The sequence below is a fragment of the Hydrogenophaga sp. GW456-12-10-14-TSB4 genome (genome assembly GCF_059424305.1).
The window spans coordinates 1-102,688 of record NZ_JBWKZH010000012.1; the positions used below are offsets into that span (position 1 = coordinate 1).

At 68.0% G+C, this 102,688-nt stretch carries 93 protein-coding genes, 2 pseudogenes and 1 riboswitch; of the genes and pseudogenes, 53 read left to right on the forward strand and 42 right to left on the reverse strand.

What is annotated here, in order from left to right; genetic code table 11:
• Nucleotides 1-380: pseudogene (locus tag AC07ZS_RS08440) on the reverse strand (bifunctional lysylphosphatidylglycerol flippase/synthetase MprF); the annotation flags it as partial.
• A gap of 159 nt (nucleotides 381-539) precedes the next feature.
• On the opposite strand from AC07ZS_RS08440, the gene AC07ZS_RS08445 reads away from it, so the two are divergent.
• Entirely contained in the window at nucleotides 540-1,688 is a 1,149-nt protein-coding gene (locus AC07ZS_RS08445; RefSeq protein WP_494798144.1) for a hypothetical protein, read from the forward strand.
• 33 nt (nucleotides 1,689-1,721) lie between these two features.
• A complete protein-coding gene (locus AC07ZS_RS08450; protein ID WP_494798145.1) occupies nucleotides 1,722-2,000 on the forward strand; it encodes a YkgJ family cysteine cluster protein in 279 nt (92 codons plus the stop codon).
• A 33-nt stretch (nucleotides 2,001-2,033) separates the two neighbouring features.
• Here the strand turns inward: AC07ZS_RS08450 and AC07ZS_RS08455 are convergent, their stop codons facing one another.
• Nucleotides 2,034-3,680 (reverse strand): hypothetical protein, encoded by a 1,647-nt coding sequence (locus AC07ZS_RS08455; RefSeq protein ID WP_494798146.1) that lies wholly within the window; start codon nucleotides 3,678-3,680, stop codon nucleotides 2,034-2,036.
• Between the two features lie 162 nt (nucleotides 3,681-3,842).
• Between AC07ZS_RS08455 and AC07ZS_RS08460 the strand changes: the two genes are divergently transcribed.
• Complete coding sequence (locus AC07ZS_RS08460) at nucleotides 3,843-4,613, forward strand: class II aldolase/adducin family protein (RefSeq protein WP_494798147.1); 771 nt, start codon at nucleotides 3,843-3,845, stop codon at nucleotides 4,611-4,613.
• 39 nt (nucleotides 4,614-4,652) lie between these two features.
• Here AC07ZS_RS08460 and AC07ZS_RS08465 read toward each other — a convergent pair whose 3' ends face one another.
• The 7 genes from AC07ZS_RS08465 to AC07ZS_RS08495 form a co-directional block, all read right to left on the reverse strand.
• A complete protein-coding gene (locus AC07ZS_RS08465) occupies nucleotides 4,653-5,549 on the reverse strand; it encodes a hypothetical protein (RefSeq protein WP_494798148.1) in 897 nt (298 codons plus the stop codon).
• Nucleotides 5,550-5,651: 102 nt separating this feature from the next.
• Nucleotides 5,652-6,404, reverse strand: coding sequence for a BUD32 family EKC/KEOPS complex subunit (locus tag AC07ZS_RS08470; protein ID WP_494798149.1), 753 nt, complete (start codon nucleotides 6,402-6,404; stop codon nucleotides 5,652-5,654).
• Nucleotides 6,405-6,438: 34 nt separating this feature from the next.
• Nucleotides 6,439-7,782 carry a type III glutamate--ammonia ligase gene (locus AC07ZS_RS08475; RefSeq protein WP_494798150.1) on the reverse strand — a complete coding sequence of 448 codons (1,344 nt, stop codon included), beginning with the start codon at nucleotides 7,780-7,782 and terminating at the stop codon, nucleotides 6,439-6,441.
• Nucleotides 7,779-9,089, reverse strand: a complete 1,311-nt coding sequence (gene gabT, locus AC07ZS_RS08480) for a 4-aminobutyrate--2-oxoglutarate transaminase (RefSeq protein ID WP_494798151.1) — start codon at nucleotides 9,087-9,089, stop codon at nucleotides 7,779-7,781. The genes AC07ZS_RS08475 and gabT overlap by 4 nt, the downstream gene beginning before the upstream one ends.
• A gap of 11 nt (nucleotides 9,090-9,100) precedes the next feature.
• The gene (locus AC07ZS_RS08485) at nucleotides 9,101-10,570 is read right to left on the reverse strand and encodes an aldehyde dehydrogenase (RefSeq protein ID WP_494798152.1); all 1,470 of its coding nucleotides are present in this window, start codon (nucleotides 10,568-10,570) and stop codon (nucleotides 9,101-9,103) included.
• Nucleotides 10,571-10,874: 304 nt separating this feature from the next.
• Entirely contained in the window at nucleotides 10,875-11,588 is a 714-nt protein-coding gene (locus AC07ZS_RS08490; protein WP_494798153.1) for a hypothetical protein, read from the reverse strand.
• A 28-nt stretch (nucleotides 11,589-11,616) separates the two neighbouring features.
• Complete coding sequence (locus tag AC07ZS_RS08495) at nucleotides 11,617-11,964, reverse strand: CesT family type III secretion system chaperone (protein ID WP_494798235.1); 348 nt, start codon at nucleotides 11,962-11,964, stop codon at nucleotides 11,617-11,619.
• A gap of 9 nt (nucleotides 11,965-11,973) precedes the next feature.
• On the opposite strand from AC07ZS_RS08495, the gene AC07ZS_RS08500 reads away from it, so the two are divergent.
• Nucleotides 11,974-12,105 (forward strand): hypothetical protein, encoded by a 132-nt coding sequence (locus AC07ZS_RS08500; RefSeq protein ID WP_494798154.1) that lies wholly within the window; start codon nucleotides 11,974-11,976, stop codon nucleotides 12,103-12,105.
• Between the two features lie 156 nt (nucleotides 12,106-12,261).
• Here AC07ZS_RS08500 and AC07ZS_RS08505 read toward each other — a convergent pair whose 3' ends face one another.
• The 7 genes from AC07ZS_RS08505 to AC07ZS_RS08535 form a co-directional block, all read right to left on the reverse strand.
• Nucleotides 12,262-13,098 (reverse strand): ABC transporter permease, encoded by an 837-nt coding sequence (locus AC07ZS_RS08505; protein ID WP_494798155.1) that lies wholly within the window; start codon nucleotides 13,096-13,098, stop codon nucleotides 12,262-12,264.
• An 11-nt stretch (nucleotides 13,099-13,109) separates the two neighbouring features.
• Entirely contained in the window at nucleotides 13,110-14,021 is a 912-nt protein-coding gene (locus tag AC07ZS_RS08510; RefSeq protein ID WP_494798156.1) for an ABC transporter permease, read from the reverse strand.
• A gap of 2 nt (nucleotides 14,022-14,023) precedes the next feature.
• Nucleotides 14,024-15,118, reverse strand: coding sequence for an ABC transporter ATP-binding protein (locus tag AC07ZS_RS08515; RefSeq protein ID WP_494798157.1), 1,095 nt, complete (start codon nucleotides 15,116-15,118; stop codon nucleotides 14,024-14,026).
• 99 nt (nucleotides 15,119-15,217) lie between these two features.
• Complete coding sequence (locus AC07ZS_RS08520; RefSeq protein ID WP_494798158.1) at nucleotides 15,218-16,387, reverse strand: extracellular solute-binding protein; 1,170 nt, start codon at nucleotides 16,385-16,387, stop codon at nucleotides 15,218-15,220.
• A gap of 146 nt (nucleotides 16,388-16,533) precedes the next feature.
• The gene (locus AC07ZS_RS08525; RefSeq protein WP_494798159.1) at nucleotides 16,534-17,973 is read right to left on the reverse strand and encodes an aspartate aminotransferase family protein; all 1,440 of its coding nucleotides are present in this window, start codon (nucleotides 17,971-17,973) and stop codon (nucleotides 16,534-16,536) included.
• Nucleotides 17,974-17,986: 13 nt separating this feature from the next.
• On the reverse strand, nucleotides 17,987-19,354 hold the full coding sequence (locus AC07ZS_RS08530) for a glutamine synthetase family protein (RefSeq protein WP_494798160.1): 1,368 nt from the start codon (nucleotides 19,352-19,354) through the stop codon (nucleotides 17,987-17,989).
• 61 nt (nucleotides 19,355-19,415) lie between these two features.
• Complete coding sequence (locus tag AC07ZS_RS08535) at nucleotides 19,416-20,225, reverse strand: gamma-glutamyl-gamma-aminobutyrate hydrolase family protein (RefSeq protein WP_494798161.1); 810 nt, start codon at nucleotides 20,223-20,225, stop codon at nucleotides 19,416-19,418.
• A gap of 213 nt (nucleotides 20,226-20,438) precedes the next feature.
• Between AC07ZS_RS08535 and pdxR the strand changes: the two genes are divergently transcribed.
• Nucleotides 20,439-21,938: a MocR-like pyridoxine biosynthesis transcription factor PdxR gene (gene pdxR / locus AC07ZS_RS08540; RefSeq protein ID WP_494798162.1), complete on the forward strand. Its 1,500-nt coding sequence runs from the start codon at nucleotides 20,439-20,441 to the stop codon at nucleotides 21,936-21,938.
• Entirely contained in the window at nucleotides 21,935-22,426 is a 492-nt protein-coding gene (locus AC07ZS_RS08545; RefSeq protein WP_494798163.1) for a thioesterase family protein, read from the forward strand. Before pdxR ends, AC07ZS_RS08545 begins: the two co-directional genes overlap by 4 nt.
• A gap of 264 nt (nucleotides 22,427-22,690) precedes the next feature.
• Here AC07ZS_RS08545 and AC07ZS_RS08550 read toward each other — a convergent pair whose 3' ends face one another.
• Both AC07ZS_RS08550 and speB read right to left on the reverse strand, forming a co-directional pair.
• Nucleotides 22,691-23,992, reverse strand: a complete 1,302-nt coding sequence (locus AC07ZS_RS08550) for an NAD(P)/FAD-dependent oxidoreductase (protein WP_494798164.1) — start codon at nucleotides 23,990-23,992, stop codon at nucleotides 22,691-22,693.
• On the reverse strand, nucleotides 23,992-24,924 hold the full coding sequence (gene speB, locus AC07ZS_RS08555) for an agmatinase (RefSeq protein WP_494798165.1): 933 nt from the start codon (nucleotides 24,922-24,924) through the stop codon (nucleotides 23,992-23,994). Before speB ends, AC07ZS_RS08550 begins: the two co-directional genes overlap by 1 nt.
• Before the next feature lie 159 nt (nucleotides 24,925-25,083).
• Between speB and AC07ZS_RS08560 the strand changes: the two genes are divergently transcribed.
• The 4 genes from AC07ZS_RS08560 (at nucleotide 25,084) to gstA (ending at nucleotide 30,761) form a co-directional block, all read left to right on the forward strand.
• A complete protein-coding gene (locus tag AC07ZS_RS08560; RefSeq protein WP_494798166.1) occupies nucleotides 25,084-25,764 on the forward strand; it encodes a LuxR family transcriptional regulator in 681 nt (226 codons plus the stop codon).
• The gene (locus tag AC07ZS_RS08565) at nucleotides 25,761-27,530 is read left to right on the forward strand and encodes an ATP-binding response regulator (protein WP_494798167.1); all 1,770 of its coding nucleotides are present in this window, start codon (nucleotides 25,761-25,763) and stop codon (nucleotides 27,528-27,530) included. Before AC07ZS_RS08560 ends, AC07ZS_RS08565 begins: the two co-directional genes overlap by 4 nt.
• Before the next feature lie 76 nt (nucleotides 27,531-27,606).
• Nucleotides 27,607-30,069 (forward strand): hypothetical protein, encoded by a 2,463-nt coding sequence (locus tag AC07ZS_RS08570; protein WP_494798168.1) that lies wholly within the window; start codon nucleotides 27,607-27,609, stop codon nucleotides 30,067-30,069.
• An 86-nt stretch (nucleotides 30,070-30,155) separates the two neighbouring features.
• Nucleotides 30,156-30,761: a glutathione transferase GstA gene (gene gstA, locus AC07ZS_RS08575; RefSeq protein WP_494798169.1), complete on the forward strand. Its 606-nt coding sequence runs from the start codon at nucleotides 30,156-30,158 to the stop codon at nucleotides 30,759-30,761.
• Nucleotides 30,762-30,768: 7 nt separating this feature from the next.
• Here the strand turns inward: gstA and AC07ZS_RS08580 are convergent, their stop codons facing one another.
• Nucleotides 30,769-31,989: a YbfB/YjiJ family MFS transporter gene (locus AC07ZS_RS08580; protein ID WP_494798170.1), complete on the reverse strand. Its 1,221-nt coding sequence runs from the start codon at nucleotides 31,987-31,989 to the stop codon at nucleotides 30,769-30,771.
• 118 nt (nucleotides 31,990-32,107) lie between these two features.
• Between AC07ZS_RS08580 and AC07ZS_RS08585 the strand changes: the two genes are divergently transcribed.
• Nucleotides 32,108-33,463 carry a transaminase gene (locus AC07ZS_RS08585; RefSeq protein ID WP_494798171.1) on the forward strand — a complete coding sequence of 452 codons (1,356 nt, stop codon included), beginning with the start codon at nucleotides 32,108-32,110 and terminating at the stop codon, nucleotides 33,461-33,463.
• A 4-nt stretch (nucleotides 33,464-33,467) separates the two neighbouring features.
• Here AC07ZS_RS08585 and AC07ZS_RS08590 read toward each other — a convergent pair whose 3' ends face one another.
• Nucleotides 33,468-34,064 (reverse strand): hemerythrin domain-containing protein, encoded by a 597-nt coding sequence (locus AC07ZS_RS08590; RefSeq protein ID WP_494798172.1) that lies wholly within the window; start codon nucleotides 34,062-34,064, stop codon nucleotides 33,468-33,470.
• Nucleotides 34,065-34,132: 68 nt separating this feature from the next.
• On the reverse strand, nucleotides 34,133-36,457 hold the full coding sequence (locus AC07ZS_RS08595) for a heavy metal translocating P-type ATPase (RefSeq protein ID WP_494798173.1): 2,325 nt from the start codon (nucleotides 36,455-36,457) through the stop codon (nucleotides 34,133-34,135).
• A gap of 140 nt (nucleotides 36,458-36,597) precedes the next feature.
• Here AC07ZS_RS08595 and AC07ZS_RS08600 point away from each other — a divergent pair, with 140 nt between their 5' ends.
• The 10 genes from AC07ZS_RS08600 to AC07ZS_RS08645 all read left to right on the forward strand — a co-directional run bounded on the left by AC07ZS_RS08600 (nucleotide 36,598) and on the right by AC07ZS_RS08645 (nucleotide 44,706).
• A complete protein-coding gene (locus AC07ZS_RS08600; RefSeq protein ID WP_494798174.1) occupies nucleotides 36,598-36,795 on the forward strand; it encodes a cation transporter in 198 nt (65 codons plus the stop codon).
• Between the two features lie 4 nt (nucleotides 36,796-36,799).
• A complete protein-coding gene (gene cueR / locus AC07ZS_RS08605; RefSeq protein ID WP_494798175.1) occupies nucleotides 36,800-37,354 on the forward strand; it encodes a Cu(I)-responsive transcriptional regulator in 555 nt (184 codons plus the stop codon).
• A 64-nt stretch (nucleotides 37,355-37,418) separates the two neighbouring features.
• Nucleotides 37,419-38,030 (forward strand): Spy/CpxP family protein refolding chaperone, encoded by a 612-nt coding sequence (locus AC07ZS_RS08610; protein ID WP_494798176.1) that lies wholly within the window; start codon nucleotides 37,419-37,421, stop codon nucleotides 38,028-38,030.
• Nucleotides 38,031-38,440: 410 nt separating this feature from the next.
• The gene (minC, locus tag AC07ZS_RS08615; protein ID WP_494798177.1) at nucleotides 38,441-39,214 is read left to right on the forward strand and encodes a septum site-determining protein MinC; all 774 of its coding nucleotides are present in this window, start codon (nucleotides 38,441-38,443) and stop codon (nucleotides 39,212-39,214) included.
• Nucleotides 39,215-39,251: 37 nt separating this feature from the next.
• Nucleotides 39,252-40,067, forward strand: coding sequence for a septum site-determining protein MinD (gene minD, locus AC07ZS_RS08620; protein ID WP_494798178.1), 816 nt, complete (start codon nucleotides 39,252-39,254; stop codon nucleotides 40,065-40,067).
• 3 nt (nucleotides 40,068-40,070) lie between these two features.
• Nucleotides 40,071-40,331 carry a cell division topological specificity factor MinE gene (minE, locus tag AC07ZS_RS08625; RefSeq protein ID WP_297396670.1) on the forward strand — a complete coding sequence of 87 codons (261 nt, stop codon included), beginning with the start codon at nucleotides 40,071-40,073 and terminating at the stop codon, nucleotides 40,329-40,331.
• A 480-nt stretch (nucleotides 40,332-40,811) separates the two neighbouring features.
• Nucleotides 40,812-41,594: an SDR family NAD(P)-dependent oxidoreductase gene (locus AC07ZS_RS08630; protein WP_494798179.1), complete on the forward strand. Its 783-nt coding sequence runs from the start codon at nucleotides 40,812-40,814 to the stop codon at nucleotides 41,592-41,594.
• A 56-nt stretch (nucleotides 41,595-41,650) separates the two neighbouring features.
• Nucleotides 41,651-42,745, forward strand: a complete 1,095-nt coding sequence (locus AC07ZS_RS08635) for a TRAP transporter substrate-binding protein (RefSeq protein ID WP_494798180.1) — start codon at nucleotides 41,651-41,653, stop codon at nucleotides 42,743-42,745.
• Nucleotides 42,746-42,750: 5 nt separating this feature from the next.
• The gene (locus AC07ZS_RS08640; RefSeq protein WP_494798181.1) at nucleotides 42,751-43,293 is read left to right on the forward strand and encodes a TRAP transporter small permease subunit; all 543 of its coding nucleotides are present in this window, start codon (nucleotides 42,751-42,753) and stop codon (nucleotides 43,291-43,293) included.
• 18 nt (nucleotides 43,294-43,311) lie between these two features.
• Nucleotides 43,312-44,706, forward strand: a complete 1,395-nt coding sequence (locus AC07ZS_RS08645) for a TRAP transporter large permease (RefSeq protein ID WP_494798182.1) — start codon at nucleotides 43,312-43,314, stop codon at nucleotides 44,704-44,706.
• A gap of 7 nt (nucleotides 44,707-44,713) precedes the next feature.
• Here the strand turns inward: AC07ZS_RS08645 and AC07ZS_RS08650 are convergent, their stop codons facing one another.
• The gene (locus AC07ZS_RS08650) at nucleotides 44,714-45,415 is read right to left on the reverse strand and encodes a Crp/Fnr family transcriptional regulator (protein WP_494798183.1); all 702 of its coding nucleotides are present in this window, start codon (nucleotides 45,413-45,415) and stop codon (nucleotides 44,714-44,716) included.
• Nucleotides 45,416-45,520: 105 nt separating this feature from the next.
• On the opposite strand from AC07ZS_RS08650, the gene AC07ZS_RS08655 reads away from it, so the two are divergent.
• Nucleotides 45,521-46,894, forward strand: coding sequence for an FAD-binding oxidoreductase (locus AC07ZS_RS08655; RefSeq protein ID WP_494798184.1), 1,374 nt, complete (start codon nucleotides 45,521-45,523; stop codon nucleotides 46,892-46,894).
• Here AC07ZS_RS08655 and AC07ZS_RS08660 read toward each other — a convergent pair.
• Genes AC07ZS_RS08660 through AC07ZS_RS08670 form a run of 3 tightly spaced genes read right to left on the reverse strand, consistent with a single transcriptional unit; the run spans nucleotide 46,891 to nucleotide 51,831 of the window.
• Nucleotides 46,891-47,973, reverse strand: coding sequence for a malate/lactate/ureidoglycolate dehydrogenase (locus AC07ZS_RS08660; RefSeq protein WP_494798185.1), 1,083 nt, complete (start codon nucleotides 47,971-47,973; stop codon nucleotides 46,891-46,893). The genes AC07ZS_RS08655 and AC07ZS_RS08660 overlap by 4 nt on opposite strands.
• Nucleotides 47,973-51,461, reverse strand: a complete 3,489-nt coding sequence (locus AC07ZS_RS08665; RefSeq protein WP_494798186.1) for an indolepyruvate ferredoxin oxidoreductase family protein — start codon at nucleotides 51,459-51,461, stop codon at nucleotides 47,973-47,975. The genes AC07ZS_RS08660 and AC07ZS_RS08665 overlap by 1 nt, the downstream gene beginning before the upstream one ends.
• 58 nt (nucleotides 51,462-51,519) lie before the next feature.
• The gene (locus AC07ZS_RS08670; protein ID WP_494798187.1) at nucleotides 51,520-51,831 is read right to left on the reverse strand and encodes a hypothetical protein; all 312 of its coding nucleotides are present in this window, start codon (nucleotides 51,829-51,831) and stop codon (nucleotides 51,520-51,522) included.
• A gap of 216 nt (nucleotides 51,832-52,047) precedes the next feature.
• Between AC07ZS_RS08670 and AC07ZS_RS08675 the strand changes: the two genes are divergently transcribed.
• The 8 genes from AC07ZS_RS08675 to AC07ZS_RS08710 all read left to right on the forward strand — a co-directional run bounded on the left by AC07ZS_RS08675 (nucleotide 52,048) and on the right by AC07ZS_RS08710 (nucleotide 62,100).
• A complete protein-coding gene (locus tag AC07ZS_RS08675; protein WP_494798188.1) occupies nucleotides 52,048-54,747 on the forward strand; it encodes a winged helix-turn-helix domain-containing protein in 2,700 nt (899 codons plus the stop codon).
• 84 nt (nucleotides 54,748-54,831) lie between these two features.
• Complete coding sequence (locus tag AC07ZS_RS08680; RefSeq protein ID WP_494798189.1) at nucleotides 54,832-55,980, forward strand: acyl-CoA dehydrogenase family protein; 1,149 nt, start codon at nucleotides 54,832-54,834, stop codon at nucleotides 55,978-55,980.
• Between the two features lie 5 nt (nucleotides 55,981-55,985).
• Nucleotides 55,986-56,798: an enoyl-CoA hydratase/isomerase family protein gene (locus AC07ZS_RS08685; protein ID WP_494798190.1), complete on the forward strand. Its 813-nt coding sequence runs from the start codon at nucleotides 55,986-55,988 to the stop codon at nucleotides 56,796-56,798.
• Nucleotides 56,795-57,658, forward strand: a complete 864-nt coding sequence (locus AC07ZS_RS08690) for an SDR family oxidoreductase (protein ID WP_494798191.1) — start codon at nucleotides 56,795-56,797, stop codon at nucleotides 57,656-57,658. Before AC07ZS_RS08685 ends, AC07ZS_RS08690 begins: the two co-directional genes overlap by 4 nt.
• Nucleotides 57,655-58,461 (forward strand): enoyl-CoA hydratase, encoded by an 807-nt coding sequence (locus AC07ZS_RS08695; protein ID WP_494798192.1) that lies wholly within the window; start codon nucleotides 57,655-57,657, stop codon nucleotides 58,459-58,461. The genes AC07ZS_RS08690 and AC07ZS_RS08695 overlap by 4 nt, the downstream gene beginning before the upstream one ends.
• Nucleotides 58,462-58,495: 34 nt before the next feature.
• Complete coding sequence (gene ilvD, locus AC07ZS_RS08700) at nucleotides 58,496-60,343, forward strand: dihydroxy-acid dehydratase (RefSeq protein ID WP_494798193.1); 1,848 nt, start codon at nucleotides 58,496-58,498, stop codon at nucleotides 60,341-60,343.
• 99 nt (nucleotides 60,344-60,442) lie between these two features.
• The gene (locus tag AC07ZS_RS08705) at nucleotides 60,443-60,772 is read left to right on the forward strand and encodes a helix-turn-helix domain-containing protein (RefSeq protein WP_494798194.1); all 330 of its coding nucleotides are present in this window, start codon (nucleotides 60,443-60,445) and stop codon (nucleotides 60,770-60,772) included.
• Complete coding sequence (locus tag AC07ZS_RS08710) at nucleotides 60,772-62,100, forward strand: type II toxin-antitoxin system HipA family toxin (RefSeq protein ID WP_494798195.1); 1,329 nt, start codon at nucleotides 60,772-60,774, stop codon at nucleotides 62,098-62,100. Before AC07ZS_RS08705 ends, AC07ZS_RS08710 begins: the two co-directional genes overlap by 1 nt.
• Before the next feature lie 18 nt (nucleotides 62,101-62,118).
• Here AC07ZS_RS08710 and AC07ZS_RS08715 read toward each other — a convergent pair whose 3' ends face one another.
• The 6 genes from AC07ZS_RS08715 to AC07ZS_RS08740 form a co-directional block, all read right to left on the reverse strand.
• A complete protein-coding gene (locus AC07ZS_RS08715; RefSeq protein ID WP_494798196.1) occupies nucleotides 62,119-62,571 on the reverse strand; it encodes an NYN domain-containing protein in 453 nt (150 codons plus the stop codon).
• A gap of 403 nt (nucleotides 62,572-62,974) precedes the next feature.
• The gene (locus AC07ZS_RS08720) at nucleotides 62,975-65,215 is read right to left on the reverse strand and encodes a xanthine dehydrogenase family protein molybdopterin-binding subunit (RefSeq protein WP_494798197.1); all 2,241 of its coding nucleotides are present in this window, start codon (nucleotides 65,213-65,215) and stop codon (nucleotides 62,975-62,977) included.
• Nucleotides 65,212-65,676 (reverse strand): (2Fe-2S)-binding protein, encoded by a 465-nt coding sequence (locus tag AC07ZS_RS08725; RefSeq protein ID WP_494798198.1) that lies wholly within the window; start codon nucleotides 65,674-65,676, stop codon nucleotides 65,212-65,214. Before AC07ZS_RS08725 ends, AC07ZS_RS08720 begins: the two co-directional genes overlap by 4 nt.
• Before the next feature lie 63 nt (nucleotides 65,677-65,739).
• Entirely contained in the window at nucleotides 65,740-66,672 is a 933-nt protein-coding gene (locus tag AC07ZS_RS08730) for an NAD-dependent epimerase/dehydratase family protein (protein WP_494798199.1), read from the reverse strand.
• A gap of 39 nt (nucleotides 66,673-66,711) precedes the next feature.
• The gene (locus AC07ZS_RS08735; RefSeq protein ID WP_494798200.1) at nucleotides 66,712-67,689 is read right to left on the reverse strand and encodes an acetoacetate decarboxylase (ADC); all 978 of its coding nucleotides are present in this window, start codon (nucleotides 67,687-67,689) and stop codon (nucleotides 66,712-66,714) included.
• 78 nt (nucleotides 67,690-67,767) lie between these two features.
• Nucleotides 67,768-68,604: a type 1 glutamine amidotransferase domain-containing protein gene (locus tag AC07ZS_RS08740; protein WP_494798201.1), complete on the reverse strand. Its 837-nt coding sequence runs from the start codon at nucleotides 68,602-68,604 to the stop codon at nucleotides 67,768-67,770.
• Between the two features lie 124 nt (nucleotides 68,605-68,728).
• Here AC07ZS_RS08740 and AC07ZS_RS08745 point away from each other — a divergent pair, with 124 nt between their 5' ends.
• The 4 genes from AC07ZS_RS08745 to AC07ZS_RS08760 all read left to right on the forward strand — a co-directional run bounded on the left by AC07ZS_RS08745 (nucleotide 68,729) and on the right by AC07ZS_RS08760 (nucleotide 70,568).
• The gene (locus tag AC07ZS_RS08745; protein ID WP_494798202.1) at nucleotides 68,729-69,166 is read left to right on the forward strand and encodes a MerR family transcriptional regulator; all 438 of its coding nucleotides are present in this window, start codon (nucleotides 68,729-68,731) and stop codon (nucleotides 69,164-69,166) included.
• A gap of 134 nt (nucleotides 69,167-69,300) precedes the next feature.
• The gene (locus AC07ZS_RS08750; protein ID WP_494798203.1) at nucleotides 69,301-69,627 is read left to right on the forward strand and encodes a low molecular weight protein tyrosine phosphatase family protein; all 327 of its coding nucleotides are present in this window, start codon (nucleotides 69,301-69,303) and stop codon (nucleotides 69,625-69,627) included.
• 97 nt (nucleotides 69,628-69,724) lie between these two features.
• Nucleotides 69,725-70,117, forward strand: coding sequence for a GFA family protein (locus AC07ZS_RS08755; RefSeq protein ID WP_494798204.1), 393 nt, complete (start codon nucleotides 69,725-69,727; stop codon nucleotides 70,115-70,117).
• A 13-nt stretch (nucleotides 70,118-70,130) separates the two neighbouring features.
• The gene (locus tag AC07ZS_RS08760) at nucleotides 70,131-70,568 is read left to right on the forward strand and encodes a DUF5990 family protein (RefSeq protein ID WP_494798205.1); all 438 of its coding nucleotides are present in this window, start codon (nucleotides 70,131-70,133) and stop codon (nucleotides 70,566-70,568) included.
• Between the two features lie 11 nt (nucleotides 70,569-70,579).
• On the opposite strand, the gene AC07ZS_RS08765 is transcribed toward AC07ZS_RS08760, so the two are convergent.
• Nucleotides 70,580-71,017: an SRPBCC family protein gene (locus tag AC07ZS_RS08765; protein WP_494798206.1), complete on the reverse strand. Its 438-nt coding sequence runs from the start codon at nucleotides 71,015-71,017 to the stop codon at nucleotides 70,580-70,582.
• A 155-nt stretch (nucleotides 71,018-71,172) separates the two neighbouring features.
• Between AC07ZS_RS08765 and AC07ZS_RS08770 the strand changes: the two genes are divergently transcribed.
• Together AC07ZS_RS08770 and AC07ZS_RS08775 are read left to right on the forward strand one after the other, a co-directional pair.
• On the forward strand, nucleotides 71,173-72,165 hold the full coding sequence (locus tag AC07ZS_RS08770) for an alpha/beta hydrolase family protein (RefSeq protein ID WP_494798207.1): 993 nt from the start codon (nucleotides 71,173-71,175) through the stop codon (nucleotides 72,163-72,165).
• Between the two features lie 100 nt (nucleotides 72,166-72,265).
• Nucleotides 72,266-72,523, forward strand: a complete 258-nt coding sequence (locus AC07ZS_RS08775; RefSeq protein WP_494798208.1) for a hypothetical protein — start codon at nucleotides 72,266-72,268, stop codon at nucleotides 72,521-72,523.
• 51 nt (nucleotides 72,524-72,574) lie between these two features.
• Here the strand turns inward: AC07ZS_RS08775 and AC07ZS_RS08780 are convergent, their stop codons facing one another.
• Nucleotides 72,575-72,868 carry a hypothetical protein gene (locus AC07ZS_RS08780; RefSeq protein ID WP_494798209.1) on the reverse strand — a complete coding sequence of 98 codons (294 nt, stop codon included), beginning with the start codon at nucleotides 72,866-72,868 and terminating at the stop codon, nucleotides 72,575-72,577.
• A 36-nt stretch (nucleotides 72,869-72,904) separates the two neighbouring features.
• The gene (locus AC07ZS_RS08785; RefSeq protein WP_494798210.1) at nucleotides 72,905-73,087 is read right to left on the reverse strand and encodes a VOC family protein; all 183 of its coding nucleotides are present in this window, start codon (nucleotides 73,085-73,087) and stop codon (nucleotides 72,905-72,907) included.
• Nucleotides 73,088-73,186: 99 nt separating this feature from the next.
• Here AC07ZS_RS08785 and AC07ZS_RS08790 point away from each other — a divergent pair, with 99 nt between their 5' ends.
• A complete protein-coding gene (locus AC07ZS_RS08790) occupies nucleotides 73,187-73,807 on the forward strand; it encodes a hypothetical protein (protein ID WP_494798211.1) in 621 nt (206 codons plus the stop codon).
• 7 nt (nucleotides 73,808-73,814) lie between these two features.
• A riboswitch (glycine riboswitch) is annotated at nucleotides 73,815-73,907 on the forward strand.
• A gap of 158 nt (nucleotides 73,908-74,065) precedes the next feature.
• Nucleotides 74,066-76,054, forward strand: a complete 1,989-nt coding sequence (locus tag AC07ZS_RS08795) for a penicillin-binding protein 1A (RefSeq protein WP_494798212.1) — start codon at nucleotides 74,066-74,068, stop codon at nucleotides 76,052-76,054.
• A 122-nt stretch (nucleotides 76,055-76,176) separates the two neighbouring features.
• Here the strand turns inward: AC07ZS_RS08795 and AC07ZS_RS08800 are convergent, their stop codons facing one another.
• From AC07ZS_RS08800 to AC07ZS_RS08820, 5 genes are read right to left on the reverse strand one after another with little or no spacing between them, the layout of a single operon-like run.
• Nucleotides 76,177-76,308, reverse strand: a complete 132-nt coding sequence (locus AC07ZS_RS08800) for a hypothetical protein (protein WP_494798213.1) — start codon at nucleotides 76,306-76,308, stop codon at nucleotides 76,177-76,179.
• Complete coding sequence (locus AC07ZS_RS08805; protein ID WP_494798214.1) at nucleotides 76,305-79,841, reverse strand: indolepyruvate ferredoxin oxidoreductase family protein; 3,537 nt, start codon at nucleotides 79,839-79,841, stop codon at nucleotides 76,305-76,307. The genes AC07ZS_RS08800 and AC07ZS_RS08805 overlap by 4 nt, the downstream gene beginning before the upstream one ends.
• A 25-nt stretch (nucleotides 79,842-79,866) precedes the next feature.
• Nucleotides 79,867-80,895: a DctP family TRAP transporter solute-binding subunit gene (locus tag AC07ZS_RS08810; RefSeq protein WP_494798215.1), complete on the reverse strand. Its 1,029-nt coding sequence runs from the start codon at nucleotides 80,893-80,895 to the stop codon at nucleotides 79,867-79,869.
• Nucleotides 80,896-80,937: 42 nt separating this feature from the next.
• Nucleotides 80,938-82,215, reverse strand: coding sequence for a TRAP transporter large permease (locus tag AC07ZS_RS08815; RefSeq protein ID WP_494798216.1), 1,278 nt, complete (start codon nucleotides 82,213-82,215; stop codon nucleotides 80,938-80,940).
• Nucleotides 82,212-82,742, reverse strand: coding sequence for a TRAP transporter small permease (locus AC07ZS_RS08820; protein WP_494798217.1), 531 nt, complete (start codon nucleotides 82,740-82,742; stop codon nucleotides 82,212-82,214). Before AC07ZS_RS08820 ends, AC07ZS_RS08815 begins: the two co-directional genes overlap by 4 nt.
• A gap of 251 nt (nucleotides 82,743-82,993) precedes the next feature.
• On the opposite strand from AC07ZS_RS08820, the gene AC07ZS_RS08825 reads away from it, so the two are divergent.
• The 10 genes from AC07ZS_RS08825 to AC07ZS_RS08870 all read left to right on the forward strand — a co-directional run bounded on the left by AC07ZS_RS08825 (nucleotide 82,994) and on the right by AC07ZS_RS08870 (nucleotide 94,425).
• Nucleotides 82,994-84,382, forward strand: coding sequence for an FAD-binding oxidoreductase (locus AC07ZS_RS08825; RefSeq protein WP_494798218.1), 1,389 nt, complete (start codon nucleotides 82,994-82,996; stop codon nucleotides 84,380-84,382).
• A complete protein-coding gene (locus AC07ZS_RS08830; protein WP_494798219.1) occupies nucleotides 84,379-85,347 on the forward strand; it encodes a D-2-hydroxyacid dehydrogenase in 969 nt (322 codons plus the stop codon). The genes AC07ZS_RS08825 and AC07ZS_RS08830 overlap by 4 nt, the downstream gene beginning before the upstream one ends.
• On the forward strand, nucleotides 85,344-87,233 hold the full coding sequence (ilvD, locus tag AC07ZS_RS08835) for a dihydroxy-acid dehydratase (RefSeq protein ID WP_494798220.1): 1,890 nt from the start codon (nucleotides 85,344-85,346) through the stop codon (nucleotides 87,231-87,233). Before AC07ZS_RS08830 ends, ilvD (AC07ZS_RS08835) begins: the two co-directional genes overlap by 4 nt.
• Before the next feature lie 82 nt (nucleotides 87,234-87,315).
• Complete coding sequence (locus AC07ZS_RS08840; RefSeq protein ID WP_494798221.1) at nucleotides 87,316-88,092, forward strand: ABC transporter ATP-binding protein; 777 nt, start codon at nucleotides 87,316-87,318, stop codon at nucleotides 88,090-88,092.
• Nucleotides 88,089-88,805, forward strand: a complete 717-nt coding sequence (locus AC07ZS_RS08845; RefSeq protein ID WP_494798222.1) for an ABC transporter ATP-binding protein — start codon at nucleotides 88,089-88,091, stop codon at nucleotides 88,803-88,805. Before AC07ZS_RS08840 ends, AC07ZS_RS08845 begins: the two co-directional genes overlap by 4 nt.
• Before the next feature lie 3 nt (nucleotides 88,806-88,808).
• Entirely contained in the window at nucleotides 88,809-89,684 is an 876-nt protein-coding gene (locus AC07ZS_RS08850) for a branched-chain amino acid ABC transporter permease (protein WP_494798223.1), read from the forward strand.
• A 1-nt stretch (nucleotide 89,685) separates the two neighbouring features.
• Nucleotides 89,686-90,768: a branched-chain amino acid ABC transporter permease gene (locus AC07ZS_RS08855; RefSeq protein ID WP_494798224.1), complete on the forward strand. Its 1,083-nt coding sequence runs from the start codon at nucleotides 89,686-89,688 to the stop codon at nucleotides 90,766-90,768.
• The gene (locus AC07ZS_RS08860; RefSeq protein WP_494798225.1) at nucleotides 90,765-91,979 is read left to right on the forward strand and encodes an ABC transporter substrate-binding protein; all 1,215 of its coding nucleotides are present in this window, start codon (nucleotides 90,765-90,767) and stop codon (nucleotides 91,977-91,979) included. The genes AC07ZS_RS08855 and AC07ZS_RS08860 overlap by 4 nt, the downstream gene beginning before the upstream one ends.
• A gap of 308 nt (nucleotides 91,980-92,287) precedes the next feature.
• Nucleotides 92,288-93,445, forward strand: a complete 1,158-nt coding sequence (locus AC07ZS_RS08865; protein WP_494798226.1) for an L-lactate dehydrogenase — start codon at nucleotides 92,288-92,290, stop codon at nucleotides 93,443-93,445.
• Nucleotides 93,442-94,425: a quinone oxidoreductase family protein gene (locus AC07ZS_RS08870; protein ID WP_494798227.1), complete on the forward strand. Its 984-nt coding sequence runs from the start codon at nucleotides 93,442-93,444 to the stop codon at nucleotides 94,423-94,425. Before AC07ZS_RS08865 ends, AC07ZS_RS08870 begins: the two co-directional genes overlap by 4 nt.
• Here the strand turns inward: AC07ZS_RS08870 and AC07ZS_RS08875 are convergent.
• The gene (locus AC07ZS_RS08875; RefSeq protein ID WP_494798228.1) at nucleotides 94,422-95,522 is read right to left on the reverse strand and encodes a CaiB/BaiF CoA transferase family protein; all 1,101 of its coding nucleotides are present in this window, start codon (nucleotides 95,520-95,522) and stop codon (nucleotides 94,422-94,424) included. The genes AC07ZS_RS08870 and AC07ZS_RS08875 overlap by 4 nt on opposite strands.
• A gap of 2 nt (nucleotides 95,523-95,524) precedes the next feature.
• Nucleotides 95,525-96,682, reverse strand: a complete 1,158-nt coding sequence (locus tag AC07ZS_RS08880; RefSeq protein ID WP_494798229.1) for an acetyl-CoA C-acetyltransferase — start codon at nucleotides 96,680-96,682, stop codon at nucleotides 95,525-95,527.
• Between the two features lie 194 nt (nucleotides 96,683-96,876).
• On the opposite strand from AC07ZS_RS08880, the gene AC07ZS_RS08885 reads away from it, so the two are divergent.
• The 5 genes from AC07ZS_RS08885 to AC07ZS_RS08905 are packed head-to-tail and all read left to right on the forward strand — an operon-like array spanning nucleotide 96,877 to nucleotide 102,353.
• Nucleotides 96,877-99,075, forward strand: a complete 2,199-nt coding sequence (locus AC07ZS_RS08885; protein ID WP_494798230.1) for a 3-hydroxyacyl-CoA dehydrogenase NAD-binding domain-containing protein — start codon at nucleotides 96,877-96,879, stop codon at nucleotides 99,073-99,075.
• The gene (locus AC07ZS_RS08890) at nucleotides 99,075-99,857 is read left to right on the forward strand and encodes an SDR family NAD(P)-dependent oxidoreductase (protein WP_494798231.1); all 783 of its coding nucleotides are present in this window, start codon (nucleotides 99,075-99,077) and stop codon (nucleotides 99,855-99,857) included. The genes AC07ZS_RS08885 and AC07ZS_RS08890 overlap by 1 nt, the downstream gene beginning before the upstream one ends.
• 9 nt (nucleotides 99,858-99,866) lie before the next feature.
• Complete coding sequence (locus AC07ZS_RS08895; protein WP_494798232.1) at nucleotides 99,867-100,682, forward strand: enoyl-CoA hydratase-related protein; 816 nt, start codon at nucleotides 99,867-99,869, stop codon at nucleotides 100,680-100,682.
• 7 nt (nucleotides 100,683-100,689) lie between these two features.
• Nucleotides 100,690-101,460: a 2-keto-4-pentenoate hydratase gene (locus AC07ZS_RS08900; RefSeq protein WP_494798233.1), complete on the forward strand. Its 771-nt coding sequence runs from the start codon at nucleotides 100,690-100,692 to the stop codon at nucleotides 101,458-101,460.
• A complete protein-coding gene (locus tag AC07ZS_RS08905; protein WP_494798234.1) occupies nucleotides 101,457-102,353 on the forward strand; it encodes a DMT family transporter in 897 nt (298 codons plus the stop codon). Before AC07ZS_RS08900 ends, AC07ZS_RS08905 begins: the two co-directional genes overlap by 4 nt.
• A 223-nt stretch (nucleotides 102,354-102,576) precedes the next feature.
• Here AC07ZS_RS08905 and AC07ZS_RS08910 read toward each other — a convergent pair.
• A pseudogene (locus AC07ZS_RS08910) lies at nucleotides 102,577-102,688 on the reverse strand (gluconate 5-dehydrogenase); the annotation flags it as partial.

The window sequence follows — 102,688 nt, forward strand, 5'->3', positions numbered from 1 at the left end:
GCCCCGTACAGGCGCATGCGCACCGCCCCGCCCGTGAGCACGCCCAGGCCTATGGTGTTGGACAGCGCGTAGGCGATGAACGCCGTCTTGGCCACCACGCGCTGCGGCAGCGTCGCCCCTGCGTAAGCCAGGGCCGTGCGGTCGTAGAACGTGAGCGCGAAATAGCTCGCCGCCGTGGCCAGCACCGACAGCGCGAGCGCCGAGGCGGGCGTGGCGCGCACCGCGTCCACGATCTCGCCGTAGCTCAACTCGGTCATGAGCTTGTGCCCGGCCTCCACCACCAGCGTGCCCAGCAGCACGGCCAGGGCCACGTACACCCACAGACGCCACTGGCGCAGCCGGGAGACCAGCGTCTCGGGGGTGGCGGTGGTCACGGGCATGAAGGGGATAAACGTGTTCCTGTGAAGAAAGGCCGCGCCGCAGGGCGATGCCGGTGAACCAGTGTAAGCCCCGACCCGGCGGCGAACCCTGCTGCCGGGCAAGACCACTGACTGCTCACCTTCGAGACCTCCGCGTCATTCCCCACCCAGGCGACCTGCATGAACATTTCACTCCTGTCCCACACGGAAGACCGTTTCCCGAACCAGGTCTCCACGTCCATTTCAAGGAACCTGTGCCACAGCGTCGTTCAGCACTACACGGACGAACAGGCGTTTCACCTCTGGAAAAGCAGCAAGTCCTCGCTCGTCCATGAGTACCTGGACGAAAGAATCAGGGACATCGTGCACGTCCGGTATCACATCCGTCAGATCGATGAATACGTGAAAAGTCCAGGCTTCGAGCTGGATGGGCTTCAAGGCATCGGCACCGTTCTGACAAAAACAGCGGCGTTGCCGCCACGTTATCAAGAGAAGGTGTTGATCGGGCTTTGGAAAAGATGTGAGTGGCTCTGGCACACCCATCCAGAGTCATTGAGCGCGCTGTTCATCGGCATCTGGGTTCGGGGGTTCGAGGCGCGCCGAGAGCTGCTGACCCACTTGGTCCTGTTCGCCCTCGAGAAAAAGACGCCGCAGTGGGAGCGGGCATTTCTCGCCCACCTGATCGACGTTTTGGCAACCCTTCGGGACCCCGATGCCTCGTCCGTCTGGGATCTGTTCAAGTGTTATCAGTCCACGAGGAGCCAGTCCAATCCACTCCTCGAACTTGAGTTCCAAGATTTCACTCGCTTGCTCCAGGTCATTGCTCGCAACAACAAATGGATCTCGAAAGGAAAATCGATCGCGCTTGAGAGCGTGATTGCTGAGTACTGCACCCAGTTTCAACCCGATGACTGGGGGGTCGTTTTCCAGGTGCTTCGCAACATCTCTTCCGATCAATGCCTTGGCCCGCTCAGCAAGGTGGCCGCATGCCTGATCAGGATCGATGCTTCACAAACAAAGGCGGTCCTGAGCAGACTGATGGGTGCGCTTGCTCGCCTTGAACAGCCCGTGTTGGAGCGGGTTCTGGAGAACTTTGCGCGCTACTGCATCGAAAGAGCCTACCCAGCCATCTGTCTCTCAGAATGCATTGCTGCCTGGCGCAAGCTGACCCCCCACCCATGGAATGAACTGGCCACTCGAGTACTGCCGAAGTGGGGCACCCGGATCGCAAAAATCGCCCACAGCAATCTCCTCTGCGCCGCCGAACTCGTGACGGACCCGGAACTGAAAAATGAAGTGCAGGCAACCCTGAAGCGCTACGCACCCTGAGCGAGGTGTTTGCCCCGGCGCGACAATCCCTTCATGCCCATTCCCGCTTCCGCGCCGGCCTGCCGCCCCGGCTGCGCCGCCTGCTGCACCGCGCCGTCCATCAGCAGCCCCCTGCCCGGCCTGCCCCATGGCAAGCCGGCGGGCGTGCCCTGCCCGCACCTCGACGCCGCGCTGCGCTGCCGCCTGTTCGGCCTGCCTGAGCGTCCCGCCGTGTGCGGCTCGCTCGCCCCGGCGGCCGACATGTGCGGCCCGAGCCGCGAGCACGCCATGTCCTGGCTGGGCCAGCTGGAGCGCGAAACCACACCCCATTAAAGCCACAAAAAAACGGCCGAACGTGGCTGTTCATCAGGGCAACCGGCGCATTGCTTCAGAGATCCTTGTGAAAGCCTCCAGCTGCTCCTCAGGTGGCAAGACTTCTTGGTGCAGGTCCAGCAACGCCTTCAGAGGCAGCCGTTGCCCCTTGGCCGGCAACTCCAGGGCGGCGCTCAAAAGCGCTTCAAACAGCTCCATGTTCTCGTCGTTTTGCCCCCGTAGAAAACGCACGCCTACATAAGTCAGAAACTCACCCTTCTCTGAGCCCGGGACCCGCTCCATGGCATTTAAGAAGACGGTCAACAGCCATGGTTGCCATGCCGGGGGAAAAATATGCCGAGCATCGATGAGATTGGCCAGCGGCCCTCCCTCAAAGGGCAAATCGAAGGACAGATCAGCCGTCTCCAATATTGTCTCAAATGCTGTCAAGGCGGCGTCCAGTGGCAACCCCCTGAGGTGCTCCAGCAGGGCCGGCACAACCCGGGCATTGTCCGAAGAAAGAGCCTCGATGGCTTTCATCATTGCTCCGCACGCCTTCACCGTCAGTTCCGGACTATCAAAACTGACGCTGCGAGCCAGCCCGACCATAAATGGAAAACGAAGTTTTTCAGGCTGCGTTCCGATCACCGCTAAAAGCAGTTCAAACTGCTCCTGCGACAGCGGCGGAAGAGCTTTGAACGATATTGCGACCGCTCTAGAAAGGCCGTAAATCACCGTGGGTATGTCGTGACCCGCCGACAACAGAAAAAAGACGTCGGCAATGCTTAGATTGGTGGGCTTTTGATCGGTGAACGCAGCATTCAATTGCTTCCACATCGCGCATTCATCTGGTGGCCGGCTTGCGGCAATTTCTCTTATCGAGGCGACGATGCCTCTCGCAACCACGTCATCCAAAGCGCAAAGGCTCAAAGCCAATACCGCCAGGGATCTGGTTTGCTGCCCAATGGGCAAATCACGCACGGCAGAGAACAACCACTCGGCCTCCTTGACGGATGGTTTATACACAATCCAGCATTGAACCACTGCCGCTACCGTGCGCGCCCGCTGGTCGATGGGCATGGTTGCCGCCAGATCCATCCATTTGACGAGCTCATTGAATTCCAGTGCCACGCGGAGTTGCGGAAGCATCTCTGCCAGGAGCAAAAAAAGTTTATGTTTTTGATTGCTCGGCAATTCCAGGATTGATTGAAAAATGGTATTGACATACTCCATTTTTGCCAAGCAGGGATTCATACCCAAGAGACCAATCAAAACAGCCAAGGGTTTGGCTCGATATTCTGGTTTTTCGCCATTGACTGCAACCAGTACCGCTTCAAACATGGGTGCCGAATACAAGGGAAATTCATGAAATTCGATTGATCGAGCCCATCCTGTCAGCGCGATTTCCCTCACCATCTCGGGAAGTTTCTGAATCTCTTCGTTGAAATCACATCCATAACCCTTCTTGTTTCCCTTGGCGGAAATTTCGTAGGCTCGATGGATCTGACGGAGTGCCTTCGATGTCCCCAGATTCACGGTGCGAAGTGCCAACTGCTCTTCTGCGGGCAAAAACTGGGCTATTTCTGGAATCAACGTTCCCTTCAAGTCATTGATATCTGTTTTGGGAGGATTTTCATCCGCAGAATGTTGTTCGTCACAAAAACTATCGGCGTGGGAAATGATATTGATATTCACGTTCATGGAAAAAAGGAGTGATGCGGCGCGACAATTGCGATGCCCTGCAAGCAGTGGATGAGCCTGATCTAAAGTTCGCTTTTGAAGCGGCCACCGAGCCTGTCCTCACAGCGACAAGAAGCGCACCCACATTGCGCCTACAGTGCTCTCCCCGACCAGGAGATCCCCATGCACATCCCCTCCCTCAAGGAAGTCGTCAGCGCCGAAGAGTGGGCGCTGCGCTGCGACCTCGCCGCCTGCTACCGCCTCGTCGCCGCCTACGGCTGGAGCGACCTGGTCTTCACCCACATCAGCGCCAAGCTGCCCGACAGCGTCACCGGGGGCGAGCACCAGTTCCTCATCAACCCCTACGGCCTGATGTTCGACGAGATCACGGCCAGCAGCCTGGTCAAGGTCGACATGGCCTGCAACCAACTGCACGATTCGCCCTTCCCGGTGAACCCGGCCGGTTTTGTGATCCACAGCGCGGTGCACGAGGCGCGGCCCGAGGCCGGCTGCGTGCTACACACCCACACGCGCGCCGGTGTGGGCGTGAGCGCGCAGAAGGCCGGCATCCTCCCCATCAGCCAGCAGAGCACCTTCGTGCTCGCCTCGCTGGCGTACCACGGCTACGAGGGCGTGGCGTTCCGCCCCGAAGAGAAGCCGCGCCTGCAGGCCGACCTGGGCAAAGCGAATTACCTCGTGCTGCGCAACCACGGCCTGCTCACCGTGGGCCGCACCATCGCCGACGCCTTCCTGGCCATGTACACCTTCGAGAACACCTGCCGCATCCAGATCGACGCGCTGGCCGGAGGCGGTGAACTCACGCAGGTGGATCCGCGCATCCTCGCCGGCATGGCCGACGTGATGCGCATTGCCACCGCCGGCCAAGGCTCACAGCTCGCGTGGCCGGCGCTGCTGCGCAAGGTGGACAAGCTCGATCCGGGTTACAAGACCTGAGGCCTCTAAGCCCGCCTGACGCACTTGATCACGCGAAAGTCACAGCGAATTCCGTCCGGCGATCAGTTCTTCACGCGTTAGACCCAACACGTCCCCGATCGCCGCCAGGACAGGTTTGACGTCTTCTGAAGGGAAACCCGTCAGGCAACTGAACACCGTTCTGGCCAAGCGCTTGCACACGGCTGACCTCATGCTGGCATCGGCAATGCCCTTGACCGCTTGGAGAAGCGCGTCGAAGGCCTCCCGCTTCGACCCTTCCGACAGCTCTTCCAACCGACGCACCAAGGCGACAAAAACGTCCGAACGCCTTTGCTCAGGCAGGCCCATGGCATCCGCCAGAACGCGGTGAAAGGCATCTCGCGCCAGCTGGGCCATGCGTTCTTCGCCCTCAAAGAAAGCGGAGACATTGAAGGAAAATATGCCCGTGACAACCTCGGCCGGCTCTCCTTTCAGCCGATAGGCCGCAGCCACCCGAGCGACCGCATGGCCTTCGTCAGGCAGGCCTTTGGCAACCGTCAAGACCTGGATCAAGGCGTCCATCCTTGAATCGATCGGCAAGCACCACAGCTGCCTGGCCAGTGCCGCCAGCGGTTCAATCCGTCGATTTTCGGACTGTCCCCGGATCGCTGCGATGGCCTCTTCGTACCGCTTCAAGGCGCTGTGTTCGTCGCCATCAAGGTCCTTGAATCGCTTGATCCTTTCGGTCAGCCGAGCCCGAATGATTTCACTTGCCGCGTCCGACACGAGCTGTGCGTTCAAGATGGGCATGCGCAAAAGGGCCTCGCTGCCCAGACTGCCAAAGATCAAACCATTGACCCCTGAAGGCAAGGGCTCGCGTAGGACGAAAGGCGTTGACTTCACGGGCTCCCCGGCATTCGGGCTTGAAATGTCCTGGAGGTTTGAAGTTTGGTTTGAGCTAGGGCCGAAGCAGATCATGTGAACCTCATGTGACTGGAAGGATGAGACTGGGCAGTGGCCGTCCCCCTTCAAAAGTTCACGCTCGCCGGGCACCCGGCGGCGGCCGTGCCGCTGTGGGTGTCAGGCGCGTTCGCCGTGCACGATGAACGCCGCCATGCCGTCGAGCACCGTGCGCAGGCGCATCAGCTCGCGCGACGTGTCCAGCCGCTTCGACCACGCCGCGATGCGCGAAACGCGCTGCAGGCGCGGCAGCAGGTGGGCAATGAAGGCGCGCAGGGCCGGTCCACCGGTGCCGCCCTGCTCGTAGGCCCGCAGCACGGCCAGCACCGCGCCCGGCCCCAGCGGCTGCAGGTAGCGCGCCAGCGAGAGCAGCAGCTGCAGCACATCGTAGACCTGCACGGTCTCCAGCGCCATGCCCGGGCGCAGGCGCTCCTCGAAGTCCAGCCGCGCGAAGCGCTGGCCGTCCCAGGTGGTGTTGCGCAGCTGGGCACCACCGTGCCACTGGCCGCGCGCGTGGAAGGCCGCCAGGTCGGCGCTGGCCGCGCACATCAGCGGCAGGCGCCCGGCCTCGGGCATGCGGTGCAATTGCAAGTCCACCGTTTCGCCGATGTCGCCCGTGGTGAGCGAAAAGCCGTCGAAGGCCAGCACCGGCGGCACGTGTTCGCCCGCCGCCGCCAGGGCCACGAGGCGCTCGTGTTCGTAGGCCAGCAGCGCGCGCGCATCGGTCTGGCGAACCGCGCGCCAGGGCACGGGCACGTCCACGAAGTGCGCGAACACCCAGATGCCCAGCGACTTGGCCCAGCTGCGCAGCGGCCGGTCGGCGGTCTTGGTCCAGGTCTTGGCGGGGGGGGTGGTCGGTTCGGGCAGGCTCACAAGGGCGCGATTATCCCGAAACCGGCCGCGCCGGCTAGGGCGCGTCGGCGTAGCGCTGCCGTTCCCAGTCGGTCACCTGCTGGCTCCAGGCCGCCCATTCGTCGTGCTTGAGCGCCAGGAACTGGGCGCAGAAGGCCGGGCCGACGGCCTCGCGCAGGGCGGCGTCCGCCGCCAGGGCATCAAGCGCGGCCAGCAGGTCGCGCGGCAGGCGCGCCGGCAGGGCGTCGCCCAGGGCGTGGCGCTCGTACAGGTCGTCCTCGCAGGGCGCCACCACCGGCAGCGCCTGGGCGATGCCCGAGAGGCCCGCGGCCAAGGTGGCAGCGATGGCCACGTAGACGTTGCATGAAGGGTCGGGCAGGCGCCACTCCATGCGCCCGGCCACCCCACGCACGAGGCAGGTGCGGTTGTTGTCGCCCAGGGCCTTCCAAACCGGCGACCAAGTGGTGCCCGAGGCACTGCGGCTCGCGGCCAGCCGCTTGTAGCTGTTGACCGTGGGCGCGCACAGCGCAGCCAGCGCGTCCGCGTGGTGCAGCAGGCCGGCGGCGAAGCGATGGCCGGTTTCGCTCAGGCCCAGCACGCCGGCCGGGTCGGCCATCACGGGCCGGCCCTGCGCGTCGGTCAGGCTCAGGTGGAAATGCAGGCCGCTGCCCGGGGCGTGGGCCAAGGGCTTGGGCATGGTGGAGAACACCACGCCGTGCCGCCGCGCCACCGCCTGCGCGGCGAGCTTGAAGAGCTGGTAGCGGTCGGCCGCGGCCAACGCGTCGTCGTGCCGGTAATTGATCTCGTATTGCCCGCACGCGTCTTCGTGGTCGATCTGCTCCAGCTGAAAGCCCAGCGCCTCCAGCGTCTGGCGCATCTCGTCGAGAAAACCGAAGTTGCGGTCGATGGCCTGCAGGTCGTAGGAAGGCTTGGCGAGCCGGTCCTCGCCGTCGGCCACGCCCCACTGTCCTTGCGCGTCGCGCTGAAGCAGGAAGAACTCGGGTTCGATGCCGACCCACAGCGTCCAGCCGCGCTCGGCCTGGAGGCGCGCCACCTGGCGCTGCAGCAGCTGGCGCGGGCAGGTGTCCAGCGGCTCGCCGTCGGCATAGCCGTCGCACACCGCGTGCGCCACGCCGGGCATGAAGGGCAAGGGCCGCAGGCTCTCGGGCCGCACGCGCCCCATGTACTCGCTGCGCGCGCCCATGCGCGGCAGACCGGTGCCGGCGATGCTGGGGCCGGAGAAACCAGCGCCCGGCTCCACCGCCTGCGCCAGGCGCTCCAGCGGCACCAGCTTGCCCTTGGGCGCGCCCAGCAGGTCGGTGAAGGTGGCCAGCACCGAGTGGATGCCCTGCGCGCGCAGGACCGCGATGCGCTCGTCCAGCGTGGCCGCGAGGCTCAAGCGAGCACCTCGGCCAGCGCGGCGTCGAACGCGGCCAGGCCCTCGGCGAACACGCTGTCCTCGATGGTGAGCGGGAACAGGAAGCGGATCACGTTGCCGTACACGCCGCAGGTGAGCAGCAGCAGGCTGCGCTTGAGGGCCGCCATCTGCACCTGCTTCGTGGTGTCGGCATCGGGCGCGCCGGTGGCCGGGTCGATGAACTCGCAGGCCACCATGGCGCCCAGGCCGCGCACGTCGCCCATGCGCTTCTTGTACTGCGCGCGCTGCGAGATCAGGTGGGCGATGAGCTGGTCGCCCAGCTTCTGCGCGCGCGCGGGCAGTTGTTCTTCTTCCATCACCTCGAGCACCGCGAGCGAGGCCGCGATGGCCAGCGGGTTGCCCGCGTAGGTGCCGCCCAGGCCGCCGGGCGCGGGACCGTCCATGACGGCGGCCTTGCCGCTCACCGCCGACAGCGTGGTGCCCCCGGCCATGCTCTTGGCCATGGTCATGAGGTCGGGGCTCACGCCGAAGTGCTCCATGGCGAACATCCTGCCGGTGCGCGCGAAGCCGGTCTGCACCTCGTCGGCCACCAGCAGGATGCCGTGCTGGTCGCACAGCGCGCGCAGCCACTGCACGGCCTCTTTCTGAATCACGTTGAAACCGCCCTCGCCCTGCACCGGCTCGAACACGATGGCCGCCACGCGAGAAGGCTCGATGTCGCACTTGAAGAGCTGCTCCATCGCGTGCTTCGTCTCATCGAGCGACGCACCCTGCGCCGGGAAGGGCACGTGGTAGATCTCGGGCGGGAACGGGCCGAAGCCGGCCTTGTAGGGCTGCACCTTGCCGGTGAGCGCGACCGAGAACATGGTGCGGCCGTGGAAGGCACCGCCGAAGGCGATGACGCCGGTGCGCCCGGTGGACGAGCGCGCGATCTTCATCGCGTTCTCGATCGCCTCGGCCCCGGTGGAGAAGAAGGCCGTCTTCACCGGGCCGTCGATCGGCACCAGCGCGTTGATGCGCTCGGCCAGGGCCACGTACTCGGTGTAGGGCACGACCTGGTAGCAGCTGTGCGTGAAGCGCTGCAGCTGCGCGGCGATGGCGGCCTGCACCTTGGGGTGCACGTGGCCGGTGTTGAGCACCGCGATGCCGCCGGCGAAGTCGATGAAGCGGCGGCCCTCGATGTCCCAGAACTCGGCGTTCTTGGCCTTCTCGATGAAGAAGTCGCCGAACACCCCCACACCGCGCGGCGTGGCGGCCTGGCGGCGCGCATGCCAGCTGGCGTTGGTGTGCGGGGCGTTCAGGTTCTCGGCTTTCTGCGGTGCGTTCATGTCAGGTCTCCTCAGAGGGGGCTGTCGATCCGGATCCAGGTGGTTTTCGTCTCGGTGTACTTGTCGAAAGCGTGCAGCGACTTGTCGCGGCCCACGCCGCTTTGCTTGAAGCCGCCGAAGGGCACGGTGATGTCGTCCTCGTCGTACTGGTTCACGTGCACCGTGCCTGCGCGCAGCGCGCGCGCCACGCCGTGCGCCTTGTTGATGTCGCGCGTCCACACCGCCGCCTGCAGGCCATAGATGTTGCTGTTGGCCTGCTTGACCACGTCGGCCGCGTCGGTGAACGACAGCACCGAGAGCACCGGGCCGAAGATTTCCTCGCGCGCGATGGTCATGGTGTTGGTCACGCCGTCGAAGATGGTGGGCTGCACGTACAGGCCGCCTTTCACCGGTTCGACCGCTTCGCCGCCTGCCAGCAGCTTCGCGCCCTCCTGCCGGCCGCTCTCGATGTAGCGCAGCACGGTGTCGAGCTGGGTCCTGTCGACGATGGCGCCCATCACGGTGTTTTTCTCCAGCGGGTTGCCTGGCTGGTACTGCGGCACCAGCTTCAGGGCCTTGTCCAGGAAGGCGTCCTTGATCGAGGCCTCGACGAACAGGCGCGAGGGCGCATTGCAGCTCTCGCCCTGGTTGAAGAAGATGCTGCCCACCGCGGCCTCCACCGCCTTGTCGAGGTCGGGGCAATCGGCGAACACGATGTTGGGCGACTTGCCGCCCAGCTCGGTCCAGGCGCGCTTGAGGTTGCTCTGCCCGGCCATCACGTGGATCTGCTTGCCCACGCGCGTGCTGCCGGTGAAGGCGATGCAGTCCACATCCATGTGCAGCGCGAGCGGGCTGCCGGCTTCGGCGCCGTAACCCGGCACCACGTTGAACACGCCGGGCGGGATGCCGGCGGCCAGCGCCAGCTCGGCCAGGCGCAACGCGGTGAGGGGCGATTTCTCGCTCGGCTTGAGCACCACCGAGTTGCCCGCCGCGAGCGCGGGTGCGATCTTCCAGGCCGCCATGATCATGGGGTAGTTCCAGGGCACGATCACGCCGACCACGCCCACCGGTTCGCGCGTGATCAGCGCCAGCGCGGTGCTGGGCGTGGGCGCGATCTCGTCGTACACCTTGTCCACCGCCTCGCCATACCAGCGGATGCAGTTGGCCGCGCTGTTCACGTCCACGCTGCGCGCGTACTTCACCGGCTTGCCCATGTCCAGGGTTTCGGTCAGCGCCAGTTCATCGGCGTGGGCGATCAGCTGCTCGGCAAACTTGATCATCACGCGCTTGCGCTGCGCCGGTGCCATGCCGCTCCAGCGGCGGTCCTCGAAGGCCGCGCGGGCGGCGGCCACGGCGGCATCGATGTCGGCCTCGCCGCAGCGCGCCACGGCGGTGAGCAGCCGGCCGTCCACCGGCGAGAGGCAATCAAAGGTCTGGCCGTCGCGCGCGGCGATGCGCTCGCCGTTGATGAAAGCGCGGCCGTCGAAGGAGAGGTCGGTCATGGAGCGGGTTCCGGGGTCACAGGGCCAGAGATTGGCCCCATGCTACGCCTGAAACCCGGTGGACTGGGCGTCCACTTTCTCTGGACGGCGACAATCCAGTGCCCTCGTCGGAGAGGCTGCGGCCGCAAACTTACGGTGATGATGCGCAAGGCTTTTGTTTATGAGCCTGATTGATCTGGATTTCAGCGAGCTGACACGGATACAGCTTGATTGACGAATGATCGGTTGCAGGCTGACGAAACAAGATCCACAACAATAAAAAAGGCCACCCGAGGAAGGCCTTGAGCACATAAGCTGGCCCTCATTAAGAAGTCGCGCCTGCCACGCTCTGCGGATTCGAGATTTTTTCCGCCCCCTGCGCGCCAACCGCCATACTCTTGATCCCCAACCCAACGGCGGTCAAACCGCCAACGACGAAAAGTCCCGGAGAGGCGAGAATGGAGGCGCCGAGTCCCAGCGCCAAGGAAAATAACAGAGCAGCTGCACCAGCACCCTTGTCACTGCCGGACATGAGACAAAAGAGAGCTAGAACTGAGAGTCCGCCGGCAATAACCGCCGCAACGGCTATCACTCCCACATAGACAGTGCAAAGTGCAAGCCCCACGAGCACCGCCGCAACTCCACCCAAAACTGTGCCAAGCCCCGCAAAAAAACGTTTAATGCCTGTCAGCTCTGAGTACTTCAATTTCTTTTCAATCCAGTTCGTTCCGTCAATCAAGAATTTTTTGCACTCGCTCCATAACTGTTTGAAAAAGTTTTTGAATTTCTCACAGCAGCTCTTTGTAGCATGTGCATTCGAGCCAGGGCCAGAGTTAGGATTTGCTTCTAATCTTACGTCCATCGCGCCTTCAACCTTATCGGGCTCACGCGGATTCAGAATAATGCCCACAATCCCGGGCTTTTGCATTGTAGAGTTATTAAAGCAAGGGCTTACACCTTGTTCATCCTTGTTGACTACATCTTCCAGACGGTTTGCATTACGATCCACAAACGCATTTGATACTTGACTTAACGGCATAACACTTCCTTCAAAACACGATACTGGATTAGACCTTGACGAATTTTCTTAATGGAGACGAGCGATCCACCTTCTCCATTTCTTCACAAATATGTTGCCATTGAGATTTGGCCTGCATCGCAGCGCTTTGCAACATCTTTAGCAAATTCTGACCCGTGGTTTCGATATCAATCATCTGTTGAAGAGTGAGCACAACATGACCATCATGAGGATTAACGCCAAAAACAAAAAAGCCACCCATTCCAAAATCATAATTGCTAACCAATAATGCGGCCAGCAATGCTTCAGCACTCTTTTCTGCATGGGGCAATTTCTGCAAGTCAATGCGAATTTGCAATCGCTCCGGATCGAACTCCTCGTCATAGAACAGCAGCATATCCACGCCATGAACATTGATCTGCCCATGTTCAAAGAGGCTGGCAACATCTTGAATGTGAGTTATCTCACAAAACTCTTCGATGATTTTTCGATAGTGCTCTATGATTTTTCGGGGGCACTGCGGTGCTGTTTTCAGTGATCCGTGAAAGACATAAGTTCACCGCGGCATCGCCCCATAGAAAGACCGAATCCAGATCAGCAGCCTAAATTCAAAGAAAAATCACCGGGGCCAAACTCCACCAAACATGAAAAAGGCCACCCGAAGGTGGCCTTTTTGCCATCGAAGCAAAACTGCTCAGCTTTTCAGCGCCGCCGCGATCTCCCGCTCGCGTTTGCGCGTGGCGCGCGCCACCCAGATCGCGTAGCTCACGATCACGAGGGTCACCGTCACGATCAGCAGCGTGGCCGCCGCGTAGATGGTCGGGTTGATGCCGCGCCGCGCGTAACCGAAGATCACCTGCGGCAGCGTGTTCACGCCCGGGCCGGAGAGGAATTCGGAGATCACCACGTCGTCGAACGAGAGCGTGAACGCCAGCAGGAAGGCCGCGAGCAGGGCCTGGAAGATGTTGGGCAGCGTGATCAGGAAGAACACCTGGTGCGGCCTGGCACCCAGGTCCATGGCGGCGTCCTCGATCGCACGGTCCATCTCCAGCAAGCGCGACTGGATCACCACCACGCCATAGGCCATGCCCAGCAGCGTGTGGCCCAGGATGATGGTGAGCATGCCGCGCTGCGGCCAGCCGAACAGGTTCTGCGCGCCCACGGCCAGCAGCAGCAGCGACAGGCCGATGATCACCTCGGGCATCACCAGCGGCGCGTTCACCATGCCGCTGAAGATGGTGCGGCCGAGGAAGCGGCGGTAGCGCACCAGCACGAAGGCCGCGAAGGTGGCGAGCACCGCCGACAGCAGGCCGGTGATGGCCGCCACCTTGAGCGAGAGCCAGAAGCCCTCGACGATCTTGGTGTCGCGCGTGAGCGCCTCGTACCAGCGCAGCGAGAAGCCAGTGAAGCGCGCATCCTGCCGGGTGCTGTTGAACGAGAACACGATCATGAACACCAGCGGCAGGTACAGGAACGCGTAGACCAGCGTGAGCCAGGCCTTGCCGAAGTGTTTTTCGAGCAGTTGTTTCATGGTCCGGCTCCTCAGCGCTTCTCGGCGGGATCGCTGCTGTAGTGGTAGTACAGCGCCAGCGGGATCACGATCAGCGCGATCATCACCACGGCCAGCGCGGTGGCGCGCGGCCAGTCGTTGGCGGTGAACATCTCGTCCCACACCACGCGCCCGATCATGAGGTTCTCCGGTCCGCCCAGCAGCGAGGGGATCACGAACTCGCCCACGCAGGGGATGAAGACCAGCATGAAGCCGGCGATGATGCCGGCCTTGGACAGCGGCACCGTGATCAGCCAGAAGGCCTTGAACGGCGAGGTGCCCAGGTCGTAGGCGGCCTCCAGCAGGCGAAAGTCCATCTTCACCAGGTTGGCGTAGAGCGGCAGGATCATGAACGGCAGGTACACGTAGGTCATGCCAATCAGCATGGACACGTTGGTGTACAGCATGGGAATCGGCTCGCTGATCAGACCGATGGACATCAGCAGCCGGTTGAGCACGCCCTGGTCGGCCAGGATGCCCTTCCAGGCATAGACGCGCAGCAGGAACGAGGTCCAGAACGGCAGCATCACCATCAGCAGCAGGGCCGGCCGGATGCTGGCGGGCGAGCGCGCGATGAAGTAGGCGAAGGGGTAGCCGATCGCCAGGCACAGCACGGCCGTGCACAGCGCGTACCAGATCGATCGCAGGTAGGCGTCGATGTAGAGCGTGCGGAACAGCGGCGCGCCCTCTTCCGTGCGGAAGATCGCGAGGTAGTTCTCGTACTTCAGGCTCAGGATGCCGCTCACCGGGTCCCAGATGGGCTTGAACGGGCTGATGTCGCCGCCCATGTCCACGAAGCTGATGTACAGCAGGATCAGGAAGGGCAGGAAGAAGAACAGGATCAGCCAGCCATAAGGCACGCCGATGACGAAGCGCTTGCCGGGGACGGGGATGTTCGTGGCCATGGTCAGTCCCTCAGCACCACACCGGCGCGGTCGTCCCACCAGAAGTACACGTCGTCTTCCCAGGTGATGTCGGAGAGGTCGTGGCGCGAGGTGTTGGCCTCGGTGACCTTGACCTTGGTCCCGTCGGTGGCCAGCACGATGTAGGTGTTGTAGGAACCGAAGTACGCGATCTCCTTGACCTTGCCGGTGAACACGTTGGGGCCCGCGTCGTCCGGTCGTCGCTTGCTGATCTCGATCTTCTCGGGCCGCACGGCGATCGCCACCGGCATGTTGAGCGTGCCGCTCACGCCGTGGCCGACGTGGATCTCGCCGATGCCGGTGGTGGCCGCGCAGCGGTCGGTCTCGTCCACGCTGAGCCGGCCCTCGAACAGGTTGACGTTGCCGATGAAGTCGGCCACGAAGCGGTTGGCGGGGTGTTCGTAGATCTCTTCCGGGCTGCCCACCTGCAGCACCCGGCCCTTGCTCATGATGGCGATGCGGCTGGCCATGGTCATGGCCTCTTCCTGGTCGTGCGTGACCATCACCACCGTCACGCCCACCTTCTCGATGATGTTGACGAGCTCGAACTGGGTCTGTTCGCGCAGTTTCTTGTCCAGCGCACCCAGCGGTTCGTCGAGCAGCAGCAGCTTGGGCCGCTTGGCCAGGCTGCGCGCCAGCGCCACGCGCTGCTGCTGGCCGCCCGAGAGCTGGTGCGGCTTGCGCTTGGCGTAGGGCGTGAGCTGCACCAGGCCCAGCATCTCGTCGGTGCGCTGCTGCACCTCGGCTTTCGGCAGGCCTTCGCGCTTGAGGCCGAAGGCCACGTTTTCCCAGATGTCCAGGTGCGGGAACAGCGCGTAGGACTGGAACATCATGTTGACCGGGCGGTCGTAGGGCGGCATGGCCGCCACGTCCTGGCCGCCGAGCAGGATGCGCCCGGAGGTGGGCTTCTCGAAGCCCGCGAGCATGCGCAGCAGGGTGGACTTGCCACAGCCCGAGCTGCCCAGCAGCGCGAAGATCTCGCCCTTGCCGATCGATAGCGACACCTCGTCGACCGCCACCGCTTCATCGAAGCGCTTGACCAGTTTCTCGGTCACCAGAAAACCCGTTGTGTCTGCCATGTGGATGTCCGTTTCTTCTTCGCTGGACCAACAAAAAAAAGAGCCGCTCAACCGGGGAGGATGAGCGGCCCTTCTACCTGAGTAAGGGAACGGTGGTGTTTACTTGCCGCGTTTGAAGGCGTTGTAGGTTTCGTTGACGACGCCGGAGACGTCGTTGGAGAAGCCACCGGTGGGGATCAGGCGGGCCGTGTCTTCCGGACCCAGGAAGGTGGTCTTGTTGCCCTTGACCTCGTCCTTGATGTCGGCCAGCGCGGCCTTGTTGCCGGTGGGGTAGTTCAGTTCGTTGGCCATGGCCGCGGCGTTGGCGGCGCGCAGGTAGAAGTCCATGAAGACGTGCGCGTTGTTCACGTGCTTGGCGTCTTTCGGGATCGCCATGGTGTCGATGAACACCAGACCGCCGCCGGTGGGCAGCAGGGGCACGATCTCGTCCTTGCCGCCGGTTTCCTTCACGCGGCCGGCAGCGATGTTGATGTCGCCGGACCAGCCGATGAAGGCGCAGGCCTTGCCGCCGGCGATGTCGTCGATCATGGTGCTGGAGAACAGGCGCACGTCCTTGCGCACCTTCTTGAGCATCTCACCCGCGAGCTTGAAGTCTTCCGGGTTCTCGCTGTACGCGGGCTTGCCGACGTAGTGCAGCGCGACCGGCAGGATCTCGCTGGGCGAGTCCAGGTAGGCGATGCCGCAGGATTTGAGTTTGCTGGAGTACTCGGGCTTGAAGACCAGGTCCCAGGCGTTCTCGGGCATGGGCATGCCGCCCAGCGCCTTCTCGACCTTCTGCTTGTTGATGCCCACGGTGGTGAAGCCCCAGGCCCACGGCACCAGGTGCTTGTTGTCCGGGTCCACGCCAGCGATCTTGGCCATGAAGTCGGTGTCGAGGTTGCCGTAGTTCTTGAGCTTGCTCTTGTCGATCGGCTGGTACAGGCCGCCGTCGATCTGCTTCTTGGCGAAACCGGCGGTGGGGATCACGATGTCGTAGCCCGAGTTGCCGGCCACCAGCTTGGCGTGCAGCGCTTCGTTGTTCTCGAAGGTGTCGTAGTTCACCTTGACGCCGTATTCCTTCTCGAAGTCGGCGATCAGGGTTTCGGTGATGTAGTCGGGCCAGTTGTAGACGTTGAGGACCTTCTCATCGTCCAGCACCGGGCCAGCCGGCGCGGCGGGGGCGGCCGCCACGGGCGCCGGTGCCGCAGGCGCGGCCACGGGCTCCTCTTTCTTGCCACAGGCGGCCAGCAGGATCGCCGACATCGCCAGAACCAGGACTTGCTTTTTCATGGTGTTGCTCACTCCAGGGAGGTAATTGACCGAAAGAACTCAACCGGGCGGGGCTGACATGCCTGAACGTGCTAGCAATATTCAGACCCAGCGCCGGACAGCGCCACCAGACACGGGCCTGATGGAATATCCGGAAAACATTCTAGTCAAGCCAGCTGGCCTTCGGCGCGCAACTCTTCCAGGGTCGCGTCCAGGCAGCGGTGGATGAGGTCCATCATCTCGTCGACCTGGGCGCGCGTCATCACCAGCGGCGGGGCGATGATCATGCGATCGCCCACGGCGCGCATGATCAGGCCGTTCCTGAAGCAGTGGGCGCGGCACTTCATGCCCACGCCCAGGGCCTCGTCGAACATCTGCTTCTTGGCCTTGTTTTTCACCAGCACCAGGCCGCCGACGAAACCGCAGGTCTCGGCCGCACCCACCAGCGGGTGGTTCTCCAGCGCCTCGAAACGCTCGGCCAGGTACGGGCCGGTGTCGTCCTTGACGCGCTCGACCAGCTTTTCGCGCTCCATGAGCTCGATGTTGGCCAGCGCCACCGCGCAGGCCACCGGGTGGCCGCTGTAGGTGTAGCCGTGGTTGAACTCGCCGCCCTTCTCGATCAGCACCTTGGCCACGCGGTCGCCCACCATCACGCCGCCCAGCGGGATGTAGCCGCTGGTCACGCCCTTGGCGAAGGTGATCAGGTCGGGCCGGTAGCCGAATTTCTCGTAGGCGAACCAGTGGCCCAGGCGGCCGAACGCGCAGATCACCTCGTCGGAGATCAGCAGGATGCCGTGCTTGTCGACGATGCGCTGGATCTCGGGCCAGTAGGTGGACGGCGGGATGATCACGCCGCCGGCGCCCTGCACCGGCTCGGCGATGAAGGCCGCCACCTTGTCGGCGCCGATGGAGAGGATCTTTTCTTCCAGCCAGCGCGCGGCGCGCAGGCCGAAGTCGGCCTCGGTCTCGCCGGGGTTGGCGTTCTCGAAGAAGTGCGGCTGCTCGATGTGCACGATGTCGGGGATCGGCAGGTCGCCCTGGGCGTGCATGCCGCTCATGCCGCCCAGCGAGGCGCCGGCCATGGTGCTGCCGTGGTACGCGTTGTGGCGACTGATGATCACCTTGCGCTGCGGCTGGCCCAGCAGGTCCCAGTAGCGGCGCACCATGCGCACGTTGGTGTCGTTGCTCTCGCTGCCGCTGCTGGAGAAGAAGACGTGCTCGAACTTGCGGCCCCGCACCTCGGGCGCCAGCTGCGCCAGCTTGGCCGCCAGCTGCACCGCCGGCACGTTGGTGGTCTGGAAGAAGCTGTTGTAGAACGGCAGCGTCATCATCTGCTGGTAGCCCGCGTCGGCCAGCTCCTTGCGGCCGTAGCCGGCGTTGACGCACCACAGGCCGCTCATGGCGTCGAGGATCTTCGCGCCCTCGGAGTCCCAGATGTAGATGTTGTCGGCGCGCGTGATCACGCGCGAGCCGCGCGTGGCCAGGTCGCCGTGGTCGGTGAAGGGGTGGATGAAGTGCGCGCTGTCCAGCGCCTGGATGGCCTTGGTGTCCAGCTGCTCGGCGCGGCGGACCAGGGCGGGCGGGGCGATGAGGGTCGAGGTGTTCATGCGGGCGTCTCTTTCAAACATGCAGAAGCAGGTGCTCGCGTTCCCAAGGCGAAATCACCTTCATGAACTCGTCGAACTCCAGCTCCTTGATCTCGGTGTAGATGGTGATGAATTCCTTGCCCAGCACGTCGTGCAGGTCGGTCTCGCGGCGCAGCCAGTCCAGCGCCTCGCCCAGGCTGCGGGGCAGCGCATAAGGTGAGAGGTAGGCGTCGCCGCGCATCTCGGGCTTGGGCTTGATCTTGTTCTTCAGGCCCAGGTAGCCGCAGGCCAGCGTCATCGCCATCGCCACATAGGGGTTGGCGTCGGCGCCGATCACGCGGTTTTCCACGCGGCGCGCCTCGGGCGAGGAAATCGGCGAGCGGATGCCCACCGTGCGGTTGTCGTGGCCCCATTCGATGTTGATCGGCGCGGCCGTGTGGCGCGAGAGGCGGCGGTAGCTGTTCACATACGGCGCGACCAGCACCATGGCCGCCGGGATGTAGCGCTGCAGGCCGCCGATGTAGTGGTAGAACGATTCGGAGGGCGTGCCGTCGTCGTTGCTGAAGATGTTCTTGCCGGTGGCCTTGTTCAGGATGCTCTGGTGCACGTGCATGGCCGATCCGGGCTCGCCTGCGATCGGCTTGGCCATGAAGGTGGCGTACATGTCGTGCCGCAGCGCCGACTCGCGCACCGTGCGCTTGAAGAAGAACACCTCGTCGGCCAGACCCAGCGGGTGGGCGTGGAAGAAGTTGATCTCCATCTGGCCCGCGCCGGCCTCGTGGATCAGCGTGTCCACGTTGAGCTTCATCTTGTCGCAGTAGTCGTAGATCTCCTCGAACAGCGGGTCGAACTCGTTGACCGCGTCGATGCTGTACGACTGGCGCGAGGTCTCGGCGCGGCCGCTGCGCCCGATCGGGGCCTTGAGCAGCGTGTTCGGGTCGGTGTTGCGCGCGGTCAGGTAGAACTCCAGCTCGGGCGCAACCACCGGGTCCAGGCCCTCGGCATCGAACAGGTCGCACACATGGCGCAGCACGCTGCGCGGTGCGAACGGAACCAGCTTGCCGGTGTGGTCGAAACAGTCGTGGATCACCTGCGCCGTCGGGTCGGTGGCCCAGGGCACGATGCGCGCCGTGGTCGGGTCCGGGCGCAGTTGCATGTCGCGGTCGGTCGGCTCGATCACGTCGTAGTACGGCCCGCTGGCCGGGAACTCGCCGGTCACCCCCATGGCCACGATGCCTTGCGGCAGCCTCATCCCCCGGTCTTCGGTGAACTTCTCACGCGGCAGGATCTTGCCGCGCGCCACGCCGGTCAGGTCGGGCACCAGGCACTCGACTTCGGTCACGCGGTTCTGGTTGAGCCAGTTTTCCAGATCGTTGAAGCTCATCTTTTGGGGGGCTGTCATGTGCCATCTCCTGTAGGTGTGTTGTCGTTCGGGTAAGGCGGTCGGCAGGGCGAAAAGGGGGTCAGGCGCTGGCGCTGGCGGCGCTGCGCGCCAGGTCCGCATGCTGCAGGCGCAGGTTCATGCGCTGGCGGCAGGCGCGACCGAAGGCATCGAAAATCGCGGCGTAGAAAGGGGTTTCCCAGCAGCGCCACTCGGGGTGGAACTGCACGGCATAGGCAAAGGTGCGCGCACCGCGCACCCCGAAGGCTTCCACCAGGCCGTCGGGAGCGTGCGCCAGGGCGTCCAGCCCGGCGGCCAGGCGGTTGATGCCCTGGCCGTGCAGCGAGTTGACCTGCGCCTCGGGGCCGCCGGCCCACTCCTCGAACACGCTGCCCGGTGCGAAGCGGATGGCGTGGCGCGGCGCGTACTGCTCGTCGGGCGGGGCGATCTTGGGTTCGCGGTGGTCCATCATGCCGGGCACCTCGTGCACGCGCTGGTGCAGCGTGCCGCCCAGGGCGACGTTGATCTCCTGGAACCCCCGGCAGATGCCCAGCAGCGGCACACCTTCGTGCACGCAGGCCTTCACCAGCGCCAGCGTGAGCAGGTCGCGGTCGGCGTCCAGCGGCAGGCTGGGGTCGGCCACGTCCTCGTTGAAATGGGAGGGGTGCACGTTGGACGGCGAGCCGGTCAGCATCACCCCGTCCACCAGGGCGAGCAACTCGCTGATCTGGCCGGTGTCGGCCAGCGGGAACATCACCGGCTGGGCCTGGGCCCCGACCTTGACGGCCCGGGCGTATTTGTCACCCAGCAACAGAAAGGGCATCTGATGCCCGTGATCGCCCATCAGGCGGTGATCGGCGGGCAGCCAGACCATGCAAGGCGGCTTGTTCATGAAGACTCCAGACAATGGCATTCATTGTGGGGGGCCAATTGGATCAGAATGAGGGCCATTTGGCCCCATGTTATGGTGCCAATGGCGCCCCCCTGCGCCGCTGACGCGGCTTCCCCCCGGAGGGGGGACCGCACCTTTGGCCCGGCGAAGCCGGTTCCACGGTGCGTCTGGATGGGGCCATTTCACGCCGGCTGCTGCTTTGGAATTCTCCTTATGTTGTCTGAATTTCTGTTGGCCGAGATGAGCCGCCTGGGCGCGCAGGACGCCTTGCCCCTGCACCGGCAGCTCTACGAGGCGCTGCGCCGCGCCATGCTCGACGGCAAGCTCGGCGCGGGCGAGCGCCTGCCCTCCAGCCGCGACCTGGCCCAGGACCTGCGCCTCTCGCGCAACACGGTGGTGGCGGCGATCAACCAGCTCAGCGTCGAGGGCTACCTCGCCAGCCGCGTGGGCAGCGGCACCTTCGTCAACGACAACGTGCCCCGCGCCTCGCCGGGACGCGCGGCGCGCCCCGGCATGGGCCATTCCGCGTCCGCGCAGGCCGGGCGCCTGTCCACACGCGGCCAGGCGCTGGCCACCCGCTTCTGCGCCACCGAGCTGGAAGTGCAGCCCTTCACCCCCGGCATCGCCGACTTCAGCGCCTTCCCGCTCACGCTCTGGCAGCGCCTGCAGAACAAGCACTGGCGCATGACCTACCCGGACATGCTGGACTACAACGACTCGGGCGGCTACGCCCCGTTGCGCCGCGCGGTGGCCGACTACCTGCGCGTGTTCCGCAGCGTGCACCTGGAGGCCGACCAGGTCGTCATCACCAGCGGCACCCAGCAGTCGCTCGAACTCTGCGCGCGCCTGCTGGCCGACCACGGCGACACCGTGTGGGTGGAAGACCCGGCCTACTGGGGCGCGGTCAAGGCCTTCATGGCCACCGGCCTGAGCCTGCACCCGGTGGCGGTGGACGAGCAGGGCATCAACCCCAGCACGGCCGACAACGCGCGCCCGCCGCGCCTGATCTACGTCACGCCCTCGCACCAGTACCCCACCGGCGCCGTGATGTCGCTGCCCCGGCGCCACCAGCTGCTGGCCACCGCGCGCGCGCACGACGCCTGGGTGCTGGAGGACGACTACGACAGCGAGTACCGCTTCAGCGGCCCGCCGATCTCCAGCCTGGAAGGCCTGGACACCGATGGCCGCGTGTTCTACATGGGCACCTTCTCCAAGGTGCTCTACCCGGGCCTGAAGATCGGTTACCTGGTGGTGCCCAAGCCACTGGTGGCGGCCTTCAAGCAGGCCCACTACGACCTCAACCGCCCCGGCCAGATGCCGGTGCAGGCCGCCCTGGCCGAGTTCATCGAGATGGGCCACTTCGCCAGCGCGCTGCGGCGCGCGCGCCAGAACTACGGCGAGCGCCGCCAGTGCCTGCTGGAGGCCTTGAAGCCGGTGCTGCGCGACGACCTGCCCGAGGGCCCCAGCATCAGCGGCGCCGAACAGGGCCTGCACCTGTGCCTGCGCCTGCCGCCCGAGGTGGACGACCGCGCGCTGGCGCAGCGCATCGCGCAGCACGGCCTCACTGTGCGCCCGCTGTCGGCCTACTGCCTGCAGCGCAAGGACCTGCACGGCCTGGTGATCGGCTACGGCTACGCGCCGCTGGCCGAGATCGAGCGCTGCGGGCCGCTGCTGGCGTCGGCGGTGCGGCAGGTGATGGGCAGCGCGCCATGATCGGCCTCGCCCGCAACCTCAGCACGCTCCTGGGCGCCGCGTTCGCCGGCGGCGATGCCACACCCCAGTCGCGCCTGAGCTGCCGCTTTCACGTCACACCGTTCGACGTCGGCCTGCGCGTGCTCAAGAGCGACCGCTACCTGCAGTTCGCCGAAGCCGCCCAGCTCGACTTCATGGTGCGCACGCGCCGCGCCCTGCCGCTGGTGCGCGCGGGCATCGGCTTCGTCAACGCCTCGCAGCTTGTGCGCTTCCTGCGACCCATCGGCCTGTTCCAGCGCGTGGACGTGCAGACCGCCATCGTGTTCGCCGACGAGAAGTGCGCCTACTTCGCCCACACCCTGCTGGTGCACGGCACGCCGCATGCGGAGGTGCTGGTCAAGATGAAGTTCAAGCAGGGCCGGCTGACGGTGCCGCCCCGCGACGTGTTCGGCGACTGCCCCGCCGAAAAGCCCGAGCGCCTGGTGGCCTGGGACCAGGCGCTGACCTAGGGACCGTCTGCCCTATTTTTTCAAGATGCGTTGCGGATCAAAAAGGCCATGCGCAAGGCGCGAAACGCAGACGGGCCGGTGGCCCGGCGAGGCTTCGCAACGCGGCGCATGGCCTTTTTGGCCGCAACCCGAAGGGAATGGGTTGAAAACAGCGCCACTCTTCGTTGCACTCCTAGGCCAGACATCCAGTCTGGCCGTCGTCGTGCGCCTCGATTGGCGCTGTTTTCAACCCATTCGCACTTGAAAAAATAGGGCAGACGGTCCCTAGATCACGTCCCGCAGGCGGTGCCACAGCATGCCCAGCGCCAGGCTGGGCGTGCGCAGCAGCGCGCCGCCGGGGAAGCGGCGGTGCTTCAGGCGCGCGTACACGTCGAAGCGCCCGGCCTGCCCCGCCACGGCCTCGGCCACCAGCTGGCCGGCCAGGCCGGTGAGCGCCACGCCGTGGCCGCTGAAGCCCTGCAGGTAGTACAGGTTGTCGCCCAGGCGGCCGAAGTCGGGCGCGCGGTTCATGCTGATGTCCACGAAACCGCCCCACAGGTGCTCGATCGGCACCTCGCGCAGCGCCGGAAACACCTCGCCCATGCGCTGGCGCATCAGGGCTTCCAGGTTCGCCGGTGTGCGCGTGGTGTAGCTCACCCGCCCGCCGAACAGCAGCCGCGAGTCGGCGCTGAAACGGAAGTAGTCCAGCACGAAGTTGTTGTCGCACACCGCCGCGTTGCGCGGGATCAGGCGCGCGCACAGCTCGGGGTCGAGCGGCGCCGTGCCCACGATGTAGGTGCCCACCGGCATGATGCGCGGCGCGATCTCGGGCGCCACGCGTGGGCCGTACTCGGGCAGCATGCAGTTGCCCGCGAGCACGCCGAAACGCGCCTTCACCTGGCCGCGCCCGGTGCTCGCCACCAGCGTGGCGCCGCGCTGCAGGCCAGTCACCGGCGAGTGCTCGAAGATCCGCACGCCCGCGGCCTGCGCGGCGCGCGCCAGGCCCAGCGCGTACTTCAGCGGGTGCAGGTGGCCCGAGCGCTGCTCGCGCGCGGCCGCCACGTAGCGCGGGCTGTTGATCAGGCGCGGCAGGTCGGCGCCTTCGGCCCAGTCCACCGCGATGCCGCGCCGCTTCAGGCCTTCCATCTCCTCGTGCAACTCCTGCGCCTTGCGCGCCGAGTCGGCCACGTACACATAACCGTTGACGCGATCGCATTCGATGCCGTACCGGGCGATGCGCGCGTCGATCAGGTCCAGCGCCTCCAGCGACATGTCCCAGGCGCGCTTCGCGTCCTCCGCACCCAGTTGCTGCTCGAACGGGCCCTGCCCGCTCGCGTAGCCCACGATGGCCTGGCCGCCGTTGCGCCCGCTCGCGCCGCTGCCGATGCGATCGGCCTCCAGCACCACCACCGAGAGGCCGCGCTGCGCGAGTTCGAGCGCCGCGCTCAAGCCGGAGAAACCGGCGCCGACCACCACCACGTCGGCGTCGATGTTTTCCTCCAGCGGCGGCAGCGCCTCGGGCCGCTGCACACTGGCCTCGTAGTAACTTTTCTGGTTGAGCTGGGTGTCCGAACCAATCAGCGACATCAGGCACCCCTCTGTCGCTTGGCGACCTGGCCGCTGAGGTAGGTCCAGACAAAAGTGGCCGCTGCGTTGGTCGTGAGCTCGGCATGGTCGTAGGCCGGAGCGACTTCCACGCAGTCCATGCCGACCCAGTTCAGGTCGGCCAGCGCTTCCAGGAAGGTGAGCACCTGCGAGCTTGTCATGCCGCCCGGTTCGGGCGTGCCGGTGCCGGGCGCGAAGGCCGGGTCGAGGCAGTCGATGTCCAGGGTGAGGTAACAGGGGCGCTGACCGATGCGCGCCCGGATCGCGTCGATGGCGGGCTGCAGACCCGCGCCGTCCAGCCCGCGCAGCGCGCGCGCCGTGAAGATCTGGCCGCCCTGGTCGGCCACGTACTCGCGCGCCGCGCGCTCGCCGCTGGAGCGGATGCCGATCTGCACCGTGTGCGCCGGGCTCGCCAGCCCCTCCTGCAGGGCCTCGTAGGTCCAGGTGCCATGGCCGGAGGGTTCACCGAAGTGGTCCACCCAGGTATCGCAGTGGGCATCGAAATGCACCAGCGCCAGCGGTTCGCCGCCATGCCGGGCCTTCGCGGCGCGCAGCAGCGAGAGCGTCACCGAGTGGTCGCCGCCCAGGAACACGCAATGGTGTTTCGCCATCAGCGCGGCGGCCTGTTCCTCGATGTGGCGGCGCACCTCGGGCAGCGGCGAGGCGTTGGGCAGGCGCATGTCCAGCGCATCGCCCAGGTGCGCCACGGGCGACACGTCGAACACCGGGTGGATGCCGTCGCACAGCATCAGGCTGGCGGCGCGGATCGCCTGCGGGCCGAAGCGCGCGCCGGGCCGGTTGGTCACCACGCCATCGAAGGGCACGCCCGCCACGGCAAAAGGCTGGTCGGCCAGCGGTGCGCAGGCCAGAAAGCGGTTGGTGTTGTTGGCGTAGGCAAACTGACCCATGGCCATGGAAAACGTCCTCGCAGAACAGGGTGCCAGAAGATACCCCCCGGCGCCGGCGCCCATGAGTCCAATTGACCGGCGGCGCCGGCGTCCACCGGGGGCCCGGTTGCCGAGGTGACTTTCGTCACTTCCGCGATGCGCCCCCAGGACCTACGATGCCTCACCATGCACGCCCTGGTTGCCCCGCCCGCCCACGCCGCGCCCGACCCGCACGGCGCCACCGGCCTGCTGGTGGTGGACGACCACGACCTGCTGCGCCTGGGCCTGCTCACCCTGGTGCAGGCCCACGCCACCGACAGCGGGCGCAAGATCAAGGTGCTGGAATCGCGCACGCTGCAGGAGGCGCTGGAGCTCTACGCCCAGTACCGGCAGCGCATCGGCCTGGTGCTGCTGGACCTGCACCTGCCCGACGCCCACGGCCTCTCCGGCCTCACCGCCTTCGTCAAAGCCTTCCCCGAAGCGCCGGTGGTGGTGCTCTCGGGCGTGAACGACCCCGGCCTGATGCGACACGCCCTCTCGCGCGGTGCGCGCGCCTACCTCGCCAAGTCGGGCGACCTCAAGGAAGTCATCGGCTACATCCGCTCGCTCGGGCTGTTCGGCCCCGCACCGGCGCCCGAGCCGGCGGCCCAGCCCGTGCTGCGCCACGTGCGCAACGCCGACGGCGAATCGCTGCAGCTCACCGAGCGCCAGGCCCAGGTGCTGGAGTGGGTGCTGGCCGGCCAGTCCAACCGCGACATCGCCGAGCGCGCGCACCTCAGCGAAGGCACGGTGAAGAACCACGTCTCGGCGCTGCTGCTGCTGTTCGGCGTGCGCTCCCGCGCGCAACTCATCAGCTTGTTGCGGTGACGGAACCGCACACCGGCGACCTGACGCAGCAGCGCGTGCTGCGCGAGCAGGTCGCCGCCCTGTACGCCACCTCGCTGAGCTCCACCGTCGCCGACACGGTGCTCGCCTGGGCCCTGTGCGCGCTGTTCTGGTGGCAACTGCGCGACCCCATGGTCTTCGTGTGGCTGGGCCTGCACACCATCCAGGTGCTGCGCTACCCGCTCATCCACGCCTACTTTCGCGACCCCCAGGCCGCCGCGCGCAGCGCCTTCTGGGCCCGGCGGCAGTGGCGCGAGCTGCTCTACTACAGCGCCACCTGGGGCCTGGCGCCCTGGCTGTTCATGCCGGCCGATGACCTGCCCATGACCACGCTGCTCATGCTCATCATGCTCGGCCTGGTCAGCGGCGGCGTGCCCTCGGTGGCACCGCGCTGGGTCTCGGTGCTGGCCTTCGCGCTGCCCATGATGGCCGGCCTGATCTCGGCCCTGCTCTGGCACGGCGGCACCACCCACCTCTTCCTCGCGGCCTGCGCCGGCATCTACCTGGCCGCCATGCTGCACTTCGCGCGCCGCCAGCACGAGCTGCTCACCGCCTCGCTGCAGATGCGCTTCGAGAAAGAGGCGCTGGCCGAACAGCTCGAGCAGCAGATGGCCGCCACCCAGCGCGCCAGCGAGGAGAAGACGCGCTTCTTCGCCGCCGCCAGCCACGACCTGCGCCAGCCGCTGCACGCCATCGCCCTCTTCGGCGCGGTGCTCGACAAGGCGCTGCAAGGCCAGCCCGCGCACACCCACGCGCAGCGCCTCATGGGCGCGGTGCATTCGCTGGGCACCTCGCTGGACACCATGCTCGACGTCTCGCGCCTGGACGCGGGTGTGATCGAGGCCGATGTGCAGGACGTGCCGCTCAACACCGTGCTGCAGGCCCTGCACCCCTCGTTCGCCTCGCGCGCCGAAGAACGCGAACTGCAGCTGCGCCTGCGCGCCACGCCGCTGTGGGTGCGCACCGACCCGCACCTGCTGCAGCGCCTGCTGGGCAACCTGATCGAGAACGCCATCAAGTACACACCACGCGGCGGCGTGCTGGTGGTGGCGCGGCCGCGCGGCGCGCAGGTCTGGATCGACGTGGTCGACACCGGCATCGGCATCGCGCCCGAACACAGCGACCGCGTGTTCGACGAGTTCTACCAGGTCGACAACCCCGGGCGCGACCGCACGCGCGGCCTGGGCATCGGCCTGTCCATCGTGCGCCGGCTCTCCCTGCTGTTGAACCACCCGGTGCGCCTGCGCTCCTGGCCCGGCCATGGCACGCGCTTCCGGGTCACCGTGCCTCGCGTCAAGCCCACGCCCGAGCCCACCCTCTACACCCGGCCGGCCTCCCTGGCGGCCAGCCAGGCACTGCCGCGCCGCGTGCTGCTGGTCGACGACGAGGCCGACATCACCGACGCGCTGAGCGCCTTCCTGCAGGCCTGGGGCGTGGCCTCGGAGACCGCGCGCGACGAGGACGGCGCCGCGCTCGCCCTGCAGGCCGCCGCCGCGCGGCGGCAGCCCTTCGATGCCCTGGTGTGCGACTACCGCCTGGCCGAAGGCGCCGACGGCCTGGCCGCCTCGCAGCGGTTGCGCACGCGCTTCGGCCTCACCCTGCCCGTGCTGCTGATCACCGGCGAGACCGCCCCCGAACGCCTGCAACGCGTGCGCGACTCGGGCGTGCCGGTGCTGTTCAAACCCGTTGACCCTGAGCGGCTGCTGCAGGCCCTGGCCCACCTCGCGCCACCTCCGCCCACGTCGTGACTTTCGGCACTGTCGTCGGTGCCGGGCTTTGCCTATCGTGCCAAGCCAAGGGCACCCACACCGCCCGGAGGTCTTCATGTTGGCTGTCACACCATCCCCGCGCCTGTCCTTTCCGCTGTGGCTCATGGCCTGTGTGCTGCTCGCGCTGCTCAGCGCCTGCGGCGGAGGCAGCGGCACCGAGACACCACCCGCGATCGAGCGCGTCTCGGCGGTGATCGGCCCGGCCGGCGGCACCGTCACCGGCCCCGACGGCGCCCAGGTGATCATCCCGCCCGGTGCGCTGCGCAGCAACACCACCATCGGCATCGCGCGTTCCGGCGCAGGCGCACCGATGCGCGATGCCTTCTGGCCCGCACCGGCGGCCACCTACGAGTTCACACCGCACGGCATCGCCTTCGAGACCCCGGTGACGATCCGCCTGCCCGTGCCGGCCGGCACTGTCGACCCGACCGCCTGGATGGCCTCCACCGACGCCGACTGGCAGGAGAGCGAGGCCACCCTGGCCGGCGGCTTCGCCAGCGTGCGGCGCAACACCTTCTCGTGGGGCATGGTGATCGGGGCCTGCAGCTCCAACCCCGCCGACCCACCCAACCCCGACCGCTGCTTCTCGCCGCGCGGGCACACCAGCGTGGTGGCCAACCCCGGCAACGCCCTCACGCTCACCGGCTACTCCAACGCCTACAACAGCTCGGGCGGCTCCTACCGGCTCGACGCCGCCGCCACGCTGACCTTCACCGCGGTCTACAACCTCTGGCCCAGTTGCGCGAGCGCCCGCGTCACCATGATTCGCCGCCAGCTCGACCGCAACCCGCAGGTGGTGGAAACGCTGTACGACCAGGCGAACATCGGCCTGACGCAGGGCGCCCATGGTGGGCGCGGCGCGGGCGGCACCACCGTGCTGCCGGTGCTCGCGCTCAGCCACCTCGACCAGGGCCGCCACGTGGTCGCCACCTACGTGGCCTGCCAGCGCGGCGACGGTTTCCAGGCCAGGTACTACGACGCCACGGTCATCAACGTGGCCGTGCCGGTGCCCACCACCACCCAGACCGTCGGCGGCAACGTGAGCGGCCTCGCCGGCACCGTGGTGCTGCGCAACAACGGCGCGGACGACCTCGCCATCAACGCCGACGGCCCGTTCACCTTCCCCACGCCGGTCGCCACCGGCGTGCCCTACAACGTCACCGTCGGCACCCAGCCGGCCGGCCAGACCTGCACCGTGCAAAACGGCAGCGGCACGGCCAACGCCGACGTGAACAACGTCGCCGTGAACTGCTCGGCCGGCTCGGCCCAGAGCTGGCAGGGCGCGACGTTGATCGAATCGAACGACCCCGGCCGGGCGTACAACCCCGTGGTCGCCACCGACAGCCAGGGCAACGCCTTCGCGGTCTGGGCCCAGGGCAACGGCAGCTTCGACAACGTCTGGGCCGCGCGCTACACCCCCGGCGGTGGATGGGGCATGCCGCAGGTGATCGACGACAACTCGGGCAACGCCACCGAGCCCCGGATCGCGGTGGACAGCGCGGGCAACGCCGTCGCCATCTGGGTGCGGGAAAACATCGTCTCCCGCCGCGGCGTGGTCGCCGCCAGCTACAGCGCCGGCACCTGGGGCGCGCCACAGGACGTGGAAGGCAACGCCGGCCAGGCGCGCGCGCCGCAGATCGGCATCGACGCCAGTGGCGTGGCCCGCGCGATCTGGATCCAGCACGACGGCAACTTCGAGCGTGTGCGCAGCGGACGCCTGCAGGGCGGCACCTGGGACATGAGCACCTCGTCCATCGACGGTGGCACCGGCAACGCCTCCGATGCGCAGATCCAGGTGTTCGCCAACGGCAGCGCCCTGGCCGTCTGGTCCCAGATCAGCGGCGGCGTCCCGCGCCTGTTCCACAACCGCTTCAACGGCATCGGCTGGTCCAGCGCAGACCACCTGGACGAGAGCAACACCAGCTTCAGCCTGGGCGCGCCGTCCCTCGCGGCGGATGCCAGCGGCAATGCCGTCGCTGTCTGGTCGCAGGGCACGGCCACCACCACGTCCACCGTGTTCGCGCGGCGCTACGCGGGTGGCACCTGGGGCGCGGCCGAACCCTTGTCGGGCGCCGCGGACTCCGCTGCCCGGGTCCGAATCGCCATGAACGCCAACGGCACGGCCACAGCGGTCTGGCAGGAATCGCTGGCCGACGGCCTGCAGACCTGGGCGCGCCGCCGCGCGGGCGCGAGCGCCTGGGGCACGGCGGTGCGGCTGGACACCCCGCTGGGCGCGAGCGACAGCCAGGGCGACCCCCAGGTGGCCATGGACCCGGCCGGCAACGCCACCGTGGTCTGGAGCCACACCCTGTCCGGCGGCAACCACCGCGACCTCTACGGCAGCCACCACAGCGCCACCACCAGCACCTGGAGCGCACCGGTGCTGCTGGACGCGGTGAACACCGGAGGCGTCAACAGCTGCTCGGTGGCGATGGACGCCAACGGCAACGCCATCGTGGTGTGGGACCAGGACACCGTCAGCGCGCGCCTGGACATCTGGGCCAACGTGTTCCGGTAAACCCTCGCTGCAGGCGGACCCGGGCGCCGGTATAGCATCGGGCCCGGCGCCGCCATCCGGCGTCGCCTTCCTGAGGACGACCACACATGAAGCTCTACTACTCCCCGGGCGCCTGCTCGCTCTCCCCGCACATCGCCCTGCACGAAGCCGGTCTGGCCTTCGAGGCGATCCCTGCGCCGACCAAGACGCACCAGCTGCCCGACGGCACCGACTACTACACCATCAACCCGCTGGGCTATGTGCCGCTGCTCGAACTCGACGGCGGCGAGCGCCTGCGCGAAGGCCCGGCCATCGTGCAATACATCGCCGACCAGGTGCCACAGAAGAACCTGGCCCCGGCCAACGGCACGCTGGCGCGCTACCAGATGCAATCCTGGCTGAACTTCATCGGCACCGAGGTGCACAAGGGCTTCTCGCCCCTGTTCAACCCGGCCACGCCCGACGAGGTGAAGACCGCCACCAAGGCCCGGCTGGGCCAGCGCCTGAAGTGGGTCGACGGTGAACTCGCCGGCAAGCAGTACCTGCTGGGCAACGACTTCAGCGTGGCCGACGGCTACCTGTTCACCGTCACCAACTGGGCGCCGCGCGTGGGCGTGGACATCACCGACCTGGCCAACCTCACGGCCTACCGCGCCCGCGTCGGTGCAAGGCCTGCTGTCCAGGCCGCCATGAAGGCCGAAGGCCTGATCTAAAGCCGGCTCAGAGCGCGCGCTGGCGCCAGGCCAGCGCCGCGCCCAGCCACAGCGCGACGGCAGAGAACACCAGGCCGCGCGCCAGGCCGCCCGGGCCGTCGGCGATGAAGCCCACCACCGTGGGGCCGACGATCTGGCCGGCCGCGAACACGATGGTGAAGGCGCTGATGCCCGCGGCCCATTGCGCGGGCGGCAGGTTGTGCCGCACCAGCGCGGTGGTCGACGCCACCACCGAGAGAAACACCCCACCGAACACCAGGCCCGAGGCCAGCACCAGCAGCCAGCTGCCGGTCAGCGCCGGGACGATGGCCGCCACGCCCAGCAAGGCGTTGAGCCGCGCCAGCGCCTGGCCGTCGCGGTGCCGGTCCAGCAGGCCGGCCCAGATGCGCGACGAGGCCACCACCGCGGCCCCCAGCAGCGCGTAGAACAGCGTAATCGCCCCCGACGAGCTGCCCTGCTCGCGCAGCAGCGCGATCACGAAGGTCATGTAGCCGATGTAGCCCACGCCGAAACCCGCGTAACCCGCGAGCGAGAAAGCGAAGTCGCGCACGCGGAACACGCGCCCGTGACCCGCCTGCGCACCGGCCGCCGGTGCCGCGTGAACCGCCAGCACACGCGCGGGCCAGACCATGAGCGCCGTGGCCAGCAGGCAGACCAGCGCCAGCCCCCACCAGGCCCAGGCCCAGCCGTGCGGCTGCGACACGGCCGCCGCCAACACCGGTGGAACACCCAGCGCCGACACCACGATGCCCAGCCCCGTGCCGCCGTAGTACAGCCCCAGCAGAAAGCCGCTGCGCCCGGGCTGGCGCGCGCCCAGCCGCGCCGCCAGCAGACCGCCCGCGATGAACACCAGGGCACTGGCCACACCGGCCAGCAGGCGCTGCGCAAGCAAGGGCGCGGCGGCCGTGAAGAACCCGCTCAGGCCCATGAACAGCGAGGCCAGCAGCGAGCCTGCGAGCAGCAACCCGGTGGGCGAGAAGCGCCGCATCAGCCAGGGCGTGGCCAGCGCGCCGATCAGGTAGCCCAGCGCGTTGAAGGTGTTCATGGCGCCGGCCAGCGTGTAGCTCCAGCCCAGGTCCTCGCGCATCGGCGGCAGCAGCAGGCCGTAGGCGAAGCGCGTGATGCCCAGCGACACCGCTGCGCCCAGCGAGAGCGCCAGCGCGAGCCGCACGTAAGGCGTGGTGTCGGGCACGTCGGTGAGAGAGGCGGGTTCGGTGCGTGGGTTCATGGCTGGGCCATTGTGGTTCAAGCCGCGCCCATCGGCGCCGGTGCCAATTCGGCGCGCAACGAAATGTCCACTGCCACGCGGCGGCCCCGCGCCACGCCGCCGCGCTTAAGCTGGCGCCATGCCCGACCCCAGACACATCGCTGCGCTTCAGCAGGCCGAACGCGAACGCTTCATCGCCACCCACCCGCAATCCCTGGCATTGGCCCAGGCCGCGCAGGCGCACTACCTGTTCGGCGTGCCCCTGCACTGGATGCGCGACTGGCCCAGCCCCGCTGCGCTGTTCGTGCGGGAAGCGCAAGGCGTCTCGCTCACCTGCGTGGACGGCTTGCACCACACCGACTTCTGCCTCGGCGACACCGGCGCCATGTTCGGCCACAGCCCAGCACCGGTGGCCCAGGCCATCGCCCAACAGGCCGCGCAGGGCCTCACCTGCATGCTGCCAGCGGCCAATGCGGTGACGGTGGGAGCAGGTCTGGAACGCGTGTTCGGCCTGCCGAAATGGCAGATGGCGCTGACCGCCAGCGACGCCAACCGCTTCGTGCTGCGCTGGGCCCGCGCCGTCACCCGCCGACCTCAGTTGCTGGTGTTCGACGGCTGTTACCACGGCGCCGTGGACGACACCCTGGTGGACCTCGACCCCGCCACTGGCCGCACGCTGCCGCGCCCCTCGGTGCTTGGCCAGGTGCACAACCACGCCACCTTCACGCGCGTCGTGCCCTTCAACGACCTGCCCGCGCTCGAAGCCGCGCTCGCGCAGGGCGATGTGGCCTGCCTGCTGGCTGAGCCCGCGCTCACCAACTTCGGCCTGGTGCCGCCGGCACCCGGTTTCTGGGACGCGGCGCGTGCGTTGTGTCGCCAGCACGGCACGCTGTTCGTGTGCGACGAAACCCACACCATCTCCACCGCGCTCGGTGGCTATGCGCGCGCCCATGGGCTGGCGCCGGACTTCCTGGTGGTCGGCAAGGCCGTGGCCGGCGGCCTGCCCTGCGCGGTCTACGGCTTCACGGATGAGATGGCCGACCGGATGGCCGCGGCCAAGGACACCGCCCCCGAAGGCCACAGCGGCATCGGCACCACGCTGTCGGGCAATGCCCTCACGCTCGCGGCGCTGGAGGCCGCGCTCCACCACCTGCACACCGACGCCAGCTACACCGCCATGCGGGCGCAGGCCGAACGGCTCGAAGCCGGCCTGCGCGATCGCATCGCCCACGCCGCCATGCCCTGGACGGTGACGCGCCTGGGCGCGCGCATGGAACTGCAGTTCATGCCGCACACCCCGCGCAACGCACAAGACGTGCGCGATCACGCGCAGGCCGAACTCGAAGCGCTCACCCACCTCTTCATGCTCAACCGGGGCGTGTTGCTCACGCCCTTCCACAGCATGATGCTGGCCTCGCCCGCCACCACCGCGCAGGACGTGGACCAGCTGCTGCAGGTCTTCGACGCCCTGCTCGCCGCGCTCGCGGCCGGCTGAGTCTTCAGGCCTCGCCCAACCCCAAGGGCGCGGGCGCGCGCAAGGCAATGCGGGTGAACAGGCGGTCGAACTGCGGGTCGCGTGGCTTGCGCGGGTTCAGCGGGTCCGAGTGCCGGGTAAAGGCTTCGTCCAGCACCTCCCAGTCGGCTTCGCTCAGCACCTTCTCGGCCACCGGCAACAGGTCGGTTTCCTCCAGCCGCATGTGCTCCAGGTAGAAGCCCACGTAACGCTGGACCTCGGCCTCGAACGCGGGCCGGTGCAGCTCGCCCATGTACTCCCAGGCCATCAGCAGGTGCATCAGCTCGCGCACCCGCATCTCGCCGCTCATGTGATCGCGCTCGAGCTGCTCGATGGTGCGCATCAGCTGCGGCGCGGCCCGCGCCAGGCGCGGGAACAGCAGGTTCGATTCCTTCGGGTGGTGGTTCTTCTCGGGGAAGGCGTCGATGTAGAACAGCATCGCGCGCAGCACATCGAAGTAGCGCTCGGGGCTGCCCGAGCCGGACGCGTCGGGGCCCAGCCGCACCATCTGCGACAGGGTTTGCAACATTGCGCTCAGGCTGGCGTGTTCATCGAGGATCACGCGCACGGCGTCGTGTGTCATGGGAGTCTCCTGCAGGAGCCCCGATCTTGGCGCGATGGCCGCGCACGCGCCTTGACGTGCGTCAAGCCTCAGCGTTGCGGCGGCTTCCAGCGCTTGAGCAGCAAGGCGTTGCTCACCACGCTCACCGAGCTCAGCGCCATGGCCGCGCCGGCCACCACCGGGCTGAGAAAGCCCAGCGCCGCCAGCGGGATGCCCGCCACGTTGTAGGCGAAAGCCCAGAACAGGTTCTGCCGGATCTTGCGCACCGTGCGGCGCGAAATGTCCAGCGCGGCCGCCACCAGCAGCGGGTCGCCGCGCATGAGCGTGATGCCGGCGGCATGCATGGCCACATCGGCACTGGCGCCCTGGCTGTGGCTCATGGCCATGCCCACGTCGGCGGCGGCGAGTGCGGGGGCATCGTTGACGCCGTCGCCCACCATGGCCACGGTGTGCAGGCGGTCCCCCACCACGGCCGCGCGCAGCTTGCGCACCACCGTCGCCTTGTCACCCGGCAGCACCTCGGCAATCACCTCGTCGTGGTCCGCGCGCAGGCCCAGCCGCGCAGCCATCGCCAAGGCCGCGCCCCGGTTATCGCCCGACACCATGAACAGGCGCATGCCCTGAGCCCGCAAACCGGCAATGGCCTCGGCCGCACCAACCTTGGGTTCGTCGCCGAACGCCAGCAAGGCCAGCGGCGACCAGGTGGCGGCCGCCGTGCCGTGGGCCGGCGTCTGGCTGGCCAGCACCGACACCGTCGCGCCGTCGGCCTGCAAGACCCTCGCACGCTCTTCCAGCGGCCCCAACACCACCTTGAGCTCGCCCATCCAGCGCAGGCTGCCCAAGGCCAGCAGCGCACCGTTCACGCGGCCCTGGCTGCCCCGGCCCGACACCGCTTGCACGTCCTGTGCGGCATCCGCCGCCACCTCGATCGAACGCGACGCGGCGGCTTCCAGCACCGCGCGCGCCAGCGGGTGCGCGCTCTGGGCCTGCATCGCGGCCGCCACCTGCAGCACGGCGATCTCGTCCACGCCCGGCGCAGCCTCGATCACCGTCAGGCGCGGATGGCCCTCGGTCAGCGTGCCCGTCTTGTCGAAAGCCACCGTGTCGACCTTGTGCGCGATCTCCAGCGCCTGCGCGTCCTTGATCAGGATGCCGTGCTGCGCCGCCACCCCGGTGCCGGCCATGATCGCCGCCGGCGTGGCCAGGCCCAGCGCACAGGGGCAGGCAATCACCAGCACCGCCACCGCGTGCAACAGCGCCTCTTCCATCGGCGCACCGGTCCACAACCAGCCCAGCAGCGTGACCAGCGCGATCACCAGCACCACCGGCACGAACACCGCCGCGACCTGGTCCACCATGCGCTGCACGGGCGCCTTGCCGGCCTGCGCGTCCTGCACCAGGCCGATGATCTGGGCCAGCACACTTTGCGCGCCGACCGCGCGCACCCGGACGTCCACCGCGCCTTCGCCGTTGAGCGAACCGCCAGTCACCGCGTCGCCCACGTCCTTGGGCACGGGCAGGGACTCACCGGTCAGCATGGATTCGTCGGCCTGCGTGTGGCCCTGCACCACCGTGCCGTCGGCCGCGAAGCGCTCGCCCGGCAACACACGGATCACGTCACCGGGCAGCAGCTCGTCCACCGCCACATCCGTGGTCTCGGTGCGGCGGATGCCGTCGGGCAACAGGTGGGCGCGATCGGGCCGCAGCGCGTGCAGCGCACGGATGGCCGCCGTGGTCTGGCGCTTGGCGCGGGCCTCCAGCCACTTGCCCAGCAGCACCAGCGTGATCACCACCGCCGAGGCTTCGTAGTACAGGTGCGGCATCTCACCCGCTTCGGCGCGCCACCACAACCAGGTCGACAGCGCCCAGCCGGCGGTGGTGCCGATCGCCACCAGCAGTTCCATGTTGCCGGTGCGCGCCTTGAGGGCGTGCCAGCCGGCGCGGTAGAAGCGCGCGCCGAGCACGAACTGCACCGGCGTGGCGAGCAGGAACTGGATCCAGGCCGGCAACATCCAGTGCTGCCCGAACAGGTCTCCGACCATGGGCACCACCAGCGGCGCCGACAGCAGCACACCGATCAACACCGGCAGCGCGTCGCGCGGCACGCCCATCACGCGCTCGGTGTCCACCTCGTCCATCGCCTCCAGCGTGCGCGGCTCGTAGCCCGCGTCGCGCACCGCGCGCTTGATGCGCGCCAGCGACTCGGCCTCGTCCACGCCGCTGAGCGTGACGCGCGCCGACTCGGTGGCGAGGTTCACGGTGGCGTCGTTCACACCGGGTTGCTTGCGCAAGGCCTTTTCCACCCGCGTCACACACGAGGCGCAGGTCATGCCGCCAATGCCCAGGTCGATCTGGGTGAGCGGATAGGTGGAGAAGGACGCACCGGCGTCGGCAGGGGCAGTGACCGTGTTCATGAAGGTCAGCATAAGCTTTACCACGATGGGAAGGTCAAGCGCTTGTTGCTAACTGTGACCAACACCGATCCCCCTTGACCTTGACACCATGTCAAGGATCACAATGGCTTCATCTTCCAATCAACCCCGAAGGAAATCACATGAAACAGATCCTCGACGTCCAGGGCATGACCTGCGGCCACTGCGAAAAATCCGTGACCACCGCGATCAAGCTGCTCGACCCCCAGGCCGAGATCCGCATCGACCGCAGCCAGAACAAGGTCGAAGTGGACAGCACGCAGACGCGCGAGGCCCTGGCCGAAGCGATCCGCGAAGAAGGCTACACCGTCACGGCCTGACCCCATGCCGGCCGACCGCCTTCTCCACACGCTGGCTTCCACCGGTGAGCCAGACCCGGGCGATGCGCTGATCCGCTGGCCGGTCAGCATTGGCAAGGCGGCGCAGCTTAGCGGCATCTCGCCCAAGATGCTGCGCCATTACGAGAGCCTGGGCCTGCTCGCCGCCGTGCCGCGCACCGACAGCAACTACCGCCAGTACAGCCTGGCCGACGTGCACACGCTGCGCTTCATCCGCCGCGCGCGCGACATGGGCTTCAGTCTGGACGCCATCACCGAACTGGTCAGCCTGTGGCACAACCGCCGGCGCAGCAGCGCCAGCGTCAAGCGCATCACGCAGAAACACCTGGACGAACTGGCCGAGCGCATCGAAGCGCTGCAGGCCATGCAGCGCACCCTGGGCCAGCTGCTGCACCTGTGCCCCGGCGACGACCGGCCCGACTGCCCGATCCTCGACGACCTCAGCCATCCCGCTTGCACAGTTGCTGCAAAAAGCAGCACAAAACTTTACAAACCCGCCACTTCGGCGGCACGGGGCGGAAACACGCGCGCCAGACACTGAAACCACTCCGCAGCCAGACCCCTTGTCCTGTGGAGATCGTCCTCAACAGTCACCAGGAGTCCTCATGAAATCGCTTCCGAAACGCGCGCTGATCGCCACCACCCTGGCCACCGCCCTGGTGGGCACCTTCGCCACCGCCCTTGTGCAGGCCTCGGCCCTGTCCCCCACCCCCAACACCGTCATCGCGCAGGCCGATACCGTGGTCCAGGCGGCTCCGAAGCCCGCCGTCAAGCCCGCAGCCCCCACGGCCGAGCAACGCGAGCAGAAACGCGCTGAGCGCCACGCCCAGATGCAGAAGAAGATGGCCGAACGCCAGGCCGCCTTCAAGGCCGAGCTCAAGCTCACCCCTGAACAGGAACCGGCCTGGAACGCCTTCATCGCCCGCACCCAGCCCCAGGCTGGCGCGATGCCGCGCCGCGGCGAGCGGGAAGACTGGTCCAAGCTGACCACGCCCCAGCGCCTGGACAAGATGCAGGCCCTGAAAGCCGAACGCGACGCCGCGATGGCCAAGCGCGTGGACGCGATCAAGAGCTTCTACGCCGTTTTGAACGCCGATCAACAAAAAGTGTTTGATTCAAAACACCTTGGAGGCTTCCAGCGCGCCGGCATGCACCGCGACCACGGCGGTCACCACCGGCACCATGGCGACCATCCCGGCATGAAAAAACCGGTCTGAACGGGGCCGCGAAGCGGCGCAGGGCTCCCGCTTTCTTATCCATATAAGTCTTTATTTAAAAATAGCAGTAGTAGTAGAGGGCGCTGTTCTGTGTGGACAAGCGCCCTTTTTCTTTCTGCATCAAAGACTTGTCTCACTCAGAAGCCTGTGTGAAGGAACCGGTTTCTGGTGAACGCCAACGGGGATAAAACACCGTTCAGGCATTTTTCTGTGGATAACTAGGTATTTGTTAAAAAGTTATCAACATGTTTGTGCAAAACCTTCGGTCGGGCGATGGAAACATGCCCTGACACCTGCGCAGCGTTCCCTGTCGAAACGCACCGACCCGGCTGGTAAGATGCGCCGCTTCACAGTCAAGCCTGCCGACCCGGCGTTCCTGCGGCTGGCCCGTTTTTGGATCTGTTTCGCCCATGTCTGTCGCCCTCGCAGGGAACGCGCCCGCCACCTTTGAAATCAAGAGTGCCCACCTGCCGCTGGTGGCGCTGATGCTCAAGTCGTCCAACCTGGACCTGCTGGCCGAGGAATTCGCCCAGCGCTTCGGCGACATGCCCGATTTCTTTGACCACGATCCGGTGGTCATCGACCTGCACCCCCTGAACGTGGCCGAGGCCCATGCCCTGCCCGACTTCGGCGCGCTGCAGACCTTGCTGCGCCAGCACCGCCTGAGGCCCCTGGCCGTGCGCGGGGGCACCATCGAGCAGACCGCGCTGGCCGTTGCTGCAGGCCTCACGCCCGCACCCGACGCCACGGTGCAGCGGGCCGCACCTTCGACGGCAACCACCGAGACCGCCGCGCCCGAACCGGTGGCGGTGGCCCAGCCGGTCCCGCTTCCTATCCCCGGTGCGCTGGTGATCGACAAGCCCCTGCGTTCCGGACAGCAGGTCTACGCGCGCGGCCGCGACCTGGTGGTCATGGCCATGGTCAATCCCGGCGCCGAGGTGATTGCCGACGGCAACATCCACGTCTACGCGCCGCTGCGCGGCAAGGCCATCGCTGGCGCGCGCGGCTATGGCGAGGCGCGCATCTTCGCGCTGTCCATGGCGCCTGAACTCATTTCCATCGCCGGCATTTACCGCACCAGCGAAGTGGCCCTGCCCGAATCGGTCCTGGGCAAGACCGCCCAGGTTCGCCTGGTGCCCGGCCCCGACGGCGACAAACTCGTGATCGACGCCATCGGCGTCTGAGACCGACCCTCTTTATTCGAATCGAAGGACTTTCACCATGACCAAGATTGTTGTCGTCACCTCCGGCAAGGGCGGCGTGGGCAAGACCACCACCAGCGCCAGCTTTGCGAGCGGCCTGGCCTTGCGCGGCCACAAGACCGCCGTCATCGACTTCGACGTCGGCCTGCGCAACCTGGACCTGATCATGGGCTGCGAACGCCGCGTGGTGTACGACCTGATCAATGTCATCCAGGGCGAGGCCAACCTGAACCAGGCCCTCATCAAGGACAAGCAGTGCGACAACCTGTTCGTGCTGGCCGCCAGCCAGACGCGCGACAAGGACGCCCTGAGCCAGGAAGGCGTGCACAAGGTGCTGACCGACCTCGCCGAGATGGGCTTCGAGTACATCATCTGCGACTCCCCGGCCGGCATCGAAACCGGTGCGCTCATGGCCATGCACTACGCCGACGAGGCCCTGGTCGTGACCAACCCCGAGGTCTCCAGCGTGCGCGACTCCGACCGCATCCTGGGCATGCTGGGCAGCAAGACGCAGCGCGCCATCGACGGCAAGGAGCCGATCAAGGAACACCTGCTGATCACCCGCTACAACCCCGGCCGCGTGGCCGACGGCCAGATGCTCTCGCTCGAAGACATCCAGGACATCCTGCGCATCAAGCTGATCGGTGTGATCCCGGAAAGCGAAAGCGTGCTGACCGCGTCCAACCAGGGCATGCCGGCGATCCACCTCAAGGGCACGGACGTGGCCGAGGCCTACAGCGATGTGATTGACCGGTTCCTGGGCGCTGAAAAGCCGCTGCGCTTCATCGAGGCCGAAAAAGTGGGCTTCTTCAAGCGCTTGTTCGGAGGGAAGTAAGGCATGTCGATCCTGTCCTTCCTGCTGGGTGAAAAGAAGAAAACCGCCAGCGTCGCCAAGGAGCGTCTGCAGATCATCCTGGCGCACGAACGCAACGGGCGCAGCGCTTCCGAGCCCGACTACCTGCCCGCGCTGCAACGCGAGCTGGTGGCCGTGATCGGCAAGTACATCAAGATCAACCCGGACGACATCAAGGTCCAGCTCGACCGCCAGGACAACCTGGACGTGCTCGAGGTCAAGATCGAGCTGCCCGACCGCAAGTGATCGGCGGCGATTCGGGCGCGTTGGTGCAGCTCGAACCGCCAATCTGCCGTTTCGGGTGGCCCACCACCCATTCCATGCCGCGAATGCGCGGAACATCCGCCGCTTCCTAGACTCCATCCTCAGTGGGGATGGTGTTCCGGTGCGAGCCGCCGCCAACCCCCGTGTTTTGCGGCGCTGCTGTGTTTCTGCGTGATGCGGGGACGCGGTTTCAGACTGTCAGGCTTATCCTCTGGGCCGGTTGTGGGCAAAACTGGGCCGAGCAACGCCGCCTTTTCTTTCACCGCCGCGACGCTCTGTCGCGGCGGTCCTGCATCGTCGAAACGGACGAATCCGCCTCCTCGGGGCGGGCCGCGGGCACGAAATTTTCACAATGTCAATGCGCATACATTTGCGCCGCGCGGCCCGCACTACCATGCGCTCCAGCCCGCCCCCACGAACCCCCTCGACGGTGGGCGACAGATTCACAAGAAGGAGACAAGCATGAAGCAATCAGTCGAAGGTCGCGTGGTCGCAGTCACGGGCGGCAGTCAGGGTCTGGGTCTGGCGACCGCGAAGGCGTACGCAGAAGCCGGCGCGGACGTGGTGATCCTCGCGCGACGCGCCAGCCAGCTCGACGAAGCGCGGGCCAAGATCGAGGCCGTGGCCCAGGGCAAGGTCCTGTCCGTGGTGTGCGACGTGTCTTCGGCCGCCGACATCGAGCGTGCCTACGGTGACATCCACAAGGCCTTCGGCCGCGTCGACGTGCTGGTCAACAACGCCGGCAAGTCGCAGGTCTCCAGCTTCGAGGGCATCACCGACGAGATCTGGCAGTCGGACCTCGACCTCAAGCTGTTCGCCGCCATCCGCATGACGCGCATGGTCTGGCCCGGCATGAAGGAACGCCGCTGGGGCCGCATCATCAACGTGCTCAACACCTTTGCCAAGGCACCTGCCGCCGGTACCGCGCCGACCTCGGTCTCGCGCGCCGCCGGCATGGCGCTCACCAAGGTGCTCTCGGGCGAAGGCGGCCCGCACAACATCCTGGTCAATGCCCTGCTGGTCGGCCTGATCGACTCCGAGCAGACGCGCAAGTGGCACAGCGAGATCGCACCCGACAAGCCCTACGACGTGTTTACCTCGGAATTTGGCAAGACCATTCCGCTGGGTCGCCTGGGCCGCGCGGAAGAGTTCGCCAGCACCGCCCTGTTCCTGGGCACCGAAGGCGCGGGCTACCTCACCGGTATCGCGATCAACGTCGACGGCGGCAGCTGCCCGGTCGTCTGATCCTTCGCCCCGCCGCGCGGCGACAAGGCGCGGCACACCACCACAGGAGACAAGCAATGGACCGTAGAAAGTTCGCGGTAACCGCCGGCGTGGGCGCTGCTGGCGCCGTCATGGGTGCGCCTGCCATCGCGCAGCAGAACCCGAGTGTCAAATGGCGCTGGGTGTCGAGTTACCCGAAGACCCTGGCCACCTCGTACCCGATGACGCAGGCCTTTGCCCAGCGCGTGAGCGAGCTCACCGATGGCAAGTTCCAGATCCAGCTCTTCGGGCCGGGCGAGATCGTCGCGCCCCTCGCGGTGCTCGACGCGGTGCAGAGCGGTGCGGTGGAAGCCGGCTTCACCGCCACTTTCTTCTACTACGGCAAGGACCCGACCTTCGCCTTCGGTTCGGCGATCCCCTTCGGTCTGAACACACGCCAGCACGCGGCCTGGATGTACGCCGGCGGTGGCCTGGACCTGCTCAACCAGTTCCACGCGAACTACGGTGTGCACTACGTGCCCATGGGCTTCACCGGCGCGCAGATGGGCGGCTGGTACCGCAAGGAAATCAAGACCGTCAAGGACCTGGAGGGCCTGAAGATGCGCATCAGCGGCATCGGCGGCCAGGTCATGCAGCGCCTGGGTGTCACGCCCCAGCAGTTGCCGGCGGGTGACGTGTACGCGGCGCTCGAACGCGGCCTGCTGGATGCGGCGGAGTACACCAACCCCATCGACGACGAACTGCTCGGCATGCACAAGGTGGCCAAGTACTACTACTACCCCGGCTGGTGGGAAGGCAGCGTGCAGGTGGGCCACTTCATCAACCAGCAGAAGTGGGCCGAGCTGCCCGAGCGCTACAAGATCGCGGTGCAGGCGGTGGCGCGCGAACAGGAGCAGGCCATCATCAACAACTACGACGCCAAGAACGCGGCCGCACTCAAGCGCCTGATCGCATTGGGCGTGAACATCAAGACCTTCCCGCGCGAGGTGATGAGCGCGGGCTACAAGGCCACCTTCGAGCACATGGACGAGCTCGCGTCCAAGAATGCCAACTTCAAGAAGGTGATGGACCACTACATGGCCTTCCGCGCGGATGCCCTGCTGTGGTTCCGGGTGGCCGAGTCGTCTTACGACAACTTCGTGCAAGCCGAGTCGGTGCGCGTCAAGCGCTGAGTGCCATGCTGAACCTGTTCCTGGCGTTCAGCCGCTTCATCGACGGCGTCAGCGAATGGGCCGGCCGCCTTGCCAGTGCGCTGGTGCTGGTGGCCGTGCTCGTGTGCGCGGGCACGGCCACCGTGCGCTACGGGCTCAACGCGGGCTCCAACGCCTGGCTCGAGGCGCAGATGATCCTGTTCGGCGCCGTCGTGTACTTCGGCGGCGCGCAGGCCCTGCGCCTGAACGAACACATCCGCATCGACATCTTCTACGGCGCGCGCAGCGAACGCACGCGCCTGTTGATCGACTGCTTCGGCCTCGTCTGTTTTCTCCTGCCGGTCGCGCTGGTGATGGGCTGGATGACCTGGGACCTGTTCGCTGTGGCCTATGTCAGCGGCGAAGTCTCGGCCAATGCGGGTGGCCTGCCGATGTGGCCCGCGAAGGCCACGATCCCGATCGGTTTCGCCTTGCTCTTCCTGCAAGGCCTGTCCGAACTGATCAAGCGCATCGCCGCCCTGCAGGGTCGCCTGCACGTCGACCTGAGCTACGAAAAGCCCCAGCAGTGAACCAGGATACCCACGCCCATGTTTGAGTTCGGATTCATGCCGCCGCTGATGTTCGCGGTGATGGTGGTTTTTCTTCTCATCGGTTTTCCCGTGGCGTTCTCGCTGGCGGCGATCGGCCTGATGTTCGGCGCCATCGGTGTGTGGATGGGGCAGTTCGACGTGAGCTTCCTGCACGCCCTGCCGCTGCGCTTTCACGCCATCGTGGCCAACGACCTGCTGTGGTCCATTCCGTTCTTCACCATGATGGGCGCGGTGCTGGAGCGTTGCCGGCTGGCCGAAGACCTGCTCGAAGGGGTGGGCAAGCTGTTCGGCGCGGTGCCCGGCGGCGTGGCCTTCGCGGTCGTGCTCGTGGGCGCGGTGCTGGGCGCCATCACCGGCACGGTGGCGGCCTCGGTGGTGGCCATGGGCGTGATCTCGCTGCCGGTGATGATGCGCTACGGCTACAACATGCGGCTGGCCACCGGCGTGATCGCCGCCTCGGGCACCATCACGCAGCTCATCCCGCCCTCGCTGGTGCTGATCGTGCTGGCCGACCAGCTCGGTCGCTCGGTCGGCGACATGTACCTGGGCGCCATCGGCCCGTCCATCCTGCAGGTGGGCGTCTTTCTGTTGTTCATCGCGGTGGTGGCGATCTTCCGGCCGCACCACATGCCGCCGCTGCCGGCCGAGGTGCGCAGTGGCCCGAAGTGGAAGCTCGTTGGCCAGGTGTTGATGGGCATGCTGCCTGCCGCCGGCCTGATGTTCCTGGTGCTGGGCACCATCCTGGCCGGCTGGGCCACGCCCACCGAATCCGGCGCCATGGGGGCGGTGGGCGCCATGCTGCTCGCGGCCCTCAACCGCCGGCTCACGCTCGACACCTTGTGGAGCGCCTGCAAGAGCACCATGCGCATCACCACCATGGTGATCTTCATCCTCATGGGATCGACCATCTTCACACTGGTGTTTCACGGCATGGACGGCGGCCACTGGGTCGAGCACCTGCTGACCAGCCTGCCGGGCGGCCAGACCGGCTTCCTGCTGTTCGTCGCGGCCTTCATCTTCGTGCTCGCGTTCTTCCTCGACTTCTTCGAGATCGCCTTCATCCTGATCCCGCTGCTGGCGCCCGCGGCCAAGGCCCTGGGCATCGACATGGTGTGGTTCGGTGTGCTGGTGTGCGTGGTGATGCAGACCAGCTTCATGCACCCGCCCTTCGGTGTCGCGCTGTACTACATCCGCGGCATCGCACCGCCCTCGGTCAAGAGCTCGGACATCTACCTCGGCGCCATTCCCTGGATCCTGCTGCAGCTCGTGGTGGTGGTCGTGGTGGTGCTGTGGCCGCAGTCCGTGACCTACTGGCACGTGGAGGACAAGAAGCTGGATGCCGAGGTCATCGAGCAAAAGCTCGATTCGATCGCCATCCCGGTCTACGAATGAACAGACCCTAGTCGGACGAGGCCGCGATGCGCGAGAGCATGCGCTGGTTGATGAGCCGGATGCGGCCGTAGCCGCGCTCGATGATGCCTTGCGACTCCCAGTCGGTCAGCAGCTTGTGGATGGTCTGGCGCGTCACGCCCACGGCGGCGGCCAGGTCGTCCTGCGTGACGCGCGGATCGGCGTCGCTGCTGCGGATGACGATCTCGTAGTCCGACATCGCCAGCAGCGACTGCGCCACGCGCGCCGGGTAGTCGAAGGTGCGCAGGTTGGACAGGCTGTGCAGCGTGCGCCGGTACAGCGCGGTCACGCAGCGGCCGAGGTCGAAGCAGTTGCGCCAGTCGGTCGCCATGAGCTCGCGCACCGCCGCGCTGGACAGGTGCAGCACGCGCGAATGCTGCACCGCCGTGGCCGTGTGCGGTCGGGGCAGGCCGTCGAACTCGGAGATGACGCCGAACCACACGCCCGCGCTGAAGGCCCCGGCCAGGATCAGCTTGCCGTCGCGTGTGTACTCCGAGAGCCGCACGTTGCCGCTGAGCACGCCGAACATGCCCGAGGGCGGCGCGTTGATGCTGTAGACCACCTGCCCGGGCCGGTAGCGGCGCTCCACCGCCAGCGAGAGCATCTGGTCCACCATCTCGGGCCGCAGGCTGGCGAACCACGGATCGCGCGAGAGCTTGGCGATCCACAACGATCGTTCGGAGTCGGACATGCGGGACCTTTGCGCAGGAATTCGAGGGGGAACGGAAAGTATAGGGATTGACATTCAGGACCGCGAGCCGCGCCTTAGCATGAGGACGCACAAGAAGGAGACCCCATGAACCTGCCCGCCGAGTTCCAGACCGCGATGGCCGAGCGTTTCGGTGACCGTTTCTCCACCGCGCGCGCCCTGCGCGAGCAGCACGGGCGCGACGAATCGCGCTTCGACGCGCCACCGCCCGATGCCGTGCTGCACGCGCTCGACGAGGCCGAGGTGGCGCAGGCCGTCGCGCTGTGCCGCCGGCACGGCGTGCCGGTCATTCCCTACGGCGCGGGCTCCTCGGTCGAAGGCCAGCTGATCGCGGTGCGCGGCGGGCTCTCGCTCGACCTCTCGCGCATGAACCAGGTGCTCGCGATCCGCCCCGAGGAACTCTCGGCCACGGTGCAGGCCGGCGTCACGCGCAAGCAGCTCAACGAAGCGCTCAAAGCCACTGGCCTGTTCTTCGCGGTGGACCCGGGTGCCGACGCCACCCTCGGCGGCATGTGCGCCACGCGCGCCTCGGGCACGGCGGCGGTGCGCTACGGCACCATGCGCGAGAACGTGCTCGCGCTCAACGCCGTCACCGCCGACGGCAAGGTGTTGCGCACCAGCAGCCGGGCGCGCAAGTCGGCCGCGGGCTACGACCTCAAGAGTGTGTTCATCGGTTCCGAAGGCACGCTGGGCCTGATCACCGAGGTCACGGTGAAGCTGCATCCGGTGCCGGTCGCGATGTCGGCGGCGGTGGTGAACTTCCCCAGCCTGGGCGCGGCGATCGACACCGTGATCGAGGCCATCCAGTGCGGCGTGCCGCTGGCGCGCGCCGAGTACCTCGACGCGGCCAACCTGCGCGCCATCAACGCCTACAGCAAGACGGCACTGCGCGAGGCCGATTCGCTGTTCTTCGAGTTCCACGGCAGCGAGGCCGGTGTGCGCGAGCAGGCCGCCACGGTGCAGGCCATCGCCGCCGAACACGGCGGGCAGGACTTTGAATGGGCCGAGCGCCCCGAGGACCGCACGCGGCTCTGGAACGCGCGCCACACCGCCTTCTTCGCCATCCTGCAGTCGCGCCCCGGCTGCCGCGCGGTGCTCACCGACACCTGCGTGCCGATCTCGCGCCTGGCCGACTCGATCGCCGGCGCGCGCGCCCTGCTCGATGCGTCCAGCCTGCCCGCGAGCATCGGCGGCCACGTGGGTGACGGCAACTTCCATTGCGCCATCCTGGTGGACCCGGCCGCGGCGCACGAGGTCGAGGAGGCCGAGCGCCTGAACGCCGCCATCGTGCGCCTGGCGCAGTCCATGGACGGCACCTGCAGCGGTGAACACGGCGTGGGCCTGCACAAGGTGGGTTTTCTGGAGGGTGAGGTCGGTGCGCACGGCCTGCACCTCATGCGCGCGCTCAAGCAGGCCTTCGATCCGGAAGGCCTGCTCAACCCCGGAAAGATGCTGGCCTAGGCCGTGGGGAAATCCGGCGCGGGCACGCCCAGCACGCGCGCGCACTCGACGATCTGCGACCAGGTGGTCGCGTCCACCGGGATGCCCTGGGTTGAGCGCAGCGCGCGTGTGTCGCGCTCGGGCTCGCCAGGCACCCGCACCGGGGCCTGCGGGTCGGCCGCCGGCGAGGCCTTCACGTGCGCGGTCACGCGCGCCACCGTGTCGTCGAACCAGCCGGTGTCGATCAGGCGACCCGGCTCCATCACGATGGAGAACAGGCCGTTGACCAGGCCGCGCTGGCTGCCGGGCCCTTCGCTGGCGTTGGGCCCGCCGCTGAGCACGCCGCCCAGCACCTCGGCCAGGAAGGACAGGCCCCAGCCCTTGTGCTCGCCGAAGGGCAGCAGCGCGCCCTTGGGCTCTTCCCACATCACGGCCGGGTTGTTGGTGGGCTGGCCGGTGTGGTCGATCAGGCGGCCGGGCGCGACGTCCACCGCCTTGTTGTAGGCCACGCGTGTCTTGCCCAGGGCGATGCCCGAGGTCGCGAAGTCCAGCAGCAGCGGCGTGCGGCCGGGCACGGCGATGCAGATCGGGTTGGTCATCACGCGCGCGTCGCTGCCGCCGAAGGGCGCCACGCAGTTGTTGGAATACACCGCGTTGACGAAGTGGATCGACATCAGCCCCTGCGCGGCGAGCCGCTCGCCGTAGGCACCGACGCGGCCCACGTGCTGCACGTTGCGCAGCGTGATCAGGGCCACGCCGTGGCGGCGCGCGATGTCGGCGGCCTGGTCCATCACCTGGTTGGTGACCGGCTGGCCGTAGCCCATCTGGCCATCGAACACCGCGAAGGGGTCGGCACCGCCCACGCGCTGTGGCACGCGGTCGGGGTGCACGAAGCCCTCGCGCAGGTGCTGCATGTAGGTCGGCAGCATGCCGATGCCGTGCGAGTCGTGGCCTGAGAGGTTGGCCGTGACCAGGTGCTCGGCGATCTGCGCGGCCTCGGCCTCGCTGCTGCCGGCGGCCGTGAAGATCGCTGCCATGAAAGCCTGCAGGCGCGCGGGCTCGGCCAGGGTGGCGGGAAGGGTGTGGGGATTGCTGCTCATCAGCCGACCTTTCGCAGGGGTTCACGGGGTGTGGCGATCGCGGCCAGCAGGCGCTCGCGCTCCACGGCGGCGGTGGCGGCCTGGGCCGCGCGCACATGGCCGTAGCCGCGGATGCGCTGCGGCAGCGCGGCCAGCGCCACGGCGTCGGCGTAGTTGTCTTCGTTCACGTGCTGCACCAGCATCGCCACGTCCTGCTCGTAGCGCGCGAGCAGCACGCGGTCCAGCCGGCGCTCATCGCCGCCGCGGAACGGGTCGAGCACCGTGCCGCGCAGGCCGCGCAGGCGTGCCAGCACGTGGAAGGCTTTCATCAGCCAGGGACCGAGCTCCACCTTCACCGGCTGGCCCTGCGCATTGCGCTGGCGCGAGAACGGCCAGGCGCCCACGTGGAAGTGCAGCCGGTAGTCGCCCTCGAAGGTCTGCGCCAGTTCCTCGCGGAAAGCGGGGCGGGTGTAGAGGCGGGCCACTTCCCACTCGTCCTTCACCGCCAGCAGCCGGTGGTAGCCCTGGGCCACGGCGGCGGCCAGTGCGGGCTTGCCTTTGGGCGCCGGGTCGGCCTGGCGCACGCGCTCCACCAGCGCCGCATAGCGCTGCGCCAGGGCGGCGTTCTGGTAGTCGGTGAGCCACTCCACGCGCTGTGCCACCAGCTGGTCCAGCGGTGGCTCCACCGGGCGGCGGTGCATCACCACCACCTGGCCGTTGCGGGCCGGCGCGTCCACGCGCTGGGCGTCGGCCGCGATGCAGCGGCCCCACTGGAAGGCGCGCCGGTTCATGTCCACCGACACGCCGTTGAGCTCGATCGCGCGCTCGATCGCCGCGCGCGAGAGCGGGATGCGGCCCAGCTGCCAGGCCACGCCCACCATCAGCATGTTGGTCGCGATCGCGTCGCCCATGAGTTCGACGGCCAGGCGCTGGCCTTCGACGGTGCGCACCGCGTTCGCACCGGCGGCCGAGCGCAGCCGGTCGATCAGGCGCTCGGGGTCGGCGCTCCAGTCGGTGTTGCGCGCGAACTCGGACGTGGCGATCACGTCCGAACACACCACCACCGCCGAGCGCTCGCGCGCCAGCGCGGCCAGTGGCTCATTGCCCGAGGCCACGATCAGGTCGCAGCCGATCAGCGTGTCCACCTCGCCCGCGCCGATGCGCGGCGCGGTCAGGTGGCTCGCGTCGGGCGCGAAGTTCAGGTGCGAGAACACCGCGCCGTACTTCTGTGCCATGCCCATCACGTCCAGCGACAGGCAGGCCTTGCCGTCGATGTGCGCGGCCATGGCCAGCACCTGGCCGATGGTGACCACGCCGGTGCCGCCGATGCCCGCCACCAGCACGTTGAAGCCGCGCTCCAGCACCGGCAGCACCGGCTCGGGCACCTCGAAGGGCTGGCGCGCCTGCGTGCCCTGCTCGGGCCGGCGCAGGCGCCCGCCGTGCACCGTCACGAAGCTCGGGCAGAAGCCCTCGACACAGGTGAAGTCCTTGTTGCAGGACGACTGGTTGATGCGGCGCTTGCGGCCCAGCGGCGTGTCCAGCGGTTCGATCGACAGGCAGGTCGAGACCTTGCCGCAGTCGCCGCAGCCTTCGCAGACCGCGCTGTTGATGAAGCTGCGCTTGGGCGGGTCGTCCCACTGGCCCTGCTTGCGCAGGCGGCGGCGCTCGGTGGCGCAGGCCTGCTCGTAGATCAGCACCGAGACGCCCACGTACTCGCGCAGGTCCTTCTGCACGGTCTCCAGCTCGCTGCGGTGGAACACCGGCGCGCCGGCCGAGTCCTCGGGTTTCTGGTACTTCTCGGGCTGATCGGACACCACCACGATGCGCTGCACGCCGTCGGCCTGGATGCCGGCGACCAGCTGCGCGATCGACTGCCCGCCCATCACGGCCTGGCCCCCGGTCATGGAGACGAAGCCGTTGACCAGCAGCTTGTAGGTGATGGGCGCGTTGAAGGCCACGGCCTGGCGGATCGCCAGCGAACCCGAGTGCGCGTAGGTGCCGTCGCCGATGTTGGCGAACACGTGCTTCTCGCTGGTGAAGGGCTGCTGCCCCATCCAGTGCATGCCCTCGCCGCCCATCTGCGCCACCGTCTTGCAGTTCTGCGGGTCCAGGAACACCTGCATGCCGTGGCAGCCGATGCCGGCCAGCGCGCGGCTGCCCTCGGGCAGCTTGGTCGAGCGGTTGTGCGGGCAGCCCGAGCAGAAGCTGGGCGTGCGGGGAATCGCGGGCGCGATCGTGGGGTCGGGTGCCGGCAGGCGCGCCACGCGCGCGGGCAGGCCGGGGTCCTTGTGCGCCAGCAACTCGGCCAGCAGGCCGGCCACGGTGTGGGCGCTGATCTCGCCGAAGTTGGGAAACAGCCAGCGCGGCTGCGCGTCGTAGATGTGGCCGTCCTTCACCTTGCCGATGATGCGGGGCGCTTTCTCCTGGCCGTAGAGGATGGAGCGCACCTGCTGCTCGATCAGCGGGCGCTTCTCTTCCACCACCACCACCGTGTCGAGGCCTTGCGCGAAGTGGCGCACGATCTCGGGCTCCACCGGCCACACCACGCCCAGCTTCAGGATGCGCAGGCCGAGCGCGGTGGCCTTCTCTTCGTCCAGCCCCAGCGAGTACAGCGCCTTGCGCACGTCCTGGTACGACTTGCCGGCCGAGACCACGCCCACGGTGGCGCCCGGCGCCTCGTGCACGATGCGGTTGAGGCCGTTGGCGCGGATGTAGGCCAGCGCCGCGTACAGGCGCCCGTGGTAGAGCCGTTCCTCGACCGGGATCAGCGCCATCTCGTAGGGCCGCACGGCCAGGCCGTCGGGCGGGAACACGTGGTCGGTCGGCTCGACGATGGCCGGGTGCCCGGTGTTCACCGCCACCGTGCCCGCGCTCTCCACGATGTCCGTCACCAGCTTCATGCCCACGCACAGGCTGGCGAAGCGGCTCATGGCGATGCCGTGCAGGCCGTAGGACAGGATCTCCTGCACGCTGGCCGGGTACAGCACCGGCATGCCGCAGGACTCGAACACGATGTCCGAATAGCACGCGACGGTGGACGACTTGGCGCCGTGGTCGTCGCCGGCGAGCGCGAGCATGCCGCCCAGGCGGCTGGTGCCGGCCCAGTTGGCGTGGCGCAGCGCATCCACCGAGCGGTCCACGCCCGGGCCCTTGCCGTACCAGATGGAGAACACGCCGTCGACGCGCGCGCCGGGGAACATGCTCACGTACTGCGTGCCGGCCGCAGCCGTCACCGCGAGTTCCTCGTTCAGGCCGGGGCGGAACAGCACGTCCTCCGCCTCCAGGTGGGCCTTGGCGCGGCGCAGCGCGCCGTCGATCGCCGCCAGCGGCGAGCCCTGGTAGCCCGAGATGTAGCCGGCGGTGCGCAGGCCGGCGGCGCGGTCGCGCCGGCGCTGTTCCAGCGGCAGGCGCACCAGCGCCTGGATGCCGGTCATGAACACCTGGCCGTGTTCCAGCGTGTACTTGTCGTCCAGCGTCGCTTCCGCCCGTGGGGGTGCTTGCGTGTTCATGGGGTTTTGTCTCCTGTTGTGCCGACCCATGCTATCGGCTCGATACCGCCAAGAATGTCTACAAATTGACTTTTGAGAGGCCCGATGCCGGTCGCGACCGGGCCCCGAGGTAGAGGGCCGCGAGCCGGGGGTCGGCCAGCCGCGCCACCACCCGCAGGCAGTACTGCCAGTGCTCGGGGCGCACCGGTGCGCCGGTCTGCACCGCCAGCAGCAGGCGGCGCACGGCCAGCCGGTCGTGGCCCAGCTGCACGCTGCGGTCCAGCAGCGCCAGGGCCGAGGCCTGGCCCTGCAAGGCGGCGGCGCCTTCGCCGCCGTGGGTGGCCAGCCGTGTGGCGGCGTGCCGCAAGGTCCTCACTTCGCTTCGTCGCATGGCTGAACAGCCCTCCTGCGGCCGATTCTTCGGATCGGGGCGCGCGCTGCATCGTCGCTTGCGACGAAAAACCGGTGCCCGGCCGGCGGCGTATCGTCCCATCCGACGAGGCCGCCCCCGGCCGCTTGCGGTGAAATGCGCGGCGGCGCGACAGGCCCTCGGTCGTAGACTTGGCGCCATGCCTGCGGTCCCTCCTCCCACGATTGGTCGGTTGTCTTGAATCCCCTGCCCTCCCCCCTGCTGGCCACCAAGTTCAGCCCGCCTGCGGCGGACGCGCGCCAGGTGGCGCGCGACGCCCTGGTCGATGCCATCGTCCAGCACCCCGCGCGCCTGGTGCTGGTGCGCGCACCCGCCGGCTTCGGCAAGACCACGCTGATGACCCAGGCGCGCCAGCGCCTCATGGCCGACGGCGTGGCCACCGCCTGGCTCACGCTCGACTCGGCCGACAACGACCCTTCGCGTTTTCTTGCCTACCTGGCCGGCGCGCTCGACGAGCTCTCGCCCCAGGAGGGCGGCCACGACCCGGCCGGCACGGCGACCGTGCCCATCGGCGAGGTGGCCCTGGCGCTCATGGAGCGCACCGCCTCGCTGCCGTTTCCCTTCGCCTTCTTCATCGACGAGTTCGAGGTCGTCCGCTCACCCGGTGTGATGGCGCTGCTGGCGCAGTTCCTCGAATGCGTGCCGGCCGGCTCGCGGCTGGTGATCGGCTCGCGCAACGTGCCCGACCTGCGGCTCGCGCGCCTTCGCGCCAGCGGCCAGCTGCAGGAGATCGACGTGCAGAAGCTGCGCTTCTCGCTCGACGAGACGCGCCGCTTCTTCGACACCCTGGGCACGCAGGCGCTGGGCAGCGAAGACCTCGGCATCCTGCACGCCAAGACCGAGGGCTGGGTTGCCGCGCTGTGGCTGGCCTCGCTCGCGCTCGAGCGCCACCAGTACCGGCGCGACTTCATCGCCGCCTTCTCCGGCACCGAAGACAGCCTGGCCGAGTACCTGGCCGAGGAAGTGCTCGCGCAGCAGCCGCCCGACGTGCGCCAGCTGCTGCTCTCCACCAGCATCCTGCGCGAGTTCTCCGCGCCGCTGTGCGCGGCGCTGCTGCCCGGCATGGACAGCGAAAGCATCCTGCGCCAGCTCGCTGGTGCCAACGTCTTCCTGATCCCGATCGAAGGCCGGCCCGGCCACTGGCGCTACCACAGCCTGTTCTCCAGCTTTCTGCGCGGGCAACTGCAGCGCGAACGGCCCGAGGCCGTGCCCGAGCTGCACCGCGCGGCCGCGCGCTGGTTCATGGCGCAGGAGCGCCCGGTGCCCGCCGTGGACCACTACATCGCCGCCGGCGAGGCCGCGCAGGCCGTCGAGGTGCTGGAGCGCGAGGCCATGCCGCTGCTCATGCAGGGCCGCCTGCGCCTGCTCACGCGCTGGTTCGACGCGCTGCCGCCGGCCGCGCTCAAGGAGCACCCGCTGCTGCAGGTGGTTTACCTCTGGTCCACCTGCTTCACGCGCGGGCCGCAGGCCAGCCTGGCGCTCATGCGCAACACCGGCCTGGAACAGTCCGACGGGCCCGAGATCAAGGTGCACGTGGCGGCCTTGCAGGCCTCCATGCTCGCGCTGCTCGACCGCTGGGAAGAGGCCCACGCCATCGGCGTGCGCTCGCTTCACCTGCTGCCCAGCACCTCGGCCTTCGCCAACTCGGCGCTGGTCAACGTGACGGCCAACGGCGCGGCCATGCTCGGCCTGTTCCCCGAGGCACGCCAGCTGCTGGACCGCGCGCGCCGCAGCCAGGGCCAGGCCGTCAGCGCCTTCCACCGCATGTACTCGGAAACCATCGAGGGCATGATCGACCTGCACGAGGGCCGGCTGCGCGAGGCGCGCGCCCGCTTCCACCTGGCCCTGCAAAGCTCGCAGGGCTCCAGCCTGGACACCGCGCAGGGCAACGCCTGGGCCGGCCTGCTCTACGCCGCCTCGGTCTACGAGGCCGACGACCTGCGCCAGGCCAAGCGCCTGCTGCAGGTCTACCTGCCGCTGGCGCGCGACGTCTGGCTCTCCGACCACGTGGTGCTCGGCCACCGCCTGCTCTCGCGCATTGCCTTTGCCGAGGGCGAGATCGACCACGCCTTCCAGGGCCTGTCCGAGCTGGAGTACCTGGGGCACGAGCGCCAGCTGCCGCGCCTGGCCGCCGCCGCGCGCCTGGAGCGCGCCCGCATGCTGCTGATGCAGGGCCACCACGACGCCGCCGCGCAGGAACTGCGCACCGCCGGCACACCCGAGATCTGGCGGGTGGTGGGCGCGCGCCGCCACCTGGGCCACGAATGGGAAGACCCCGAGATCGGCCAGCTGCGCTGGGAAGCGGTGGCCGGCGATCCGCGCAAGGCCGCGGTGGCGCTGGAGGCCTCGGCCGCGCTCGCACAGCGCGGTGGCCGCGTGCGGCGCACCAACCAGCTGCAGCTGCTCAACGCCGTGGCCCTGGCGCGCGCGGGCGACGAAGAACAGGCCCAGGAGGTGCTGATGCAGGTGCTGCAGCCGGCCTGCACCGAGGGCCTGATGCGCCTGGTGCTCGACGAGGGCGAACCGGTGGCGCGGCTGGTGGCGCGCGCGCAGGCCACGCTGGACGCGGGACAGCTCGGCCCGCTCTTCGCCGACTACCTGCAGCGCCTGCGCATCGCCTTTGGCCCGCTCGCCAGCGAGGAGCCCCTGCCCACCGTGCCGGTGCAATTGCCGCCGATGATGGAAGCGCTCACGCCCAAGGAAATCCGCCTGCTGCAGCTGCTCGCCGAGGGCTACTCGAACCGCGCGCTGACGGAAAAGCTGTTCGTCTCGGACAGCACCGTGCGCACCCACCTGCGCAACATCAACGGCAAGCTGGGTGCCAACAACCGCACCCAGGCCGTGGCCATGGCGCGCCGCCTGGGCCTGATCCGGTAGGGCTTTCGGGAAATTCGTCGCTTACGACGATGGGGGGTGAAAGGCCGCATGACAGCATGCAGGCTTTCATCGAACCACCCCGACATGACCATCGAATTCCGCCCCAGCTGGCTGGACGAAGACCTGGCGATGTACCAGGACACCGTCGTCCGATTCGTCGAAACCGAAATGCTGCCGAACGACGAGGCGGCGCGCCACCAGGGCCACGTCGGCCACGACCTGTGGAAGCGCGCCGGTGAACTCGGCGTGCTGTGCTCGGACATCCCCGAGGCCTACGGCGGCGGCGGTGGCGACTTCCGCCACGAAGCCGTGCTGTACGACGCCATGAGCCGGCGCGGCCTCACCGGCATGAGCCCGTCGGTGCACAGCATCGTGGCGCACTACTTCCTCAACCACGGCACCGAGGCCCAGAAACAGAAGTGGCTGCCGCGCCTGGCGCGCGGCGAGATCGTGGGCGCCATCGCCATGACCGAGCCCGGCACCGGCTCGGACCTGCAGGGCGTGCGCACCCGGGCCGAGAAGCGCGGCGACCGCTACGTCATCAACGGTTCCAAGACCTTCATCACCAACGGCTACCTCGCCGGCCTGGTGCTGGTGGTCTGCAAGACCGACCCGACGCAGCGCGCGCGCGGCACCTCCATCCTGATCGTGGAAACCAAGGACCTCAAGGGCTACCGCGTGGGCCGCGTGCTCGACAAGATCGGCTTGAAGGCGCAGGACACCTCCGAGCTGTTCTTCGACGACGTCGAGGTGCCCGAAGAAAACCTGCTCGGCGGCGCCGAAGGCCAGGGTTTCTTCCAGCTCATGTCCGACCTGCCCTACGAACGCACCATCATCGGCGTGATGGCCGCTGCCGCGATGGAAGGCGCCTACCAGACCACGCTCAGCTACGTGCGCGACCGCAAGGCCTTCGGCCAGACCATCGCCGACTTCCAGAACACGCGCTTTCGCCTGGCCGAGATCGCCACCACCTGCCAGGTCGCGCGCGCCTTCGTCGACCAGTGCGTGGAAAAGCTCGTGGCCGGCCAGCTCGACACCGCCACCGCCTCCATGGTCAAGCTCTGGAGCTCCGAGCAGCAGGGCCGCGTGATCGACGAGTGCCTGCAGCTGCACGGCGGCTATGGCTACATGAACGAGTACCTGGTGGGCCGCATGTACGTGGACGCGCGCATCCAGCGCATCTACGGCGGTGCCAACGAGGTGATGCGCGAAGTGATCGCGCGCGCGATGTGAACGCCATGGCGCTCTACGAACACCTGGAGGTCGACGTGCACGAAGGCGTGGCCTGGGTCACGCTGGACCGGCCCGATCGCCTGAACGCGCTCAACCCCGTGCTCATCGCCGAGCTCAATGCCTTCTTCGGCGGGCTGCCGGCGCGCGCCGACGTGCGCGTGGTGGTGCTGCGCGGTGCGGGCCGCGCGTTCTGCGCCGGGCTCGATCTGAAAGAGATGCAGGAAGGCGGCGCGCGCAAAAGCGTGAGCGACATGCTGCAGGTGCAGAAGAACGTGCGCGACATCATGCTGGCCATGCGCCGCTGCCCGCAGCCCATCATCAGCATCGTGCAGGGCGCGGCCTCGGGCGGCGGCTTCGCGCTCGCGCTGGCGTCCGACATCCGCCTGCTCACGCCCGATGCGCGCATGAACGTGGCCTTCATCCGCGTGGGCCTGAGCGGCTGCGACGTGGGCGTGAGCTACTTCCTGCCGCGCATGGTGGGCGCCTCGGTCGCCGCCGAATACATGCTCACCGGCCGCTTCATGAACGCGCAGCGCGCGCTCGGCCTGGGCCTGGCCAGCCGCGTGGACGACCTGCCCGCGCTCGAAGAAGAGGCCGCCGCGCTGGCCGCCGACATGCTCGCCGCCACGCCGCTGGGCCTGCGCCTGACCAAGGACGCCTTGAGCTTTTCCATCGACGCGCCCTCGCTCGAATCGGCGATCGCCATGGAAGACCGCAACCAGGTGCTCTGCACCCAGGGCGAAGATTTCTCCGAAGGCATTGCCGCCTTCCTCGAAAAACGTGCGCCGCGCTACAGCGGCCAGGGAGACACACCATGACGCTCGACGACCTGCAATTCAAACCCGGCCTGCTCAACGGCGAGCGCATCCTCGTGACCGGCGGCGGCACCGGTCTGGGCCGTGTGATGGCCGAGGCCTTCCTGCTGCTTGGCGCGCAGGTCTACATCTGCGGGCGCCGGCTGGAGGTGCTGCAGCAGACCGCCAGCGAGCTGCAGGCCGCGCACGGCGGGCGCGTGGTGCCCATCGCCTGCGACATCCGCCAGGCCGAGGCCGTGCAGGCCATGGTGGCGCAGATCTGGGACGACGGCGGCGCCCTCACCGGCCTGGTGAACAACGCCGCCGGCAACTTCATCAGCCGCACGCAAGACCTGTCTTCGCGCGGCTTCGACGCCATCTCCAACATCGTCTTCCGGGGCTCCTTCCTGGTCACGCTGGAATGCGGCAAGCGCTGGATCGCCGAGAAGCGCAAGGCCTCGGTGCTCTCCATCCTGGTGAGCTGGATCTGGAACGGCTCGCCCTTTGCCGTGCCTTCGGCGATGTCCAAGGCCGGCCTGCACGCCATGACGCAATCGCTGGCGGTGGAATGGGGCCCGCACGGCATCCGCTTCAACGCGATCTCCCCGGGCATGTTCCCCACCGAGGGCATGCTCAAGCGGCTCGACCCCAAGGGCGAGACCTTCGACATGGCAGGCCGCAACCCGATGCGCCGCGCCGGCCAGATGCCCGAGCTGGCCAACCTCGCCGTGTACCTCATGTCGCCGGGTGCGCAGTACGTGAACGGCCAGACCGTCGCCATCGACGGCGCCGAGTACCTGGCCACCGGCTCCAACTTCTCGCACCTCAGTGCGTGGACCGACAACGACTGGGCGGAGGCCGAAAAGGCCATCCGCGGCGCATGAGCAGCACCGCTGCCCCCGCCGGCCTGGTGCGCGTCGAGCGGCCGCAGCCCGCCGTCGCGCTGGTCACGCTCAACCGCCCGCAGGCGCGCAACGCGCTGTCGATGGCGCTGCGCCGCGAGCTGGTCAGCACCTTCGCGCAACTGGCCGACGACGCCGACCTGCGCGTGGTGGTGCTCGCTGCTGCCGGCGAGGTGTTCTGCGCCGGCCTGGACCTGAAAGAGCTCGGCGCCAGCGCCGACCCTTCGGCGGCGGTGGTCTCCAGCCCGCAGGACAACCCGGTGGCCGCCGTGGCGGACTTTCCCTGGCCGGTGATCGGCGCCATCCAGGGCGCGGCCGTCACCGGCGGCTTCGAACTCGCGCTGGCCTGCGACGTGCTGCTGGCCAGCCCCCAGGCGCGGTTCGCCGACACGCACGCGCGCGTGGGCGTGCTGCCCGGCTGGGGCCTGTCGCAGAAACTCCGGCGCCTCATCGGCGTGGCGCGCGCCAAGGAAATGTCCTTCAGCGGCAACTTCATCGACGCGCCGCAGGCTCTGGCCTGGGGCCTGGTCAACCGCGTGGTGCCGCCCGAGCAGCTGCTGCCGCAGGCCCTGCAGCTCGCGGCCGACATGGCCGGCGTGCTGCCCGAGGCGCTGCGCGCGTACAAACGCCTGATCGACGACGGCGCCGCGCTGCCGCTGGCCGACGCGCTGCGGCTGGAGCGCGAACGGTGCGCCCAGTGGGCCGCCGGCCTCACCGGCGACGCCGTGGAGAGCCGCCGGCGCGCCGTGACCGAGCGCGGCCGCGGCCAGCAGAGCAACGACTGACACCACCGACACCACAACAAACCGGAGACACCCCATGGCCCTGCGTTCTGCCCGCGTCACCCAAGGACGCAACAACACCCTCGCCCGCATGCTGTGGCGCGCCACCGGCATGACCGACGGCGACTTCGCCAAGCCCATCATCGCGGTGGCCAACTCCTTCACCCAGTTCGTGCCCGGCCACGTGCACCTGCGCGACATGGGCAAGCTGGTGGGCGACGAGATCACCCGCGCGGGCGGCGTGGCGCGCGAGTTCAACACCATCGCGGTGGACGACGGCATCGCCATGGGCCACGACGGCATGCTGTACTCGCTGCCCTCGCGCGACCTGATCGCCGACTCCATCGAGTACATGGTCAACGCGCACTGCGCCGACGCACTGGTGTGCATCTCCAACTGCGACAAGATCACGCCCGGCATGCTCATGGCCGCGATGCGGCTGAACATTCCGGTGGTGTTCGTTTCCGGCGGCCCGATGGAAGCGGGCAAGGTGGTGCGCAACACCAAGACCATCAAGATCGACGGCACGACCGCGCTGGTGGCCGCGGGCGACGCGCGCGTGGCCGAGGCCGAGGTGATGGAGCTGGAGCGATCGGCCTGCCCCACCTGCGGCTCGTGCTCGGGCATGTACACCGCCAACTCCATGAACTGCCTGACCGAGGCGCTGGGCCTGTCCCTGCCCGGCAACGGCACGCTGCTGGCCACGCACGCCGACCGCAAGGAGCTGTTCCTGCAGGCCGGGCGCCTGATCGTGGACCTGTGCCGCCGCCACTACCAGGAGCGCGACGACAGCGTGCTGCCGCGCGCCATCGCCAGCCGCGCCGCGTTCGAGAACGCCATGCGCCTGGACGTGGCCATGGGCGGCTCGACCAACACCATCCTGCACCTGCTGGCCGCCGCGCACGAAGGCGAGGTGGACTTCACGCTCGAAGACATCGACCGCCTCTCGCGCAACACGCCTCACCTCTCCAAGCTCTCGCCGGCCACGCCGCTGTGGCACGTGGAAGACGTGCACCGCGCCGGCGGCATTCTGGGCCTGCTCGGCGAGCTCGACCGCATGGGCGTGCTCGACACCACGGTGCAGAGCGTGCATTCGCCCACGCTTGCCCAGGCGCTGCAGAAATGGGACATCCGCCGCGAACCTTCGGACGCGGTGCGCGAGTTCTTCCGCGCCGCGCCCGGCGGCGTGCCCACGCAGACCGCGTTCTCGCAGGCCGAACGCTGGCCCGACCTCGACCTGGATCGCGAGAACGGCTGCGTGCGCGACGCCGCGCACGCCTACTCGCAAGACGGTGGCCTGGCCATTCTGCGCGGCAACCTCGCGCCCGACGGCTGCGTGGTCAAGACCGCCGGTGTGGACGCCTCGGTGCTGACGTTCACCGGCCGCGCCATCGTGTTCGAGAGCGAAGGCGAAGCCGCCACCGGCATCAGCAACGGCACGGTGCAGGCCGGCCATGTGGTGGTGGTTCGTTATGAAGGCCCCAAGGGTGGCCCCGGCATGCAGGAAATGCTCAAGCCCACGAGCCTGATCAAGGCACGCAGCCTGGACACCGCGTGTGCACTGGTCACCGATGGGCGGTTTTCAGGCGGCAGCTCAGGCCTGTCGATCGGCCACGTCTCGCCCGAGGCGGCCGGCGGCGGTGCGATCGGTCTGGTTCAGAACGGCGATGAAATCCGCATCGACATTCCGGCCCGCAGCATCGAGCTGCTGGTGCCGGCCGACGAGCTGGCGCAGCGGCGCGCCGACATGGAGGCCAAAGGCCGCGGTGTGGCCTGGAAACCCGCCGCCCGGCAGCGCCGCGTGTCCACCGCGCTCAAGGCCTATGCCCGGCTCGTCACCTCCGCCGACAAGGGGGCCGTGCGGGACGTGAACGAGCTGGATTGAAATACTGCCCAAACCCAGTATCTGGCAAAAATAGGCCAAAGCCAGTATGTTGCATTTATCTGCCAAAGGACGTATTGTGCGGGCAGACAGGACACTGGCATGGACTTCCCGCTTCACTTCTCGGACCAACTGCGTGAGCACCTGCGCGCGCTGCGGAAGGCGCGCGGGCTGACGCAGGCCGACCTGGGGCGCCTGCTCGGTGTGGGACAAGCCCGGATCGCTGAGATCGAGGCCAACCCGGGCGTGGTCGGCTTGGATCAACTAATGAAGCTGCTGTCGGCGCTGGACGCCTCGCTGGTCTTGCGCGACGACACCGTGCCCCCGGCGACCAGGCCGGCCCTGCCTCCCGCAGGCGCCCCCTTCGTTGCCGAGCCCACGGCCCCTTCCCTGGGCGGCCTGACCATTCGCCCCAAGAAAGGCAGCTGGTAGTGGCCGCCCTCAACGCCTGGATGAACGGCGAGTGGGTGGGGACCTGGCAGGTGCATCGCAGCGCCCACAGCTTCACCTACACCCCCACCTGGCTGGAATCGGCGCGGGCACGGCCCCTGTCCCTCTCGCTGCCGCTCACGCGCACCCTGGAGATCCAGGGCGAAGTGGTCGCCAACTACTTCGACAACCTGCTGCCCGACAACGACCGCATCCGCGAGCGCATCGGCCGGCGTTTCAAGACCCGGTCGCTGGACGCCTTTGCCCTGCTCGAAGCCATTGGGCGCGATTGCGTCGGCGCCGTGCAGCTGCTGCCCGAAGACAGCACACCCGAGGGCTGGGACCGCGTCGACTGCGAACCCCTGAGCGAAGCCGAGGTGGCCGCGTCCCTGCAGGCCGTGCCGGCCGACCCGCGAACGCTGGCCGACGGGGAGGCGCGGGCCTTTCGCATCTCGCTGGCCGGCGCGCAGGAAAAAACCGCCTTCACCCGCGTGGGCGGCCAGTGGTGCCGCCCCCTGGGTGCCACGCCCAGCACCCACATCTTCAAGCTCCCGCTGGGCGTGATCGCCAACACCAGCCGGGTGGAGATGTTCGACTCCGTCGAAAACGAATGGCTCTGCGCCCGCATCGTGGACGCCCTGGGCCTGCCCATCGCCCACACCGAAATGGCCCGCTTCGACGGGCAGCGGGTGCTGGTCGTCGAGCGCTTCGACCGCGAATGGCGCGACAACGACCGCTGGATCGCTCGCCTGCCGCAGGAAGATTTCTGCCAGGCCCTGGGCCTGCCCCCGCGCCTGAAATACGAAGAAGAAGGCGGCCCGGGCGTGGCCGACGGCCTGCGCCTGCTTTCCGGCAGCGCAGACGCCCGCGTGGACCGAGCCGCCTTCCTGCTCACCCAGCTGGTGTTCTGGCTCATGGCCGCGCCCGACGGCCACGCCAAGAACTTCTCCATCTTCCTGCGCCAGGGCAACGCCTACGACCTGGCGCCGCTGTACGACGTGCTCTCCGTGTGGCCCTACGTCGGCAAAGGCCGTGGGCAGATGCACCTGCGCGACGTGCGCCTGGCCATGGCCGTGCGCTCCAGGAACACCCACTACAACGTCTACACCGTGCAGGCCCGCCACTGGCACGCGCTGGCCCTGAAGAACGGCGGCCCCGAGGTGTGGGAGGCCATGGTGGCGTTGGTCAACGGCGTGGATGGCGCGCTGAGCCAGGTCGAAGCGAGCCTGCCCCATGGCTTCCCCGAACGCATCTGGGCACCCATCGCGCAAGGCATGCGAAGCCAGGCCAACAAGTTTTTGTCAGACGCCGCGCAGTTGCCCGAGCGCTAGCGGCCGTCGGTTAATCAGTCAGTCCAGGTACACGAACGCATCGCACGCGGCCACGAAGGTGTGCACCGTCTCGCGCCGGCCGAAGCCGTAGACCCGCAGATCCGCCTCGCGCAGGCGCACGGCCGGGCCCGCGAAGTCAGCGTCGGTTGACATGAGGCAGAAGCCGTCCACCGAGCGCGCGTGCAGCAACTGCATCATGTCCATGACCATCGCGATGTCGGCCGCGTTCTTGCCCTTCATGTGCTGGAACACCTGGCACGGCTGGATGCCGTGCAGCTGCATCGGCTTCTTCCAGGGCGTGAGCTGAGGCGTCATCCAGTTGCCGTACGCGCGCAGCACGGTGGGGCGGCCATAGCCCTTCACGTGTTCCATGACCCGGGAGAGGTGCACGGCGTGCGAGTTTTCGGCGTCGATGAGCACGGCCAGGCGGGGCCGTTGTGATGATGGTGAAAACGCGGGTGGTGCTTGCATGTGTGCTTCCCTGTTGGGGTGTGCACCACCGCCACCCTTGTGAGGTGGCGGTGGCCCGGACAGGTTGGCGTACCGGTGTCTTTTCTCAAGGCCGGCGAGACTTGCGTCTCCCCGTCCGGGCCACCATAAAAAGAGGCACAGACGAGAAAGGAGATGGCCGCCTCGCTAACACGCTGCGGCCATCTCGATGAGAACAGACAAACAGGACGCCAATCCAGGTCGTACTTTGTACAACGGAAGCAGTATAGCCATGCGTGTGGTGCTGGCCGTGGTGGCAGTTGGACAGCCGCAACTGACGGTCTGGGAATGTCGGCTTCAGACTGATTGCAGCCGGTCAGCCTTGGGCGGTCGAGCGACTACTCAATCTGGACAAGCGGTCGCTGAGGGCAAGGCCGTAGCTCCCTTAGAGGAAGGTGACGTACTTTGAGAACGGCATCTCCCGCAGGCGAGTTCCCGTCGCGGCGAAGATCGCATTTGCAAGTGCCGGCGCAGCTGGCGGTACAGGCGGCTCGCCGGCTCCGCGCACCTTCGACCCGTTCTCCAGGCCTCGCACTTGAATCTCCGGGCACTGGTAGATGCGCATGCCTTGGTATGCATGGAAGTTGGTCTGCTGGGCCTTGCCGTCGGCATAGGTCAGCTCGCAGTTCATCGCATGCCCGAGCCCCCAAATGACGGCCCCCTTGACCTGGTTGTCGAAGTTGATGGGATCGACGACCTTGCCGACGTCGAGTGCCACCCACACCTTGTCGATGCGGATGCCTTGCTCCGTCTTCGTGACTTCGACCACCTGGGCGCAGGGAACCCCGAAGGACTCCACGAAGGCGACGCCACGCCCCCGTCCTTCTCCCAGTTTGGGGCCTTTCCAGTTCGACATCGCTGCCACGGCTTCCAGCACTTGACGGGCAACGGGGTCGTGCATCAGGCGCAGGCGCTCATGCAGCGGGTCGGCCCCAGCGGCGTAGGTCAGCTCGTCCAGGAATCCATCGGCAAAGAAGCCGGCCGACGACGCACCAACCGAACGCCAGGAACTGGTGGGGGCCAGTTCGGGCACCCGATAGGCACGCATGCGGAAATGCGGGAACGCATAGGGCAAGTTCCAGGCGCCCGCCGGAATCTGGCCATCGGGCCCGGGTATGGACTGCCCCAGGCGCTTCATCTGCGAGGCACTGGCAGAGACAGAGGCGATGTCGAGCGCCAGCGCCTCGACTCGGCCATCCTTCACGCTGCCGCGCGCCCGGCTCATGGTGATTTGCCGCGGGAAGTCATGGGCGAAGTCCTCCTCGCGGCTAAAGGTCAACTGAATCGGCACACCCGGCATCTGCCTGGCGATTTCTGCCACGAGCGTGATGTTCTCGGACTCCAGGCGATGGCCGAAGCTCCCTCCGCAATACTGGTTGTGTAGGTGGACAGCCTCAACGGCCACGCCGGTGATCGTGGCGACCTTCTCCTGCGCAAACCGCGGCACCTGAGTGCTGACCCAGACGTCCACGCGCTCCGGCGTGTACCTGGCAATCGCGGTCAGCGGCTCCATCGGCGCATGGGCCAGATACGGCGCCTTGTACTCCGCACTGATGGCTCTGCCGTCGAGGGCAGCCTCGACATTGCCATCATTGCGCCATTCCTTGTCGAGGCGCTCGGGAACAAAGGACTCTGACACGGCTCGCCAGTGATCCGCCTGCTCCGCGGGATACGGGGCTGGCCCCCACTCAACCTTGATGGCGTTGACGGCCTGGAAGGCGCGCCAGGTGTTGTCGGCGACCGCGGCGACGCCGTTGCTCACGGGAATGATCTTTTTCACCCCGCGCATGCCTGATGCGGCCTTATCGTCGAAGCCAAGCATTCGTCCGCCCTGGCGCGGGTTCACTTTTGCCGCGGCATGGAGCAGGCCATCCATGCGCAGGTCGATGCCGAACTTCAGCGTGCCTGTCGACTTGGGCACGATGTCCAACCTTTGCATCGGCTTGCCAATCAAGCGCCATTGCGAGGGCTCGCGCAGACTGACGTCCTGCACGGGCTCCAGGGTGCTCGCGTCCTTGGCCAACGACGTGTAGGCCAGACGCCGGCCGTCCGGCGTAACGACATGGCCCTTGTCGGTTTTCAACTGCTCGATGCCCAGACCAGTCTTCCGCGAGGCCGCCAGCTTGAGCGTCTCGCGCGCGACGGCGCCGGCCAGGCGCAGCTTGACGAAGCTGTCAGGCACACTGCTGGAGCCGCCGGTGAGTTGAAGTCCCAGCACCTTGAACGCGGCGCCCATGGTGGACCGCAGTGCCTCTGCCGTGGAGCTGGTGTCCGTCGACATGAAAGGCACCTGCTCGCCTGCCAGAGCCGTGTTGTAGTAGGCCGCGCTGGGCGGGCCGGACTCGACACGGAACTGCCCCCACTCAAGATCGAGCTCCTCCGCAATCAGTGCCGCCTGAACCGAGCGAACGCCTTGCCCGAGGTCGGTATGCGGTGCGATGAGTGTGATGCCCTGCGCATCGACCTTGACCCAGGCGTTGAAGACGGCTTCGCCTTCTCGCTGGTCGCCAAGCAAGGGGTTCGATGGCGTTCTGCGCACGAGGTAGGTCCCAAAGGCAACGCCGCCCGCGATGGCAGCAGAACCGATCAGGAAAGCCCGACGCGCGATGCTCCCACCGCGACTCATTTCGCACCTCCGACGAGGGCCTTGGACGCTGCCTTGACGGCTTCACGGATGCGCGGGTAGGTCCCGCAACGACAGAGGTTTCCCGACATCGCCGCGTCAATCTCCGCGTCGGTGGGCGCAGGTTTGCTCGCAAGCAGGGCGGCTGCCGTCATGATCTGCCCGGACTGGCAGTAGCCGCATTGCGCCACTTGATGTTCTCCCCACGCCTGCTGGACGAAATGAAGCTCAGCAGGGTTGCCGAGACCTTCAATCGTCGTGACCTTTCCCTGCACCTGCCCGGCAGGCGTCAGGCAGGAGCGAATGGCGACGCCGTCCATGTGCACCGTGCAGGCACCGCACAGGCCCATGCCGCATCCGTACTTGGGGCCGGTGATGCCCAGCTCGTCCCGGAGCACCCAGAGCAGTGGCATCTCGGGTTCGACATCAAGTTCGTGACTTTGTCCGTTGACGTTTATTTGCATGCGTTCTCCTTGGCACGTAAGTGCCAATGCTGGGCGCGAGCGACGAGCTCTGGCCGTCCGTCTTTAGGCGCTCTTTGCTTCCTGCCGAATTAGACGCAAGCCTTCCCGGTAGGTGGTCACGACGAAATCGGGGAAACGGCGCTTGAACTTGCTCGAGTCGAACAGGTTGTCCTGCTTGTAGCGTGGCAGCAGTTCCCGGATTTCACGAACCTCCTTCGCAAAAAGACCCGCCACGGTCATGGCCATGCTGCTGATGACTCCGTACCCGGCGGGCCGGCCAAAGACCTCGGTGGCCATAGCCACGAACTGCTTGTAGGTCGGTCGGTCGTCGTCGCAGGGGAGATGCCAGGTTTGTCCATAGGCATCCGGCGCATTGCCCAGTGCGGCCAGGGCCCGGCTGGCGTCGGGCGTCCAGATCAAGGTCCTGCGCGTGTCGTCGCGCACCGGCACCTTGGGCTTCTTGCCGAGCTTGAGCTTGTCGATGACCAGGGCATTCGTGAAGCTCTGCGTCTTGCCCGGACCATAGAACTCGGGCGCCCGGCCGATGAGCACCGGAATCTCCCCGCGCGCCATCTCCTCCAGTACCATGGCGGCCATCGCCGCGCGGACCTTGCCCTTGCGGCCGACCGGCTCGAAGGGGGCCTCCTCCGTCAGCAGTTGGCCGTCCTGCGGATACATATAGGTGTTGTCGAAGTAGACAAACTTCGCACCTGCTGCCCGGGCGGCGTCCAGGGAGTTTTTCAGCATGGTCGGGAACTGCGACTCCCACAGCTCCGTGTCCGGCGGCAGGCCGGCCGTGAAATACACGACCTCGCTGCCCTTGACCGCCTCCGCTGTCTGTTTCGCATCCAGCAGGTTCGCCGATACCAGCATGTCGGTCTCGTTGACTTTGCGCGGGGTTCGGCTCACGAGGCGCAGTTCACGCGTGTAATTCCGATGCAGCTCTCGGGCCAATTCGACGGCGATCTGGCCTGTCGCGCCCAGGATGGTTTGCATAGTCTTCCTTCCCAATTCGGCTTCAGATGGACCGGGCGCTCAAAGTGGCTTGGGCGAGTACAGCGCGCCCTGGAATTCTGGCACGTATTCGTACTTCACCAACTTGCCCAGTTTCAGCGCCTTGATGTACGCGGACAAGCTCCCTTCGGTCAGCGTCAGATGGACGGACTCGGCACTGGAGCTGCTGGCATGGCTGAGTTGACGCGACACCGAATAGCCGGTCGTCAGCTGTCCCTTCTGATCGACGTTGGTAAAGCTATTGGTCACCAGCGTCTCCTTGCTGGACAGGTCCGTCAGCTTTTGAGTCTCGAGCGTGACGTCGAGCTTCTTCGTTTCGCTGTCGAAGATTTCGACGACGACGGACTTGTCGGTCTCCTTGAACGTGATGTCGGTTAGCCACTTTGGCAGGTTGTAGCCCACCACGCCCCGCACGCGCGCCAGCTCGGTGTTCACGGGCAGCTTGAGTACATAGCCCCAAAAATCGTCCGACATGGACTGACGCATCAGCGTGAACGGCCCGAAGCTGGTCGAGCCAGGCCGGTTGGTGACAACGGACAGCCCGATCTCGTTGTAGCTGTCGTTGTCGCAGTAGCGATAGGTATAAGCCGTCAGCGCGATGAGGCCGCGCCCCGGCCAGACCTGCAGGGGCTGAACCTGCTCGAGGACCTTGGCCGGCATCAACTCCTTCAGCTTCGCCAAATCGGCCGTGAAGATGGCCGTGACTCGGCCGTTCTTGTAATAGAAATTCGGCGAATAGGATTCGAAGCCGATGTCGACCTTCTCCTTCTTGAGCTGCTTGAACCAGCTCAGGTCGACGTCAGGAGCCTCGGAGGCGATGACGGACAGCGGAGGGTTGGAGCGGAAGCGGTCGTAGAGGCCGCCCTTCACCACGGGCACTTCGCGCCCGGCCAGGTTGATGGTCGTGGTTTCAGGCGCTGCCGCCTCAGCGGCCCATGCGGCGCTGGTGGCTGTGCTCAGGGCGACGAGAGTGGATGCGATGAGAGCTCGATGATTCATGGCGATATTCCTGTTGGGGTGGAGTGATCTGGCCGGAGCACTGGCAGCGTGCAAGGCATCCGGCCGGCTAAAAGCGGGCTACTTGTTGTCGGATATCGATTGCTGCGCCCGCAGCAGCGTCAGCACTTGCAGACCGACGGCCTTGCCGGACTGAGGGTTCTGGCCGGTGACGATCCGCCCATCGGTCAAGGCGAACGAGGTGAAAGGAATCCAGGCCTTCTCGTACTTCGCGCCAGCAGCCACCAGCGCGTCTTGAAGCAGGAAGGGGACCTGGTCCCGCACGCCGGCCAAGCGCTCTTCGAAGTTCGAGAAGCCGGTGACCCGACGCCCTGCGATGAGCGGCTGTCCGTCGGAGCCGCGGAGTTGCACCAAGGCTGCGTTGCCATGACAGACAGCCGAAACGATGCCGCCCTGGCTGTAGATGTCCTCGGACAGCTGTTTCAGGTCGGGCGCATCCCGAAAGTCCCACATCGTCCCGTGGCCGCCGGTGAAGTAGATGGCCGAGTAGTTGGACGGGTCCAGGTCCGCGGCGCGCAGCGTGTGCTGTAGCCGTTCCATGAAAGCCGGGTCCCGCAGATGGGCTCGTGCGGCATCGTCGAGATAGAACGAGCTTAGGCTCCGTTCGTCCAGCGGGCTCTTGCCGCCGGCAGGACTCGCGATGTCCATCGTGATCCCGGCCTCCTGCAATACATCCCAGAAGTGGGTCAGCTCGGTCAGCCACAGGCCGGTTTTGTCATCCCGGCTGGGATAGTCCGCGTGATTGGTCACCACGATGAGAACTCGCTTCGCCGGTACTGATTCCGAGCCCTGTGTTTGGGCTTGGGCCGGCCCAGGGACCGCCAGCCAAGCCGCCGCCGTGAGCGCAGCCAGGCTGTTCCGGATGAACGTCATGACCGTCGTGCTGAGCCTGGCCACGGGGCCTCGGCTTTGGGGAAATGGATGCTCTGCGCTTGGCTTCATGGCTGGGTCCTCGCTTGACGATGACGAAACTTTAAGGTTAAAGTCAACTTGAGAGTCAAGCGGTAATTTGAGGTCCACCATGAAGATCGGCGAACTGGCCAAGCACAGCGGGTTGGCTCCCTCGCGCATCCGCTTCTATGAGGCGAGTGGGCTGATCCGAGGGGTCGAGCGCAAGGAGAACGGTTACCGCGAGTACGGGCCGGAGGCCTTGTGGACGCTTGACATCATCACCAGCGCGCAGAGCGCGGGGTTCTCGCTCGATGAGATTCGCAACCTTCTCCCCAACGACCAGGCCCGCTGGCAGCACGCCGAGCTGCTGGGGAGCTTGGAACGCAAAGTCGCGGAAATCGAAGTTCTGCAGAAGCGTCTGGAGCAGAACAAGGCGCAACTCCTGGTTGCCATCGACAGCGTCAAGAACCGCCCCGACGCGCTTGCCTGCACGGATCGCGCGCAGTGGGTGCTAGACAAGCTAAAGGCGAGTTCCGGGCCAGCATTGGCGGGGCAGACAGCCGAATGAGCGTAAGGCCAAAGAAACAGTCTTTTGGGTCAGTGACCGCTTCCCGCGGAACCTGACCGTCAGCACCATTCGAGCGGCGGACAGCTATCGCTGCATAGCAGTCATGCATACCCAGGGACAGATCATCCTCAGTCATGCCAAACATCCTCTTCGTCTGCAGCCGCAACCAGCTCCGCAGCCCCACCGCCGAAGCCGTCTTCGCCGCCTTGCCGGGCATCGAGACCGACTCCGCCGGTCTGGCGGACGATGCGGCCTGCCCTCTGGATGCCGATCAGCTGGCGTGGGCCGATCTCATTTGCGTGATGGAAAAGCGCCACCGCGCCCTGCTCACCCGCCGCTTCAAGCACCACCTGAAGGGCAAGAAGCTCGTCTGCCTGGACATCCCCGACAACTACAGCTACATGCAGCCCGAACTCGTGCAGCTGCTGCAGCAACGCGTGCCCCGCCATCTGGGCCTTTAGCTTCGTCCCGTCCCGCCTGCTTGGGCATCCGTATCCGGGCGAGCTGGCAGGCGGTATAACGAAGCCGTTTCGTTTCCACACCACGAGGAGACACCACATGGACACATTCACCGGTGGTTGCCTGTGCGGCAATGTTCGGATCGAAGCGACAGGCCGGCCCTTCCGGGTGGGCCTGTGCCATTGCCTCGACTGCCGCAAACACCACGGCACGCTCTTCCACGCTTCGGCGGTGTTCTCGGAGAACGCCGTGACCATCGACGGCGAGACGCGCGATTACGAAGGCCGCTTCTTCTGCCCGCGCTGCGGGTCCTCGGTGTATGGCCGCAGTGGCGATGAGATCGAAGTCAACCTGGGGGCTCTCGACGCGCCCGACCAGTTCACACCCACCTACGAACTTTGGACCGTGCGCCGCGAAGCCTGGCTGCCGCCGTTTCCGCTCATCAAGCGGTACGAGCGCGATCGCGAGGACACGGGCCGGTTCGAGGATTGAATCGGGCTCTCCAATGAACACCCTTCAGATCATCCTGCTCATCACGTCAGCCCCACCCGGTGTCCGCTTGGCCGTGCAGCACGGCCGCGATGGCCTGCTGCCGCCCTACGCATCAACGGCCGAGCTCGCGTCATTCGCCTTGACCTTGCCGCTCGGGCCCACGCTGCCAGACGGATCGTTCAACTTCCGCGGCCCGTTTGCGCAAGGCACACCGGCCGACCGCTTCATCTACCTGAACTCGGGCACCTATGCCGGTCAACCGGACACCCTCTGGGCGCGAAGGGCGAAGATCAAGCTGGCCGGCATCCCCCGGTCCTTGGTGGAGACGGCGGCGGGAGACGCCCACTGCGCCATCGAAGCTCGCATCCACGGCACGGCGCGAGATGGCGGGCCGGTGTGCGCGACCGTGGATCCTCTTTCGATCAGCTGGCAGCTGGCCAGGCGCTCCTGAGTGAGGGGGCGTCAGGCGCCGCTGTTGAGCGACATGTGGCGTTGCTCGGCATAGGTTTTCAGTGACTGCATGGTCCGAGGAAGCCCCTCGCGAACCTGCCTGGCAACGCCGGGCCCGAAGAGAAAAGAAAGGGCTCCCGTGAACCACACGCGGTGCATCACCTCCGACCCGCCGGCGACCGGAGACACCGTGTGCTCGAAGTGCATGCGGAACAGCGGGATGTGCCCCACCACGGTGAACGACCGGCCCTCGGTGCGCTCGGTGACCACCATCGGCACGCCCATGCCCTTGCTGGGCGTGATCCGGCCCCTTGTACCGACGGCGAAGGGCCCATCGAGCCGGGCCTGCTTGGTGTCCGGGTCCCACAGAGGCCATCGGTCGACCTCACTCCAGATGCGATCGATGGTCGCGGGCGGGACGGCGATGTGGACGCGTTCTTCGATTTGCATGAGGTGGTTGAAATGGTTGCGAAGCTCAGGCGCGGCATCTCGCGCCCGCCCTGGGCGTTTGGCGAAGAGTATCCGCGCTTCGTCGCAAGGCACAAGACCGCTGCAGGGCCCTTGCAGATAATCGCCAGCTTCATTCCCACCGAGGCTCGCGCTCCATGAAAACGTTCAACGCAACACGGTTCTCTGCGGTCGTCGCCCTGGCGCTTGCAGCCACCTGCGCCCATGCCGCCGGCTTTCAGCATGGCGTTGCCGCGGATCCGGACGGCAAGCCGCTCCCCATTGGCATCTGGTACCCGAGCCCCGCCGCAGCCCAGCCCTTGGCATTGGGCCCGACGACGATGAGCGTGGCGGCCAACGGCCCTGTGCAGGGCCAGGCGTTGCCGCTGATCCTGATGTCACATGGAACCGGCGGCTCCTTGCTCGGGCATTTCGATACGGCCATTGCGCTGGCCGACGCAGGCTTCGTGGTGGCCGCCGTCACGCACACGGGCGACAACTACGCAGACCAGAGCCGCAGCGTCGACATCATGGACCGGCCTAGGCAGATCACCCGGGTGATCAACCACATGCTGTCGAGCTGGGGTGGCCGCGCGGCGATCGACCCTGCGCGGGTCGGCATGTTTGGCTTCTCGGCGGGCGGCTTCACCACGCTCGCGAACATCGGCGCGGTGCCCGACTTTTCAACGATCGGGCCGATGTGCCGCCAGTACCCCGGCGACTTTGCCTGCCAGCTCCTGGCGAAGAGCGGAAACGCCGTCACCCCTCCCGCCGCGTCCACGCTGGCCAGCGCAGCGGACGCGCGGATCAAGGCCGCTGTGGTGGCCGCACCGGCGCTCGGGTTCACCTTCGCACCGGAGGGGCTCAAAAACGTCAAGGTGCCCGTGCAGCTCTGGCGCGCCGAGAACGATGCCATCCTCCCTCATCCGCGTTATGCCGAAGTGGTCCGGCTCGGGCTGCCGCAGGCGCCGGACTATCGCGTCGTCTCCAACGCCGGGCATTTCGACTTCCTGGCCCCGTGCAGCAGTGCGCTGGCCTCGATCGCGCCCGACATTTGCACCAGTGCGCCGGGCTTTGACCGGGTCGCGTTTCATGCGAGCTTCAATGCAGCGGTCGTGGGCTTTTTCAGCAAGGCATTGAAGGTGCCTTGATGTTGTGCCCGGTTGGCTTCAAGGAAGCACCAAGGCCGCTTCGTGTCTGCCCCGCCTGGGCTAGCATGGCGGCCATCGGCCAACAGCAGACCTCTTCTCTATGACCCTCTCATCTCTCTTCCTCATTTCGCTGGTTGTTTGGGTTGTGATCGGGGTTCTCTGGCTCTTGCCCATGAAGCTGAAAATCATGAAGCGACTGGGACATTTGACGCCAGATGAAATCATTCAACTTGGCAAGGCCGGCGATGCCGAGGTGCAGAGCCTGCGGAAAAGAGGCTGGTGGTGGATCGGCATAGGCCTAGCGGTGCTCGTGCCTCAGCAGCTGGTTCTGTCAGCCCTTAAGACTGTAGGAAGTTGAAGGCTCACTCGCGCGGCTCTCGGGCGCGCAGGTGACTTCCGTTTGATGCCATCACACCTGCTTCTGTCCCCGATACGCAGACCACTTCAAGAAACCAGCGGCGACCATGATGGTCCCGAGACTCATGTAAAGGATCGCGGGCCCCCGGTGTCCCATAGCGTTGAAAGCCATTGTTTTAACCCAGCTCCAGCGGCCGCTGAACGGCACTTGCGACGGGTCAAACCATTCGTGAAGACCGAGCACGAAAGAGCATGCGCCGAAGCCCCACCAGACGGCGGCCATCTCTTTGTTCGAGAACGGCTTCTTCCAATGAGGGTGGTCCGGTTCACCGCGATTGAGTTTCATACTGTGGACGCCTTGATCAATGTCTGTTTCTGGCCGTCAGGCCCCTCTCGCATACCGCTCCAACCGCTGTTCCAGCGTGCCGGTATGAAGCTCGAAGAAGTGGTTGTCGAAATCGTAGAAGTACACCTCCCGCGCGCCCAAACCGAAGCACAGGAAGTGCGCCATCCGCTCGAGGTCGCGAACGATGAACGTGATGTGGCTGATGCCCTCGATGTGCATGGGGGCTTACCGTAACACGGCCGTCTCAGCAGACCATTCCCCTACACCGAAACATCTGCGAACACCATTCCGGCCCCCATGCGTGCAGACTACGGCCCCATGAAGCTCCTCCCCCTCGTGTTTTCGCTGAGCGCCGTGGCGCTCGTCCCCTTCGCCGCCCAGGCCCAGCAGGCGCCGGCGAAGCCCGCGGCCAAGCCCGCGCCCGCTGCCACCAAGGCGCAGGCCACCGCCACCAAGCGTCCCCCACTGGCCCGCTCCGCCGCCAAGGCCGTGGAAGAGGTGACGCCCATCGAGGAAGACACCAACGTGACGCTCTCCGAAGCCGATCTCGCGGTGGCCAAGCGGGTGTACATCGGCAGCATCCCGTGCGAGCTCGGCAATGCCGTGCAGATCACGCCCGCCAAACGCGACGGCTTCTTCATCGTGCAGGTGAAGAACACGCGCAACGCGCGTTACTACATGCACCCGGTGGAAAGCCGCACCGGCGCCATCCGCCTGGAAGACCCCAAGCGCGGCGCGCTCTGGCTGCAGCTGGGCAACAAGTCCATGCTCATGAGCCAGAAGATCGGCGCGCGGCTGGCCGACGAATGCATGAGCCCCGACCAGCTCACCCTGGCCGCCGAGATGAAGCGCAACCCGCCCAAGAGCATTCTCGACCCGGTGGACCCGCCAGCAGCGGTCACGCCCCCGCCCGCTGCGCCCCCGGCCAACGCCAACTGATAGACTGCGACGCTCTGCGGGAGAGCGAGGCGCGTCGAGCGCCTCCGCCGAAGGCGCAAACTCCCATGATCGCTCAGGCTCAACGGACCGCAGACACATTTCGCCGACTGGAGAGAGGCCGGGCCGCACCACGCGCGCACCGGCACACCGAAGGGGCAGACTGCCACGCAGTCGAAACTCTCAGGTAAAAGGACAGAGGGAGAGGCGCCCACAGGAACGGCCATCGCGCGGTTCCTGCCTTCACCTGAGTCCTTGCCCATGCGCCTCTCGCGGCCTGCCTTCACCTTCCGTTTCTTTCTCGCCCTGGCCGTCGGCCTGTGCATCGGCGCTTCCCTCGGCGCGGCCTATGCCCTGCACCGCCTGTGGCTGCAGCTGCCCGAGGTCGGCCACCTCGCCGACTACGACCCCATGCTGCCGCTGCGCATCCACGCGCGCGACGGCAGCCTGCTCGCGGAGTACGGCGAAGAGCGGCGCCAGTTCGTGCCGATCGAGCGCATCCCGCAGACGATGCAGAACGCCTTGCTGGCCATCGAGGACGCGCGCTTCCACGAACACGGCGCGGTGGACTACGCGGGCATCGCGCGCGCGGCGCTCGGCAACCTCGTGGCCGGTGGCCACACCCAGGGCGCGAGCACCATCACCATGCAGGTGGCGCGCGTCTTCTTCCTGAGCCGCGAGAAGACCTACCGGCGCAAGATCATGGAGATCCTGCTGGCCTACAAGCTCGAAGCGGCCTACAGCAAGGGCAAGATCCTGGAGCTGTACATGAACCAGATCTACCTGGGCGAGCGGGCCTACGGATTTGCCGCCGCCGCGTCGGTCTATTTCGACAAGACGCTCGACCAGCTCAGCGTCGCCGAGGCCGCAATGCTGGCCGGCCTGCCCAAGGCTCCTTCGGCCTACAACCCGGTGGTCAACCGCGAGCGCGCCACCGTTCGCCAGCAGCACATCCTCAAGCGCATGCGCGAGCTGGGACACCTCGACGAGCCGGCGCACCAGCAGGCGCGCGCGGAGCCGCTCACGCTGCGGCCGCGCCCACCGCCGGCGGACCCGGCCACGGCCCATGCGGTCGAACAGGTGCGCAAGATGATGGTGGCGCGTTTCGGCGACGAGGCCTACTCGCGCGGCCTGGACGTGACCACCACCCTCGACGTGGCGGCGCAGCAGGCCGCCGCCCGTGCCTTGCGCACCGGCCTGCAGAAGGCCCGGCGGCCGCAGCTGGAGGGCGCGCTGGTGTCCGTCGATGCGAAGTCGGGGGACATCCTGGCGCTGGTGGGGGGCTCCGATTTCGCGCGCAACCAGTTCGACCACGCCGTGCAGGCGGTGCGCCAGCCGGGCTCGACCTTCAAGCCCTTCGTGTTCTCCGCCGCATTGGAAAAGGGCTACTTCCCCGGCACGCGCATCGACGACACGCAGCGGCTGGTCACGCCCGCGGCGCGCGGGCGCAAGGCCTGGCGGCCACGCAACTACGGCCACCAGTACGAAGGCTTCATCACGGCCCGGCGGGCGCTGGCGCGCTCGAAGAACGTGGTGGCGGTCAACCTCATGGACGCCGCCGGCCCTGAGTACGTGCAGCAGTTCGCCACCCGCTTCGGCTTCGCGGCCGAGCTGAACCCGCCCATCCTCCCGCTGGCGCTGGGCGCGGGCGCGGTGACCCCGCTGCAGCTCACCGAGGCCTATGCCGTCTTTGCCAACGAGGGCGAGCGGGTCGAGTCCCGCCTGGTGCTGCAGGTGAGCGAGCGCGGCGGCGGCGTGCTCTACGAAGCGCCGACGGTGGCGCCGCGCGCGCAGGTGATCTCCCCGCGCAACGCCCACGTGATGGACAGCCTGCTGCGCGACGTGGTGCGGCAAGGCACGGCGCGGCGCGCGCAGGCGCTGGGGCGCGCGGACACGGCGGGCAAGACCGGCACCTCCAACGACGCCCGCGATGTCTGGTTCGCCGGCTATTCGTCGGGCATCGCCTCGGTGGTGTGGATGGGGTTCGACCAGGCGCGCAGCCTGGGCAACGCCACGGGCGGCAGCCTCGCCCTGCCGGTCTGGACGGACTACATGAAGACCGCCGTGGCCGATCGGCCCCAGGCGCAGCGCAGCCCGCCGGCGGACCTGGTGATGCTGGGCGACGACTACGTCTACCCGGAGTACCTCGCCGGCGCCTGCGTCGAGGCGCCACACGCCTTCATCGAAAGCCCGTTCGGCTGCGCCGGCTCAGGCGGCCCGGTGCCGGGCAATGAAGTCTTCGTTGAATGACAGCCCGTGGCCGGGCCGTTCGCTGAGCACCAGAGCGCCGTTCGATCAGGCCGTTGGGAATGGCCGCGATCAGCGGCGCGAAGATCTCGGGCACCAGGTGGCTGTCACGTCGCGGATCGCCTTCACGTGTTCCACCAGCTGCGGCAGGCGCGCGCGATCACCGCGGGCAGGTCCCATGTCCCGTCGGTCTCGTCGTTCCTCGGGATCACCCGGGGAATGAGCACGGTCTGGACGTCGACCCGCGTGATCTTCATGCCAGCGCGAGCGGCAGCGCCAGGCCCATGGCGGCGGTTTCGCGGTTCATGGCCTGCGCGTACTGGCGCGCGTTGCCCACCTTCACGTGTTCGTAGCCGCGCACCATGTCGGGCAGCGCGGCGATGCGCGCGGCCTGCTCGTGGTTGCCGGCGTTGAGCGCTTCCACCAGCTGGGCCAGCAGCGCCTCGTAGTGTTCGAGCAGCTGGCGCTCCAGGCGGCGCACCTCGGTGCGCGCGAACACGTCCAGCGCCGTGCCCCGGATGCCCTTGGCCGCGCGCAGCAGCTTGAGCACCGGCGCGAACCAGGGGCCGAACTTCACTTTCTGGTTGAAGCCCAGGCTGCGCAGGAAGGTGGGGTGCAGGTGCCAGGTGATGCGCGGGTTCTCGCCGAAGGTGCGCGTGAGGCGCGCGCGCTCGGCATCGTCCAGCAGCAGGCGCGCCACTTCGTACTCGTCCTTGTAGGCCATGAGCTTGTAGAGGTTCTTCGCCACCGCGACCGTCAGCGCACTGCGCCCGCCCGGCAGCGCCGATTCGGCGCGCCACATGGCGGCCACCTGGCGCGTGTAGCGCTCGGCGTAGGCCGCGTTCTGGAAGGCGATGAGTTCGGGCACGCGCAGTTCCAGCACGGCGCGCAGCGCGGCGTCCTGACCGGGCACGCTGTCCACCAGCGCGCGCGCGGCGGGCGAGAGCTCGGCCGCCACCGGCGCAGGGGTGCGGTTCTGCTGCATGGCCTGCTCCACCTTGGCCGGGTCGCCCACCAGCAGGCGGCCCCAGCGGAAGGCCTCGATGTTCATCTCCACCGAGGTGCCGTTCAGGCGGATCGCGTCCTCGATCGCCTCGGCCGGGATCGGCAGCGCGCCGGCCTGGTAGGCCGCGCCCACCAGCAGCAGGTTGCTCGCCATGTGGTCGCCCATCAGGCGCTCGGCCACGTGCTGCGCGTCCAGGTACACGTTGTGCTCGGCGCGCGTCACCTTGTCCAGCGTCTCGCGCAGGTGGTCGGGCGCGGGGTAGTGCTTGGCCTTGTTGGCCACCATCTCGCCCGTGGGCACGGCGGTGGTGGAGACGATGGCCACGGTGCGCTCGGGCGAGGCCACCACGATGTTGCTCGCGCTCACCGCCACCAGCGGGTCGAACACCAGGAACAGGTCGGCGCTGGCCGTGCCCACGGTGGGCGAGCCGCCCACGCCGTGCGGCAGCACCTTCAGGTGCGAGACCACCGGGCCGGCCTTCTGGCTGGAGCCGGTGTGGTCGTAGGTCTGCACGTTCATGCCGCTGCGGAACGCCGCCGTGCCCAGGATCTGGTTGACCGTGACCACGCCGGTGCCGCCGATGCCGGTGAGGCAGATCGAGAATGCGCCTTCGGGCACGCGCGAGACCGGCTCGGGCAGCGCCAGCGCCGTGGGCAGCGGCACGCGCTGGCCGCCGCGCAGTTTCTGTTTGAGCGCAGGCGCCTCGATGGTGGCGAACGAGGGGCAGTCGCCCTTCACGCAGGAGAAGTCCTGGTTGCAGGAGGACTGGTGGATCTGCGTCTTGCGGCCGTAGGGCGTTTCCACCGGCTGCACGCTCAGGCAGTTGGACTTCACGCCGCAGTCGCCGCAGCCTTCGCACACGCGCTCGTTGATGATGGTCGAGCGCGGCTTGTAGTCCATCTTGCCGCGCTTGCGCAGGCGGCGCTTTTCGGTGGCGCACTGCTGAACGTGCATCAGCACGGTCACGCCCGGCGTGCCGGCCAGCAGCTTCTGCGCCTCCATCAGGCGCTCGCGCGGCCACACCGCGGCGCTGCCGACCTTGCCGCCGGGGTACTGCTCGGGGTCGTCGGTGGTGATCAGGATGCGGGCCACGCCTTCGGCCTCCAGCATCTTCACCATGTCGGGCACCGTCATGCCGCCCAGGATGTCCTGGCCGCCGGTCATGGCCACGGTGGAGTTGTAAAGCAGCTTGTAGGTGACGTGGGTCTTGGCCGCCACCGCGAAACGGATCGCCAGGCTGCCCGAGTGGGCGAAGGTGCCGTCGCCCAGGTTCTGGAAGAAGTGCGCCGTGTCGGTGAAGGGCGCCAGGCCCACCCACTGCGCGCCCTCGCCGCCCATCTGCGTGTAGCCCTTGACGACGCCGAAGCCCTCGCCCATCCACAGGTCCATGATGTGGCAGCCGATGCCCGCGCCCACGATGGCGCCGTCGGGTGCCTTCAGGCTGGTGTTGTGCGGGCAGCCCGAGCAGAAGTACGGCGTGCGCGCGGTGCTCAGCATGATGGGCGCGCGCTTCAAGGCCGGCGGGTTGAGCAGCAGCGCGCGCGACTGCGCCACCGGCGTCTGCACCAGCGGGCCCAGGCGCTTGAGCAGCGCGCGCGCGATGGTGTCGGCCGACTGCTCGCCCTGCAGCGGCAACAGGGGCGCGCCGTGCTCGTCCGCCTTGCCGACGATGCGCGGCTGGTCGGGCGTGCCGTACAGGATCTCCTTGAGGAACAGCTCGACGAAGGGCCGCTTGTCCTCCACCACCAGCAGCTCGGGCATGCCGCGCGCGAACTCGCGCACGATGTCCGGCTCCACCGGGTAGATCAGGCCCATCTTCAGGATGCCCACGCCGGCCTCGGCCAGCGCCTCGTCGCTGTGCAGGCCCAGGTCGCTGAGCGCCTGGCGCACGTCGTAGTAGGTCTTGCCCCAGGTGACGATGCCGATGCGCGGGGCCTTGGGTTGCACCACGATGCGGTTGAGGCCGTTGAGTGCGGCGTAGCGGCGCGCGATCTCCAGCTGGCCGTTGGCGATGCGGCGCTCGGCCTCGATCAAAGGCGGGCCGGCCTCGTTGGGGCGGAACACCGGCTTGAGCGGCTGGCCGTCGTACAGCACCTCGGGCAGCACCGGCTGCACGCGGTCGTGCCCGACCCAGGCCACGCCCGCGCTGTCGGCCACGTCGGTGACGAACTTGAAGCCGGTCCACAGGCCGCTGGCGCGCGAGAGCGCATAGCCGTGCAGGCCGAAGTCGATCACCTCCTGCACGTTGCCCGGTGCGAGGATCGGCATGAAGAACTTGTAGAAGGCCGCGTTCGAGTCGCTCGGGAAGATGGTCGAGCGCGCGTGCGGGTCGTCGCCCGCCACCACCAGCACGCCGCCGTTGCGGCCCACGCCGCGGAAGTTGTGGTGGTGGAAGGCGTCGCCCGCGCGGTCCACGCCCGGCGCCTTGCCGAACCACATGGCGAACACGCCGTCGTAGCGCGCGCCGGGCGTTTCGTGCAGCGCCTGCGTGCCGAAGGCCGCCGTGGCCGCGAGCTCCTCGTTCAGGCCGGTGCGGTGCACGATGTGGTGCGTGTCGAGCAGCTTCTGGTTGCGCTGCATCTCGCCGTCCACGCCGCCCACCGGCGAGCCCGGGTACCCGCACACGAAGCCGGCGGTGTTGAGTCCGCTGCGCTGGTCGAGGCGGCGCTGATCCAGCATCAGCCGCAGCAGGGCCTGCGTGCCGTTGAGGTAGATCGGGCCTTCCTCGCGCGTGAACTTGTCGGCCAGGGTGAAGGGGTTGGGGAGGTCGCGTGGGGCGTTCATGGCGTGGGGCGAGGCCGGTTCTCTTTTATTGACCGCGGATCTTCTTGACTTCGGCGTTCAGGGCGTTGATGAGGTCCGGGCCGAGCACGGCGGTCTGGTTGGCGTACACCACCTTGGTCTTCTCGCGCATGCGCTCGAGTTCGGCCTTGGAGGGTTCGGTGATGGCCACGCCCTGGGTCTTGAGGTAGGCGGCCGATTTGTCTTCCATGTCGCGGCCGAGCTGGCGGTTGACCAGGCGGTTCTCCATCGCGCAGTCCTTGAGCGCCTTCTGCTCGTCGGGGGCGAGCTTGTCGTACTGGGTCTTGGAGTAGATGAAGTTCACCGGGCTGTAGACGTGGCGCGTCAGGGCCACGTGCTTCTGCACCTCGTACAGCTTGGAGGTCTGCAGGAAGGCCACCGGGTTTTCCTGGCCGTCGATGGCCTTGGTCTCCAGCGCCGAGTACACCTCGGTGAAGGGCATGGGCACCGGGTTGGCGCCGAGCTGGGTGAAGGTGTCGATGAAGGTCTTGTTCTGGATCACGCGCAGCTTGAGGCCCTGCAGGTCTTCCAGCTTGTTGATGGGGCGGCGCGAGTTGGTCACGTTGCGGAAACCGTGTTCCCAGAACGAGAGATGCACCAGGCCGGCCGCACCGTAGAAGCCGGCCAGGCGCTCGCCGAAGGCGCCGTCGAGCAGCGCGTCGATTTCCTTGTAGTCGCTCACCAGGAAGGGCAGATCGAACACGCCGAGCTGCGGCACGGCCGGCGCGGTGGCGGCGGTGGTGATCACAGCGCCGTCGAGCGAGCCGCTGCGCACCTGCGTGAGGTTGGCCTGCTCCGGGCCGAGCACGGCCTCGAAGAAGGGGCGCATCTTGAACTTGCCGCCGGACTTGGCGGCCAGGCATTCGCTGGTCTTGGTCAGCGCGATGCCGGCGGGGTGGTCCTTGCTGCCGGTCATGGAGATGCGCACCGTGCGGTCCTGGAACTCGGCCTGGGCCAGGCCGGTGGTGAACACGGCGGCGGCGGCCGCGGCGGCGATCAGGCCGGGGCGCAGGGTCTTGCGAAGAAGGGTGGTCATGGTCTGTCTCTCTCTTTTGGGGTGGGGGAAAAAGGGGCGTGCTCAGAACAGCCAGCGCAGCGGCACCAGCACGATGGAAGGGAAAATCACCAGCAGGAACAGCACGGCCACTTCGGCGATCAGGAACGGCCACAGGCCCTTCATGAGCTGGCCCATCTGCAGGCGTGCGCCGCTGCACACCACGTTGAGCACGATGCCCACCGGGGGGGTGATCAGGCCGATGGCGTTGTTCATCACGAACAGCACGCCGAAGTACACCGGGTCGATGCCGGCCTCGCGCACGATGGGCATCAGGATGGGCGTGAGGATCAGCAGCGTGGGCGAAAAGTCCAGCGCGGTGCCGACCACGATCACCAGCGCCATCATGGCGAACATCAGCAGCGTGGGGTTGGCGATCAGCGGCTGCAGCATGTCGCTGACCTGCTGCGGGATTTCCGAGACGGTGATCAGCCAGGCCGAGACCAGCGCGGTGGCGATCAGGAACACCACGGCGGCCGAGGCCTTGGCCGAGGACAGCAGCAGCGGGTAGAGCATGCGCCAGGTCAGCTCGCGGTAGACGAACATGCCGACGATGAAGGCGTAGACCGCCGCCACCACCGCCGCTTCGGTGGGCGTGAACACGCCCAGCTTCATGCCGCCCACGATGCCGATCGGCATGATCAGCGCCCAGGTGGCGCGCGCCGTGATGCGCAGGCGCTCGGGCATGGGGGTGCGCGGCTGCATGCGGCCGGGCTCCTTGCGCGAGATCCACAGCCAGGTGGCGACCAGGGCCACGCCCATCAGCAGGCCGGGCACGATGGCGGCCATGAACAGCTTGCCGATCGAGACGTTGGCGATCACGCCGAAGACGATCAGCGCGATCGACGGCGGCAGCACCGGCGCGATCACGCTGCCGGCGGCGATCAGGCCACCCGAGCGCGCCACGTCGTAGCCGGCCTTGCGCATCATGGGGATCAGCATGGCGGTGAGCGCGGCCGCGTCGGCGGCGGCCGAGCCCGAGATGGCCGCCATGATCACCGCCGCGGCGATCGCCACGATGCCCAGGCCGCCGCGGATGTGGCCGATCCAGGCCAGCGCGAAGTCCACGATGCGGCGCGAGATGCCGCCGGCGTTCATCAGTTCGCCGGCCAGCATGAAGAAGGGGATGGCCAGCAGCGGGAAGCTGTCGGCGCCTTCGACGATCTTCTGCGACAGCAGGGTGGCGTCGAACTCGCCGCTGAAGATCATGAGCGCCGCACCGGTGACCAGCAGGGCGAACGCGATCGGCATGCCGATCGCCATGGCGCCGCCCAGGGCGCCGAGGAAGATGGTGAAGGTCATTCCAGGCCCTCCGGCGCGATCTCGCGCTCCAGCGAGCCGCCGCGCAGGATGTGCACGATGCGCTGCAGGCTGATGAAGGCGATGCCGCCGCCCGTGACGTAGCCGACGCCGAAGACCCAGATCATCGGCAGGCCCGAGACCGCCGCCACCGTGCTGGCGTTGACCTCGTGCTGGCGCCAGGTGCCCCAGACGAAGACCGCGCAGCAGGCGATCACCAGCACCTCGGCCAGCACCAGGCAGGCGCGGTGGGCCCAGTCGGGCAGGGCCACGAGCAGGGCGTCCACGCCCACGTGCATGCCTTCGCGCGCCGCCAGGATGGCGCCGACGAAGGTCATCCACACGAAGGCGAAGCGCGAGAGTTCCTCGGAGAGCACCAGGCCGCCGTCGAAGCCGTAGCGCAGCACCACGTTGCCGAACACCATGGCGATCATGGTGAGCAGGCACACCACCAGCAGCACTTCGAGCGTGCGCACGATGGCGCGGCCCGCGCCCGCCAGCGCACCGGGTTGGGGGGTGTCGTCGCGCATCACCGGCGCATCCGGTGGGGCGAGGGGAGGGGCGGTGGCAGCAATGGGAATGTCTCCATGGGGTTTCTTGGTGTGAGGCCAGTGTAGGTAGGGGGCCGGTGGCACCCATCGTCGGAACCGACGAAATGGCCCGACGACCCTGGCGCGCACCGCCCGGGATCAGGGTGTACCCGGGGTTGCGGATCGTCGCTTCGGACGATGGCCGGCCCGGGTGTGCTTTCTAGACTGGCGCACCATTTCGAGGAGCGCCCTTGCCTGCAACGAGCATTCTTTCCGCCCTGCAAAAACTGCTGGGTCCCCGGGGCGTCCTGGGCGCGGACGCGATCGAGGAGCGTTACCTCGTCGACGTGCTGGGCAACCGGGGCGAAGCGCCGCTGGCCGTGATCCGGCCCGCCGACACGGCCGAACTCAGCGCCGCGCTGGCGCTGTGCCATGCCCAGGGTGTGCCGGTCATCACCCAGGGCGGGCGCACCGGCCTGGCGCTCGGGCAGTTGCCGCGCGCGGGCGAGATCGTGCTGTCCACCGAGCGCATGAATGCGATCGAGGACATCGACGCCGACGCCGGCACCGCCACGGTGCAGGCCGGCGTGATCCTGCAGACGCTGCAGGAGCGCGTGGCACCGGCCGGCCTGATGTTCCCGCTCGACCTGGGCGGGCGCGGCAGCTGCACCCTAGGCGGCAACATCGCCACCAACGCCGGCGGCAACCGCGTGCTGCGCTACGGCATGGCGCGCGAGATGGTGCTGGGCCTGGAGGTGGTGCTGGCCGACGGCACCGTGCTCGACGGCCTCAAGCCCCTGCTGAAGAACAACACCGGGCCCGACCTCAAGCACCTGTTCATCGGCAGCGAGGGCGTGCTCGGGGTGATCACGCGCGCGGTGCTGCGCCTGTTCCCGCAGCCGGCCGACCGCACCGTGGCGCTGTGCGCCGTGGCCGACTTCGTGCGCGTCAAGGCCCTGCTGCGCCACGCGCGCGCCGGCCTGGCGGGCGAGCTCACTTCCTTCGAGGTGATGTGGGCGAGTTACTACGACCGCGCCGTCACCCTGCTCGGACGCCCCGCGCCGATCGCGCCGGGCAACGCCTTCCACGTGCTCATCGAGGCCTCGGGCACCGACGCCCAGACCCTGCAGGCCCGGGTGGAGCAGATGCTGGGCAGCGCCATCGAGCAGGGCACCGTGGCCGACGCGGTGCTGGCCAAGTCGGGCGCCGAGATCGAGGAACTCTGGCGCGTGCGCGACCTGGCCATCGAGACCTCGCGCCTGCTCGACCCCATCGTGCCCTTCGACGTCAGCGTGCCCATCTCGCGCATGGACAGCTTCGTGGCCGAGGTGCAGGCCGCCGCACTGGCGGTGGACCCGCGCTGCGACCTGCTGGTGTTCGGCCACATGGCCGACGGCAACCTGCACCTCGCGGTGCACCAGCCGCCGGACCGGCCGCAGGCCTTCGACGCCATCGAGCAGGCCGTCTACGGCGTGGTCGGCCGCTACCGGGGATCGGTGTCGGCCGAGCACGGCATCGGCTGGCTCAAGCGCGAGTACCTGGGGCAGTCGCGCAGCCCCGCCGAGATCGCCGTCATGCGCTCGCTCAAGGCGACGCTCGACCCTCGCAACATCCTCAACCCCCACCGGATCCTGTCATGAGCCTGCGCCTTGCCATCTGCACCCCCGTGGCCCGCCCCGTGTTCGAACAGCTGCTGCAGCCCCTGCCCGGCGTGCGCGTGCGCTGGGTGGCCGCCAACGAACTGCCCGAGGCGGCGGCCGAGGCCGACGGCATGGTGCTGCCCGCTTCCGACTACACGCCCGCGCTGGCCGCCGCCCTGCAACAGCCCGGCTCGCCCTGCCAGTGGCTGCAGACCCTCTCGGCCGGCTACGAAACCCTGGTGGTGCACGGCGTGCCCGAGCGCGTGCAGGTGACCAACGCCGGCTCGGTGTGGTCGCCCATGGTGGCCGAACACGCCATGGGCCTCCTGCTGGCCGTGGCGCGCCGCGTGCCGCGCGTGCTCGCCGCGCAGGCCACGGGCCGCTGGGACCACACGATCCGCCAGGACATGCTGATGCTGTTCGATGCGCGCCTGGTGATCGTGGGCATGGGCAGCATCGGCGGTGAGCTCGCGCGCCGCGCGCGCGCCTTCGGCATGCACATCACCGGCGTCACGCGCGGCGGCCGCCCCCACCCCGACGCCGACGAGGTGCTGCCTGTGAGCCGCTTGCACGAGGCCCTGGCGCGCGCCGACTTCGTGGTGTGTGCCGCACCCGGCTCGCCCACCACCGACGGCCTGATCGGCGAGCACGAGCTGGCCGCCTGCCCGCCGCACGCCATCATCGTCAACGTCGGTCGGGGCACGGTCATCGACACGCCTGCGCTGGTGCGCGCGCTGCGCGCCGGCACCGTGGCCGGCGCCGCGCTCGACGTGACCGAGCCCGAACCCCTGCCCGACGGCCACCCGCTGTGGGGCATGCCCAACGTGATCGTCTCGCCGCACCTGGGGGGCGCCGCGCCCGCCCGCTACAACGACCGACTCGCCCGCCACGTGGTGGCCAACGTGCAGGCCCGTCTGGCCGGCAACGCCCTCAACGACCGGGTCGATCCCCGCGCCGCCGCATGAAAACCCCTTACCGCTCCGCGCTCGTCACCACCGCCCCGGGCCCCTCGGCCGCCGCTGCGCGCTCGCTCTGGCGCGCCACCGGCATGACCGACGGCGACTTCGGCAAACCCATCATCGCGGTGGCCAACTCCTTCACCCAGTTCGTGCCCGGCCACGTGCACCTGCGCGACCTGGGCAAGCTGGTGGCCGAGGAAATCACCGCCGCCGGCGGCGTGGCGCGCGAGTTCAACACCATCGCGGTGGACGACGGCATCGCCGCCGGGCACGACGGCATGCTGTACTCGCTGCCCTCGCGCGAGCTGATCGCCGACGCCATCGAGTACATGGTCAACGCCCACCGCGCCGACGCGCTGGTGTGCATCTCCAACTGCGACAAGATCACGCCCGGCATGCTGATGGCTGCGATGCGGCTGAACATCCCGGTGGTCTTCATCTCGGGCGGGCCGATGGAGGCCGGGCGCATGCAGCACGCCACCCGAACCGAGCGCGTGAGCGTGGTCGAGTCCTATGTGGCGATCGCGCGCCCGGGCACCAGCCTGGCCGACGCCAAGGGCTACGAGCACAGCGCCTGCCCCACCTGCGGCTCGTGCTCGGGCATGTTCACCGCCAACTCCATGAACTGCCTGACCGAGGCGCTGGGCCTGGCGCTGCCGGGCAACGGCTCGCTGCTGGCCACGCACGCCGACCGCGAAGGCCTGTTCCGCCAGGCCGGCCGGCTCATCACCGAGCTGTGCCACCGCCGCTATGGGCAGGGCGATGTGAGCGTGCTGCCGCGCGCCATCGCCAACCGCACCGCGTTCGAGAACGCCATGCGCATGGACATCGCCATGGGCGCGTCCACCAACACCATCCTGCACCTGCTGGCCGCCGCGCACGAGGGCGAGGTGGACTTCACGCTCGAAGACATCGACCGCCTCTCGCGCGACACGCCGCACCTGTGCAAGGTCTCGCCGTCCACGCCCGACTACTTCATGGAAGACGTGCACCGCGCCGGCGGCGTCTACGGCATCCTGGGCGAGCTCGACCGCCTGGGCCTGCTCGATACCCGCGCCGGCTGCGTGCACGCGCCCTCGCTGGCCGATGCGCTGGCGCGCTGGGACGTGCGCCGCAGCGAAGACCCCGAGGTGCAGCGCTTCTACCGCGCCGCGCCCGGCGGCGTGCGCACCACCGAAGCCTTCTCGCAGAGCAAGCGCTACGACACGCTGGACGTGGACCGCCAGAAGGGCTGCATCCGCGAGGGCGCCTCGGCCTACTCGGCCACCGGTGGCCTGGCTGTGCTGCGCGGCAACCTCGCGCCCGAAGGCTGCGTGATCAAGACCGCCGCCGTGCACCCCGACATGCACCAGTTCAAGGGCACGGCCATCGTGTTCGACAGCGAGATCAGCGTGCGCGACGCGATCGAGAACGGCAGCGTGAAACCCGGCCACGCCATGGTGGTGCGCTACGAAGGACCGCGCGGCGGGCCGGGCATGCAGGAGATGTCCAAGCCCGCCGTGGTGTTCCACTCCATGGGCCTGCACACCAGCTGCGCGCTCATCACCGACGGCCGTTTCTCCGGCGCCAACTCGGGCCTGGCGATCGCGCACGTCTCGCCCGAGGCCGCCTCGGGCGGCGCCATCGCGCTGGTGGAAGACGGCGACCCCATCGTGATCGACCTCGCGGCGCGCCGCATCGAGCTCGCGATCTCCGACGAGGAACTCGCCGCGCGCCGCCAGCGCATGCAGGCGCGCGGCGCCGCCGCGTGGAAGCCCGCACCGCGCGAGCGCGAGGTAAGCACCGCGCTGCGCATCTACGGTGCGTTGGCCACCTCGGCCTCCACCGGTGCGGTGCGCGACATCTCGCGGCTCGCCGCCTTCGAGCGCCTCGACGCTCAGCAAGAACCCTAGGTCTCATCGGTTTCGTCGCTTCCGACGAGGTCGGGACAGAGGCGCACTTCTAGACTGGCTTTCAAACTCGGAAAGCGGAGACATGACAAGCAAACCGGTCCTCCTGCGGATCTCCAACCTCGGTGTGCGCTTCGGCGGCATCGTGGCCCTGGAGGGCGTGTCTTTCGAAGTGCCGCACGGCAGCATCTGCGGCCTCATCGGCCCCAACGGCGCGGGCAAGACCACGCTGTTCAACTGCCTCAGCCGCCTCTACCAGCCGGCCTCGGGTTCGATCCACATCGATGGCGCGGACCTGCTCGCGATGGATGTGCACCAGATCGCCACCGCCGGCATCGGCCGCACCTTCCAGAACGTGGCCCTGTTCGACACGCTCACGGTGGACGAGAACATCATGCTCGGCGGCCACTCGCAGACGCGCGGCGGCTTCGCGGCCAACGCGCTGAACCTCCCCCTGGTGCGAACCGAAGAACGCCAGCTGCGCGACGGCGCGCGCGAAGCGGCGCAACTGGTGGGCCTGCAAGGCTACGGCCAGGCCATCGTGGCCGACCTGCCCTTCGGCTACCGCAAGCGCGTGGAACTGGCGCGCGCCCTCATGGCCCGACCCAAGCTGCTGCTGCTGGACGAGCCCGCCGCCGGCCTGAACCACGAAGAGCTGCACGGCCTGCAGGTGCTGATCCGCCGCATCCGCGACGAGCGCGGCATCACCGTGCTGCTGGTGGAGCACCACATGGGCCTGGTGATGGCGCTGTCGGACAAAGTGGTCGCGCTGAACTTCGGCCGCAAGATCGCCGAAGGCTCGCCGGCCGAGGTGCAGCAGAACGAGGACGTGATCGCCGCCTACCTGGGAGCCCCCGCATGAGCGACCTTCTGCTCGAGGTGAAGAACCTGAACGCCGCCTACGGCAGCACCTTGGTGCTGCACGGCCTGAGCTTCACGCTGCAACGCGGCGGCATCACCGCCATCCTGGGTGCCAACGGCGCGGGCAAGACCACCACGCTGCGGGCGATCTGCGGCATGTGCACGCGCCAGGGCGAGGTGCGGCTCGAAGGCGAGCGCATCGACCAGCGCAAGACCGAGCAGATCACCCGCCTGGGCGTGGCCCACGTGCCCGACGGGCGCGGCACCTTCACCGACCTCACGGTGGAAGAGAACCTGCGCCTGGGTGCGTACACGCGAAGCGACCGCGCCGGCATCGCGCAGGACTTCGAGCTGGTCTACAGCTACTTCCCCAAGCTGGCCGAGCGCCGCCACCAGCAGGCCGGCACGCTCTCGGGCGGCGAGCAGCAGATGCTGGCGATCAGCCGCGCGCTGATGCTGCGCCCGCGCCTGCTGCTGCTCGACGAACCCTCCTTCGGCCTGGCGCCGCTGGTGGTGAAAGAGATCTTCGCGATCATGCGCCGCATCAACACGCAGCAGAAGGTGAGCCTGCTGCTGGTGGAACAGAACGCCAACCTCGCGCTGGACCTGGCCGACCACGCCTACCTGCTGGAGACCGGCCGCATCGTGCTCTCGGGCCCCTCCGACGAGATCAAGCAGAACGACTCGGTGCGCCGCGCCTATCTGGGAACCTGAGCCATGGACAACTTCATCCACCAGTTTGTGGCCGGCCTGGCCAATGGCGGCATCTACGCCAGCATCGCCGTGGCCCTGGTCATGATCCACCGCTCCACGCAGCTGCTCAACTTCGCGCAGGGCGAGATGGCGATGTTCTCGACCTTCATCGCCTGGGCGCTGATGCAGTCGGGTTTGGGCTACTGGTCGGCCTTCGGCGTCACCATCGTGGTGTCGTTCGCCATGGGGCTGTGCGTGGAGCGTTTCGTCATCCGCCCGGTGGCGGCGCACACCAAGTCGCACCTGCCGCTGGTGGTGCTGTTCATCGGCATGCTGCTGATCTTCAACAGCGTGGCTGGCTGGATCTGGACCTACGACGTGCGGCCCTTCCCCAGCCCCTTCCCCGACGTGCGCATCCTCGGCGGCTACGCCACCGCGCACCAGGTCGGCTCCATCGGCATCACCCTGCTGGTGGTGGTGGGCCTGTACCTGTTCTTCCGCTTCACCTCGCTCGGCCTGGCGATGCGCGCGGCGGCGCAGAACCCGGCGTCGAGCCGGCTCGTGGGCATCCGTGTGGACCTCATGCTCGGCCTGGGCTGGGGCCTGGCGGCGGCGATCGGTGCCGTGGCCGGGATGATGGTGGCGCACGTGCTCTTCCTGGAGCCCAACATGCTGGGCGCGGCCGTGCTCTACGGATTCGCCGCCGCGCTGGTGGGCGGCATCGACAACCCCTGGGGCGCGGTGCTCGGCGGTTTCCTGCTCGGGGTGATCGAGAACCTGCTCGGCACCTACGTGATTGGCGACGACATGAAGCTCACCCTGGCGCTGGTGATCATCGTGGGCGTCATGACCTTCAAACCCGCCGGCCTCTTCGGCGTCACCCTGGTCAGGAGGGTCTGACATGGCCGCCATCAGCGAGAACACGGCCGCCCGCGTGCTGCCCTCCACCCCTTCTTCCCACACCACCCCGGTGATTGCACCGGTGGCCGCCGGCGGCCTCAGCCGCCTGGAGCGAACCGGCCTGGTGCTGCTGTTGGCGCTGGCCTGCGCGCTGCCGCTGCTGGTCACCGACTACCGGTTGTTCCAGGCCACGATGACGCTGATCTACGCCATCGTGCTGTTCGGCCTGACCATCCTCACCGGCTACAGCGGCCAGATCTCGCTCGGCCACGGCGCGTTCTACGCCCTGGGGGCTTACACCACGGCGATCCTGATCGCGCGCCTGGGTGTGCCCTACTGGGCCACGCTGCCGATCGCCGGTGCGGTGTGCATGGTGGTGGGCTTTCTGTTCGGCCGCCCGGCGCTGCGCCTGCAGGGCCACTACCTCGCGTTGGCCACCTTCGCGCTGGCGGTGGCCACGCCACAGTTCCTCAAGCACAAGTCGCTGCAGGGCTGGACCGGCGGGGTGCAGGGCATCACGCTGGAAAAACCGTCGGCGCCTTTTGGTCTGCCCATGACGCCCGACGCCTGGCTGTACCTGCTCACGCTGTTCGTGGCGGTGGTGATGTTCGTGCTCGGTCGCAACCTGCTCAAGGGCCGCATCGGCCGCGCGCTGCTGGCCATCCGCGACCACCCCACCGCCGCCTCGGCCATGGGCGTGAACATCTCGCTCTACAAGTCGCTCGCCTTCTCGGTCAGCGCCCTGTTCACCGGCGTGGCCGGCGGCCTGGGGGCGATCGTGGTGCAGTTCGTGGCGCCCGACTCCTTCCACCCGCTGCTGTCCATCCTGTTCCTGGTGGGCGCGGTCATCGGTGGCCTGTCTTCGTGGTGGGGCCCGTTGTTCGGGGCCATGTTCATCCAGTTCGTGCCCAACTTCGCCGAGGACCTTTCCAAGTCCGCGCCCTGGGCCATCTACGGGGTGCTCATGATCCTCAGCGTGTTCCTGCTCAAGAAGGGCATTGCCGGTGCGCTCGAAGGCGCCTGGCGGCGCCTCACCCGGTCCCGTCGTCATCACCCCATTCCCCCTTCTTCGGAGACACCATGAAACGTCGCACGCTCATCGTCTCGGCCACGGCCGCCACCGGTCTTGCCGCCCTGCCCCACCTGGCTTTCGCGCAGAAGAAGTACGCGCCGGGCATCACGGACACCGAGATCAAGTTCGGCCAGACCGGCCCGCTGTCGGGACCGGCCTCGGCCTACGGCACCATCGGCCGCGTGCAGACGGCCTACTTCAAGATGCTCAACGAGCAGGGCGGGGTGAACGGGCGCAAGCTCAACCTGGTGGTGCAGGACGACGGCTACAGCCCGCCCAAGACGGTGGAGCAGGTGCGCCGCCTGGTGGAGCGCGACGAGGTGGCCTTCATCTTCAACATCCTGGGCACGGCGCCCAACGTGGCGGTGCGCAAGTACCTCAACGAGCGCAAGATTCCGCAGCTGTTCACGGCGGCCGGCGCTTCCACCTTCGGCGACCACAAGAACTGGCCCTGGACCATCGTGCTGCAGCCGTCCTACCAGGCCGAGGCGAAGATCTACGTCGAGTACCTGAAGAAGACCAAGCCGGACGCGAAGATCGCGCTGCTGACCGGCAACGACGATGCGGGCAAGGACTATGTGGAGGGCGTGAAGCACGCGCTGGGGCCGGACGGTGTGAAGAAGCACATCGTGGCCGAGGCGACGTTCGAGTCGACCGACCCGAACACCGATTCGCAGGTGCTGGCGCTGCGCGGTTCGGGCGCGGACACGCTGATCGTGCACGGGGTGTCGAAGTGGGCGTCGATGACGATCCGCAAGGTGTACGACATCGGCTGGAAGCCGACGTTCATCCTGACGGCCACGGCGACCTCGGTGTCGGGGGTGCTGGAGCCGGCGGGGCTGGAGAAGGCGACGGGGCTGATCACGTCCTATTACCTGAAGGACCCGAACGACCCGCAGTGGGCGAACGACAAGGGCTTCCAGGACTGGCTGGCGTTCATGAAAAAATACTACCCAGCGGGCAGCACGGGCGACCAGCTCAATGTGTACGGCTACACGATGGCGCAGGCGCTGGTGCAGACGCTCAAGCAGTGCGGCGAAGATTTGTCGCGCGAGAACATCATGAAGCAGGCGGCGAATCTCGATGTGGAGTTGCCGATGCTGTTGCCGGGGATCAAGATCAAGACTGGGCCCAACGATTACTTCGGCGTGGAGGCGCAGCGGATGATGCGGTTCAACGGGAAGACCTGGGAGCTCTTCGGGGACTTGATCGGGCAGAACTGAATCTTCTGTTGTCTACCTCGCGGGCCCGGGGCGGCCGGGCGCTCTGCTCCGCGGGTGTCCCCCGACCCGGCTTCGCCGGGTCTCCTCCTTTACCCCGCTGCGCAGAGCGCCCAACCGCCCCGAGCCAACGGCATGCAGGCACGCCAACGTGGGTCTGTCACGGTGTGGGCGTGCTGCAGTGCCTGGGGTGGCCGACGCAGCGAAGTAAAGGAGGAGGCGGCACCAGCCGCCGGGGGACATTCGCGGAGTCGGTCACCCCAGGCGCTGCAGCAGAGAAGAAGCCTCCGAGCGAAAAAACGAGAAAAGCAATGCCTCAATCCCTGAAGCCTTCCGTGGTGAACGACTACCGCGAGCTGGCCCGACAACGCCTCCCCCGTCAGCTGTTCGAGTTCATCGACGGCGGCTCCTTCGGTGAAGAAACCGTCGCGGCCAACCGAAGGGACTTCACCGAACTTCGTTTGCGCCAACGCGTCATGCGCCCGGTCGGCGACATCGACCTCAGCACCACCGTGCTCGGCGAACGCTGGGCCTTGCCCATCGCGCTCGGCCCGGTCGGCCTGGCCGGCCTCATGCGCCGCCGGGGCGAACTGCAAGCCCTGCGCGCCGCCCAGGCGGCCGACACCCAGCTCTGCCTCAGCACGGTCTCGGTGTGCTCGCTCGAAGAGATGGCGACCGCATCGGTCCGCCCGTTCTGGTTCCAGCTCTACATCACGCGCGACCGCGGCTACACGCGCGAACTCATCGGCCGCGCCAAGGCCGCGGGCTGCGGCGCGCTCGTGCTCACCGTGGACCTCGCCGTGGCCGGCCTGCGCCACCGCGACGTGCAGACCGGCATGACCGGCGGCCTGGGCTGGGGCGGCCGCGCGCGCGTGGCGGCCGACTTCGCGCGCCGCTGGGGCTGGCTGTGGGACGTGGGCGTGCAGGGCCGCCCGCACCTGTTCGGCAACCTCGTCTCCGCCGTGCCCAACGCGCGCCGGCTCAGCGACTTCTACCAGTACACCAGCGCCAACTGGGAACCCGGCGTGAGCTGGGCCGACGTGGACTGGATCCGCGCCGAGTGGGGCGGGCCGCTGGTGATCAAGGGCATCCTCGACGCGCAGGACGCGGTGCAGGCCGTGCAGGCCGGCGCGCAGGCGCTGGTGGTCTCCAACCACGGCGGGCGCCAGCTCGACGGCGTGAGCTCCACCATCGCCACCCTGCCTTCGGTGGTGCAGGCGGTCGGCGGCGACGCCGAGGTGCTGCTCGACGGCGGCGTGCGCAACGGCATCGACGTGGTGCGCGCGCTCGCATTGGGCGCGCGCGCCTGCCTGATCGGCCGGCCCTGGATCTGGGCCCTGGCCGCGCGCGGCGAGGCCGGCGTGGCGGGCCTGCTGGCCACCTACCGGCGTGAGCTCGCCACCGCGTTGGCGTTGGCCGGCCTCACGCGCGTGGACGAGGTGAACCGCGACGCGCTGGTGCAGCCATGAACGCCACCCACGTGATGGCCCAGCAGGTGCACCGCACCGGTGGCCCCGAGGCCATGCAATGGGAGTCGGTCGCGCTGGCGCCGCCCGGGCCCGGCCAGGCGCTGGTGCGCCACACCGCCGTGGGCCTGAATTTCCTCGACACCTACTTCCGCAGCGGCCTCTACCCCATGCCCCTGCCCGTCGTGCCCGGCGCCGAGGCGGCCGGCGTGGTGGAGGCCGTCGGCGAAGGCGTGACGGCGGTGCGCGTGGGCGAGCGCGTGGCCTACGCCGGCAGCACCGGTGCCTACGCGCAGGCGCGGGTGATCGAGGCCGAGGCGCTGGTGAAGCTGCCCGACGACATCGACGACACCACGGCCGCCGCCGTGCTGCTGCAGGGCATGACGGCGCGCTTTCTGATCCGCGAGGTCTACCCGGTGCAGCCGGGCGAAACGATCCTGCTGCACGCGGCCGCCGGTGGCGTGGGCAGCCTGCTTGCGCAGTGGGCCAGCGGCCTGGGTGCGCGGGTGATCGGCACCGTGTCCAGCGACGACAAGGCCGCCATCGCGCGCGAGAACGGCTGCGCGCACGTCATCGTCACCGCGCGCGAGGCGATCGCGCCGCGCGTGCTCGAACTCACCGAAGGGCGCAAGCTCGGCGTGGTCTACGACTCGGTGGGCCGCGACACCTTCGCGGCCTCGCTCGACTGCCTGCGCCCGCGCGGCACCCTGGTGGTGTTTGGCCAGTCCTCGGGCACCATCGATCCGCTGGAGATCAACCTGCTCGGCCGCAAGGGCTCGCTGTTTCTCACGCGCCCGGTGATGCCCGACTTCGTGGGCACGCCCGAACAGCGCACCGTGGCCTGCGCCGAGCTGTTCCAGGCGCTGCGCGACGGCCTGGTGCGCCCGCGCATCGGCGCCGTGCGCCCCTTGAGCGAGGCGGTGCAGGCGCACGAAGACCTGCAGGCGCGCCGCACCTCGGGTGCGACCGTCTTCACGCCTTAGGCGACACCCCACTCGCGCAGGATCGCCTCGCCATCGGCGCCCACGGGCCGGGGCGCCTGGGGCCGCGTGGCGGGCGTGCGGTCGAAGCGCGGCGCGGGGGCCGGCTGGGTCACGCCGTCGAGCTCGATGAAGGTCTCTCTGGCCACGTTGTGCGGGTGCTGCGCGGCCTCGTCCCAGTCGAGCACGGGCGCGAAACAGGCGTCGCTGCCTTCGAGCAGCTCGCACCAGGCCGCGCGGGTTCGGGTGAGGAACAGGGCGGCGAACTTGGCCTTGAGCTCGGGCCAGCGCGCCGCATCCATCTGGGCGTCGAAGGCCGGGTCGGTCACGCCACAGCGCTGCAGCAGCAGGGCATAGAACTGGGGTTCGATCGCGCCCACCGACACGAACTTGCCGTCGGCGCAGGCGTAGCAGTCGTAGAAATGCGCGCCGCCGTCGAGCAGGTTGGCTTCGCGCGCATTGCTCCACTGGCCGGCGGCCTTGAGGCCGTGGAAGATGGCCGCGAGCAGGGCGGCCCCGTCGGTCATGGCGGCGTCCACCACCTGGCCTTGGCCCGATTGTTGGCGCTCCTGCAGCGCGGCCAGGATGCCCAGCGCCAGGAACATGGCACCGCCGCCGTAGTCGGCGCCGATGTTGAGCGGTGGCGCGGGCGGCGTGTCGGCGCGGCCGGTGGCGTGCAGCACGCCGGTGAGCGCGAGGTAGTTGAGGTCGTGGCCGGCGGCCTTGGCCAGCGGGCCGTGCTGGCCCCAGCCGGTCATGCGGCCGAACACCAGGCGCGGGTTGCGCCGCAGGCACACGTCCGGCCCCAGGCCCAGGCGCTCCATCACGCCGGGGCGAAAGCCTTCGATCAGCACGTCGGCCTTGGCCACGAGCTGCAGCACGGTCTCCACCGCGCCCTCGGCGCGCAGATCCAGCACCAGCGAGCGCTTGCCGCGGCTGGTGACGTCGAAGCGCGGTTCCAGCGCCGGGGCGCCGGGCGCGGGCGGGCGGTCGATGCGCACCACCTCGGCACCCAGGTCGGCCAGCAGCATCCCGCAGAACGGCCCCGGGCCCAGGCCCGCCATCTCGATGACCCGCAGGCCTTGCAGCGGTCCTGGCATCGTCAGAGCTTTTCCACGATGGTCACGTTGGCCATGCCGCCGCCTTCGCACATGGTCTGCAGGCCGTAGCGCTGGCCGCGTGCGTGCAGGGCGTGCACCAGGGTGGCCATGAGCTTGGTGCCCGAGGCGCCCAGCGGGTGGCCCAGCGCGATGGCGCCGCCGTTGACGTTCAGGCGCTCGGGGTCGGCGCCCAGGGCCTGCAGCCAGGCCAGCGGCACCGGGGCGAAGGCTTCGTTGACCTCGTACAGGCCGATGTCCTGGATGCCCAGGCCGGCCTTCTTCAGGGCCTGCTGGGTCGCGGGCAGCGGCGCTTCGAGCATCACCACCGGGTCGTGGCCGATCACGCTCATGTGGTGCACGCGCGCCAGGGGCTTCAAGCCGTGCGCCTTGAGCGCGCGATCGCTCACCACCATGACGCCGCTGGCGCCGTCGCAGATCTGGCTGGCGTTGGCGGCGGTGATGACGCCGCCTTCGCGCAGCAGCTTCACACCGGCGATGGATTCCAGCGTGGCCTCGAAGCGGATGCCCTCGTCCTGCGTGTGCAGCTCCTCGCCGCCGCTGCCGTCGGCGCGGCGCACCGGGATCGGCAGCACCTCGGCGCCGAAGGCGCCCGAGCGGCTGGCCGCGATGGCGCGCTGGTGGCTCAGCAGCGCGTACTGGTCCAGCGCCTGCTTGTCCAGGCCGTATTTCTGCGCGATCTCCTCGGCGCCACTGAACTGGCTGAAATCGCGCGGGTAGCGCTCGCGCAGCCGGCCGGCCTGGTAGGCGCCGCCCTGGTTGGGGCTGAACATGGGCACGCGCGTCATGCTCTCCACGCCGGCGGCGATCACCACGTCCTGCGTGCCCGACATCACGGCCTGGGCCGCGAAGTGCAGCGCCTGCTGCGAGGAGCCGCACTGGCGGTCGATCGAGGTGCCGGGCACCGATTCGGGCAGGCGCGAGGCCAGCACGGCGTTGCGCGCCACGTTGGTGGACTGCTCGCCGACCTGCGAGACGCAGCCCATGATCACGTCCTCCACCGCGGCGGGGTCGATGCCGGTGCGCTCCAGCAGGCCGTCGAGCACCTGGGCGGCCAGGTCCACGGGGTGCCAGCCGGCCAGGCGGCCGTTGCGGCGGCCGCCCGCGGTGCGCAGGGCGGCAACGATGTATGCGTCGCTCATGAGTGAATTTCCTTGGGGTTCGCCGGAGGGTTCCGGCACTGTCCGGCATTGTTCTGAACCGGGCCCGGAACAACGTCGTCCAAAGCGACGAAATGGGGGCTGGCAGGCGGATTCGTCGGTTAAGACGATGCAGGCCCGGGGGCATCTCCAGACACTGGCGCCATGCCCGGATTTCCCGGGCGGGTGAGAGACAGATGTACCAAGGCAGGAATGTTCGGGTCGGTGAAATCGAGGGGGGCTTCGTGGAGCTCTGCTTCGACCGCACCGGGGAGCCCATCAACAAGTTCGACGCGCGCACCGTGGCCGAGCTCAAGGAGGCGGTGGCCGCCATCGCCGCCACGCCCGGCGTGCGCGGCGTGCTGGCCACCAGCGCCAAGGACGTGTTCATCGTCGGCGCCGACATCACCGAGTTCGGTGAAAAGTTCAAGCTGCCGCACGCCGACCTGGTGGAGGACGTGCGCGCCTCCAACGAGGCCTTCGTGGCGCTGGAAGACCTGGCGCTGCCCACGGTGGTGGCGGTGGACGGTTACGCGCTGGGCGGCGGTTTCGAGTTCGTGCTGACGTGTGCGCTGCGCGCCATGTCGCACCGTGCCCAGGTGGGTCTGCCGGAGGTGAAGCTGGGCCTGTTCCCCGGTTTCGGCGGCACGGTGCGCCTGCCGCGCGTGGCCGGCGCGCAGGCCGCGGTGCAGTGGGTGGCCGACGGCCAGCCGCGCGGCGCCGAGGCGGCGCTGGCGGCCGGCGCGGTGGACGTGGTGTGCGACAGCGAGAGCCTGCGCGCCACCGCGCTGGACCTGCTGCGCCAGGCCGCCGACGGCACCATCGACTGGCGCGCCGCGCAGCAGCGCAAGCGCCGCCCCCTCAATGGCCACGCGAACGGCCATGCCAACGGCAACGGCAACGGCCACCACGGCGCGCAGGCGCTGGCCGGTTTTGCCGAGTGGCGCGTGTCGGTGGCCGCCGCCAGCGGCGCGCACCAGCCCGCGGCGCTGGCTGCGCTGGACCTGATGGAGCGCGCCGCCCCGCTGGACCGCGACGCCGCGCTGGCGCTGGAGAGCGAGGCTTTCGCCCGCATCGCGCGCACCCAGGCCGCCGCCGCGCTGGTGCAGAGTTTCCTGAGCGAGCAGGTGGTGAAAAAGATCGCCAAGCGCCGCACGCAGGGCGCGCGGCCGGTGAAGCAGGCCGCTGTGCTGGGTGCCGGCATCATGGGCGGCGGCATCGCCTTCACCAGTGCGCGCGCCGGCATCCCGGTGCGCATCAGCGACCTTTCGCCCAAGGCGCTGGACGCCGCCGTGGCCGAGGTCGACCGACAGCTCGCGCGCCAGGTCAAGGCCCGGCGCCTGAACCCCGATCGCGCCCAGGCGGTGCAGCGCGCCATCACCACCCAGACCGGCCAGGCCGGTTTCGGCGAGGCCGACATCGTGGTCGAGGCCATCGTCGAGCGGCTGGACACCAAGCGCCAGGTGCTCGCGGCGCTGGAGGCCACGCTGGGCGAGCACACCGTGCTCGCGAGCAACACCTCCAGCCTCTGCATCGACGACATCGCGCGCGCGCTCAAGCGGCCCGAGCGTTTCGTCGGCATGCACTTCTTCAACCCGGTGCCGGCGATGCCGCTGGTGGAGATCGTGCAGGGCAAGGCCAGCAGCGAGGCCGCCGTGGCCACCGCCGTGGCCTACGCCCACGCCATGAAGAAGACGCCGGTGGTGGTCAAGGACGGCCCGGGCTTCCTGGTCAACCGCGTGCTCATGGCCTACACCGGCGCGGCGCTGCGCCTGATCGCCGACGGCGGCGACTACCTGGCCATCGACCGCGCCATGGTGGCCTTCGGCTGGCCCATGGGCCCCTCGCACCTGCAGGACGTGATCGGCATCGACACAGGCAGCCACGTGGCCGACGTGATCGGCGCGGGCTACCCGCAGCGCATGCCGCCCATCGAGCGCGACGCGCTCAAGCTCATGCTGGCCCGCGGTCGCCTGGGCCAGAAGAGCGGCGCGGGCTTCTACCGCCACGGCCGCGACGAGGCCGGCCGCCCGGTGCGCGAGGTGGACCCCGAGGTGGCGGGCCTGCTGGCCACGCTGCAGCCCGGCGGGCCGCGCGCCTTCAGCGACGAGGAGATCGTCGACCGGCTCATGCTGCCCTTCATCGTCGAGGCCGCGCACGCCTTGCAGGAGGGCGTGGTTTCCACGCCGGCCGAGCTCGACATGGCGATGCAGCTCGCGCTGGGTTGCCCGGCCTACACCGGCGGGCCGCTCAAATACGCCGACTGGCTGGGCCTGGACGAGGTGGTGCGCCGCTGCGACGCGCTGCGCGCGCACGGACCGATGTACGAACCGACGCCGCGCCTGCGGCAACTCGCCGCCGCCGGCGGCAGCTTTTACGAACAGGGGAGCTTCTGATGCAATTGGGAACCGACATCGCCGCGGTGGTCACGGGTGGGGCCTCGGGCCTGGGAGCCGCCACGGCGCGCCGGCTGGCGGCGCAGGGCGTGAAGGTCGCGCTGTTCGACCTCAACGTGGAACAGGGTGAAGCGCTGGCCAAGGAGATCGGCGGCGTGTTCTGCCGCGTCAACGTGACCAGCGAAGAGGACGTGGACCAAGGCTTCGAGCGCGCGCGCCAGGCGCACGGTCAGGAGCGCATCCTGGTCAACTGCGCGGGCACCGGCAATGCGGTGAAGACCGCGAGCTTCGACAAGGCCACCGGCAAGCCGCGCCACTTTCCGCTGGCCGACTTCGAGAAGATCATCCAGATCAACCTGATCGGCACCTTCCGCTGCATCACGCGCTCGGCCGCCGGCATGCTGGGCCTGGCGCCGCTGGCCGACGGCGAGCGCGGCGCGATCGTGAACACCGCCTCGGTGGCGGCGCAGGACGGCCAGGTCGGCCAGGCGGCCTACGCGGCGTCCAAGGCCGGGGTGGTCGGCCTCACGCTGCCGGTCGCGCGCGACCTCATGGGCGACGGCATCCGCGTCAACACCATCCTGCCGGGTATTTTCGACACGCCGTTGTTGCAGGCCGCGCCCGACAACGTGAAGGCCGCGCTGGCCGCGTCCGTGCCCTTCCCCAAGCGCCTGGGCCGGCCCGAGGAATTCGCCGCCGTGGCCGAGATGCTGATCACCACCGGCTATGTGAACGGTGAAGCGATCCGCGTGGACGGCGCGATCCGCATGGCGCCGCGCTGAGCCCACGCCATGAGCACGAACCCGCCGCCTCTCGTGCGCTGCGAGATCGTCGAGGGCATCGCCACCCTCACGCTGCAGCACCCGACCAAGCCCAACCCCATCACCCAGCCGCTGCAGCGCGAGCTGCTGGCCACGCTGCGCCGCCTGCACACCGACACGGCGGTGCGCGCGGTGGTGCTTACCGCCGCCGGCCGGGCCTTCTGCGTCGGCGCCGACCTGGAAGAGATGCAACAGGCCGCGGCCGCGAACCCGTCGCTGGGTGAGTGGACGGCCGAGTTCATGGCCGAGCTCACCAACCCCATCGTGCTGGCGCTGCGCGAGCTGCCGGTGCCGGTGGTGTGCGCCGTCAACGGCGCGGCCGCCGGCGCGGGTGCAGGCCTGGCGATGGCGGGCGATGTGCTGCTGATGGCCCAGTCGTCCTACCTGTACCTGCCTTTCGTGCCGCGCCTGGGCATCGTGCCCGACATGGGCAGCACCTGGCTGCTGCCGCGCCGACTGGGGCGCCAGCGCGCCATGGCGCTCACGCTGCTGGGCGACCGGCTGAGCGCGCAACAGGCGGTGGAATGGGGCGCTGCCTGGGCCTGCGTGCCCGACGCCGAACTGGCCGGGCGCGCCCAGGCCATGGCGCACCAGCTGGCCCGCCTGCCGGCCGAGGCGGCGCTGGAGGCGCGGCGCGCGTTCGATGCGTCCGAGCGCAACGACCTGGCGCAGCAGCTCGACTACGAGCGCGGGCGCCAGCGCGAACTGATCGACCGGCCCGCGTTCACCGAAGGCGTGACGGCCTTCCTGGAGAAGCGCGAACCGGTGTTTGCTCCGAGAGGCTGAACCCACCATGCGCCACGAATGGATCGAGGGCCTGCGCCAGGCCGCGCGCACGGGGGTGCCCTGGGCCGTGGACCCGACCACCTTGGCCTGCGACCTGGACAAGGCCTATGCCTTGCAGGCCGAGCACCTGCGGCAGGTGCTGGCCGAGCGCGACGACGCGGTGGTGGGCGCCAAGCTGAGCGTGACCAGCGCCCCCGCGCTGGAGCGGCTGGGCCTGCGCGCGCCGCTGATCGGGCCCATCCTGCGCTCGCGCCGCCACACCAGCGGCGCCACGCTGCCGCGCAGCGACTTCATGGTTTGCGTGGTGGAGGCCGAGGTGGGTTTTCGCCTGGGCCGCGACATCGAAGGCAGCTTGTCGCGCGAGGAACTGCTGGACGCGATCGACGCGGTGTTTCCCGCGATCGAGGTCGCCGACAGCCGCTACGCGCGCTGGGCCGAGGCGCCCGCCCCCGCCATCGTGGCCGACCTGGCCTATGCCGGCGCCTGGGTGCGCGGGGCGGACTTCGCGAACTGGCGCGAGCTGGACCTGCGGGCCCTGCCGGTGCGGCTGCATCGCGACGGCGAGCTGGCCCGCGAAGGTCATTCGAGCGCGGTGCTGGGCGACCCGGTGGAGGCCCTGGCGCGGGCGCTGGCCGAGGCCGCGCGCCACGGCCGCGTGCTGCGCGCGGGCACGCTGGTGAGCACGGGAACCTGCACCGCGCCCTGGCCGCTGGACGGGGGCGGCCACCTGAGCGCCGACTTCGGGCCACTGGGCCGGGTGGAGCTCACGCTTTCGTGACCGCCGCCCACCCCGCACCGGCGCGCCTGCAGGCGATGCTGATGCTGAACATGCTGGTGTGGGGCATCAACATGCCGGTGGTGAAGTGGCTCACCGGCCATTTCGACAGCCTGTTGCTCGCGGGCCTGCGCATGCTGGCGGCGATGCTGATGATGTGTCTGCTGCTGCGCGGGCGCACGGTGTCGCTGAACTTGCGGCGCGAGCAGTGGGTGCAGCTGCTGTTGTGCGCGCTGTGCCTGATCTATCTGAACCAGTGGCTGTTTGCCGAGGGTCTGCGCCGCAGCACGGCCACCAACGGCGCGTTGATCGCGGCGCTGCAGCCGCTGGTGGCCGCGCTGGTGGCCATGGTGTTGTTGCGCGAGCGCCTGGGCATGCGCCGGCTGGCGGGGGCGTTGCTGGGCCTGGGCGGTGCGGCGCTGGCGATCTTGCACCGGCCGGTGGCGCAGCTGGTGGAGGCGGGGGTGGGCGATGGCCTGGTGATGCTGGCGGTGCTGGTGTTCTGCCTGGGCGCGGTGCTCACGCAGCGGCTGGTGCGCGAGATGGATGCGGTGGTGTTGACCATCCTGGTGCACGCCATCGGGGCGGCGGCCTTGCTGGGGCACGCGGGGCTGGCCTGGCTCTGGAGCGGTGAGCCGCCGCGCGCGCCACCGGCCGGGTGGCTGTGGGCCGGTCTTGTTGTGTCCGGGTTGTTGTCTGCCGGCATCGGGAATCTGCTGTGGACGCGCTCGATCTCGCTGATCGGCATGGCGCGGGCTTCGCAGTGGCTGCACTGGGTGCCGATTTTCGGCATCGCCACTGCGGCGGTTTTTTTAGGTGAGCCGATCACCTGGTGGCATGTGGTCGGGCTGGTGCTGGTGTTGGCGGGGACCCGGCTCGGCTTGGAGCGCTCATAGGTTTTTGGCGAGCCGCTGGCTTGGCCCAGGCCTTTGGGGGCTTCAATGCACTGCCCCTTCGGGGTCCGCTGCGGTGCTCGCGGCCCGGGGCAAGTTCGCAAACTCGCTTCGCTCAAACATGCGAACTTGGCCGCGCCAGCGCGGCAACCCCGAACCGCTGCGCTCCTCGCCAGCGCATCAGGCGCCCCCAAAGGCCTGGGCCAAGCCAGCGGCAGGCGAGAAACTAGATCCCGACAACAGCAGAAGCCCCCCCATCCACAGGCAGAAGCACCCCGGTGATGTGTTTCCCCGCATCGGAGGCCAGCAACAACACAGCCCCCTTGAGCCCCTCATCG

What these genes read in the sequence shown, in the direction of transcription:
- AC07ZS_RS08500 (WP_494798154.1), top strand. Translation starts at nt 11,974, where the DNA reads ATGAACATTGATCTGCCCATGTTCAAAGAGGCTGGCAACATCTTGAAT.
- AC07ZS_RS08495 (WP_494798235.1), bottom strand. Translation starts at nt 11,964, where the DNA reads ATGCTGCTGTTCTATGACGAGGAGTTCGATCCGGAGCGATTGCAAATT.
- minE (WP_297396670.1), top strand. Translation starts at nt 40,071, where the DNA reads ATGTCGATCCTGTCCTTCCTGCTGGGTGAAAAGAAGAAAACCGCCAGC.
- AC07ZS_RS08750 (WP_494798203.1), top strand. Translation starts at nt 69,301, where the DNA reads ATGCCAAACATCCTCTTCGTCTGCAGCCGCAACCAGCTCCGCAGCCCC.
- AC07ZS_RS08680 (WP_494798189.1), top strand. Translation starts at nt 54,832, where the DNA reads ATGACCATCGAATTCCGCCCCAGCTGGCTGGACGAAGACCTGGCGATG.
- AC07ZS_RS08810 (WP_494798215.1), bottom strand. Translation starts at nt 80,895, where the DNA reads ATGACCACCCTTCTTCGCAAGACCCTGCGCCCCGGCCTGATCGCCGCC.
- AC07ZS_RS08895 (WP_494798232.1), top strand. Translation starts at nt 99,867, where the DNA reads ATGAGCACGAACCCGCCGCCTCTCGTGCGCTGCGAGATCGTCGAGGGC.
- AC07ZS_RS08515 (WP_494798157.1), bottom strand. Translation starts at nt 15,118, where the DNA reads ATGGCAGACACAACGGGTTTTCTGGTGACCGAGAAACTGGTCAAGCGC.
- AC07ZS_RS08655 (WP_494798184.1), top strand. Translation starts at nt 45,521, where the DNA reads ATGAACCTGCCCGCCGAGTTCCAGACCGCGATGGCCGAGCGTTTCGGT.
- AC07ZS_RS08785 (WP_494798210.1), bottom strand. Translation starts at nt 73,087, where the DNA reads ATGCACATCGAGGGCATCAGCCACATCACGTTCATCGTTCGCGACCTC.
- AC07ZS_RS08600 (WP_494798174.1), top strand. Translation starts at nt 36,598, where the DNA reads ATGAAACAGATCCTCGACGTCCAGGGCATGACCTGCGGCCACTGCGAA.
- minC (WP_494798177.1), top strand. Translation starts at nt 38,441, where the DNA reads ATGTCTGTCGCCCTCGCAGGGAACGCGCCCGCCACCTTTGAAATCAAG.
- AC07ZS_RS08880 (WP_494798229.1), bottom strand. Translation starts at nt 96,682, where the DNA reads ATGAGCGACGCATACATCGTTGCCGCCCTGCGCACCGCGGGCGGCCGC.
- AC07ZS_RS08755 (WP_494798204.1), top strand. Translation starts at nt 69,725, where the DNA reads ATGGACACATTCACCGGTGGTTGCCTGTGCGGCAATGTTCGGATCGAA.
- AC07ZS_RS08645 (WP_494798182.1), top strand. Translation starts at nt 43,312, where the DNA reads ATGTTTGAGTTCGGATTCATGCCGCCGCTGATGTTCGCGGTGATGGTG.
- AC07ZS_RS08490 (WP_494798153.1), bottom strand. Translation starts at nt 11,588, where the DNA reads ATGCCGTTAAGTCAAGTATCAAATGCGTTTGTGGATCGTAATGCAAAC.
- AC07ZS_RS08885 (WP_494798230.1), top strand. Translation starts at nt 96,877, where the DNA reads ATGTACCAAGGCAGGAATGTTCGGGTCGGTGAAATCGAGGGGGGCTTC.
- AC07ZS_RS08535 (WP_494798161.1), bottom strand. Translation starts at nt 20,225, where the DNA reads ATGAACAAGCCGCCTTGCATGGTCTGGCTGCCCGCCGATCACCGCCTG.
- AC07ZS_RS08735 (WP_494798200.1), bottom strand. Translation starts at nt 67,689, where the DNA reads ATGAATCATCGAGCTCTCATCGCATCCACTCTCGTCGCCCTGAGCACA.
- AC07ZS_RS08780 (WP_494798209.1), bottom strand. Translation starts at nt 72,868, where the DNA reads ATGAAACTCAATCGCGGTGAACCGGACCACCCTCATTGGAAGAAGCCG.
- AC07ZS_RS08460 (WP_494798147.1), top strand. Translation starts at nt 3,843, where the DNA reads ATGCACATCCCCTCCCTCAAGGAAGTCGTCAGCGCCGAAGAGTGGGCG.
- AC07ZS_RS08685 (WP_494798190.1), top strand. Translation starts at nt 55,986, where the DNA reads ATGGCGCTCTACGAACACCTGGAGGTCGACGTGCACGAAGGCGTGGCC.
- AC07ZS_RS08855 (WP_494798224.1), top strand. Translation starts at nt 89,686, where the DNA reads ATGGCCGCCATCAGCGAGAACACGGCCGCCCGCGTGCTGCCCTCCACC.
- AC07ZS_RS08530 (WP_494798160.1), bottom strand. Translation starts at nt 19,354, where the DNA reads ATGACAGCCCCCCAAAAGATGAGCTTCAACGATCTGGAAAACTGGCTC.
- AC07ZS_RS08445 (WP_494798144.1), top strand. Translation starts at nt 540, where the DNA reads ATGAACATTTCACTCCTGTCCCACACGGAAGACCGTTTCCCGAACCAG.
- AC07ZS_RS08765 (WP_494798206.1), bottom strand. Translation starts at nt 71,017, where the DNA reads ATGCAAATCGAAGAACGCGTCCACATCGCCGTCCCGCCCGCGACCATC.
- AC07ZS_RS08830 (WP_494798219.1), top strand. Translation starts at nt 84,379, where the DNA reads ATGAGCCTGCGCCTTGCCATCTGCACCCCCGTGGCCCGCCCCGTGTTC.
- AC07ZS_RS08635 (WP_494798180.1), top strand. Translation starts at nt 41,651, where the DNA reads ATGGACCGTAGAAAGTTCGCGGTAACCGCCGGCGTGGGCGCTGCTGGC.
- AC07ZS_RS08705 (WP_494798194.1), top strand. Translation starts at nt 60,443, where the DNA reads ATGGACTTCCCGCTTCACTTCTCGGACCAACTGCGTGAGCACCTGCGC.
- AC07ZS_RS08450 (WP_494798145.1), top strand. Translation starts at nt 1,722, where the DNA reads ATGCCCATTCCCGCTTCCGCGCCGGCCTGCCGCCCCGGCTGCGCCGCC.
- AC07ZS_RS08715 (WP_494798196.1), bottom strand. Translation starts at nt 62,571, where the DNA reads ATGCAAGCACCACCCGCGTTTTCACCATCATCACAACGGCCCCGCCTG.
- gabT (WP_494798151.1), bottom strand. Translation starts at nt 9,089, where the DNA reads ATGAACGCACCGCAGAAAGCCGAGAACCTGAACGCCCCGCACACCAAC.
- AC07ZS_RS08525 (WP_494798159.1), bottom strand. Translation starts at nt 17,973, where the DNA reads ATGAACACCTCGACCCTCATCGCCCCGCCCGCCCTGGTCCGCCGCGCC.
- pdxR (WP_494798162.1), top strand. Translation starts at nt 20,439, where the DNA reads ATGTTGTCTGAATTTCTGTTGGCCGAGATGAGCCGCCTGGGCGCGCAG.
- AC07ZS_RS08650 (WP_494798183.1), bottom strand. Translation starts at nt 45,415, where the DNA reads ATGTCCGACTCCGAACGATCGTTGTGGATCGCCAAGCTCTCGCGCGAT.
- AC07ZS_RS08690 (WP_494798191.1), top strand. Translation starts at nt 56,795, where the DNA reads ATGACGCTCGACGACCTGCAATTCAAACCCGGCCTGCTCAACGGCGAG.
- AC07ZS_RS08560 (WP_494798166.1), top strand. Translation starts at nt 25,084, where the DNA reads ATGCACGCCCTGGTTGCCCCGCCCGCCCACGCCGCGCCCGACCCGCAC.
- minD (WP_494798178.1), top strand. Translation starts at nt 39,252, where the DNA reads ATGACCAAGATTGTTGTCGTCACCTCCGGCAAGGGCGGCGTGGGCAAG.
- AC07ZS_RS08660 (WP_494798185.1), bottom strand. Translation starts at nt 47,973, where the DNA reads ATGAGCAGCAATCCCCACACCCTTCCCGCCACCCTGGCCGAGCCCGCG.
- gstA (WP_494798169.1), top strand. Translation starts at nt 30,156, where the DNA reads ATGAAGCTCTACTACTCCCCGGGCGCCTGCTCGCTCTCCCCGCACATC.
- AC07ZS_RS08815 (WP_494798216.1), bottom strand. Translation starts at nt 82,215, where the DNA reads ATGACCTTCACCATCTTCCTCGGCGCCCTGGGCGGCGCCATGGCGATC.
- AC07ZS_RS08865 (WP_494798226.1), top strand. Translation starts at nt 92,288, where the DNA reads ATGCCTCAATCCCTGAAGCCTTCCGTGGTGAACGACTACCGCGAGCTG.
- AC07ZS_RS08790 (WP_494798211.1), top strand. Translation starts at nt 73,187, where the DNA reads ATGAAGCTCCTCCCCCTCGTGTTTTCGCTGAGCGCCGTGGCGCTCGTC.
- AC07ZS_RS08595 (WP_494798173.1), bottom strand. Translation starts at nt 36,457, where the DNA reads ATGAACACGGTCACTGCCCCTGCCGACGCCGGTGCGTCCTTCTCCACC.
- AC07ZS_RS08720 (WP_494798197.1), bottom strand. Translation starts at nt 65,215, where the DNA reads ATGAGTCGCGGTGGGAGCATCGCGCGTCGGGCTTTCCTGATCGGTTCT.
- AC07ZS_RS08585 (WP_494798171.1), top strand. Translation starts at nt 32,108, where the DNA reads ATGCCCGACCCCAGACACATCGCTGCGCTTCAGCAGGCCGAACGCGAA.
- AC07ZS_RS08545 (WP_494798163.1), top strand. Translation starts at nt 21,935, where the DNA reads ATGATCGGCCTCGCCCGCAACCTCAGCACGCTCCTGGGCGCCGCGTTC.
- AC07ZS_RS08820 (WP_494798217.1), bottom strand. Translation starts at nt 82,742, where the DNA reads ATGCGCGACGACACCCCCCAACCCGGTGCGCTGGCGGGCGCGGGCCGC.
- AC07ZS_RS08725 (WP_494798198.1), bottom strand. Translation starts at nt 65,676, where the DNA reads ATGCAAATAAACGTCAACGGACAAAGTCACGAACTTGATGTCGAACCC.
- AC07ZS_RS08580 (WP_494798170.1), bottom strand. Translation starts at nt 31,989, where the DNA reads ATGAACCCACGCACCGAACCCGCCTCTCTCACCGACGTGCCCGACACC.
- AC07ZS_RS08850 (WP_494798223.1), top strand. Translation starts at nt 88,809, where the DNA reads ATGGACAACTTCATCCACCAGTTTGTGGCCGGCCTGGCCAATGGCGGC.
- AC07ZS_RS08800 (WP_494798213.1), bottom strand. Translation starts at nt 76,308, where the DNA reads ATGAAGATCACGCGGGTCGACGTCCAGACCGTGCTCATTCCCCGGGTG.
- AC07ZS_RS08570 (WP_494798168.1), top strand. Translation starts at nt 27,607, where the DNA reads ATGTTGGCTGTCACACCATCCCCGCGCCTGTCCTTTCCGCTGTGGCTC.
- AC07ZS_RS08520 (WP_494798158.1), bottom strand. Translation starts at nt 16,387, where the DNA reads ATGAAAAAGCAAGTCCTGGTTCTGGCGATGTCGGCGATCCTGCTGGCC.
- AC07ZS_RS08845 (WP_494798222.1), top strand. Translation starts at nt 88,089, where the DNA reads ATGAGCGACCTTCTGCTCGAGGTGAAGAACCTGAACGCCGCCTACGGC.
- AC07ZS_RS08795 (WP_494798212.1), top strand. Translation starts at nt 74,066, where the DNA reads ATGCGCCTCTCGCGGCCTGCCTTCACCTTCCGTTTCTTTCTCGCCCTG.
- AC07ZS_RS08630 (WP_494798179.1), top strand. Translation starts at nt 40,812, where the DNA reads ATGAAGCAATCAGTCGAAGGTCGCGTGGTCGCAGTCACGGGCGGCAGT.
- ilvD (WP_494798220.1), top strand. Translation starts at nt 85,344, where the DNA reads ATGAAAACCCCTTACCGCTCCGCGCTCGTCACCACCGCCCCGGGCCCC.
- AC07ZS_RS08840 (WP_494798221.1), top strand. Translation starts at nt 87,316, where the DNA reads ATGACAAGCAAACCGGTCCTCCTGCGGATCTCCAACCTCGGTGTGCGC.
- AC07ZS_RS08870 (WP_494798227.1), top strand. Translation starts at nt 93,442, where the DNA reads ATGAACGCCACCCACGTGATGGCCCAGCAGGTGCACCGCACCGGTGGC.
- AC07ZS_RS08775 (WP_494798208.1), top strand. Translation starts at nt 72,266, where the DNA reads ATGACCCTCTCATCTCTCTTCCTCATTTCGCTGGTTGTTTGGGTTGTG.
- cueR (WP_494798175.1), top strand. Translation starts at nt 36,800, where the DNA reads ATGCCGGCCGACCGCCTTCTCCACACGCTGGCTTCCACCGGTGAGCCA.
- AC07ZS_RS08760 (WP_494798205.1), top strand. Translation starts at nt 70,131, where the DNA reads ATGAACACCCTTCAGATCATCCTGCTCATCACGTCAGCCCCACCCGGT.
- AC07ZS_RS08730 (WP_494798199.1), bottom strand. Translation starts at nt 66,672, where the DNA reads ATGCAAACCATCCTGGGCGCGACAGGCCAGATCGCCGTCGAATTGGCC.
- AC07ZS_RS08665 (WP_494798186.1), bottom strand. Translation starts at nt 51,461, where the DNA reads ATGAACACGCAAGCACCCCCACGGGCGGAAGCGACGCTGGACGACAAG.
- AC07ZS_RS08455 (WP_494798146.1), bottom strand. Translation starts at nt 3,680, where the DNA reads ATGAACGTGAATATCAATATCATTTCCCACGCCGATAGTTTTTGTGAC.
- AC07ZS_RS08770 (WP_494798207.1), top strand. Translation starts at nt 71,173, where the DNA reads ATGAAAACGTTCAACGCAACACGGTTCTCTGCGGTCGTCGCCCTGGCG.
- AC07ZS_RS08900 (WP_494798233.1), top strand. Translation starts at nt 100,690, where the DNA reads ATGCGCCACGAATGGATCGAGGGCCTGCGCCAGGCCGCGCGCACGGGG.
- AC07ZS_RS08640 (WP_494798181.1), top strand. Translation starts at nt 42,751, where the DNA reads ATGCTGAACCTGTTCCTGGCGTTCAGCCGCTTCATCGACGGCGTCAGC.
- AC07ZS_RS08875 (WP_494798228.1), bottom strand. Translation starts at nt 95,522, where the DNA reads ATGCCAGGACCGCTGCAAGGCCTGCGGGTCATCGAGATGGCGGGCCTG.
- AC07ZS_RS08805 (WP_494798214.1), bottom strand. Translation starts at nt 79,841, where the DNA reads ATGAACGCCCCACGCGACCTCCCCAACCCCTTCACCCTGGCCGACAAG.
- AC07ZS_RS08505 (WP_494798155.1), bottom strand. Translation starts at nt 13,098, where the DNA reads ATGAAACAACTGCTCGAAAAACACTTCGGCAAGGCCTGGCTCACGCTG.
- AC07ZS_RS08550 (WP_494798164.1), bottom strand. Translation starts at nt 23,992, where the DNA reads ATGTCGCTGATTGGTTCGGACACCCAGCTCAACCAGAAAAGTTACTAC.
- speB (WP_494798165.1), bottom strand. Translation starts at nt 24,924, where the DNA reads ATGGCCATGGGTCAGTTTGCCTACGCCAACAACACCAACCGCTTTCTG.
- AC07ZS_RS08670 (WP_494798187.1), bottom strand. Translation starts at nt 51,831, where the DNA reads ATGCGACGAAGCGAAGTGAGGACCTTGCGGCACGCCGCCACACGGCTG.
- AC07ZS_RS08860 (WP_494798225.1), top strand. Translation starts at nt 90,765, where the DNA reads ATGAAACGTCGCACGCTCATCGTCTCGGCCACGGCCGCCACCGGTCTT.
- AC07ZS_RS08485 (WP_494798152.1), bottom strand. Translation starts at nt 10,570, where the DNA reads ATGACCGACCTCTCCTTCGACGGCCGCGCTTTCATCAACGGCGAGCGC.
- AC07ZS_RS08890 (WP_494798231.1), top strand. Translation starts at nt 99,075, where the DNA reads ATGCAATTGGGAACCGACATCGCCGCGGTGGTCACGGGTGGGGCCTCG.
- AC07ZS_RS08695 (WP_494798192.1), top strand. Translation starts at nt 57,655, where the DNA reads ATGAGCAGCACCGCTGCCCCCGCCGGCCTGGTGCGCGTCGAGCGGCCG.
- ilvD (WP_494798193.1), top strand. Translation starts at nt 58,496, where the DNA reads ATGGCCCTGCGTTCTGCCCGCGTCACCCAAGGACGCAACAACACCCTC.
- AC07ZS_RS08590 (WP_494798172.1), bottom strand. Translation starts at nt 34,064, where the DNA reads ATGACACACGACGCCGTGCGCGTGATCCTCGATGAACACGCCAGCCTG.
- AC07ZS_RS08610 (WP_494798176.1), top strand. Translation starts at nt 37,419, where the DNA reads ATGAAATCGCTTCCGAAACGCGCGCTGATCGCCACCACCCTGGCCACC.
- AC07ZS_RS08510 (WP_494798156.1), bottom strand. Translation starts at nt 14,021, where the DNA reads ATGGCCACGAACATCCCCGTCCCCGGCAAGCGCTTCGTCATCGGCGTG.
- AC07ZS_RS08465 (WP_494798148.1), bottom strand. Translation starts at nt 5,549, where the DNA reads ATGATCTGCTTCGGCCCTAGCTCAAACCAAACTTCAAACCTCCAGGAC.
- AC07ZS_RS08745 (WP_494798202.1), top strand. Translation starts at nt 68,729, where the DNA reads ATGAAGATCGGCGAACTGGCCAAGCACAGCGGGTTGGCTCCCTCGCGC.